We start from the raw sequence: 115,343 nt of genomic DNA, 5'->3' as shown, positions 1-115,343 counted from the left end.
TCTTAAATATCACGCTGTCAGAGACCAATCATTTTATACAGATTGATGTATTTGACCTATCAGGAAGGGTCATTTATTCTTCACAGACGCTTGAAGAAGAACTGCCCATGAGTCATTTCCCTGCCAATATTTATTTTGTAAGACTGCGTACAGCGCTTGGCGTAGAAAATCTTAAACTGATAGTTTCACCTTAATTTGTCTGTTCTTACAAGCTTTTCTGAAATTTTATCAAGTAACCATTTGGGCCGGTCAATAGGATCGGCCTTTTTTACGGCCTGCTCTACCTGAAGGAGTTCGTCTTTCGTATAGGCATTTAGCAGTCTGCGAAAAAGCCTGAATCGGTTGATGTATGCTTGTTTTGGCTGCGCGCCTATTTCTTGTTGTTTGCGGATATACCGTATCAGATTTTCTGTCTGGCTCAACAGCCACTCCGTATCCATACGATTGATTTCATAGTGAGCTTCCAGCAGAAATGACCGGGCGTTAATTTCATCATTTACATGCATAAATTTCCGGTTGGAAAGTGTACGGATTACCTCCTGATGTTTTTGTTGATGTACAAACAACTGCGCCAGCCGGAGGGTAAATACGTCTTCCTGTTCCTCTGGAGGCAATAAGTATCTGAGTTTATGAAGATAGTCCCATGCCCGGTCATAGTCTTCTGTTCGCAGACAAATAGTGATAATATTTTTGAAGTGAACAGATGGCAGATACTGATTGGAAAAAATCAAACGATCCTCAATACCCCATTCATACAAGGTATAGATCTCACGGGCAATAGCTGTTTCCCCTGTGGTATTTAATTTGCGAATGTAAAAATTCAACATCAGACCAAATACTGAAAGCAGATCGTCTCTCACTTCTGCGATATTTTCTTTTCGCAGAATCTGTATCATTCGTGGAAGGTTGCCCTGATGATCGCCCCGGAGAATCCGAAAAAGTTCCTGGTAAATAACCAGCCAGTTTTGTTGGTGGAATACTGGGTGAAAATCAATGATCTTCATAATTTCTGGCAACAGAATATTTTCGGCTTCCTCTCCCTGCCACTGTCTGTTGTTAAGGTTGACAGCCAGCAATGATAGTTTTTCATGGAGCCACCAACTGTCAAATGCATAGGTGTGCAATTGGATCTGGTTCATGTTTTCTCCCTCAAATCCTGCAATGTTCAAAGGGAATTTATCTATCTGGGTGCGATGCTCAAACTCAAACCTTATCTTTTCCGATTCTACTTCAAATAGCCGGCGGTAATAACGGGCATTCCGGTTCGGATTTTCCTTCAGCTCTTTTTCGATTTTTCTGAGCATTTTGATAAAAACTTCCGGTCTTTTCCTCCGGTTAAGTTCCTGCAATAAAAGAAACTCCCGGGTCTGACTATCATTTCGGAATGCTTTGATAGCCAGAAATTCCTCCACATGAGAGGTGAGGTCGCGGGAAAGTTTGCGGAAACGGGCGTCGTCGTAAGGTTTGTCCGGATAAAGAAATGACCATGCGACAGTATCTTCCGGAGCATTGGGATATTCTCTGACCAGAAAATCTTTCAGTTTTCGCACATATTCCTGTTTTTGGAAAAGCTCTGCCTCCAACCACTGGTCAAATTGGCCAGTTTCTTCTGCGGATAGTGCGCTGAAAAGCTGCCATAGTTTCCGGTTTTCCATGTGGCCCTTATTCTCGTCTTAAAATTAAAAGAAAATGAGCGGATTATTTTTGGGTTTTTGTAATTTCAACCGGATGCCCAATGCTTGGGTTGTAAGAATTTTGAACAAAAATGATGAATAATCTCTCTCCTGAATCAACGATTTTCACTGCTCCTTTGCTTCCAGGTAACACTTCCTGGGTTCAGCAATATTTCAGGATGAGCCGGGCGCTGACTTTTCCCGTCCTGATGGTCATTCTGGTGCTAATGGTTGTATTCTGGGATAAAATTCCGGGCATATGGGCAGCAGTACTGGTTATTGGGGTTCCCGCTAATTTTCTTCTTTTCCACTATCTTTTTGCCCGGGTATTTGCTCAGGCAGAGATGGAAAAATGGCATACACACATTCTGGCCGCTTCTGAAGATACGCTTTCGTTAGTTATCCCCGGCGTTGAAACTGAATCCTTCCGGTTTCAAAGAATGGAAAAGCTTCGGATATTTTTCTCAGGATATGAAAAGGCATGGTTTCCTTCGGGCAAACACTTCTCGGGTAGCCGAAATCAACTGAGCTTCAAATATGGAGAAAAAAAAGTGGAAGTAACTTTCCGACTGATTTCTGAAAGCCATTATCGCGAACTCCTCCATTTCATCTCAGTCCTCTATGACCAAGGGGTACATTTTGAAGAATACAACAGTACCTCAGGTCTTCCCATCAGGAGTGATATGCTCATCATCAAGCCGGGTAATACTGACCTTTAGTTCGCCGGCAACACTCCCGCTGAGTAAAATCCCCGCTGCTTCAGTTTGCACGGTTTGTATGGTTAATTTTGCAATGTCTGCCTGTAATTCAATACCGGGTGCAGGTTGAATATTTGAAAGTGTTTCAGCCACTGTATGCGCGAGAATTCTGATCTGCTGAAAACTATATTCCTTTAAAGCAGAGAGAATGGTTTTCTCGATTTTTTTGCGGAAAAGACTGGCAAAACTCCTGAAAACAAAGGAGGCATGAGTAAACCGGAAAAACACTTTCTGAAAGGATATTTGGGCTTTTTCCTCGTCAAAATAGCATTCAGCCAATAACTCAAATTTGCCTTTCCAACGATTGCCATTACCAACAAAAGAGGCTTTGACCCCAATTTTGTCTTCAAACCCAAAAAACTCCGGTGCAGAAATTTTGATTTCCTTTCCCTGCCATACGGTTATTTCTTTTTCATCAAGCATCTGATTCAAAACCTCCCAGGAGATATTTGCCAGGAAGGGAAAATCTTTCTGCTTCAGCGGATTATCAGAAATTTCCAGACCGGGCAGAGGGAGGGGCGAATGTGCCGGGAAATTATTTTTCAGACTAATTGAGAAGGTTGGTTCTATCGGAAAAAGAATCCATTTTCCTTTAAAAGCAATTGGGTTAAGCTGGATATCGTCTTTGACCAATTGTGTTTGTACCATTGCCCGAAATGGCAGCGGCAAAGGAGCCGGCCGGGTAATTTCTCTCCAGGCATTTTCCATAATACCCGCAAAGTTTATTTCATGGGAGATGTAGGTGTCAATATTTTGAGCCAGCGCCTGTAGTTCTTTTTCCAGCTGAGGTTTGACAAATTCTGCAATCTGAATCAGGTTGAGCGGGCCGGCGGAAGGTTTTTTGTCCCACTCAAAGGTTGCCCTGGAGTGCGTCTCCAACTTCCAGCCAGGTAAGACGGAAATGGCGGTTACCAGCCGGACAGAAATGTCAAAATGAGTTTTTTCAAGATTGGAAAAATCACGGATCAGATCAAAAATACCTGGAGTCCCCCGGCGGATATTTACTTTAATATGAACCGGCGCCAGCGTTACCAGCGATTGTTTTTCTGTAAAGATTCGGATCTGATCATTTTTGGTAACGGTTACATGCGTGATGCCACCATCGGGATTCTGCGCTTTTCCGTCATAGATCACTGTGTCATATCGTCGATTGACCAGATCTTCCAGAGCATTGACAGACAGAAGCACAGATATATTCATAACAAAAAATCATTGCAGACCGGTAATCCATTCCGGTTCAAAGTATTTCATGGTAAATGGTTCTTCACCAGATATTTCGGTTGCCGTTGCAAGCATAAAGTTTTCCCGCCAGATTTCTACAGAAAAATTCCACTTTGTATCAGGCAACCCTACAGACCCGGCATGAACGGCCAACGGGTCAAATGTAAAAGAAAAGTCATTGAACGGCAGATGGGAGGAAAAATCAAGGGCTTTCCAGAAGGCTTCTTTTAGTGTCCATAGCTGAAAAAACCTTTCCACACGGGCGTCGCCCTCTCTGGATTTCAGTTCTGCAATTTCAGAAGTAGTAAATATATGGGTATAGTGATCTCTGAGGATGTTGCGGCGCATATACTCCACGTCCACGCCAGTCTGACTTCCCGCTACGATCACCGCCAGCGCATTTCCGCTATGTGAAAGATTAAAATAAAAGGGATTTCCGGGAAGAACAGGCTTGTTTTCTGAATTATATTCCACCTGTATATTCTCGGGCAGATCTCCTGTATATTGACTGAGCACATGGCGTGTCAGCAATTTTCCCAGCAGAAACTCTCGTTGTTTGGCAGGACTGAGATATTGGTCATAACGGTTTTTCTCTTCCGCGTTGAGCAGAAGCATTGATGCGTAAGGGAGACTTGCTCCTTGATCTTCATACAACCATATATGCGCTTCGTTTTTTTTCACCCCGGCAAAATCAGAAAAAAAAGCCGGAATTCACGCAACTTTGCGAAGGGAAAATCCTATGTTCGCAGTATGAGTAATTTACCTGTAGAAACTATCGTCTTTGACCTGGGCGGTGTCCTGATTGACTGGAACCCCCGGTATTTGTACAAGAAAATATTTACTACCGAAGAAGATGTGGACCACTTTCTGGAACATGTCTGCACTTCTGAATGGAATACATTGCAGGATGCCGGCAGGTCGCTGTTTGAAGCAACAGAATGGTTGGTTGCCCAACATCCTGAATGGGAAAAACATATCCGATTGTATTATGGCCGGTGGGAAGAAATGCTCGGTGGTACGATTGATGAAACAGTAGAAATTCTGGAAGCGTTAAAAAATCTGGGGAAACACCGCATTTTTGCCCTTACCAACTGGTCCGGAGAGACATTTCCCATCGCATTGGAGCGATATGATTTTTTCAGGCATTTTGAAGGGATCGTGGTTTCGGGCGATGAAAAGGTCATTAAACCTGATCCGGCCATTTACCAGATATTGCTGGACCGTTATGGGGTGAATCCTTCCACGGCAATATTTATCGACGACTCTCTCAAAAATGTAAAAGGCGCTGCTCAGGTGGGTATCCGTGGTATTCATTTTCGAAGCCCGATGCAGTTGAGGGAAGAATTGGCGGATTTGCTGTAAGCAAATGGTATAGAATACCTGAAACGCAATACTCTACGCTGATCGGACAGAACGACTTACTGTACGATTGAACAAAATATCAGGGAAGAGCGTTTTCATTTTGAGCTGAATGAGATGCCGGAGTGGTAAATATCCTTCAAAAGCTCACCGGAAAAACTCACATATTTGCAGGGCATTTTGGCCTGGAGGTTTATATGTTTACTTTTGAATAAAATATCCCCTTATGTATACTGGACTATTACACACCCACAGACTTGTCGTCATCCTGTTTTTGATTATCTATCTGATCAAAATTGTGCTGCTGCTTCTCAATAAAAAAGAATCACTGGATAGTTTTACCAAAAAGTTTCGCATTCCTGAGATGATCGTCAGTGGCTTATTTTTGCTCACTGGTATTGGCTTGCTGGTAAAAACAGCAGCAATTTCGCCCATGTTGATCGGTAAAATTGTGCTGGTGCTTGCTGCGATTCCTTTGGCTGTAGTGGGCTTTCGGAAACAAAATAAATTGCTCGCTACGTTATCCGTAGTATTACTGATTGCCGTGTATGGCCTGGCTGAAATGGATAAAACGGGCGTGAGTGTTCAGCCCCTTGCGACAGAAATTATTACAGATCCATCTGCTACAGGATATGATGCTATAGCGCACGGAAAGGCTTTGTTTGAGCGGAATTGTATTGTCTGCCATGGTGCTGCCGGCAATATGCAGGGATCGGGAGCAAAGGACCTGACAATTTCAGAACTTGACGCAACGGCAATGAAGACACTGGTATTAAAGGGGAAAAATGCTATGCCTGCTTATGAGAAGTTCTACAGCGCGCCCGAAATTGATGCAGTCGTTCAGTATGTGAGGACATTGAAGAAATAGCGTTTCCAATATGTATCAGGGAAAACGAAATCCCTGCAAAAACATCTGCTGGACGTTGTAATTCATCTCTTCCGGGTAACCGGTATACAGAATGGCCAGGAATTGATCGTCTACCCAGCCTTTTATGGCAAACTGCGTTCCGTCTTCGTCTTCGCCGTATTCGAGTACTCCACGTGCTGTGGGGTGAGACTCAAGGGTATGCCCATATCCAGGATCAGTGACGGAGGTAAATTCAAAGGCTTCAGTGTTCAAAAATTCCAGATAGGATACAAGTACATTTTCCCATACTTCTGGGTCATCTCCCAGGCTTTCCCCAAATTTTACGACAATCGCGCCATAGAGTACAGAGTCAGATAATACTTCGGTAGTGTAAACCTCGCTGCTATCTTCAGAGTAAGAAAGCTCCCATAGCGGTTCTTCCGGCATATACAGCGAAGCTCCCGACCCCATCACGCCAAATTTTGCAAATCTGGGTGCCTGGGCATGGAGGGAAGCAGAAAAGAAAATTCCGATAAAAAAAACAGCAAGATAACGGTTCATATAAGCCATGATTTATACATCTAACTTACAGAACTTTCCGGGATTTTTTGTTATGTCATGCCGAAATTTTTTTAAGGTGGAAATTCCCTTTTTAATGTTCACAATAATGAAAGGGCTTATAGAATATTATACTGTGCATAACTTGGGGGGGTAACTCCTTTCAGACGCAGGTAAACAATTGCCTGTGCCCTGTGATGGGCAGTATGTGCTTCGCCCCGCAAAATCATATCCAGGTTGGTATGCCCTTTAAATGCATCGGGCTTTGGGTCTTCCCGGCCTTTGCTTAGTTTATTATCATCAATTTTTGACAGAGCCTGGATGACAAAATCAAATGTTTGATTGAGATAGTCTCTGATAAGGGATTTATTATTCCGTCCATCAATCTGTTGCAAAGGCTGAGGGCCGAACAGGTTAATATTATCTGGCCTGGCGATTAGATATTTTGCGTCAAACAAAGGTTTTTGAGGATCATAATCTGCCTGATCTGTAATCATGCCGAGGTAGAGGTTATTCCAGAAGCCCAGGTGGATAAAGTGCTGTGCAAAAGACATTTCTTCTTTTGTAGGGCTAAACTCCAAAAAATCCTCCGGCATAGCGTCAAAAACGGCCAGCGTATATTCTTTTCCTTTCTCCCAGCGATTTCGCAGGGTTTCCGTGATTTTTCGGTTTGCCGTCAGCTCAGGCAACCAGGAAACAAGCGGACTCAGGCCAATAAAACCCAGAACTGATCTTCTTTTCATAGCGGTTGGTTTATTATTTATGATCTGTCCTGGAGCTTCTCATTATTTTTATGCCTTTCGCTGTCCCTTTGCGTTTTTTTGTCCAGGTTTTTCTGAAGCGCAGTTTCCAGGTCCACGCCGGTCTGGTTTGCCAGACAGATGAGGACAAATAAAACGTCGGCCATTTCGTCTGCCAGATTCACCTCCCGGTCAGATTTTTTGAAAGACTGATCTCCGTACTGGCGAGCGATAATCCTGGCCACTTCGCCAACTTCCTCCGTGAGCATAGCCATATTGGTCAGTTCGGAAAAATACCTGACCCCGTAGTTTTTGATCCAGTCATCAACGGTTTTTTGTGCTTCTTTTAAAGTCATAATGATTGCCCGATATATCTGTCTATCATCTGTGCGATCCATTCCACCTGAATATAAAGAAAAGACAGAAACATGAGGTAAACAAACGGGCGCGATCTTTTGGACAACCCCTTCAGCGAAAATAGCCGGGGCGTTTCCCTGACCAATGCTACTGCTGCAAAAAGTCCCAGAAAAGGCATAATCGGGAGATGGAGTGCCGGCAAAGAGAAGGTAAGGAAGTGTGGAATCCCGAAAGCAGGAATCATCAGCAACATAGTCATGCGTAAAGGCTTATTTATCGGAGAGCCTCTTCCCACGATACCCCAGATGGCGAGCAGCGAGAGGAATGTGTAGCAAATGGTATTAAGCCCTGCAAAAACAACCATAAGTGGCGAAAAACCCGTTGTCCAGCCTTTTCCAGGCAAAGTATCAAAGGCAAAAAAACAGCGGATCCGGTTGGCGGTTCTGATCAGAAAAAGATCAGGGCGGCTCCGTATATGCTCCCAGGCTTTTGCAAAATAGCCAGCCTGACGTTCTTCGGGCGGAAGCGAAATGATTTCCTCCCGGAGATGATAATACCGCTGGTAGTATGGGTTGTTGGATTCATTTTCGGTATCCAGCCACCAGGTTCGGTAAAGTGGTGTGAACGCATTATTCCCGGTGAAAAAATCTTCACCTGTAGTATCATTCCCCCAAACCCATCTTTTCGCACAATGATTTGCTGAGATTTCCCAGCCTCCCATGATCACCAGGCTTACGAGAAGGGGGATCATGGCGTTTATTAATGCACTTTGGTATTTCCAGATCAGAAAACCCGCAATTACCGGAAAAACCCAGATAACTCCCCCTGAAAAGAGGAATGTTAAGCCCAGCATGGTCCCCAGGCCGAGAAGATCTGCAAGCGCGGTTTTTTCCTTATGATAAATCTGCCAGAGGTAGTTTGCGATTGCGAGCAAACCAACGGCTATGGGGAGGTCAGGGACGGGCGAAACAGAAGCATGGATAAAGGCCGGGTATATAGCAAATATGAGGTGAAAAAGGTTGGTGACGGAACGCATTCCCAGGTATCTCAGCAGGCGATCTGTTTGCCACACAAAGAGCCCATATATGCCGGCCATTCCGATGATGACAGAGAGCGGAGAAATACCAAGAATTCGGAGCCATAAAGCCGTAAGCCAGATCATTCCGGGTGAGAGGCGGGTTTGGCAGAAGTTTCCCCGGACGATGTGGACAGCCGCATCGTAGTATTCTCCGGCGACGCTAGCGAGCAGGTCGTGATAGATCCATTTTCCATACAGGAACCGAAGCATAAGGCCTGTCCCTATGATAAAGGGCAGGGCATATTTTCTGCTAAGTATGTTTCGCCAGTTCCACATATTCTTCCTGAAAGCTACCCGGCTGCCAGGCGATTTCTACTTTTCTTTCGAATCAAGGATGATGGTTACCGGGCCTTCGTTGACCAATGAGACGCGCATGGAAGCCCCAAACTCACCGGTTTCCACTTTTCCGGTGAAGGTTGTCCTGAGCATCTCAAGAAATTTTTCATATAAAGGAATTGCCACGTCAGGCGGTGCAGAATCGATGTAGGAGGGGCGGTTGCCTTTTTTCGAATTGGCGAATAAGGTAAACTGTGAAACCACCAGCAAATCGCCCCCAATATCCTGTACAGACAGGTTCATCTTTTCCTGGTCGTCGTTGAAGATACGGAGTTGAGTGATTTTTTTTATCATCCACCCTATATCAGCATCAGTATCGTCATGGGTGATGCCCAGTAAAACCAGTAGTCCGGAGGCAATTTCTCCAGATATTTTTTCATCAATTACAACCTTTGCCGATGAAACTCGTTGTAGTATCGCACGCATAGTTAACAATTTTTCAAAATTGTATATAATCATTAGGAAATATATAAATCCGTTTTCTATCTTTGCCCCGATTGTGAAGACGAATATTACATATCACCCCTTTACCATTTCCTTTCCGGAGTCCTTAAGGACTGAACGGAGTCGGATTAGGGCCGTCCTGGCCTAATATTTTCCATATCACCTGTTGCGTCATTGTACACAATTTACTCCAAAAAACCGGAGCAAATCTGAAGTACCATTCTGAGTACCGTGGTTTTTATTTTGTAAATAAACAAACTTAACCGATTATCTGATAATCACCCGTACATGGATATTCAAGTTATTATTGCTGACGTACAACACCTGAAATTCGCAGAAGATATTTGCGAAATGATGGCTACCGCCGCTAAGGCCCGTGGAACCGGCATCGCAAGACGCCAGCCGGAATATGTGGCAAAAAAAATGCTGGAGGGGAAAGCTGTTATCGCTTTGGTTGACGGAAGTCTGGCCGGGTTTTGCTATATAGAAACCTGGAGCCATGATAAATACGTTGCCAACTCAGGCCTGATTGTTGCCCCCGAATACCGCAATCTGGGCCTTGCCCGGATGATTAAAGAGCAGGTATTTGATCTTTCGCGCCAGCGATATCCCGAAGCGAAAATCTTCGGTATTACTACCAGTCTGGCAGTGATGAAAATTAATTCAGATCTCGGATACAAACCAGTCACATTTTCAGAGCTTACTACTGATGATGCTTTCTGGAATGGATGCCAGAGTTGCCCCAATTATGACATTCTAAACCGTCAAAACCGGAAAATGTGCCTTTGTACAGGAATGTTGTTTGATCCCGAATGGGAAAACAAAAAAAAAGTGAATAAGCCTCAAAGAGAACATATATTTCTCCCAGAACCTCAAAGTCCATGAATAATAAAGTTGTTTTAGCTTTTTCCGGAGGTTTGGATACCTCCTTCTGTGTCAAATATCTCAAAGAAGAAAAAGGGCTGGAAGTGCATTCAGCCATTGTCGATACGGGGGGTTTTACGCCCTCAGATCTTGAGATGATTGAGCAGAAAGCTTATTACCTTGGGGTCAAAAGCCACACGACGCTGGATGAGGTAAAAAATTATTACGAAAAATGCATCCGGTTTCTGGTATATGGCAATACGCTCAAAAATAATACATATCCCCTTTCTGTAAGCGCAGAAAGGGTATTTCAGGCGGTGGCGATTGTGGACTATGCCCGAAAAGTTGGTGCAAAGTACATTGCTCATGGCAGTACTGGTGCGGGAAATGACCAGGTGCGGTTTGACCTGATTTTTACGATTCTCGCTCCGGAAATCGAAATCATTACGCCGATCCGAGATCTGAAACTTTCCCGTGAAGCTGAAATCGAATATCTGAAGGAAAAAGGGGTGGAAATGGAGTGGAAAAAAGCTCAATACTCCATCAATAAAGGGCTTTGGGGAACCAGCGTCGGCGGAAAAGAAACCCTCAACTCCTGGGATTATCTGCCTGAATCTGCCTATCCTACCCAACTGGAAGATACCGGCGAGAAAATCATTGAACTGGGGTTTGAGAAAGGGCAGTTGACAGAGGTGGAAGGACAGCGTTATGATCACCCTGTAGAAGCCATTCGCGCGCTGGAGTTACTTGCCAAACCATTTGCCGTAGGCCGGGATATTCACGTAGGAGATACGATTATCGGAATCAAAGGAAGAGTAGGCTTTGAAGCTGCTGCACCAATGATCATCATTAAGTCGCACCACCTTCTGGAAAAGCATGTGCTGACCAAATGGCAGCAGTACTGGAAAGAGCAGCTGGGCAACTGGTATGGTATGCTTCTCCACGAAGGGCAGTTTCTTGAGCCGGTAATGCGCAATATTGAGGTTTTCCTCGAAGATACACAGGCACATGTGACCGGTAAAGTACAGGTAAAACTTACGCCTTACAGATTTCAACCGCTGGGAATTAAATCCCAATATGATATGATGTCGGCTAAGTTTGGCACTTATGGGGAAATGAACAATGCCTGGACGGGAGAAGATGTTAAAGGTTTTACCCAGATTCTGGCGAACTCTGGCAAGCTGTTTCAGATGATCCACGAGAAAAAATAGATGACCATGCTGCGTATAGGCATTATTGGTGGCGCCGGTTATACGGCAGGTGAATTGATCCGCATACTGATATGGCATCCGGAAGCGGTCATTGCCTGGGTTTTGAGCAGCAGCCACACGGGAAAACCAGTGGCCGCTGTTCATAACGACCTGGCCGGAGAAACTGATCTCGTATTTACCGATGAGGCAGATATGGACATTGATGTCTTATTTTTGTGCTCCGGTCATGGGATGTCCCGAAAATGGCTTGCAGAAAATCACGTTCCCGAATCCGTATTTATCATAGACCTGAGTACTGACTTTCGCATCAGAGAAGATGATCACGATTTTGTGTATGGTCTTCCGGAGCTAAACCGGCCGGTGATTCGTGAAGCCACACATATTGCCAATCCGGGTTGTTTTGCCACCGCGATTCAGTTAGGGCTTCTGCCACTGGCAGCCGGGCAACTGATGGACGAAGAAGTACATGTCCACGCAATTACTGGTTCTACAGGAGCAGGACAGACGCTTCAGTCGACTTCACATTTTAGCTGGAGAAGTAATAATATCTCTATTTATAAGCCATTTACCCACCAGCATTTGGGTGAAATCATGCAAAGTATTTACCGGCTTCAGCCTGATTTTGCTTCGGATATTAACTTCCTGCCGGTAAGGGGCGATTTTACAAGAGGTATCTATGCAAGTCTTTACACCCGTACAGATCTTTCGCTGGAAGAAGCTGTCGAGTTGTATGAATCGTACTACCAAAACCATCCGTTTACAACGGTGAGTCGTGAAAATCCTTCTCTCAAACAAGTCGTTAATACAAATAAGTGTATATTGTATCTCGAAAAACACGGAGGCAAATTATTGATTATCAGTATGATTGATAATCTCTTGAAAGGTGCATCCGGACAAGCTGTCCAGAATATGAATCTGATGGCCGGGCTACCCGAAAACAGCGGCCTCCGCCTGAAAGCATCCTTTTTCTGATTCTCCGAAAAGTATATTACCCCTACGCCCCCATTTTTAGAATCTTGTAACACATCTGCCATGCATCTTTTCGACGTTTATCCTTTGTTTAATATTGCTCCTGTACGCGCGGAGGGTTGTTATGTCTGGGACGAACGCGGCACCCGTTATCTGGACTTCTACGGTGGGCACGCGGTGATTTCTATCGGACATAGTCATCCGCATTATGTGAAAATGGTACGCCAGCAGGTTGAAAAAATTGGTTTTTACTCCAACTCTATCCGGAATCCCTTGCAGGATGAACTCGCAGTCAAACTCGGCGAACTTTCCGGATACCCTGACTATCAACTTTTTCTCTGTAACTCAGGCGCAGAAGCCATTGAAAATGCCCTCAAACTGGCATCTTTCCATACCAAAAGGAAAAAAGTGATCATGTTTGACAAGGCATTTCACGGCAGAACCTCTGCTGCCGTAGCCATTACTGACAATACCAAAATCGTTGCTCCGGTTAATGCCGGCCATGAGGTGGTGAAAATACCGTTAAACAATCCTGAAAGACTGGAAGAAGCGTTGAAGTCTGAAAATGTCTGTGCAGTAGTCGTCGAAGGGATACAAGGGATCGGAGGGATTTATTTACCTACCAACGAGTTTCTTCAGCAGGCAAGAGCACTTTGCACAAAATATGGTACGGTACTGGTTCTCGACGAAATTCAGTCTGGCTATGGAAGAAGTGGTAAATTTTTTGCCCATCAATATGCCGGCATCCAGCCTGACCTGATTACCATAGCCAAAGGTATGGGGAATGGTTTTCCTATAGGAGGCGTAGTGATTAGCCCTGAGTTTACCCCATGGCATGGTATGTTGGGAACGACCTTTGGCGGCAGTCATTTAGCTTGTGCCGCTGGTATTGCGGTTCTTGACGTGATGAAGGCCGAAGGCCTGATGGAAAAAGCGGCCACGGCTGGCAATTATCTGATGAATAAACTGAAAAGTATGCCAGGGTTGAAGGAGGTCCGCGGTCTGGGTTTGATGATTGGTGCAGAAATGCATGGTCCGGCAGGTCCCCTGCGGCAGTATATGCTTGACCAGCACTGTATTTTTACCGGCTCAGCCTCCAATCCAAATGTCATGCGGCTTTTGCCGCCTATGTGTATTCAACCTGCTCATGCAGATGCTCTCATTGACGCACTTGAAAATTCGTTGAAAGTGGTGAGTCAGTAGCCATAACCTATAATTCAGATGAAGCATTTTACCAGTATATACGACCTTAATAACCCGGTAGAATTACTCCAGACCGCCCAGGCTGTCAAACAAAATCCGCTTGCAAATAAGACCCTGGGTTATGGAAAAACCCTGGGTTTGATTTTTTTTAACTCCAGCCTTCGCACAAGGCTGAGCACACAACGCGCTGCGCAGAACCTTGGACTGGATGTCATCGTGATGAATATCGGTGAGGAAGGCTGGAAACTGGAGTTTCAGGATGGCGCTGTGATGAACAGCGATAAAGCTGAGCATATCAAAGATGCAGCTGCAGTCATCGGCCAATACTGTGAGATTGTTGGCGTACGCACGTTTGCCGGTCTCAAAGACCGTGAAGCTGACTATCAGGAAGAAGTGCTCGAAGCATTTGTCCGTTATACCGGCCGGCCGGTGGTAAGTCTTGAATCTGCTACCCGGCACCCGCTCCAGTCACTCGCTGACTGGCTGACGATAGAGGAAAATAAAACCGTAACCCGCCCCAAAGTAGTGCTCACCTGGGCGCCGCATCCCCGGTCGCTGCCGCAGGCTGTCGGCAATTCGTTTGTCGAATGGATGTCTCATGCAGAGGTGGAACTGGTCGTTACGCATCCCGAAGGGTATGAACTGGCGCCTTCGTTTATGGGAGATGTGAAAGTAGAATACAACCAGAAAAAGGCTTTTGAAGGCGCTGATTTTGTCTATGCAAAAAACTGGTCTTCCTATACTGATTATGGGAAAATCCTGAGTCTGGACTCATCCTGGATGGTGGACGAGGCGAAAATGTCGCTAACCCATCAGGCGCACTTTATGCATTGTCTGCCTGTGCGCCGCAACGTGATTGTTGCAGATGCAGTCATCGACTCCCCAAGGTCGCTGATTATACCGCAGGCAGGAAACCGTGTTTATGCTGCACAGGCTGTGTTACAGATGCTCCTTCAGTCCAATTTTTGACCAAAATAAATGGAGAAACTAACCATTGTCAAAATCGGGGGCAAAGTCCTCGACGATTTCGCTGCACTTAATGGCGTGATGGATCAGTTTGCCCTGATCGATGGGGCAAAACTGCTTGTACACGGCGGCGGAAAGGCGGCGACGGATATTGCCGGAAAACTGGGCGTGGAGGCGCCGATGGTCAACGGACGTCGCATCACCAATGCGGCCATGCTCGAAGTTGCAATGATGGTATATGGGGGCCTTATGAGCCGGCAGATGGTCGCCGGGCTGCAAAAACGGGGGATGAATGCTGTAGGACTTACCGGCGCGGATATGGATGTCATCCGGGCAGTAAAACGACCCGTCAAAGACATTGACTACGGACTGGCGGGCGATGTTTCCGCTGTCAATACGGAGCGGCTTACCTGGCTGCTCGAAGCGGGGATCGTACCCGTATTGGCACCCCTGACTCATGATGGAAACGGACAATTGCTCAATACCAATGCCGATACCATCGCCGGAACCGTAGCTGCCGGAATGAGCCGTTTTTTTGAAGTTTCGCTGGTTTATTGTTTTGAGCGTACAGGGGTACTTGCCGACCCCAATGATGATCATTCGGTAATTTCCTCCATCACCCGCCCCGATTTTGACCAGTATGTAAAAGCAGGAACCATTGCCGGAGGAATGATTCCCAAGCTGGAAAATGCGTTTGAATCGCTGGCAGCCGGGGTGAAAGCTGTTTTTATCTGCCAGTCTGATGCGCTGGGGGAAATTTATTCAGACAATTATCCCGGTACAAAAATACATTGAAAATGATGCAATTGTCCTCACTTACCGCACAGGCCGAAGCGTTGCTGAAACAACTGATTGCAACCCCTTCATTTAGTCGCGAAGAAGCAGAGACAACTACATTAATTTCCCGATTTTTATCCGGACATAATATTCCTCACACGATATCTGGCAACAACATTATTGCCAGAAACCAATATTTCAGGGAAGGATTGCCGCTTATCCTCCTCAATTCCCATCACGATACGGTAAAACCTAATGCTGGCTGGACCAAAGATCCTTTTGAACCATTACTCGAAGGCGATAAGCTGACAGGGCTGGGCAGCAATGATGCTGGCGGTCCGTTGGTGTCGCTGATCGCGACCTTTCTCCACTATTATTCACATTCTGATCTGCCTTACAATTTAATGCTGGCAGCTACCGCAGAGGAGGAAATATCGGGCGCCAATGGAATTGCTTCTGTATTGGGGGAAATTGGCCCGGTTGATCTGGGGATTATTGGTGAGCCAACCCAAATGCAGCTTGCTGTAGCAGAACGGGGGCTGATGGTGCTTGATTGTAAAGCCATAGGAAAATCTGGCCATGCTGCCCGAAATGAAGGCATAAACGCAATCTATGAAGCCCTGCCAGATATTGAGTGGTTTCAAACCTGGCAGTTTGACAAAGTATCCGATTTCCTTGGGCCCGTAAAAATGACGGTCTCTCAAATTCAGGCCGGTACACAGCACAATGTTGTCCCCGATGTGTGTACCTTTGTCGTAGATGTCAGGGTAAATGAATGTTATAGCAATCAGGAAGTTTTTGAAATTATTGCCCGAAGCACAAAGTGCGAGGTGAAAGCCCGCTCTTTCCGGCTGAATTCCTCCCGCATAGAGGAAACACATCCTGTAGTGGTGCGGGGAAAATCAATGGGGAGAACCTGCTATGGTTCGCCTACACTTTCTGACCAGGCGCTGATCCCTTACCCCACTATAAAAATAGGCCCCGGGGATTCTGCCCGGTCTCACACTGCGGATGAGTATATTTTGCTTTCAGAAATCAGGGAGGGGATCTCGCTTTATATCACACTGCTGAAAGACCTGAGATTATAGATAAACCTATTCAACCGACGAAAAAATGAAACTTTGGGATAAAGGTTACCAGATAGAATCTGCCATTGAAAACTTTACCGTAGGTAAAGACAGGGAAATGGACATTTTCCTTGCGCCATGGGATGTACTGGGTACAATTGCGCATATCACGATGCTCACGGAAATCGGGCTTCTGGAGGAAGATGAGTTGATTGTATTGCGGGCAGAACTGCAGGCGATTTATCGGGAAATACAGAACAGCAACTTTACTATTGAAGCGGGGACAGAAGATGTGCACTCGCAGGTCGAGCTAATGTTAACCCGGAAATTGGGGGAAGCTGGAAAGAAGGTTCATGCAGGCCGTTCACGCAATGATCAGGTGCTGGTGGATCTTAAGTTATTTTTCCTGTCGGAAATTGAGGTACTGGTTAATCTTGCCCGAAAATTATTTGCCACCCTTCAGGGGTTAAGTGAAACATATAAAGACAAACTGCTTCCGGGTTATACCCATTTTCAGGTAGCTATGCCTTCTTCTTTTGGTTTGTGGTTTGGCGCATATGCAGAAAGTCTGGTGGATGATGTACATTTTCTGTTGGCTGCATGGAAAGTTGCCAATCAGAATCCCTTGGGTTCAGCGGCGGGTTATGGGTCTTCTTTTCCCTTAAACCGTACATTGACTACCGCGTTGCTGGGATTTGATACGATGAGTTATAATGTCGTATATGCGCAAATGGGAAGAGGGAAAACGGAAAAATTACTTGCATTTGCCCTTTCCTCACTGGGTACTACGCTAAACAAAATGGCGGCGGATGTATGCCTGTATATGAGCCAGAATTTTGGGTTTTTGACTTTTCCGAAGGAACTAACCACCGGGTCGAGTATTATGCCACATAAGAAAAACCCCGATGTATGGGAACTGATCCGTGCAAAAACCAACCGGTTGCAAAGCCTTCCGGGAGAAATCAGCATGATAACTACAAATCTGCCTTCGGGCTATCACCGCGATCTCCAGTTGGTGAAAGAAACGATTATCCCTGCGCTGGAAGACCTCAAGTCCTGTATAAATATTGCGGACTATATGCTCGGCAAAATAATTATAAATTCAATGGCTACTGAAGGCGAACAGTACGACTATATGTTTAGCGTAGAGACCGTTAACCGCCTGGTGATGGAAGGGCTGCCATTCAGAGAGGCCTACAAGCAGGTAGGAGAAGCCATTGCCCGAGGAGCGTATCAGGCAGATCGCAACTTATCACATACACATGAAGGCAGTATCGGAAATCTTTGCACAGAAGAAATCGGCAAAAAGATGGATCGCGCGTTGTCGGGATTTGATTTTGACAAATTTCATCAGGCGATCGAAAGGTTGATAGGTTAGGAATTGTACATAAAGCGAAAATATTAAGGTTGTGCTGACAATTTGTAAACTAACCTAACATCAGGCTGGGGGAACTTTACCCCGGACGCAGGGGTGAATGCAAAAAAAAAGGCGGGTAAAACCCGCCAATATGAAGTATGACTATACGTATAAAACTCAGGCATTTGCCCTTTTTTCATGTATTCCCTGTTGAGATACGGAAAGAATATAGTCATTGTATTTTGACGGGTCATTGGACCAGATATGTTTGCCCATCTCGCAAATCATACTGATAGCTTCTTTAATCTCCCTCTCAGTAGATTGAGATTCTGGCTGGTTGTAAACGGTAAACGACTGATCCATAGATTCTTCCAGATGCTCACACTTATGAGCCAGTGCCACGATAAAGGAGGCATTGATACCATTTTTTGTAAATTCTGCAAGATCTCTTGCTGCACAGACCATTTTCTCATTACAAACTCGGATCAATTCTTTACGGTTGAGTTTGGAGAGGAGAGGTTTTACAGACGTTTTCATACGCACTTGAATTTTATGGTAGATCGGTTCAAAAATTTTATTCCTCACTATAAATTCTGTATGTGCCTGGCATTAGACAGTTTTAGGCTCGTTACATACAATGTTAACATTTTTCCTGAAAAATTACAAAACAATCCTTCTGAAAAACTATACTATCTGACCAAAATTCCTGGCTGGGTATTTGGCGCCCAATTTTATACATTGTTAATCGTTAAAGATTAGAAAAGATTGCACAAGTGGCTAATAATCAAATAATTGTGAAAAATCATTTTATTCTTCTCTTGCTATTCACCCTTTTTTACGGGGTATGCCCTGCGCAGGTTTACAACTTTTTGAATCCTCAGCCTGGCCGAATGGTTTGTGTCTGGAGCGAATCACCGGTTTTTAGTGAACCTGACAAGCGGGCGGCTATTGTTGCGGTGATGCAGTTTGGCGAAGAAGCTTCCAGCCTTGGTGAAGAGGCGTATGTAGCTTTGGAAAAAAACAACTACCTCAAAGTGCGCGGTGCCGATGGAAAGGTTGGCTGGGTGAATGAGTTCCTTTTTGTACCGGAGGGAGGCGCAGCTGTTGTATTGGCGGAGGGGCGTGTATATCGGCGGCCCAACACCATTTCGACGGTGACCATGGATTTTTTTCTGCCGGGAGAAATTGTCATTATGGAAGATGTGGTAGGCCAATGGGTAAAGTTGGTATCCCGTAACCGGGAAAAAACGGGTTGGATTGAAGGGTTGGAGAAAGTAAGTGTAGAGCCTGCAGATATTGAGCTGGCCACGCTTATGCACAGAGTGGATGAAGAGCCTTCTTCAGCCATGCGCAAAACCCTTTTGGAGGAATTGCTGGCGCTGGCGGGTAACAGCCGCACAGAGATGTATGACCTCATTCTTGCCCGATATGAGGGAGAGACGAAAAATAACCGCACCCTCGCAGATCTGGGGCAATCAACTACCGGCACCAGAACACGGAGCCTGGAAGCAGCAACTTCAAGCGGCGAGGGCGTTTATCGAAGCGCAGGAACCGAAGAAGTATTTGACCCCAAAACCGGAAAAATGCGAACGCGGATAACAGAAACAGGCAAAGTCTATGAAGTACTCGGACCTCAAAACCCCCGTACGATTTATTTTGCCTACCACAAAACGCTGCCTATCGGGAGTAAAATCCAGCTGCATTTCCCTGACAACTCAGGTTTTGTGGAGTTGGAAATTGTCAATCGGCTGCGTAAAGACAATCCAGCCATTATCGGGTTATCCCGGGCGTGTTTGCAGACTGTTTTTGGCAGGACTGATCCGGGTGAAGCTATCATAGAATATCTGAGATAAGCAGAACTGATTTACCCAAAGTTTTGGTGTAAGACACTGGTTATAATCAAAACATAATCAGGCTTTTTCAAATTATTTATTTTTAGTATAATTGTAAAAATATTTTGTTTTAGGTACTAAAACATCTTATTTTTAGTTTTCATAATGAAAGAAGCCATTTTTATAAAGCAAACACATACAGTAACTGATATGCCCTGCATTAAACAGATTTTTACCAGCCTGCTCATCGTATTATTTTCCCTTACCGGATTTAGCCAGGACGGGATTTTTTATGAAAACACCTATGCGGGTGAAACTTCTATTTGTGCCTGGAAATCCACGCTTCTGCTGGAAAGCCCTGGTCGCGGAAGCCGCCAGGTTGGTACGGTCTTATTTACCGAGGAATTACAACACCTGGGTAAAGAGGCTTTTGTGCGCGGTGAAAATCATAATTATATATGGGTAAAAACCAAAGACGGCAATACCGGATGGGTAGAAGAGTCGTTTGTGGTAAGGAATGGCGGAGTGGTTGTCATTATGGAAAGTGCGGTAATCTATGACAAGCCAGCTACTCTTTCCTCCCGCACCAATAGTTTTTTCGGAGCAGGAGAGATTGCGATACTCAGCGATTTCAGGGAAGGATGGATCCGGTTGACCAGTCAATACAAAGAGCGAAACGGCTGGATCGAAGGTTACAACCGGATCAGCGTAGAAGATGCTGATATAGAGACGGCTTCTCTGCTGGCAAACGCCATGGAGAACCGCAACGCCAGTGACCGCCGGTCAGCGCTTCGTAAAATAAGCGAAACGCGTGGGCGTATCAGTCCGGGTATGGCTGCCATCCTTGATGCCGCAATCAATGGCACGTATGCTACTACTTTGACTTCTCCCGGACAGGTCCCTGCCACCCAACCTGCCGCCACCCAACCTGCTGCTACACCGCAGGCAAGGCCTCTTAATACTCCTGATCCCTGGCAGGGAGGGGAGGATGTTTTTGTCGATGACGGAACAACCGGTGGGCCCAATGTAACCAGAGATAATAGCCAGACCGGACTCGTCATCAAAGAAGTAATCGATATGCAGACCGGCCGATCTTATCAGCGGGTATATGAAACGGGTTCCATTCAACCTGTGGTAAACAAAAAGGCAAAAAATATCTATTACGCCTACCACAAAACCCTGCCAATCGGCAGTATGGTTTTGCTACAGGTACCGGGGACTGATTATACTATACAACTGGAGATTATCGCCCGACTGAGGGAAAATAACCCTAATGTAATCGGACTTGGGCCAGAGGTCATAGAAAAGGTATTTGGCGTAAGCCAGGCGAAAAATGCGCCTGCAGCTACGATTTCTTATCCCAAAGGCGGAAGTCTGTAGTCCTCCGCGTCTCTGTTACTCAGCAGGCATTTCCCCCACGACGACTTCCAGCATGTGGTCAGGTTTCAGGTATTTGTTGGCCAGTTCCTGAATTTCATTCGTAGTGATATTCTGGATCACTTCAAATTTGCGGTCGAGCTCTTTGAAAGGGATATCATTGATAATGGAATACCGGACAAGATCTCCCATCTGAAAGGGCGTTTCCCGTTGGCCTATACTTTTCCCTAAAAGATAGTTGCTGACCAATTGGAGCTCGTCTTCGGTTACCCCTTCTTCCGATAGCTTGCGCATTTCTGCTTTTACTTCCTGAATGGTTGGCGTAATGTATTGATTGCCGACATCACTTTGCACGACAAAATAGCCATCATATTTATTGCCTACCCACCCTGAGTAGATGCCGTAGGTGTACCCCTTTTCCTCGCGAATATTCTTCATAAGCCTGGAGCCAAAATATCCGCCAAGTATAGTATTTACGACTTGCATGGGGTAGTAGTCAGGGTGCGAAAAAGGAACTGTCCGATAGCCCATACGGAGAGTGGCCTGCATTCCCTTTTTTTCGAAGAATTGTCTTCCCACCGGTGCGTCAGGCGCTTTTCTCGCGGCACGGGAGATTTCACTCAAAGCCGGCCTGAGTATCAGTCCGCCAAAGTTTTCCTCTAATTGGTTCAGGACATTTTTTTCATCAAAACGCCCACTGGCAATGATTGAAAAATTGCCGGGGTATAAATAGTTGTGGTGATATTGGATGAGCTCCGGAAGGGTAATTTCCTTTAGGGCTTCTTCTCCAAAATACATCCCGTAGGGATGATCTTTTCCGAATAGCAATTCGTCGAAATAACGCCGTGCGATATTGCTTGTTTTTTGCGCATTGACCTGCATCTGCTGAAGGGTCCGCTCCTTCATTTTGTCAAATTCTTCAGCCAAAAAAAGTGGTGCAGTAATTACTTCATGCAGCAATGGAAGGGTGTTTCCCAGATGCCGGGAAAGCGTAGCTAAGGAAAAAGATACCCCTTCATCATCTGACTCATGGTTTAGCCAGGCACCGTAGGCGTCAAGTGTCTGTGCAAGCGAAAGGCTCGAATACGATTTTGTGCCTTCAGGCATATTTCGGGCAGTAAAACTTGCTATACCTGTTTTAGGCTGATAGGACTGTCCGGCTTTAAAAACCACCTGAATCTCTACAATTTCCAGCGTACCAAAAGGCATGATATATACCGGGATACCATTGGACAGCGTGTGCCTGTGAAAATCAGGCAGGGAAACATTTTTGAGTGGTTGTGCAGCCGGTGGGGTTGAGCGGTCAAGCATGTATCTTGTGGGTTTCGGGTTATTTGGGCAGATAATAAAGCGTCGAACAATTTTCTGGCGACAGATAACGCAAAGCCGCAGATTTTACCTGTTCAAGGGTGATATTGTGATAGATATCAGGGGTCGTATTGATCAGGTCTGGATCGCCGAGTGAATCAGACATAGCCAGCCCCATCGCCTTATTAAGGATCGTGGTTTTCTGCATGATAAAGGAGGCTTCCAGTTTGCTTTTGATTCTTTCCAGATCAATCTCCTTCAGTGTCTGAAGCATATTCAGCGTTTCATCCAGTCCGGCTTCATAAGCTTCGAGGGTTTTTCCTTCTGCAATTCGCCCGTCAATGGATATGGTACCCGGATCATGGAGTCCCCAGGAGAATGCGCTTGCCTGAGGGGAAACGCGCAACTCCTTTACCATGTGCTGAAACAGCAATCCGCTTTTTCCGTTGGAAAGCAGGTCAGTAAGGATATCAGCGACGTAGTATTCCGTGTCAGTATATGCCGGGATATGGTACATTTTATACACAGCGGGGAAAGGCACCTCTCCGGTAATGGTCATACTTCGGGCCTCCGTTTGTGCGGGTTCCTGGGGCAGTGCGTGTTTACTAAGCTGGCGGCGCGGTATATTGCCAAACCATTTGTCAGCCATTTCCATTACCTGTGCTGGATTTACGTCTCCGGCAACGATCATCGTGGCATTGTTGGGCGCATAATAACCGTAAAAAAAGTCTTTCACCTCCTGAAGGGAAGCTTCTTCGATATGCGATATTTCTTTCCCTATCGTAGGCCAGTGGTAGGGATGTGTCTGATAATGCAGGGCCCGAAGTTTCAGATGCGCATCTCCATAAGGTTGATTGAGATACCGCTGCTTGAATTCTTCAATCACTACACTTTTTTGGATGTTGAGTTTTTCCTGAGAAAATGCAAGTTCCAGCATACGGTCAGACTCCAGCCAGAAAGCTGTTTCCAACTGATTGGAAGGGAGACTGAGGTAATAGTTGGTGATGTCAGGAGTGGTAAATGCATTGTTCTCTCCACCGACCCGCTGTAACGGCGTATCGTAATGTGGGATATGTTTACTTCCTTCAAACATCAGATGCTCAAACAAATGGGCAAACCCCGTGCGGTGTTCATTTTCATCTTTTGAACCTACATGATAGAGGATATCTACCACTGCTTTAGGAATGGAGTGATCTTCATGTATGAGGATTTTCAGTCCATTGTCCAGATGAAATGTCTGATATTGAATTTTCAGCATAATGGTTTCTTTAGTCAATCAATCAGAAGAATTCAACAATTTCCACAACCGGTCTTTGAGGGGCATGAGGCCTTTGTTGGCAATGGCGGATATGAATACACAAGGCAGATCGGTGAGTTGTGCGGCTATTTCTGCTTCAAGCTCATCATCGATCATATCGCTTTTTGTCAATGCTATCAGGCGGGGCGTATCCAGCAGGTGTGGGTTGTATAGCTCCAGTTCCTGAAGCAGGATATTATATTCTTTACGGATATCTTCCGCATCTACCGGAACCATAAAAAGCAGTACACTATTTCTTTCAATATGTCTGAGGAAATGCGTACCAAGCCCTTTGCCGGCATGTGCCCCTTCTATGATCCCGGGAATATCGGCCATCACAAACGATTGATGTCCCCGGTAGCGCACAATTCCCAGATTGGGAACCAGTGTAGTGAAGGCATAGTCACCAATTTTGGGTTTTGCTTCACTGAGTACTGAAAGAAGCGTGGATTTGCCTGCATTGGGAAACCCTACCAGACCCACGTCGGCGAGCATTTTCAGCTCAATGATGGCAGTAAGTTCCTGCGGGTCGCCGCCAGGCGTCGCAAAATCGGGCGCCTGATGGGTGGCAGATTTAAACTGATAGTTACCCCGGCCTCCATGGCCGCCTTCGAGGATAACCAGTTCTTCTCCATCTGTAACAATCTCGCCAATGCGCTCCCCGGTTTCGGCATTCGTAATGACAGTGCCAAGAGGAACTTCAAGGATTTCATCTTTCCCGTCTTTTCCGGTTTTACATCCTCCAGAGCCATTCTGGCCGGGCTGGGCTTTGATAAATTTCCGGTATTTCAGGTCGAGCAGCGTCCACAGCTGGGTATTTCCTTTGAGGATTACACTCCCCCCTTTTCCCCCATCGCCACCATCGGGGCCGCCCTTGGGCACGTGTTTTTCACGCCGCCAGGAGACCGCGCCATTACCACCGCTTCCGCTGGTAAAATAGATTCTTACATGATCTACAAATTGAGATTGCATAGTATATGTTGAAAATCAGGCGTGTTGTATTAACACTTCATGAATGGTTGAGGCAATCTCATCAATTTCGCCCACGCCGTCTATTTCATTGAGCTTATTCTGCGCTGCATAATAGGAGGCAACCGGAAGGGTTTTTTGATAATATTCAGTAATTCTTTTTCTAATGGTCTCCTCATTGTCATCAGATCTTCCACTTTCAAGTCCGCGTTTTACAAGGCGGGTTACAAGCTCTTCTTCCGCGACAATCAGGCTGATCATACAGCTGATCGAAATCTGGTTTTCAGTCATGAGGCTGTCCAATGCTTCAGCCTGCGCCACGGTGCGGGGAAACCCGTCAAAAATAAAGCCTTTGGCATCGGGTGTAAGGCGTTTGCGGATGAGCTCAATGACGATTTCATCGCTGACCAGTTGGCCGGCATCCATAATACTTTTTACCTTCTGCCCAAGCGCTGAGCCGGAGCTGAGTTCTGCACGAAGCATGTCACCCGTAGAAAGGTGGGTAAGACCAAAATCTTCGATAATTTTTGTTGACTGGGTACCTTTTCCGGCACCGGGAGGGCCAAATAAAACGAGGTTTAGCATGAGAATTGTTCTATATTAGTTTTATCCCATTGGAAAACAGAATGCAAAAATACACATTATCTGCCGGGATAGAAATGATTTTTGTGTTATATCCTTTTCAAATTAGGATTGGAAAATTCTGAAACTGCAGCTTTTTTTATATTCGGAATAAATAATTGAATCCCTATCAATAAGTGCACGATATGTGGCGAAAAACGGGCGTTCTTGTTACCTTGCTGGTACTTTCCTGTTTTGGATTTGCTCAATCTCCTTCTCCCAAAGGTTCTTGGGAAGCATTGATTGGCGAGTTTTTTCACTCTTACGCAATTTCTTCTGACAACTTGTTCCGGTTGGCGGCCTATTCGGAACTTAAAGGCCGGTATTCGGAAGAGGAGGGAAGCCTGAAACTTACTTTCGGCGAACTGGGAAATATTACATTTTTCAAAAATCACTGTCTGCTCCGCACCTACCGCAATCAGGTATTTCATCTCAACAAGGAGGAGGGGATGCTGGACCGTGTCGACCCGATCAACAATGCATTGAGTGAAATATTCGAAAAAATTATTCTTCTGGGTAATCAGGATGCCGCACCCGATTTTGTGGAGTTTGTCGATCAAAACCTTGCCCGGAAAAATATGGAGCCATTTGAAAAGGTTTTCCTCCGCCATATTCTGCTTCGCCACGGAAAATACGACCGCCAAAATCATGTGGTAGAGTTTTATTCTGACTGGCTGGAAAAGCGGGATTTCTCCAATTCTCTTTCCGTATCGAGTTATGAAGAAATGCTGGTGAGGAAATACCGCACGCCGCTGCGAATTCGTCTGGATGAAAAGATCCTCCGGGGATGGTACCTCGATGCCGGGGGAACTGTTTTTGTCGAGGATGTTGATCGCCCGGTATTTTATGCTACAGGTGAACAGTACGACCAGAATGTTGTGGCATTTAAGGTTTTCCTTCAGAAAATGTTTGTCGAGTCCATCCAGTTTGTAGCGAAGACAGAATCGGAACGCCTGCAGGAAAACAAAGGATCCTATACAGTCAGTGTTTCCGATTCTCAAAATCCTGTATCGGCTACCCAGACTTCATTTTTCCCCAAAAATGACCGGGAACCCGTTTATATTACGCCTTCCGGGAATCAGACTATCATTACCGTTGAGCCCTTATACCACGAGTTCAACTGGATTCCGATGATGCTCAATATACTCCGCAGCCGGGACATCAATTTTGGCGATCCCGCCATCATTCGGTTTTTTGTGGATGAGCCTTATTTCCCAAAAATCTACGAACAACTCAACGAGAAAGAGCGGATACTTGCCGATCGGTTTGTGGCAAACCAGTAAGACAGAGGTCGAGCTTGCATGCGATGCCTTCCCAGGTACAGGCGCAGTAATAGGCCCTGGACTGATGTAAGCAACTATCAAATGCGTTTTCACAGGATTCGACAGATGATGGGGGATAAATGACCGCCATGAGCCGGTTGATCTCACCGTAGGTTTCATCCATACGGCGAAGGAGATAGTTCCACTCTTCCTGTGACCGGTGAATTTTTCTGGAAAGTGTTTTCAATAAATCTTTCTCTATCAGAAATAATGCCGACAGCTGTGCCATGTCTTCCTGATGTTGCATTTGGGGATGAATGGCAAACTGCAAATCATCCGGAATTTGCAGATAAAGCGATTCCGAAAGCAGGATGATTGCTTCCTTTTCTTCAGTAGAAAAATCTACAGAACCTGATTGTACCGATGGTGCAGGATATCGGTGGAGGAGCAGAGCAATAAGTAAGATCTTTGGAAAAACTAATAGCAAGGTATTCATGATTGACACATATTTCCCTCATTAGTCGGAGGCAAATGTGGAAATATGACCTTTAACTATTCATTTTCCCAGTAATTCAGGTCTTTGTTTTTGCGCTTCTGGGATTTTTGTACGATATACTGAAGCAACCGGGTAGCGGTGATCGGATCAATGGCGGCAGTAGGCAGCAGATTTTTGTTCTGATAATAATCATAGTACATCTGCCTTGCGACCATCAGCCTTTCACCACCATCGATGGGCAACGTTTCCATGATCGCGTGGAGGGTATTGGGGTCAAGATTTTCTCTGGCGATCTGATCCATAGAGTTTTGGAGGATGTCCATATTGATGACAGCGGTGCGAAGCTCTTCGGGGGTGTCATAAGGGAAAATATTTACATCCGGGAGGTAGTATTCATCTTCGAGCAGATAGTTGACTACATAAATATACTGGCTTTTGTCGCCTTTATAGGTCTCCATATAATCGCGGACAATAAGCTTACTGTCATGGTAACCGATGTGGGTGAAATACAGCGTATCTCCCAGCCCGACAGGAATGCTGTAGAACCCTTCCGAATTGCTAATCGCCCCGTTCCGGGTATGATTAATTTGTACCTTTACATAGGGAATCGGCTCGCTGGTCGTTTTGCTGATAATCATTCCTGAAATCTGCAAAATGTTGGGATTGGTATTTTGACCCATCATAAGTGCAGGCAAAACGATCAGGAGGGAAAAAAATATTTGTCGGATGCTCATATAGTAAAGATAAGAATATTATAGAATACCGGCATTTATAATAATACCTGATTTCAAGAAAAATGTTCTGGAATACAAAATCTGTTTACATATAATTTTATCAAACTTTGCCTTAATTCCCTTTTTCTGAGATGAATTATTGCTATAAAAGGTTGCACAATGAATTTCCGCACAGAAATAACGATTCCCCCGCTAAGGTCTGCCATTGATTATGAATCGAGGCTGTTGAGCATTGGTTCGTGTTTTGCCGACCGGATAGGGCAGCGGATGGCGGAGAAAAAATTTTCGGTTGTGATCAATCCGCTGGGTATTATTTATAATCCTGTATCCTTGTGCCGGTCGCTGCAAATGGCTGTCGAAAATGAATCTGAGCCAAAATTTCTGTTCGCCCCACACCTTCACAGCTGGCATTCGTTTCACCTTCACAGCCGGTTTAATCATCCTGAAAAAGAAGTGTTTGAGACACAGGTCAAACAGGCATTTGACACGACGGGAGAACAACTTCGCAGGGCCAGCCACCTGATTCTCACTTTCGGTACCGCCTGGGTATATCGGGAAAAAAGCTCGGGGGAAATTGTTGCCAACTGCCACAAATATCCTGCAAATCAATTTACCAAAGACCTGCTGTCTCCTGCGGCTGTTACGGATGCCTTTTATCAGTTTCTTCGCGTACTTTTGCAGGTGAATCCGGGTATAAAAATATTGCTGACGGTAAGCCCTGTGCGTCATACCAAAGAGGGCCTTTCGCTCAACGCGGTGAGCAAAGCCACGCTCCGGCTGGTATGCCATCAACTAACCCAGGCATTTGAGAATATCTACTATTTCCCTGCCTACGAAATCATGACCGACGACTTGCGCGATTATCGTTTTTACGGAGACGATCTCATCCACCCTTCGCAATTTGCCGAATCATATATCTGGGAGAAGTTTACCCAATCTGCGCTGTCTCTTCAGGCGAAGGAAACCCTGCACACACTTGAAAAAATTCAGCGGGAAATGGCCCACCGACCCATGAATTCTCATTCTCCCGAATACCGTCACTTTTTGGAAGGTCTGGCTTCAAAACTGAATCTCCTCCATACAACACTGGATTGTACAGAGGAGATTCGCAAAATAAGAACCAGGCTGGAAACCCTTACTGATTTGCCCTGATCACACGGAATACAGACTGAAAGCCTTGCCGTTCGTTGGATAAAATCAGCGTATAGACACCCGCAGGGAGGAAAGACATATCTATCGTTTCTTTTTCACCTGCCCTTAGATCGAGCAATTTGTGCCCGGCTTCTCTTCCCGTTACATCAAAAATTTTCATGGAAGTAAAACTTCTGTCGTGCGCCAACAGATTTAAGGTCGATGAAAATGGATTGGGGAATACTTCTGCGTGCAACTCTGCGCCCGGATCATCCAACCCTGTCAGCCAGTACTCAAACTGTGCCGACTTGTCTGACACGCAAGATTGAGAGGTGAGCACTTCCACTTCATATATCCCCGATGCCGGTGCCTTGATGGTTTTTGCCGTCAGGTTGGTCAGCGTACCGTTTCTGTACCAGCGATAGGAGACACCTTGCACATCGGCGCGAAGACTGTCGTTGCCGATAGCGGTGATCGAAGGGGTAGTAATCGGGCCACAATCGCCGACGAGGAATGTATCTCTTCGCGGCAGGCTCCATACTCCGGCGGTATCTTTCACGCGGACAAACAGCACATGTTCTCCATTTGGCAGGCTGTCTGAGGAGAAGGTGAATAAATCATCGAGATCACCTGTCGGAGCAAGCGGCATCCGGTGGGCCGTGGCAAATGCTGAGTCATTGTCAAAATACCAGGCCATTTCTACCAGTGACCGTTCTGGTTGTTTTTCACCCTGTACATAAAAGGTTCGCCCTTCAAACAGGCCCCATGTCCCATCGAGATTTCGCTTACGGATAAAGAGGGTATGGAAGCCCGTGTTTAGCCCGGTGGAGGCTGCTGTAAAGGCAAAACTGGTTGTATCGGAGACGGTAATCGGCAAGGGTGTTCCATTACCGGCACCAGGATCCGTATCAAAAAAGAATTCAGACTCACTCAGGAAAGCCGTCGCAGTATTGCCTGTACCCTGGATGTAAAAACTCCGGCTGGCATAAAGCCCCCAAATACCGTCAGTATCCTTGCTACGGAAGTTGAGGGTATGGAAACCCTGGTTCAGTCCTGTGGCAGGGAGCGTTACGGTAATATTCTGGGTAGCAGCAACAGGTGCGGCTACAGCAAAACCATTGCCTGCCCCTGGGTCTGTATCGAAGAAATATTCCAGCGCCGCCAACGGCGGTGAAGGGAGCAGGTTTTGCACAGGTTGCACAAAAAATGTCTGACTCGCGTAGTGACTCCATTTTCCGTTGGTATTGCGGGTGCGCACATGCAGGGTATGAAAACCCGGTAAAACACCCGTTGCGGGGATCGTAACGGAAAAATCAACCGTATCTGAAGCGGAAATCGCGATAGGCGTTCCGTTTCCAGTTCCAGGGTCAGTGCCGAAGAAATATTCTCCGCCATTAATACTCTGTCCCCGGGCTGCTACTGTGAACAGCAGCAGAAAAAGAATGCTATAAATATTTTTCATATAGATTGTAAGTGAACAGAAAAAGGTGGGGTTAATCCTGTTTTCTGGCCTTTACATGTACCTGTAGTGAATCCCCCTGAGAAATGCTGGAATTGAATATATTCAGTTCGATTACCTGAGGCACAGGCGGCATGGCACTGGTGATATAAGGCGCAACACCTCCTATCGGGAATGGGTTAATGCTGCCGTAAATCCCTATGTCAGTACCATCTGTTCCGGCATTGATCCCTGGTGAAATGGTCTTGAGTTGATAATCATAAGCGAAGTCGAAGGCTCCTGCTGGTGCATTCACAAATTGGGGATTCACATTTAGGAGGTTGCCACTACCGGTATTGGTTCCAATCACCATCGTGTCATTGGGGGTAAAATAAGCAATGTTATTGTTATATGTGGAGAGTGTCGGACCCTGCGGGCTTCTGCCGTAGTAGAAGATATTGTTGACGATGATCAGATGAGAGGCACTTGTAAATACATTGGAAGCAGAAGGTGCTCCGGTAAAAATATTATTGGATACCAGGACACTGGGCTGATTGGTTGTGCTTATCTGAGCTCTGATGATATTATTTCGGATGAGGCAGTTGGAGTTATTCGATAAGGAAATATAATCAATAAGATTGTTCTGAATAATCCATCCGCTATTATTGGTTGTAAGGTTAATGGTATAGACATTGTTTCTTTCCAGAATGATATCGTTCACATTCGCTGCATTTCCATAAAACCCTGAGGAAGCAAACCCCATAACCTTGCTCCCTGAAGAAGAAGTATTGGGCGCAACAGAGGTTGAAAAATAGACATAATCGAGAGTCGAACGGAGCCCAAACTGATTGGAAGGATTATACCCAGCTCCAATAAGTGTAAGCTTTTTGGCAATGGTAATCGTTCCATAAGATACTTGCGAGCCAATAACATAGATGGTGTCGCCTGCACTGGATGCGGTTATCGCTGCTGTAATATTTGTATACTGCCCACCACCATTGGGATTGTTGTCAACAGTGAGAATGGTAGCTTTTGAAGGCAATAGTGTCATCAAACAAATGATGAAAAACAGAACTGATTGTTTTACAATGTTTAACATAGGTTTAGACGTTAAAGAAGTTTGTATGGATTGAATAAAATTTTTGCATAGAATTCCCAGGCTACAAAATGCTGGTAGCTGTAAGTGAAAAAATAGAAATAGAATTACCCCTCCAGTCCTGATCTCAGGTGGAACATAACCGTATCATCGCTTCTTTTTGGGGGAAAGAAACGGAGATAGTAATACAGAAAAAATCAGTAAATGAGAAAGTAAATGGGAAACAGCAAGCAGAAAAATCCGCTATCAAACGTAGGAAATGCGCGCACGATTTCCTAGAGAATTTCATGATCCCGTAAAAAAAAAAGTCTGAATTATGTACTTTCGCTGAATGCCGGTTATCACAGCTGATTATATCTATTCTCCTGAGGCGTTGCTAAGAAATTATTGCCTGGAAACCACCCCGGAGGGTGAGGTTATTTCTCTGCGTCCTATCAGTGTAGAAGACCATCCGATGGTCTGTAAGGGGATCCTTCTGCCTGGTTTTGTCAATGCCCACTGCCACCTTGAGCTGTCTGCGCTGAAGGGGCATATTCCCCGGCAAACAGGCATGACAGCGTTTATCGGCCAGGTAATCAGCAAACGCAATGATTTTACGGAAGAAACGCAGATACAGGCTGTAGAAGATGCGCTGAGGTTTCTTTGGCAGAGCGGAACTATTGCCGTCGGTGATATTTGCAATACAGGGATCAGCATTTTGCCCAAAAAAGCATCTCCCCTTTTCACTTACAGTTTTATCGAACTTCTCGGTCTGGGCGATACCCGTGCGCCAGAAATTTTAAACAACGGGCTGGCACTCAGTGAAAAATTTGCCGGTCTGGCACATTCCCTGTCTCCCCATGCGCCGTATTCCATGTCCCGGGCTTTAATCCGCGCGATATATGGCCAAAACCCGCAGTTAATGTCAATCCACTTGCTCGAATCCAAGGAAGAAAGGCAGCTATTTGCAGAAAACGGAGGACCATTTCGGGAGTTTTATCAGAAGATGGGGATTCCATTTGCCGGATTTGAAGCTAAAGACCCAATCGCGCATGTGCTTTCTGAAGTAAAAAAATCACAGCCGATGCTATTGGTTCACAATACCCAGATGACAGAGCAGGAACTGATAGCTATCGCCCAAAATTACCCGCAGGCATGGTTTTGCCTTTGTCCGGGCTCCAATCTCTACATTCACAATTCTTTCCCCGATCTGGATATGTTTAGGGATAATACAGACAGAATTTGCCTGGGTACAGACAGTTATGCCAGCAATGCAAGTATAGATGTGTTTGAAGAGGTGAAACTGATTCAGGAAAAATGCCCGGAGATTTCGCTTCATGAGGTATTGCGGTGGGCGACTACCCATGGCGCTGCAGCATTGGGAAAATCAGGCGTTTTGGGCGCCTTTATACCAGGTACCTGCCCCGGCGTCAATCTGATTGAGGGCATTGCGGAAACTCAGGCTGAACTACTTCCCGGAGCCGTTGTAAAGAAACTATATTGAAGTACAGCGAAAATCATATTTCCTGGTTATATTTATGAGATAAGTATTCATCGCTTTAAAACAAATATCTGTTATATGACACCACTTCTGGGTTTACGTACGGCGATTTACCGGGTATCGGATATGGAAAAAGCCAAAGCCTGGTACAGCGATCTTTTGGGTTTTGCCCCTTATTTTGATGAGCCTTTTTATATCGGGTTTAATGTTGCTGGTTACGAATTGGGGCTGCTCCCCGAAGAGGGTGCCGTCAAGACAAAGTCTGAAGGGGTCAATACCTATTGGGGAGTAGAGAATGTAGAAGAATATTGGGAAAAACTGTTGTCATTGGGCGCTACGGTTTATGAAGAACCCACGGAAGTCGGTGGAGGGATTATCACAGCGATGGCCAAAGATCCCTGGGGCAATCTGTTTGGAATCATTTACAACCCTCATTTTCAATTGCCTTAATGTTGCGGTAAAAATGGCGAAGCTATTTTGCTTTTATGGTTTTTGCTTAAGGAAGTGTGGTTTGTAGCTTGGCGAAGTGCGATAAAATGTCGTTCTGGGGGATTTCAACGCGATTCACTTTCAGTCAGGCACAAATCCGCCAGAGGCGGACACAAAGTTTGATTTAACCATTGGAGCGCTATTTTTGGGGTAGGTGCTGTTATTCGGGCGGCTTTCTGTTTTTGTCATTTCTTTTTCTTCCTTTTCTCGGGTTCTTTTTCAGCGTGTATCCAAGTCCAACTGTTATCTGCTTTAAATGGTGTGCTTATACTTTTTGAGTTGTCAATAACGATTTTTGTAAAGTAGGATTTGTAATACCAAGCAAAAAAGACTGCTCCTAATGTCGGTTTTTCGGTCTCACGATAGTTTATCCAAATTTCTCTTGGGTTATCAACTTTGAATCCACGAAATTCTCCTTGAAAGTAACTGTCGTCTTTAAGCACTTTAGTACCTGTTTCTTCAATTGTATAAATAAATTCACCACCATATACGGCAACACTGTTTGGTTGGAAGGCTGGTAAAATCCATACAGAAAGTGTTTTGTCGTCATTCTCTTTTATGTACTGATTAAATCTCAGGTTTACGGTGTCTTTAAGTGCTTTAATCTGTTTACTTGCCGTTTGCAATGCTCTTGAATATTTGTGAAGCAGTAAAGTGTCAACCGTTTCATTTGTTTTGCTTACTTGTCCTTTGTCAATCTTAAAATGAAAAACAAGGTCAAATTGATTATTTTCATATTTACCGTAAACAGCGTGCCAGGTGCCATCTTTTTGAAAGCAAAACCAATCACTGCCCAATCTTTCTAATTCTTTTTTGTCTTGGGTCATTACGCTATCTGATGTTTTCCAGGCAATCATATCATATTCATACAACCATTCAGCAACTTCCATTTTCTTGTTGAAGTCCGCAATGTCAAAATTGGGTCCTTTTGATTTTTGTCCATAGGCCAAAGTTGTCAACCCGATAAAAAGCAATGTTAGAATTTTATTCATTTGTTTGTTTGTGTTTCGTTGTCTTTTAAGCTGTTGCATAACGGTTTCGGGCTTGGCGAAGGTGGGGATTTTTAGCACAAATGTTGATGCGGAGAACCAAACTTTGATTAACCACAAATGTTGATGCGGAGCACTGAACCGCCACTTTTGGGTAGGTGCTGTTATAGGGTGTTTTTATTTCTATGTCTCAAGAGCATATCTAACATTCGGGTTTTTCGTTAGGATTAATTTTTCAAGAATATCCTTTGATTTTTTTGTGTTTATAGCTACCAATGCATTAACACATTTCCTTAAAGTAGATTCGTTTTCATCGTCAAACTTTCGGTAAATCTTGTCTTCCATGGCTATTTTTAAAAGTGCTTCGCAATATCTTTCTTCTTTAAAGTCGAAAACTATTTCAACAATGTCTTCATGTTCTTCGTGCCAAGTTTCAAGAATGAGCTTATAGAAAATGTCGGAATAGTCCTTGTCCAGCCCATCTCGAAAAGCCATAGCAATAGAAAACTTTAATTTTTGTGTGTCCTTGTCGGTAACCGCAGCTTCTAAAAATTGTAAATTTTCAGTTTTATAGGTTTTACTACCTGTCCAGAATTTTTCTAACATATCTTGTTTTTCAAACAGATTTTCGTTTGTCACAAGATATTCTGAATATATGTCTGACAATTTTTTTCTCTTAAACATGGTCATTTTTAAATGCCCTATAACAGTTTGCAGCTACCCGAAGGTGGCGATTTCGAAGCACTTCACTGTCAACCAAGCACGAACTTTGATAGTAGCACAAAACTTGATTTAACCACTGAACCGCCACTTTTGGGTAGGTGCTGTTATAGCCCGTTTTTCTTGTCATTCGTCAAGTTCTTTAAGTCCGATTACAGGATTTGGATAGTCCGTCCCAAATGGTGTAAATGCAATTGATTCTTTAAAATATTCTCTTGCCTTGTCATTGTTTCCCATTTCCGCATATGCAACGCCAATGTTATTTAGATAGGTCGCATAAATCTTGTTCCAAGTCAAACAGTCTGCAAAAGTGTGAATGAAGTTTGGAAGCACATATCTCACATTGTCTTTGTCAAAGTAAAGAAGACCACCGTATGTTGCTTTGTCTGAAAACCTGATTGCTGTTTGACCGTCTGGGAAACGAATACTTGAAATTCCTTCTGTCTTGGCGTAGGCTGTAATACAGTCAATTGTCCTGTCCAACCAAAATTTATGATTTGCTTTCTCTCCCAAAGTTTCAAGTCCGAAAAATTCATTGTCTTTTGTGTTTTTCAGTTGCAAATAAATGTTCTGAAAAATTGCGTTTACTCCATTCAAATATGAAATGATAGAGTCTCTTAGTCGTCCTTGTTTTTTATACTCAATTCCAAGGTCGTTCCAATACCCATAGTCAAGTGGATTTTCTTTGGTCAGTCGTTCAAGTGTTGAAATATCGGTCATTCTGTGTCGTCTTTTTAAAATGGGCTCCGTATATACGCTACACCTAGCGTTTATTTTCTTATTGGCTCTTACGAATATCTTCCCTTTCCCGCAGATTTACAAACATCTGGCAGGGATATATCCCGGCTGTCACGCGGAGCTACTGGCCTTCAAACAAAAAGGTCAGAGGCTGATGCGGGCGCAAACCAAAATCATGGGGTCTTGGCTGTTGGCTATTGGCTGTTGGCTATTAGCTATTGGCTATTGGGGGTTAGCGCATTTGTCCTCACGCGCGCTAAGGCGCAATACCTGAAAAAAAGAGGTGAAACGGGCCTCCAGGCTACCACCTCTGGTTTGCCCAAGGTTTTGCGCAGTAACGCGCTGCCCGGTTTCCTCCAACGGAGAAACATTTTTCGCGCTAATGAGGAGCAGTTCCTTCGGAGAAGCAACTGACGGACAACACCGACATTTGGGTTTGCGCGCACTTGTTTTGTCCTCTTCCTTGCTACACCTCTGTGAACAAACTTGTGAACAGACTCGATTTTTCATTACCTTAATTTTCAGATAATGAAAGCGGGGGTATTTGCCCGAATAAACTAAGTTTTCAAAACATGAAACGTTATTTCCCAATCCTTTTGTCAGCGCTGCTTCTGGCTGCCTGCACCCAACCGCTGGCTGAGATGCCTGTGGGCATAAAACACGTAGTTGTGATCGGCGTTGACGGCCTAAGCCCCGACGGTATCCGCAAAGCAAAGACGCCCAACCTTGACTTCCTGATGAAGGAAGGTGCTTTCAGCCTGCACGCCCGCTCTGTAACACCGAGCAGTTCCAGCTCAAACTGGGCCTCGATGATCATGGGTGCAGATGTCGAACAACATGGGGTTCACAGCAATAGCTATAAAAGGGACGATTTTATTCTCCCGCCGGTGGTAAAAGGTACGGAAGATATTTTCCCCACCATATTCGGTGAAGTTAATAAACAACTTCCGGGCGCGGAAATTGGTGCGATCTACCACTGGGGAGACTTTGGCAGGTTGTTTGAAAAAAGTGCGGTGGACTACGATGCTCACGACAGCACGGAAGCAGGCACCACAGATCTGGCCGTCAACTATATCCGCGAAAAACAGCCCGTTTTTGCCTTCATCCACCTCGATCATGTCGATCATGCCGGGCACGAATTTGGTCACGGAAGCCCCGAATATTATACCTCGGTAGCGCGCGCCGACAGCCTGATCGGCAATATGCTGGCCGCCATTCAATCAACAGGTATGGCTGAAAATACCATGGTATTAATTTGTGCAGATCACGGCGGAATCGATAAAGGCCACGGCGGTTATTCGCTGGCTGAAATGGAAATTCCCTTTATACTCTGGGGCAAGGGAATCAAAAAAGGATATGAAATTCCGGTTCCCGTTTACCAATACGACAATGCCGCAACTGTCGCTTTTGCACTGAACCTGATCCGCCCATATGCCTGGATCGGGCGTCCGGTGAGTTGTGCTTTTGAAGGATTTGAGGTTCCCGCAGCCAATTATCCCGTAGAAGATTATACAAAATAACAGCCCATCATGATCCGAATCTTCTGGTTACTGGCCGGGCTGATCTTTTCAGGCAGTCTTTTTTCCCAAACCGGGGCTTCTTTGCCTCCCTGGCAAGAAGGTTTTCTGGACATTCATCATATCAGCACCGGAAGGGGAGATGCTGCTTATCTGGTTTTTCCGGATGGGACAACGCTCGTCGTTGATGCCGGAGATATTTCCGAAACACACCCGCGTACTCTTTCTCCGCGCAACAGCACCCTCAAACCCGACCGAAGCCACACGGCTCCTGAGTGGATTGCAGATTATATCCGCCAGTTTGCACCCAAAGGAAAACCGCCCGTGATAGACTACGCGCTGATTACCCATTACCACGATGATCATTTTGGGGAATGGGACAAAACCCGTAAACTTTCACCCAAAGGCGGATATGCCCTTACAGGAATCATGGGCGTAGGAGAACAGATTCCTATCCGCACCCTTCTGGACAGAGGATATGATTTTCCCATTAACCTCAAAGACCCGATTTTTGCCCAAAACGCAGAAAGCGACGAATACCATATTCTCCAGACCCTGCGCGAGTACTGGAAATTTTCTGATTATCATCAGGCAAACAGCGGGCTGATTCACGAAAAGCTAAAACCCGGTTCGCGCAGCCAGATTGTATTGAAACACCAGCCGGAAAAGTGGCCGGAATTTTATGTGCGCAATATTTCCTCCAACGGCCAGGTATGGACAGGCTTTGAGGATGAACAATTTATCAGCTTGTTTGAACCGGGGCAGTATCCCGGTGAAAATCCGCTGAGCAATGCCATCCGCATCACGTATGGGGCATTTGACTATTTTACCGGAGGAGATCTTGCCGGAATAAATGCAATCGGAGAAGGCGACTTCAACAGCCTCGAAGCAAATGTCGCCCCGGTGATCGGACCGGTAGATGTCGCTACGCTCAACCACCACGGAAACCGCGACTCTCAAAGCGCTTTTTATGTGCGCACCCTTCGCCCCCGCGTATGGATCGGCCAGACCTGGTCGTCAGATCACCCCGGTGATGATGTATTGCGGCGTATTACTTCAAAGGTGATTTATCCGGGAGAAAGAGCTGTGTTTTCGACAGATATGCTCGAATCCAACGAACTCGTTATCGGCAGCCGGATTGAAAATTCGTATCAAAGCCGTCACGGGCATATTGTGGTGCGGGTTGCGCCGGGAGGCGAAACCTATCAGGTATTTGTGCTCAATGATGCCTCCGCACAGCGCGAAGTACTGGCTACGTTTGGGCCGTACAGGTCGAGGTGAAGGTTTTTCTCATGATCTCCGATCAACATCGTGACGGTTCACGCAGAGTACGCAAAGGAATCGCAGAGTTTCGCAAAGGCATCTGCGTTAATTCCTGTCTGCCCATGCAGATGCGTGGTACTCTGCGTAATCTGCGTTCCAAAACAGGGGGTGATCTCCGATCAACATCGTGACGGTTCACGCAGAGTACGCAAAGGAATCGCAGAGTTTCGCAAAGGCATCTGCGTTAATCTGCGTTCCAAAACAGGGGGTGATCTCCGATCAACATCGTGACGGTTCACGCAGAGTACGCAAAGGCATCTGCGTTAATTCCTGTCTGCCTTAGCAGATGCGTGGTACTCTGCGTAATCTGCGTTCCAAAACATGGGGATGATCTCCGATCAACATCGTGACGGTTCACGCAAAGACGCAAAAAATCGCGTGGGGCATACCTTTGCATGAACAACGTCAGCAACTCCGTGATTATGTCCTTGTATTTTCTATGCAATTGAATAGCTTGGCTGGCCGTTAAGGTTAAGAATTTGCCTGTTTGGGCAACAGGAAGTTTTTTAACTCCGGAAATATTTCAATTTGCGTTGATTTAATCAGGATTGCAGTCAGATGCTGTACAATACGCTTGAATTTGGCTTTTTTTATGTGCTCGTTTTTGGTCTTTACTGGTTTGCCACCAGTAAAAACCTTCGTTTACAAAATATTCTCATCCTGATTGCCAGTTATTTTTTCTACGGCTGGTGGGACTGGCGTTTCCTCGGTCTTATTATGCTCAGTTCTCTGGTGGATTATGTAGCGGGAAAAAAAATCGATGATTCTGATGATATAAAAACCCGCAAAAGGTGGTTGCATGTCAGCCTCGTTATCAATCTGGGGCTGTTGGCCGTATTCAAATATTACGGCTTTTTTGTTGACTCATTTATCGAACTTTTCCGTTCGATGGGCTATGAAGTAGGCAGCCGCACGCTGCAGATTATTCTCCCTGTAGGGATCAGTTTTTATACCTTCCAGACACTGAGTTATACGCTCGATATCTACCGCAAACGTTTTGCCGCAGAACGCGACCTGGTCGCATTTCTGGCGTTTGTCAGCTTTTTTCCCCAGCTCGTCGCAGGGCCGATCGAGCGCGCCTCCAACTTTTTACCACAGTTTCGCAAATTGCGAACCTTTGAATTTGACCGCGCCAAAGACGGACTGCGCCAGATTTTGTGGGGATTGTTTAAAAAAGTCGTCATTGCCGACACACTCGGCGTTGTAGTGGACGAAATCACCGCCTGGCACGAACTTCATCCGGGGATTATTCTTTTAATGGCCGTATTTTTCTTTGCTTTCCAGCTTTACTGCGACTTTTCGGGGTATTCGGATATTGCGATAGGCACCGCGCGGCTGATGGGCTTCGACCTGATGCGCAATTTCAACTACCCGTATTTCGCCCGCGACATCATGGACTTCTGGCGCCGGTGGCATATTTCCCTGACTTCCTGGTTTAAAGATTATGTGTTTCTCTCTCTGAGCGGCGGAAAAATGGTTACCAGCAAATGGACACTAATCCGCAACTATATGATCACCTTCACGGCCAGCGGGTTGTGGCACGGTGCCAACTGGACTTTCGTGGTTTGGGGATTTTTGCATGGATTGTACCACATTCCCTATATTTTATTCCCCCAGCTCAAAACCTCCGTACTGCTGACCAAACCTCCCTTTACCGTAAAAGGCACGCTGAGAGCCGCACTGGAGATGAGCATTACCTGGGCGATGAACCTGTTTGCCCTGGTGTTTTTTATGTCGAAGGATATAAAAACAGCGATTTCCTACCTTTCGCACATGTTTTCGGCGAGTTTGTTTACCGTGCCGATGGCCTACCGCAAATATATGTACTGGATGGTGCTGTTTATCGGGGTCGAATGGTTGCAGATGTATTACAAAAAGACTTTTCCGTTACAGATTGAGAACTGGCATCCGGTACTTCGCTGGTCGGTGTATTATGCATTGACCTTTGTGGTGTTGTATTACAATTACGATCGCAGGGCGTTTATTTACTTTCAGTTTTAACAGACAATGATCACAAGATTTCTCATACGAATCCTATGGTTCAGCCTTCCGGTGCTGGCGGCATTGTTTATTCTGGAAATGATACAGCGCACGATTCCCAACGACTACACCCATAAAAAACAATTGCTGGAAGCCCATTTGCCCGAGTGGCAGACTTTGGTATTGGGGAGTTCGCATACCTATCTGGCGATTATTCCCGACTCACTTGACGGTTTAGCGTTTAACCTATCAGCTACAGCGCAGACATTGTATTTTGATCATTTTCTTTTCGAAAAATATATCGATAAAATGACTTCACTGGAAACGGTGATTTTGCCCATATCCTACCCTTCATTGGGCGCAGAGTCAGACCGGAATCCAGGAGATTTTAACCGGAGTTATCATTACCGGTTGTTTTACGGAAGCAGTGCGTTTACCAATCCGTTTTCGATAAAAAGCTATAGCATTGTGAATCTGTTCACCATCAAAACCAGTGTGGACCGCACGATCAGTTATTATACGAAAGGCGATTCACTGGTGGAGTTCAGACGCAATGGCTGGTTTGCGACAGACGAACAAAAAGACCTCGAAAAAAGCGGCAAAGACGTAGGGCCTTATCACGACCGGTTTTATTTTGAAGAACTGATCCCCGTCAACACAGGCAGGATTGCAGCGATCATCCAAAAATGCAAGGAACGGGATATAGACCTCATATTGATTTCCCCGCCGATGTACATGACCTACATCGAAAACACCCGACCGGAGCGGTACGCGGCGATGACAGCGGTGATGGACTCCCTCAGCGCTGCGTGGGAGGTCCCCTATTTTGATTTCACCCGTGACCCCCGGTTTGAAGCCGCAGACTTTTTTGACTCCAACCACCTGCGCACCCAGGGCGCGAAGAAGTTTAGCCCGATGCTAAACACAAAAATCAGCGAGTATAAGGCGGGAAAAACAGGAAATGACAAAAACCTTCCCTGGAAATGGGCCTGGTGAACCCCCCTATTACAGCCATGTAAAATATTTGGCAGAATGGAGGGATTTTGGTAGGTTTAGGGGTGGGGGATTCTGGGGGATACAAGGAAGTAAATGCTACACGTGGCGTTTATGCGGGTGTTATAGGGCATTTAAAGAAAAAACATGAATAGCTCAGAGAATTGGCAAATGAATTTGTTCACATTTCCTTATTGGTTTATTATAGATAAAATAAATCTAAACAGAATTGTATCAATTACCATTGAGGAGTGTGAATGGAAATTTTATCCTCCTTATAGGACAAGCCCAGCGAATGAATTATTTACACCGCAACCTCAAGAAGCTCTTTTTTTAGAAGGAGGTATGAAAAGAATAAATCCAAATTTCAAAATACCAAAAGTTTCAATTTATCCTTTATTCAATGAAAATGGAATCGGAATTTCTGCATTTCAAGCTGAAGAAAATGAAAATTGGAATATTAATAGAAAAGACCGAAAGGATATTCCTGTAGATACTATTAGGGTCGATATAAAATCCAATAAAAAATTAAATGTTCTTAAATATTTTCGAAAACTAATGGAAATTTTAAGAGTTTACACCAATCAATGGTGGATTGGCCATCTACCATATCTTCTTGACAATATCTCAATTGCTCAGACTGTTGATCAAAAGGGAAATTCAACATCAGCCCCACCTACTATATGGACTCCTTCTGTTTTTGTAAGTTCCTTTAATGAGAAAATTATTGATCTTGATATATGGATAGCCGCTTTAAATGATCTAGCTTTGAACGTAGAACCTTTAATTTATAAATCAACTTTATTGGATTCGATGTATTATACCTCTAAAGGAGATACGAGAAGGACGATACTTGATATAGCGCAAACTCTAGATACTGCTGTGGATATTAATTTTTTAAGAATTTGGAATAGAGAAAAAATGGGAACTCCAAAAAACTATTCTCGAGGAGCATTTATAAAGGAAATACCACCTAGAACTGGAACAACCTTCAACAGTAAAACAAATATTCCACTTCTAATTAGCCATATAACCAGCAAAATTGTAAATAGATCTTTTGAATCAGAACACCTTGATGATTTTCTAGTGATTGAAGAGTTTTGGGATAAGAAGAGAAATCCAGTTTCCCACGGAGCAAATTTATCTCTTAATGGAACAGAGCTTTCGAATTATATAAAATGTGTAGAAAATTGCCTCAATTGGCTAGAAGGAATATAGAACGCCCTATAACACTATGTCTGAAATCATAGCCTTACTAACCGGCTCATAACCTTAGCTACAGATTCATACATTTACCGCTATCAGCCATCTTAAAAAGACAGAATTGATGATAAAATCAGACTATTGGAACATACTACTGTACATCTTGCAAAACAGGTTTATATTTTTGTTTAAATAGGGTCTTCAGATAGAGTAAGAGGGACGCGAACAGGGCACTTTTCGATAAAGTAAGGGAGCCCCTATGAAAGAGGGAGATAGCAGGTGAGGAGGAAGCATCGACCGTTTTGCCTAAACTGATCAGCGAGACCAGCAGGTAAAAATTCTTGGCTGCACCCAGACCATATTCTGCGTAGATTTTACTAAATTTGAGTAGTTGCGAAAAAGGCATAGGTATCGTTGTTGTGTTAAACACAATACGCTTGCTTTTTCCGCTTTTTTTCAAAAATGTCTGGTAGTATGATTTTTCACAACCCCTTCCTAACCGCTATAACTTACTCTCTAAAATCACAAATGATACAAAATATGAAACCATTCCTCATTAGTTATTTTGTATTAATCGTAATTGGTGGCATTTTCTTTACTTCATGTGGTAAAGAAGCCGTTTGCATAGATACTAATTGTGCAAATTATACTTCACAAGCTGCTGCACAAGCAGCCTATGAGGCAGATCCTGAATGTAGGGGGGATTTAGATGCCGACAAGGATGGAATTGCATGCGAAGAACCAGGTAACAGCGTGAAAAATTGTGGGAGTACAAGTAATTGTGGGTGTTCTGGTTACCGAAAAGATGAATGCCCTACAAACCCTTGTTGCCAATGGATTGTAGGTGATGGCTGTAAATGTAAATAGGTGATTAAAGAAAAAGCGAATGCCTATAAACAGCAACCAGCCGGTAGTTTGTCCTCTTCCCCTAAGCCGCAACAGACCCAAAACAGCAACCCTGCATTAACATCCTCCTACTTCATCAAGATATTCTCGTCAACCATGAGCCAATTTCAAATTGAAATAAAAAACAATTTATAAATAACGTAATTCAAAATGAAAAATTCATTACTCTCAATAATAATCTTAATTGGCCCTTTTTTTGTTTTTTCACAAGTGGAAAAAGAAGGCACTCTGAAAGCTAATTCAAAACTTACCATTTATGGAAACATAGATAATATTTATTTGGAAGAAGGGGAGGAAATAAGTTATAAAATTTCTGATGGAAGAGTGTCTTTTGAGAAAAAAGGGATTATTGTAGTGAAAAAAACCACTTACCTTAAAAAATTGGAAAAAAAAGATAACATAAAAATTATCCTACCAACCAATAGTCAAGAAACAATAACCAATAATAGTAATTACTCCAATGGTGAAAATGAGGATAATCGGAAAATACAAAATAAGCTGAATATAATTATTGGCCATTTAATTGCTGGTGATATTTTTATGATTGTTTCGGTAATCAGATTAATTACCGTAAAGCAACGATAATTTACGTTATTGATGCAAATTAGCTAGCGCCCCCACAACTCCACCATCATACAAACCCGAAAAAACTGACGTGCATTTCATCCGGCGACATCCCTTTCAGCCCAACGCAGAACCCCAGAATCCCCATTACCGCTCCTCAGAAGAAAATCCTATGTTGCATTACATATACTCTTAACATTATCAAAAATAAATATAATATGGAAGGACAAGTAATGAATCTTGTAAGGTCTTACATAAATCAAAGCCTTGCAGGGTTAAAAAAGGAGAATAATAATTTTGATTTCAAGCGGAAATGGTACGATTTGTCAATGACAAATGGAATATATGAATTTTTAAAGGACGTATCAGCAATGGCAAATACAATAGGTGGAGATAGCTACATTGTAATTGGCTATGATGAAGATAAAAATAAGTTTTACCCAACAAGGTTTGAGGACTCAAAATTAAATGATGTTAATGAGTTAATGGGGATAATTGCAAAGCACATTGATCGTGCATTCATAATTGACCATTTCGAAATAGAATATGAAAATAACCCACTATCTGTTATCTATATACCAAATTCACATGATAAACCTCATGTAATTAGAATGCATATTCAGGAAGATTCTAATGGGAATAAAAAGACATTTGAGCAGCGAATTTATTTGAGAAATAGCACTGGTACAAAATTAGCATCAAGGGCAGATTTAGATTTAATTTATCACGATAGAAAAGGATTTATCATTGAATATTCTGTTGCAGTTGGACTTACAAATATAAATTTTGGCCAGAATTATTCTGAATTATGGATGAATATTGAAAACGTTGGGCAACGAACAATTGCAATTTGCAAAGTGGAGTTTTCTGTTTCTGTTAATGAGAATTTACACGTTTTTTCTTCTGCAGAAAGCTATACGCAGAATAATACTAATTATCATATTCGCCATCAGCCAATAAGGATTCCTCCGAACGATATTCGAAGTTTCTCCTTGAGATTTACAATCAGTAAAGATGATAATCAGTACATACATCACGATTTCAATGCCCTTCAAAAGGACAGATTAAATGTAGCTTTTGATACCTTTGCAATTACCATGATGAATGGTAAAAAGCTACATGTTAGTCCAGAAATAATTGGATAGGTTTAAATTCTGCGAACACTGCCCCGCCCCCATCAAGTTAACCCCAAAAACCCCGTAAACATCAATCCCTCACCCTTCAAATTTCAATGCTTCAGATTATCCTTTTTTCCTTAACTTGATGAGTGTGAACACCCGCTAACTGAAAATTCTTGGGTTGCTGTGAACTTCAGTTAGCGGTGTCATTGCCATTTATTAAAAAACAGGTATGAAAAACTTTAAGGAGCAGGCTTTTTTGATGGGAATATTATTGATTCTTTGGAATCAAATGGCCTTTGGTCAAAAATCGAGCTATCCCGTTTCCATTGACATTTCTGTCGAAAAGGAATTAATGGAATCCTTTAAGGAAAAAGGCCGGCTATTGGTCTTTATGAGTGTAGATTCAATTAGGGAGCCAAGGACTCAGATTTGGCCAGATCCATGGGCAAAAACACATATATTCGCTAAAAACATCGCCGGTTTTGACCCTGGCAAAACCTTAAAGGTGAAAGGAGATGCCGGCTGGATCGGTACACCTGAGTGGACTTTAAAAAATGTTCCGGCTGGAAAATACTATGTACAAATAGTCTGGGACCATAATTCAGATGAATCCAGAATAGACGAGCCGGGAAATATTTACAGTGAAAAGAAACAAATAACAGTAAACAAGCCTCAGAATCTATCATTCATTCTCAATCAAAAAATAGAAAACAGAAAAATTGCTGAGCATCCATTAGTTCGTATGGTTGAACTAAGGAGTGATACTTTATCTAAATGGTGGGGGAAAAACATGTTTTTAAAGGCATCTGTTTTACTTCCTCAGAACTATGATAGTAAGAAAGAATATCCGATTCGGTACAACGTAGCCGGATATGGTGGACGATATAATAGAATAAACAGACTTCTTAATGATAAAGAATTCATGAATTGGTGGGTTTCAGGCGAAGCACCCGAAATAATCAATGTATTTCTTGATGGTGAAGGTCCATTTGGCGACTCTTATCAAATGGATTCTGAAAATAGTGGTCCTTATGGCTATGCTTTGGTTAAAGAATTGATTCCACATATAGAAGACCTATACCGGGGTACCCAGTCTTCTACCTACAGATTCATAGATGGTTGTTCTACCGGAGGCTGGGTTTCTCTTGGCCTGCAATTGTATTATCCGGAGATGTTCAATGGAGTTTTTTCATACAGCCCGGATGCCATCGCTTTTGAAAATTACCAGTTGATTAATATCTACAAGGATGAAAACGCATTTGTGAATGAATATGGTTACGAAAGGCCGATAATGAGAGAAACTTCCGGAGAGCCTATACTTTCCTTACGTACATTTATTCAATATGAAAATGTTCTGGGCTCGTCAAACACCTACCTGAATTCCGGTGGGCAAATAAGTGCCCATACAGCATTATACAGCCCCAGGGGTAATAATGGTTTACCTAAACCGCTCATTGATCCAATCACAGGAAAAATAGATCACGAGGTGGCTGAATATTGGAAAAAGTATGACTTTAAGCTTTACGCCAAAGAAAATTGGGCCGAATTGGGTCCGAAAATTGAGGGAAAAATTTACATTTGGATGGGCGACATGGATCATTATTACTTGAATACCGGCACCAGAGAGTTTGATTCTTTTTTAAAAACAACGAAAAATCCAACTTCAGATGCCGTAATAGAGTATTCAGCTATGGAAGGGCATTGCACGCAGTTTACGCATAAGAAAGTCCTTCTTCAGATCCAGGAAAGAATAAATTCGATGAATAGGAAATAAGAATGGTAATGCGAGCAAAAGCACTGATATGGGTAAGGCGAGTTAGGGTGCAATTCAAAATGTCGTACCATCTTTCCGTAGCTAAGAAGGCGCAAAGAAAGGTCCCTCCCCGAAAGGGGCCTTTCGGCCTCCCGTTGGTCGTCGGGTCCGAAAGAGTCTCCGGGACCCGAACGAGCGATAGCGAGGAGGGACCTTTCATATCTAACCCGCGACTGCGACATTTTGAATTACACCCACATATTCTCAGCCGGGAAGAAATAAAATCATTCTTAAACAGGAAAATCCATGACTAAAAAGCGAATATTTTTTACAGGGGGATCGGGAAAAGCGGGAAAACACGTCATCCCTTACCTTCTCGACCAGGGACATCGCGTGATGAATGTTGACCTCCTGCCTTTGGATTACCCGGGGGTAGATAATCTGACAGCTGATATTACTGATTCCGGCCAGATGTTTAATGCCATGAGTTCGTATGCCGGATTTGATGAGTTGGAACCAGGCACTGGCATTCCCAAATTTGATGCTGTCGTACATTTTGCTGCCGTTCCCCGGATATTGCTCAAACCTGACAATGAGACTTTTCGCGTCAATACCGTCGGCACCTATAATGTGATAGAAGCGGCTGTCAAGCTTGGGATCAAAAAGATTATTATTGCTTCGTCAGAGACTACCTACGGAATCTGTTTTTCAGACGGCAAAACCAACCCTCATTCGCTGCCCTTGGAGGAGGACTATGACGTTGATCCCATGGATAGCTATGGCTTGTCTAAGGTCGTGAATGAGAAAACGGCACGCAGCTTCCAGCGACGGTCGGGTTTTGATATTTATGCCCTTCGTATCGGAAATGTGATTGAGCCTCACGAATACGCTGAACTGTTTCCCCATTATTTCAAAAACCCGGAGGTGCGCCGAAGAAATGCATTCTGTTATATTGATGCGCGAGACCTGGGACAGATTGTAGATTTGTGTTTGAAAAAAGATGACCTTGGTTTTCAGATTTTTAATGCCGGAAATGATCACAACGGTGCGATTATCCCCAGCAAAGAATTGGCTGAACAGTTTTTCCCCGGCGTGCCCATTACCCGTGAATTGGGGGAACATGAAGCCTTGTTTTCAAACCGCAAAATCCGTGAAGTGCTGGGGTTTAGGGAACAGCATAACTGGCAGAAATACTTGAAAAGGGACTAATTGCTAGTTTGGGATGAGCTTTCTCCGGAAAATGCAAAGGCCTTTGGCAATGCGGTAAAAGATTGGAGAAAGAAAAAATAAAGCGTTGGCCAGGCTCAACTTTACTATATTGAAAAAGACTATAGTTGATAATTATACCCAAAACAAATAGATATGACAAAATCAGTAAAAATAACCGTTATAATCATTGGCGTATTAAGCATTATTTCAGGGGTTTATCTAGCATTTAGTAATTCTGCATTTTGGGAATATTTCACCGGAATATTCTTAGGTATCACGCTTATAGGAAGCATATTGTTATTCAAGGAAAAACCAAAATCTGACGAAGGTCAATGATGAAGAATAGGGTGTAATTCAAAATCTCGCGGTCGCGAGGAGGGACCTTTATTTGCGCTTTCTTAACTACGGCAAGAACGACGGTGCGACATTTTTAATTGCACCCTAATGAATAGGTTATAGTACCAGCTAATGTAAGGACGCTGGAATAATCAAGTATCTGCATAGTCTTAGGAAACTACTCCGCTCCGTGCGAAATTCTTCCACAGATCAACCAGATCTCTATCAGGATATTTATTCAATATCCTGATTGGCAATAATTATTAAATTCGGAACCATTTTAAATGAAATGGAATCAAGAAACGATTACTTAAAGCTATTGCGATTCGCCAAACTGTTATCGGTAATTATGAACGGAATTATAAAGTAATTGGGAGTTTCTGAGAAGCTCTGCGTTTCCTCATATATTTGCAAAGTAATGAAAATGATCTCCGATCAACATCGCTATGGTTCACGCAGAGTTTCGCAAAGGAATCGCATCTGCACGGGCAGACGCAAAGGGAAAAGGTAACATCTGCGTTACTTTGCGTGGTACTTTGCGTTCCTCTGCGTCCAAAAGCAGAGAGATGATCTCCGATCACAGATTCTCCAGTTCACACAGAGGACGCAAAGGAAACGCAAAGTTCCGCAGAAGTGTATTTTATGATCCCTCCCAATAGGTTTATAATTCCGATTATGAATGATACACAATAACTCAGTCTACTATAAATGGATTTTATGAAACTAAAACACTTACATCCTTTTCTTCTTTTGGGCTTTTTATTTTCCGGCGATTTGGTTGCTCAATCAATCGAAAATAAGCATCTCGATGTGTTAAGTTATCATGTGTATTTAGAACCCAATATATCTGAGCAACAGATCAAAGGCAATGTGCAAATAAAATTCAAAACAGACCCTGAAGCTGAAAAAGTGGTTTTTGATTCTGGAAACTTGAATGTAACAGAAATAAAAGGAAGAGACATCATAGCATTTGAGCAAGTAAATGGAAAAACAATTGTTTCATTTACTAAAAATGATTCCTTTGAATATGAAGTACAAATATTTTATGAAGGAAACCCTAAAAGAGGTGTAGTTTTCTCTTCATCCCTCCCACAATTATATACCGTATATTTCTCTAATGAATGGATGATTTGCAATTTTTCGCCTGACGATAGAGCAATTATTAAAATTGATTTATTAATTCCTGACCAGTTAATAAGCATTGCAAGTGGAGTTTTGATTGATACGCTTAAAAGCGACAACAACAAGGTTCTATATTCCTGGAATCAAGAATATGAAACACCTGCTTACACCTATGGTTTTGCCATAGGCGCTTTCAATGAATTTAATGCCAATTATAATAATGTAACTTTCAATTATTATGCGCACAATCATACACCTGAAGAGATTGAACAAATCTTTAAATTTACAGGTGATATGATGTCATTTTTTGAAAAAAAATCAGGTATCCCATTTCCTCAAAACTCATATTTTCAAATATTGATTGGGAATCATTATCAAGAAATGTCTGGATTTTCAATATTAAAAAACTCATATGGGGAACTTGTCCTCAAAGATAGTACCGAGACGAATTTGATATCACATGAGTTAGCCCATCAATGGTGGGGAAACATGGTTACATGCAAAAACTGGAATCACTTTTGGCTAAATGAAGGATTTGCAACATACATGTCAGCCGCTTATAATGAACACAGGTTTGGAAAGGAAAAATATCAACAAGATATAAATAGTTACTTTGATGTTTACGATAAAATAAAGTCAAATGGAGGGGATAAACCATTAGTATTTACTGATTGGTCAAGCCCAACAAAGGATGATAGAAACCTGGTCTACTTTAAAGGGGCTTATGTTTTACATTTGCTACGGGAAGAATTAGGAGATGAATTGTTTTGGAACGGAATTCTGTTTTTTACTCAAAAATATTATGGCAAATCAGTGACCACCGAAGATTTTCAATCAGCAATGGAAATATCTGCTAATCGAAAATTAAAGGTCTTTTTTAACAAATGGGTGTATTAAAACGTTCTGAATGACAACTTGATTTTTTTGAATTTATAGGAAGAACATCCTGCAATACTGTGGAGAACGACAATGCTTTTTAAAAGTCGGCACTGTATCTTTACCTACATTGTGCAGCAATTGTAAAATATGATGAACCCATTCTCCACTTCTTATACCAGCGATACGCCTGACAGCATATTAGTTGCCGAGATACTTGAGGGCAAAAAAAGCTCATTGAACAGCCTGATTCAAAAACATCAGCCTTTCATTTACAATATGGCCTGGAAGATGTTGGGAGATCCTGTGAAAGCGGAAGATTTGACTCAGGAAGCATTATTGAAGATCATCTCCAATCTTAGTTCGTTTAAAAGCGAAAGCTCATTTCGCACCTGGGCCTACAGAATCGTTCGAAATCACTTTTTAAACGATCAGAAAAAACCAAGCAATCGTTTTGCTGACAATTTCGAAGATCTTGGAATCATGCTCGACTCAAGTGAGAGTATAGACATATCCCTTGAAGAGCAAGAGAGCAAAAAAGATGAAATACGGGAAGTCCGGTTGCAATGCCTCTCCGGTATGCTGCTTTGTCTTACGAAAGAGCAGCGTATGATCTATGTAATCGGTGATATTTTTGGTGCAGACCACAACATTGGGTCAGAAATCATGGAATTATCCAAAGACAATTACCGAAAGAAGCTGAGCAATGCCCGAAAGGACTTACATAATTTCATGCTCAATAAATGTGGTTTGGTCAACAAGGCAAATCCCTGCAGGTGCCACAAGAAAGTAACTGTCGCACTTGAACATGGTATGGTAGATGCCAAACATCTACTTTTCAATCAAAAAGAGTTTAGCACATTCAAAAAGTCGCTGGAGCCAGACATTGACTATCTGGTAGATGAATCAGAGCGATTATACACCGAATTGCACCGAGACCATAGCTACAAGACGCAGTTCGCAAAAAAGAATTTCCTGGAAATCATTCTTGAAAGCCCCAATTGGCGGGATCGTTTGAATTTAAACTGATTTTTTCCCAAAAAGTCTTCACACATCCTAAAACCTCTTGTCTAAGAAGAAAAGAGAGGTTTTATCATGCTTTTATTCATTCGCATTTGCTTGGTTTTGTACGGCATTATCGCTCTTGGGACCGGATCCCTGGGCATAGCTGCTTCATTTGATCCTTCCACGATATCTCCGGTACAGGACAACAATCATCGGTTTGTTGCAGCCATTTGGGCTTCCATGTCCCTGGCATTTTTTTATGTCGCATGGCATCCTTCGGAAATTGCCCTGTTTCGGTTTTTGATGATTGCCGTGTTTATCGGCGGGCTTGTCAGAACCTATGGACTCAGGTATTACCCAGCCACTCCATTTATGATTTTTGGCATTTTAATAGAATTGGTACCAACCTCACTCATGCTTTGGATGCATACCCGGCTATTACATACAGGCTCACTCTAAAATAAATTTCAAATGAACCAAGCAGAACAAATAGTGTTGATCACCGGCGGTGGTTCCGGTATCGGCCTTTCTCTAGCCTGCAAGTTTTTAGATCATGGCTACCTCGCCATGGGTTTAGGGTTTGGGATATTCTGGAAGACCCTGGATCCCGTTGCATTTATGGAAGTTTTTTCGGCAGAATTTCCCTACTTCATTCTGCCCACTGTTTTGATGCTGTTACCTGCGTTGGTTTCGACGATTGTGCTGGTCGTCAGATTTCAAACAACCATTTAACTAACACCCCAAAATGAAAAAAATACTGCCCTATATCGCTATAATCGGCATTGGTGCTTTTGCTGGCAACATGATCAACATCGGTCTTAGCTACGCTATTCACTGGCAGTCCTTAGACCCCATGGCTTTCATGGAATCCTTCAAAGTGGATTTTCCGCTTTTGCTGGGTCCTACAGCGGCCACATTATTGCCCGCATTTATCGCTACGCTGTGGCTGGTTTTTCTCAATAAAGAAAATAAACCAGCAAGACAGTATTGGCTTTTTGCTTTTGCAGCCTTGCTGCTTATCAATATCCAAACCGTGGCCTATCATCTGCCGCTGAATCTGGATTTTATGGCGTTGAAATTCAGTGCAGCTGAAGCTACAAGCAAACTGCAAGGCTGGGTGATTTTCCATTGGATACGCGTGGCAGTAGCTATCGTCTCAGCAGTGTATGCGATTAAAGCATTTCAACTTTCAAACAATAACTAAACCTAATAAATAACTATCATGGACAATTTTTTAATAATCAATTTACAGGCAATCATCGGTACGATCAGTATTATCCTGGGATTCAATTGGTGGATTAAACCTCGAATCGCAAACCTTTCCATTCATGATGCGCTTCTGCCTTTCGTATTTCTAAATACTTTCCGATATCTGGGTTTATCCTTTATGGCCAAGGAGCAGTTTTATGGAGGATTTCCCAGTGAATTCCTCAACACAGTGGGTATTTGGGATATGACCACAGCGATTCTTGCCATCATTGCTGCTATTGCATTAAAGAACAAATGGAAATTCGCCATTCCCCTGGTATGGGTATTTAACGTAGTTGGATTTTTAGATCTGCTTACTGCATTTCCACAGTTTTTCGGCTTGAAACTCTACGATCACGACTTAGGTTTTATCTGGTTAATGTTTGTCACATATGGGTTAACAACCTTTCTAAGTCATATCCACATTTTCAGCAGACTTATTAAAAACCTCAGAAACAAATAAGACGAATTTCAACATTGGCGCAAGAAATCTATCCTATAACTTAAATATTGTCGACAACGACCTTGTAGGTTGGATCTTCCAGTACATTGACATCAATAATGCTGTCGGCATTTTTTAACAGCTTCTTAAGGCTGCCTGACCAAGTGAAGGATCCGCACTTCGTATTACAGTTTTGCTTAAATTTGCAGCGTTGTGCTTTGATGGGAAATATTATCGTCTCATTTTGGGTGTAAAAAGGCACATTTAAACTGATTTAGTTCCCTTTAGATGAAAGCAATTATTTACTATTTATCTCTTCCTTTTATTTATTTGATTTCGGTACTGCCATTCTGGTTCATCTACAGGCTCTCAGATTTTCTCTTTTTCATTTTGTACAGATTAGTAGGTTACAGAAAGAAAGTGGTTTCGCTGAACCTCAAAAATTCGTTTCCTGAAAAAAGCGATGCAGAACGAAAACAGATACAAATCAAATTCTACAAATATTTCTTCGACCTGGCGCTCGAAACGATAAAATCGCTGAGTATTTCCCCTCAGGAACTAAAAAAAAGAGTCATATTTGAAGATACCGCCATATTTCAACATTACTTCAATCGTGGGCAGAGCATTATTATCGTGATGGGACATTATGGAAACTGGGAGCTCGGAGGCGCACGTTTCGCTTTGGAGCCGCTCCATAAACTTTACATCGTTTACCACCCGCTGCACAACAAATACTTTGACCAACTGATGTATAAAATGCGTACCCGACTGGGTAATGGTTTGTACTCCATGAAAGGCACACTCCGGGGAATGATTGACAACAAGGAAAAAATAACCGCAACTGCATTTATCGCAGACCAAACACCTTCGCCCAATGGTGCCTATTGGATGGATTTTCTCAATCAGGACACGCCGGTATTTACCGGAACCGGAAAAATTGCGAACAAATTTAACTACCCGGTAGTATATGCTTCCGTAAAACGAGTAAAGCGAGGATACTATAGCATCCATTTGGAGGAATTGAGTGCCATTTCAAAAGAGGTTGATCCGGAAGAAATTGTAGCGAGATTTACAAAAAAACTTGAGCGGGACATCAGGCAATTACCAGAGTCATGGCTATGGACCCATAGACGATGGAAACACAAGCGACAACCGCAAACGAATTAGGAATCAGATGCTGAAAGGGAAAGAATTAATATTGGCGACTAAGCCTTTTGCGAAAGAGGACCGGAGTAAAAGCTGGACTTATCTTATCTCCACACTATGTCTGGTGCTGGCCGCAATTACGGCTTCGACGTTTTCTTTTCATCCAATGATCAGACTGGGATTAAGCCTGTTCATTGCATTGTTACTCGTCCGGCTATTTGCCATGTATCATGACTTTCTTCACAAGGCGATCCTCAAAAAAAGTACAGCCGCAAAAGTCATTTTTAGCTTCTTTGGATATTATACGCTCAACCCTCCCAGTATTTGGCGTCGTTCGCACGACTACCACCATAAGCATAATTCCAAACTCTTTAGTTCCAGTATTGGGTCTTTCCCTGTTTATACGACCGCGCAGTTCAATAAGCTTTCAAAATTCGAACAAGCCCGGTATTTATTTATCCGCCATCCGCTGACGATTTTATTTGGTTATATTTTTGCTTTTTGGTTTGGAATGTGCGTGCTCTCATTGATTAGAAATCCAAAAAAACACTGGGATTCAGCAATTGCCCTGGTTGTTCATCATGGAATAGGGATAAGCTTTATTGTGATTGCCGGATGGGCCACATTCTGGTTCTCATTCATGATCCCTGCACTTATATCCAGTGCGATAGGCGCGTATTTGTTTTATGCACAACACAATTTCCCCGGAGTTACTTTTGAAAATAAAGAAAACTGGAGTTATCATGATGCCGCGCTTCATTCTACCAGCTATATGAAAATGAATCGTGTGATGCGATGGTTTACCGGCAATATCGGTTATCATCATATCCACCATCTCAATGCCCTTATTCCGTTTTATCGACTTCCCGAAGCTCATAAAAATTTCTCCGAGTTTGATGTGGTAAAAAGGACATCGTTGAACCCCCGGGACATTTATCACTGTTTTCAGGTAAAAGTTTGGGATCCCCACTTAAATCAGATGCTCAGATTAAATGAACTCAGGAAAATGAATAAGGGGTTAACCGATGGCTGAAAAATAATTTCCGGATTTAAGCATGCCAGGCACAATAAGAACGGGTGGAATATCCACCTATGGAAGCCTGCATCAGATGGGGCGCAATTATATACCGTTCAGCGATTTGCAGCATCTGTGTCAGGTTTTTCTGCGTAATATAGCATGTGAAATATCAATGAAAACCATGCACAAATGAGTACCTTTTTCAGAGTTGTTTTGTTATCTGCTTTGTTTCTGTCGAAAGCATACGCACAGGATATGTATTTCTGGTCGGGAGCAGGTGTGGTTAATATGGTCGAAAACAAACAATCCCTGTGTATATATTTCCATAAGCCCGTCAGGCTGGACGAAACGTTTCGCATATCCCATCCGGATATTGAGAAGATCTTAGATATGAATGGCCGTATCTCCGACCACGTTGTGGTGGAGTTTAGCCGCTCCATGGATCGCACGCCGCTTGCCATGGCAGAGGAGTTGCAGATGGATCATTCGCTCATCAAAAATGCAACCTGGGCCATGAACGCTTCAAATGGGGCAAAAATGTGGCTTAGCCGCAAGATTGTTTACCGGGCAAACAGCGAATTCAGCCAGCCATTATTTGACAAAATCATCACCCGCTACCCGGGGGTACAACAACTCCGTACAGCCGGAGGCTGGGATCTGTTGGAAATAGCCAATACTGACGATGTGTTACCTCTCGCCAATGAGCTATACGAAAGCGGAATGATGGCACTTTGCCACCCTGATTTTTTCATTGTGCCTTATGGTATGTACACGCCACCAGCCGGTCTTTTTTATGCAGACCAGTTTTACCTCAACAATACCGGGCAGTTTGTCGAAGGCAACTCTACCAGTGATGTCGATATCGATGCGCCTGAGGCCTGGAATCTCCTGCCTTCGCTCGGTAGTCCTGATATTAATGTCGCAGTGATTGATGAGGGCGTGGAGGCCCATGAGGATCTGGAAGATGGAGATGGAAATTCACGTGTATTGACAGGTTATACCACCTCTGATCCGCTCAATGGTGTCGGAGCGCAGGAGTTTGCCGAAGATGCACACGGACAGGCTATTTCCGGTATTATTGCCGCCTCTCACAACAACCTTGGCGGAAATGGAATCGCGCCCTCTGTGAAGATTCTTCCCGTTCATATCTTCATCGACGGGACAAGTACGATCTCTGAAATTGCCGATGGTATCGACTGGGCCTGGAGAAATGGGGCCGATGTGATCAACAACTCATGGGTATTTGATTTTGCCGCCGCGCCCGGATTTATCCCCGCAATTGAAACCGCCCTCGACAGTGCAAAAACACGCGGCCGCAATGGAAAAGGTTGTCCGATCTTTTTTTCTGCCGGACAAGGCACGAATGGCAACTCTGGAAATGACAGTGTGAGTTATCCCGCAAACCTTTCTTTTGTAATGGCGGTAGGCGCCTGTACGCAAAAAAAACAAAGACCTAGTTATACAAACTATGGTACGGGACTCGACATTGTCGCCCCCACTTCTCCCACCAATGTCGCTAATATTCGGGTAATGGATCGTATGGGCGATATGGGCTACAATACCTCTGCCAATTATATCGCCAACTTAGATTTCTCCGATGTCAACTATACCAAATGGTTTGGGGGCACTTCGGCTGCTTGTGCGCAAGCTTCCGGGGTGGCAGCGCTACTGTTGTCTTATGACCCGACGCTATCGCAATCGCAGGTCAGAAACCTGATCAAATCTACTACAACGCCCAACGGTGATACAACTAAATTTGGTTCAGGCATCCTTAACGCTGCCGCTGCACTTTCTGCTGCTGGTGCCACTCTTCCTGTCGAGCTAACCTACTTTAATGGGCAGGCTGAACAAAATATGGTAGTCCTCACCTGGAAAACGGCCAGAGAACTGAATAACGACTATTTTTCCGTAGAGCGGCTTGAGGTAAATGGGTTTTCGGAAATAGGTGTGGTAAATGGTAATGGCAATAGCGCCGAACCGATTGCCTACTCATTTAATGATAATGCGCCCCTTCCCGGGAAAAACGTGTATCGCCTCCGTCAGGTCGATTTTGACGGTGGCAGCAGCTACTCGCCACAGGTAGAGGTGACTTTTGCAAGTGGAATGGCTGTCTCACAGATTTGGCCTAATCCAACCCGGGGAGAAATAAATTTTGATCTGTCTTTTGGGATGTTTGATGATGTACAGTACAAAATCACAGATCTCAGCGGCAGGCTCCGGCAGTCTGATGTATTAATGCCAACTACTGCGGTTTCAAGACTTTCTCTGAATGTATCTGGCTTAAGCGGCGGGCTGTATTTTATCAGTTTTTACACCCGCTCAGGGTTAGTTGAAACCAGAAAATTTGTAAAAGAATAAACATTTCTTTGCCATATTGCAGGGCGAAAATGCTGCTTATGGATATCAAAGAAGAAATACTTCAGGAACACTCGAAGGAGCAGATGAGGCGTGTCGCCGACTATATTGGCGATGATCCACAGCGGGTGGCTGAGATGATGAACATTTTTTTTCACGGAGAATCTAAAGAATGCCAGCGTATAGCATGGGTGGTAAGTATTGTTGGTGAAAAATACCCTCAGCGCATCGTTCCGTATCTTCCTGAAATGCTCAAAAATCTCGACAACCCCGTTCACGATGCGGTCATACGGTGTACGGTTCGTTTTATGGAAACGCTCGATATACCCGAACCTCTGATGGGAGAGGTGGCAGATCGCTGTTATGCCTATCTTCAGTCCCCGCAGGTACCAGTTGCGATCCGGGTTTTTGCTATGACAGTCTTATACAATATTTCCAATACCTGGCCCGAACTTAAACCAGAGCTTATGTTGATTATTGAGACGCATATGCCTTTTGGAACGGCGGGATTTCTTTCCCGGGGAAAAAAACTGCTTCATAAACTGCGAAAAGAAACGGAATGATTAAGTAATAGGGATAAAGGGATTTTTCGAATGAAGGAACGGAGATCCCTTTGCGGGACTTTGCGTGTACTTTGCGAAAATCTGCGTTTTACGTGTAATTGTTTGTCTTTGACAAGGAAACATAGGGTTCACGCAGAGTTTCGCAGAGTACCACGCAAAGTAACACAGAGATTACACTTTTATAAAATACCCTCTGCGAAACTTTGCGATTCCTTCCTGTCTGCCTTAGCAGATGCGTGAACCATAGCGATGTTGATCGGAGATCAGTTCATTACATTTCAAACATATAAGTTCCGCTCATTTGCGATTCTTTGTGATCGACGTCTGTTCTATGTCCCAATAAGTTTATAATTCCGAAAGAAATAAAGTCGTGATTTTTATCAGACATACGCAAAAAAACGCTAATTTGTAAAATCTTCTACACTGTGTATTTTGGGACTATGAATGATAAAGATTTAGCTGAAGTAAGAGAGATGATCAGCCGGGATAATATCACCGGAGCCTTTAACAAATTGAGAGGCATGACGTTGGAAAATAATGTCTCCCAATCCATGATCTTGCTGGAAGGCAGATTCAACAGCCTCAACCGCCAGGTTCGTATGGGTACGATTTCCTACGCTGAGTCCAGTGTAGAAAAATCGCGCATTGTATATGGCCTGATCGGTCTGCTCGATGAGATAAAATCGGGTACTGGAAGTACTACTAACACTTCTTCGCAAACACCCGTCAATCAACCCCAGACAAATACAACTACAGTTACCACCCAAACCAAAATATTATTTCTCGCATCCAACCCCGGTGAAACGGGACGGCTTCGGCTTGATAAGGAATATCGGGACATTGAAGAAGGATTGCGCAGGGCTACAAACCGTGATAAATTTAAACTCTCATCACGACTGGCGGTCAGAACCAAAGACCTCTCCCGGGCAATGCTTGAAGAAACCCCTCAAATTGTGCACTTCTCCGGACATGGCGTGAAGTCCGGATCAAGCGGAGAGTCTGACGAGAAGGGCACTCGCAAGTTTGAATATTCCGGAAAACATGGGGATTCGCAGCGGGACGATCAAAATGTTTCGGGAGAAATCATTCTCGAAGGAAATGATGGAACCCTCAAAATGGTGTCCGCAGAGGCCCTTGCCGGATTATTTGAATTGTTTAGCGAACATATCCAATGTGTATTCCTCAATGCGTGTTATTCCCAATACCAGGCTGAAGCGATAATTAAGCACGTACCCTATGTTATCGGAATGAGTCGCGCTGTGCCAGATAAGGTAGCTATTGAATTTGCCGTGGCATTCTATGATGCATTGGGAAATGGCCGGGATATAGAATTTGCCTTTAAATATGCAAAAAGCAGTGTGGTGCTGGAAGGCCTTTCCGGCTCTGATATTCCCGTGCTGGTAAAACGCGAAGCATAACCCTGTTTACTTCAACTGAACATGAATATGGTCATCATGCCTTACGGCGTGACATCCATGAAATCTGATCTTTTCGCTTGTCAGATTCAGCCGTGTTTTGAGGTGTGGTTCGATGAATATTTTCCCAACACCCGACTGCCCGGCAAAAAGCCTTACCAGAGCTCTGGTTTTCCCGATGTTGAAAGAAAAATCTTTTTTCCCGCCCTGCGGAACAAGCCTTTCTAATATGCTGTATTGCCAGTATCCTTTGGTTGCACAATCTTCCGCAGTATGGACTTCTCCTCTGGCGGGTTCTTCGCAAATACCGTAGCCGATAAAGGACGGCGCATCGTTGGTCTCCTCACCTGAATGTGAATCATTGTAACAGAATGAAAGATCCAGCTTTTTTCCATCGTTGTGACTCAGATGTGGAATCAGGGGAAACCGGTTGATAAAAGGGAAATTCCCGTCCAGATAATTGGTTGTGGTTCCCGGGTACTTGTGGTTCATCGCTTCTGCCACATCGTATGCAATAGTCCTGAGTTCTGGCCTTACATAATGCCGGTTGAGCAGGCATGTCCAGACGGTCAGTGGACGAAGGTGATGCGTAGAAGTCAGCGGTAAAGGAACCCTGCCCAGCGGTTTGGCGATAAATGGTACAACGGCAAATGTGGTCAGACTATATAGCAGGATAAATGACCCCACTTTCCCAAGCCTCTGATTCCTGCGCTTGCCGATTTTTTTATCAATCAGCCTGTACAACGAAAAATTTAGCACATAAACTACACCTCCTACCTGCGTAAGGATCGTTAGTGCGAAGAAGAGAATGAGCCTTACCGCATACTTCAGGACTACAAAAACAGCCACTGGAATAGTTTATAGAAAATGAGCGATCCTACGATCGTAACAGGCAACGTAAGAATCCATGCCAGTACAATATTGGTAACTGTTTTCCGCTGAAGGTTGCCGATGCCGCCTTCCGCAACCATGGTTCCCGCTACGCCTGAAGAAAGTACATGCGTGGTACTTACCGGCAGTCCAAGACCTGTGCTCATACCGATAGTGGCTGTGGCAATCAACTCTGCTGCAGCTCCCTGTGCATAGGTGAGATGCGATTTTCCAATATTTTCCCCGATGGTAACAACAATTCTTTTCCAGCCAATCATCGTCCCAAGACCCAGAGAAACTGAAATCAGCAGAATTGCCCAGGTAGGCGCAAAGGTGGTGTAATTGTTGACTGTTCCGATCGCCTCCTTAATGGTTTTCTGCTCTTCCGGATTTTGTTTTTTCCATTGATCTTTGGAAAGGGCTTTCAGTTGTTTCTGAAGTTGCCGTATGTCTCTTCTCAGTTGGATTTTTTGCTCAGCGCCCATATGGCCGTTTTGTACCATCTGTGTTTTGATATTTTCGATGGCCACTACGGGAGCAAACTGTGTATCATTTCCCAATCCCTGCTCGATCACTTCGAGCGCACTGGCCACACTGGATGGTTCTATAGACGGATTTAGGGCATAATGCAAAGGGAAAAGAGAGAGTAAAATAATCATCAGCAGACCCACGCCTTTTTGTCCGTCATTGGATCCGTGAAAAAAGCTTACCAGGGTACAGGTCGTAACCAGAATAATCCGAATCCACCAGGGAGGTGCAGTATCGCGGGGCGGTTCTTCGAATATGACTTTATTTTTGATGAAAAGATGAAGCAGGTACATCAGTACAATGGCTACGGCAAAACCAAATGCCGGAGAAAGCAGGAGAGACATACCGATGTCATAGGCTTTGCCCCAGTTTACCCCGTCGCCGCCTTTGTGCAGCCAAAGTCCCATAGCTGTTCCAAGCAGAGAACCGATCATCGTATGTGAACTGGAACATGGGATGCCAAAATACCATGTAAGCAGGTTCCACGAAATCGCCGTTATCATCACTGCCATCACAATCGCCAGATTTTCGCCTACACTCAGTCCCATCATCTGTTCCAAAGGCAAAAGCGCCATGAGGCTGGCCGCCACGGCAATTCCCCCTACCCATACACCCAGAAAATTCCATATACCGGACCAGACTACCGCGTGAAGCGGTTTGAGGGTATTGGTGTAAATTACCGTTGCCACAGCATTGGCGGTATCGTGAAAACCATTGACAAACTCAAAGCCAGCAACTGCAAGAATCGCAAGAATAAACAGACCAATGGTCAATCCACTATAATTTTCCCCGATATGCTCAATGATGCCGGCTGGTTTCTCCGTGACTTCAATCTTCAGCGATTCGCGGGTCAGGCTGTCCTCAAAAAGCAGCGTCTCGTTGTAAACTGAGACACCTTCTGCCACAACGATATCAATGGTATCACTAATAAAAGAAGGATGCGAAATAATGAGAGAATAAGTTCCCGGCTCGGTTTCGATAGAGTATTTACCTTCATTGTCTGTGACAAAACCTCCTGCTATGATACTGTCTTTAATGGCAAGATTTAATGAAACATCGGGAACAACTTCTCCGGTTTTTCCACTGGAGATTTTCCCATTGATAATACCCGGATTTGCTGCAAATAAAGGGAAGGAGAGAATGCTACAAATAAACAGGGCGAGGACCGTTTTAAAACTCATGCAGATATTACTTCAGGTTTAGGCCGTAAAGTTCGGATTATCCCTTAATCTGAAGCCTATAAACGTATTAAGAGTTTGTTAAGTATGTATTAAAAAAATGTAAACAAAAATTGCGGAAGGTTATGTTGTGGGATAAAGTTTCAGCCGCGAAAAGTTAAACACTGAAAATGTCAATCTTTTTTTTCAGTTCGTTACCAAAAGACTGAGGGATTTTTTTTTCGTGTTGTAATCTCCCTACAATAATGCCTGGGTCAACACGCATTTGAGCTGCATAGTTTTTAATTTTGTCTAACGTTAATGGCCGGCTCTCAAGGATAGTTCTCCAGTCTTTAGGATCAATTAGTATTTTTGCTGCAAAAACATTCGCATCATTTTCTTTCTCCTGGTCATTTTCGGTTCCTTCTACATTTTCGAGGAAAATATCTTTTTTACCATGTAAAATGATATGAGCAGCTTCATGGAAAAACGTAAACCAAAAGTGGTCATTTGTTCTGAATCTACCGGAAAGTTGAATGATAGGCCGGTTGTGGAACCAGCGAGATGCACCACTTATAGGTGCTTGGGGTAAAGCAGGAGTATAAACAACAGCAACACCTGACCGGGAACATATATTCTGCAATTCCGCAGCAAAATTGAGCGGCATAAGGTAGGCCAGGTCTTTAATTTCTGTGAGTGTTTCTTTGAATTTTTTTTTGTCGAATTCGGAAAGAGTAAGAGTTTGCGATTGTAATTCCCCCATTCTTAACCAGGCTGAAATTGCATGTGGGCTTTGTGTGTTTGCCAGAGATATTCGAAAAGCTACAGAAATTTCTTTGTCCACATAAATCCGTTCCCATTCTTCGGGTGAAGCGATTCCGAAAAATTGAAGCAATGCATTAACCAGTAGGTATGTCTCTTTTGTATCAGGTAACCAGCCCAGTTTGCGGATATCTTTTATGGGAAATTTTTGAAGCCAGTCTTTCTTTTTTTCTAGTTCATTTTGTTGTTGTAACTCATAGATTTTTGTACGATAAGCTTTTTCCCGATTTAGCCAAAAGCTTGCCGGGATACCTAAAACCTTCTCCAATTTAAAAGCGGTAGCCGTCGTGACGGGTTCTTTACCTTTAATGATATCATTAATTTTCTCTTTGGGTCTTCCCATTCTTTCAGCTAACTCTGCCTGAGACATCCCCATTTCTTCAATGGTTTCCTGAATGGTACCTCCCGGAGGAGAGAGCAAGGATTTTGTAATTTCAAGCGTTGATGCCATTTTATGTTATTTCTTTTTATTCAGTGATAATCTTCAATTTCCAGTATTTTGATTTTGGTGATTGCTGCCCAGTCTAAACCACCGTCATTAGTTTGAGGTATCGGGTTGTGGTATGGCTCGAAAATCATTCTGTAGTTTCCTGAAATATTGACAGCTAATGTACCCTTTCTGTCTCCGGTAAGCTCATGACACCTTGCCGCAGGCAAGGTTCTCATTACTATCAAAGAATCTGCTGCTTTTAATTCTTCAAGTCGCTGGTTTATTTTAAGAGCCAATTGCCCAAAAGACTTCAGCATCTCTTTGGGAACTGTCAATTGTTTCTCCAATTTTCTACTTCTATACCAGATTTCCACAGTTGTTATACATATAGTTAACGAAAAAGGTTAATAAAATTAATATATCCTTTAACTATTACCTAAAAATTTTCGTCTTTCTTCAAATCATAAACAACGGCCTTAGAGTACCCATCTTCATATCGCCAGATTTCTTTGGCAGGGTCAATGTGGATCGTATATGCAGCGTCCAGCGGAGGTTGTATGATGGCGATGATCCGCAAACTATCATGGTAGACTACCGTTGGGCGGAACGAACCCTCTGTCTGCATGTATCCATAACGATTGTCCAGAAAGCCATTGTAAAGAGGGAAGTTTGCAAAAAACAGTTCTCCTTCCGCTACTTCCTTTTCCAGAAAATGGGTGGTTTGTATTTGTACATTCACCAAACGACGGAAACTGATATCTACATCGTAGTGGAAGTCTGGGGTGGTGAAATTCAACAAAGGTAAAATCAGCACGCCAGCAAACGGAACTGCCAGGATAATTTCTTTTTTCTCCAGCAACCGGCTCATTTCCCGGATACCCGCCGCTGCAAACAATCCTGTAACCGGGAAAAATGCCAGAAAGTAGCGATCCATATAGAAGTTGAGCGAACTAAAACCCAGCCATCCCAGAAAAAATATGCCCGCCAGCAGAAAAAAGGGATGAAGGGTTGTCGCCTTTTTCCGTGTATTCCATGCAAAAGTTATTACCCCAATCAATAGAAGCACCATTCCGCCCCATCTGCCCTGCGCGATAAATAAAAAGCGCAGAATCCTCCCCAGTTTATCGATGACTTCTTCCGGGGCAAATGAAACGAGTTCCACATGGTAAGGAAAAAACCACCAGCCATTCTGTAAGCGCTGAACAGCCAGGAAGAGCGCAAATACAGTCAAAGGGGAAAGGGCAATGGCTGTATTTCTGATACGGAGATTTTGGGCGGTAAGCATCGAAAATAATGCAGTAGCCAGCGGAAGGACAATCGCCGACTCTTTGGTCAGCAGGGCGAGGCCGCAAAGAATAAAATACCAGCCGAAGCGCTTTTTGAAAAATGTATATAATCCCAGAAATACCAACAGCGCCAGCATCATTTCTGGTAAAATGAGGGTAGCCTGGGCAAATACAACGGGCATTACCATCATAAATAATGTTGCAGCCAACCCCACCCATTCGCCCATCAACTGTTTTCCTGCAAAATAAACCGCCGCAAACAGCCCGATCGTAACCCACAGCGCCATGCCGTGAAGAAAAGGAAGAGAGAACCCGGAAATCCATCCTCCCAGCGAAAAGAAAAAGTAGAAAAAAAGAGGATGCCCGCGGCTGAGTTCTGGCGGAAGCGACGAGGGCAGCATACCCGGCCCGTGATCGACCATGTGGAGAATACCCCTGCCGTAAACACCCAACTCGTCCCAGAAGAATGGTAGCGAAAGGTCTGCCCATTTCCCCACAATAAAAACAAGGATTGCCGGAAGCAAGAGCCACAATGATTTACCCTGCCACCAAACGGACGAAAATGGTTTGAGATTTTTCACATTGCCAAAATAGAAAAAAAGCGTTTGCGCCCTGCATATACAGGTGGTTTTTGCTAAAAATGAACCTTTTGCCAGTCAAAGGTGTAACTTTTTACTGATTTTGGGATATAATGATTAAACCCGGACAAAAATTACAAGTCTGTGCAGCACAAACCTCCGGTTGATCGTCTGGTAGTTTATAGTTTTTGATACAGCGTTAAGTATATTCTGGAAATCTATACAGCTAAACTTTTACCTCATGCGAAGCGTGGTGTATTTTTTCCTGCTATTGATAGTCTCTGCTCTGAGTCAATACGGGTTTGTTTCTCCGGCATCGCCGGATACCGGTAAAGTCCGGGTGATGGTTTTGGGCAGCCATTTTTTGCCTCATGATATCCTGCGCCCCGGCCGGCAGAAAGAGGTGGCCGCACTTGTGGAAGGGCTTGCACGGTTTTCGCCTGACAAGGTCATTGTAGATGTGCCTGCACAATCATTGTGGGAACAGCGTTTGGATGAAGACTACCTTGCATTTTTGAAGGGAACTCATATTCTCAACCGTTCGGTAAGAGAGCAGATAGGATTTCGGCTGGCCAGTTTTCTCGGTCATACGCATTTGTTTGGCGTTGATACAGAAGATGGATTTAACCTGGGCGCCTATTTGTCTGAGGTACAGGCAGATTTCCACTCTCCCGCAGTGGATATGATGGTTCAGACCGGGAGAGGAATTGAGACCGCCAAGCAGCAGCATCTCAATTACGGAACGTTGAGCAGTTATTTTGCCTACCTCAATAATCCCGGGAACCTGAGTTACGAACACGGTTCTTATATAAAAGGACTGACCCAGATTTCCAATGCAGGTACGGCCTCCGGTACGTCTATTCTCGCCGAGTGGTATAAATATCATATGGAGCTTCTCGCCAATCTTAGCCGTATTGTTTCTCCAAAAGATCAGAAGGTGATCGTGATTGTCGACTCCGGTTATGCCGCAGTTTTACACGAACTGATCGACGCCGACCCCCGTTTTGAATGGGAAGATCCCACCCAGTTTTTGAATATTCAGTAGTAAAAAACGATTTTTTTCTATATTAGAAGGACTATTCACATAACGTAAATACAATCCTTCTGATATGAGCAGAAAAATGAGAATGGGTATGGTAGGTGGAGGCCGTGGTGCTTTCATTGGTGCCGTACACCGGATGGCTGCTGCCCTTGATGGCGAAATCGAACTGGTCTGTGGGGCCTTTAGCAGCAATCCTGAAAAATCCAAAGCATCGGGACAGGATCTTTATCTTCCTCCCAACCGGGTATATGGTTCCTTTGAGGAGATGATTCTTGAAGAGAAAAAACTACCCGTCGGCGAACGTATGGATTTTGTCTCCATCGTCACGCCCAACCACATGCACTTTCCCCCGGCAAAGATGGCACTGGAACATGGGTTTCCGGTAGTTTGCGACAAACCGCTGGCGTTTTCACTTGCCGAAGCCAAAGCGCTGAAATCTCTCGTAGATAGCTCCGGGTTGATGTTTGCGCTCACCCACAACTACACCGGTTATCCGCTGGTAAAACAAGCGCGCGACATGGTAAAAAGTGGTGCCATTGGCAAGATTCGCAAGGTAGTGGTAGAATACCCACAGGGCTGGCTTTCGTCTTTCCTCGAAGGAAGCGGACAGAAGCAGGCAGACTGGCGTACAGACCCAAGCCGATCTGGTATAGCTGGTGCGATGGGGGATATCGGTACACATGCCGAAAACCTCGCGGAGTTTATCACCGGGTTGAAAATCACAGAACTTTGCGCAGACCTTACCGCTTTCGTAGAAGGCCGTAAACTCGACGACGATGGAAACGTCCTGCTCCGCTTTGACAACGGTGCAAAGGGCGTGCTGCATGCCAGCCAGATCTCCCAGGGCGAAGAGAACGCCCTCAATATTCGCATCTACGGAGAAACCGGTGGCCTCGAATGGCGCCAGATGGAACCCAATACGCTCCTCCATAAAACCAATGATGGGGTAAGGATACTGCGCACAGGCGTTGGCGCACTTTCAGAAAGTGCCCAGGCGCATACCCGTATCCCGGCAGGGCATCCCGAAGGTTATCTCGAAGCATTTGCCAATATCTACCGCAATTTTGCCCGCGCCCTGCGCAAAAAACTCAATGGCGAAACGCCCTCTGAGTTTGATATGGATTTCCCCAAAGTTGATGATGGGGTAAGAGGAATGGCATTTATTGAAAGTGTCGTCGAATCCTCCAACAGCAACGAGAAATGGTATAAGTTTAAAAGTTAATCATCCCCTACTATTATTATGAAAACAATCAAAGGACCCGCTATATTTCTCGCTCAGTTTATGGGCGACCAGGCCCCATTCAACAACTTTAAAAATATTTGCGAATGGGCCGCAGACCTGGGCTTTGTCGGTGTGCAGGTTCCCAGCTGGGACAGCCGCGCCATCGACCTGAAACTCGCGGCAGAAAGCCAGACCTATGTCGATGAGATGAAAGGCATCGCTGCCGAAGCTGGTGTGGAGATTACAGAACTTTCCACTCACCTTCAGGGGCAACTCGTGGCTGTACACCCTTGTTATGACCTGATGTTTGATGGTTTTGCTCCCAAAGAAGTACATGGCAACCCGAAGGCGCGTACCGAATGGGCCGTCAATCAATTAAAAATGGCTGCCAAAGCTTCGCGCAACTTTGGGATAGATGTTCACGCTACATTCTCTGGCGCTTTGTTATGGCCTTATATGTACCCCTGGCCGCAGCGTCCCGCCGGGTTGGTGGAAGTCGGGTTCGACGAATTGGCCAAACGCTGGATGCCAATCCTGAATGCATTTGACGAAGTCGGCGTGGACGTGTGTTATGAAATTCACCCCGGAGAAGACCTCCATGATGGGGTCTCTTTCGAGCGGTTTCGCGAAGCTACCGGCAACCACAAACGGGTAAATATGCTGTATGACCCCAGCCACTATATTCTGCAACAACTCGATTACCTGGATCATATTGATATTTATCACGAATTTATCAAAATGTTTCACGTAAAAGATGCCGAATTTAATCCTACGGGAAGATCGGGCGTATATGGCGGCTACTCCGGCTGGGTAGAAAGAGCAGGACGGTTCCGCTCTTTGGGTGATGGACAAATTGACTTTGGTGCGATCTTCAGCAAACTTACCCAATACGACTATGACGGATGGGCCGTGCTGGAATGGGAATGTTGTCTGAAACATCCTGAACAAGGCGCAGCCGAAGGTGCGATGTTTATCGAAGACCATATCATTCGCGTTACGGAAAAAGCATTTGACGACTTTGCCGACAGCGGGGTGGATGAGGTTACCAACCGTAAAATTCTTGGCCTGTAATTATGAAATTAATCGTGGGCGTCTGTACTTGCAGGCGCCCATGTCATTTTTATTAAAAAATTGTTTTATGCGATGGTTACTGTGTACGATTCTGTTTTTTCTGATTAGTTTACCCATTCAGGCCCAGACAGAAACAACGAAGGAAAAAAAGCCTGGAAAAGAGCAGAAAGCTGAAAAAGAGCCGAAGGCGGAAAAGGATAAGCCTGAAAAGGTAAAAAAGGAAAAACCGCCCAAACCGGTTGAGGTTATACCTGTAATCTCACGGCCCCGGGAAAACTGGGTATTTAAATCGGAACTCGACGGCAATGGTGAATTTCTGGTAGTGGCTCTGGACAAAACGCTTTGGCTTGGCTATGATACCGCACATTGTGCGATTTACAAAGGCTGGTCAGGCCTGGGAGTAGTCAAACGCGAAAATGAAAAGTTCACCAGAGCGGAGGGATACCCGATTATCGATCAACCTCCCGTAGAGAAAATCTGGAAAATAAGCCGCAATGGGACAATGTCTTATCCCAAAACAGAATTCAGGGGCTATTCCATTGCAGACAATAAAGTAACGCTTCACTATGCACTGGTCATGGATGACGGTTCGCAGATTGGCGTGGAGGAATCCCCGGAATTTGTACTTCGTAAAAAAGCAGACGATAACCGAATCGGCCTGGAGCGAAGTTTCCGGGTGGTAAATGCGCCGGAAGGCACTGACGTCATGCTGGCTGTTGTGGGTGAATCGATGCTCTTTGGCGGGGATATCAAAACAGACGGCAAGTTTGTGGAAGAGGTCAAACATAAACGCCATTTTGACTGGGGAAGCCTTTATGACTTTACCGGTGATCTGAAATTAAACAATTCAGAACCTGTTTTACTCAAGATGATTTTTACGATTAATCCCGAAACCGCAGCCAGGGGTAAGTAAAAATTGACATTTTGTTTCAATTGATGTAATTTACCAAAGGAAAGATTAAAGACATCTGTATTTGCCTATGCGAATTTCTACTACCCAAATCTAAATCTACCTCTCCTGCCGGATAAAACATATGCTGATTTGTCCGGCTTTTACCTATTGTAATTACTACTCTACTAAAAACAAGAACAATGACAAAAGAAAACAGACTATTTTACGGGAGTTGTTTTGCGCTGATTACGACGGCTCTGTCGTTTAGTATCAGAGCTGGGATTCTCCCACAGCTTGGCGAGCAACTGAGTTTGTCTGCCGAACAACTGGGGATGATCAACTCGATGTGGTTTTTTGGATTTCCTATTTCCATGGTTATCGGCGGATTGATTTATCACAATGTAGGTGGGAAAATTATCATGCAGTTTGCATTTTTTGCGCATGCCGTTGGTATTATTATGACCATTTTCGCTGGTAGCTTCGCAACCTTAATGCTTTCTACCTTTTTGATAGGATTGGGTAACGGCTGTACAGAAGCAGCTTGTAACCCAATGATTGCAGATACCTACGAAGGAAATACGATGAGCAAAATGCTGAATCGTTTCCATATGTGGTTTCCTGGTGGTATCGTGATCGGAAGTTTGGTTTCTTTCTTTATGACGGGAGCAGGAATGAGCTGGCAGGCGCAGATCTGGATTATCTTAATTCCTACCATCGTTTATGCTTATCTCTTCTGGGGACAAGACTGGCCAAAAGCCAAAGTTGCACAGGCCGGTACTTTGTCAGGTAACCTGAGAGCTATGATCTCTCCCTTGTTTATTTTTATGCTGGTATGTATGTGGTTTACCGCACAGACCGAATTTGGCCCTACCCAGTGGGTGGAGTTGATCCTGAAGTCAAGTGGTGCTGCGCCTATGCTGGTACTGGCTTTGATCACCGGAACGATGGCTGTTGCCCGTTACTTTGGCGGGAATGCCGTTCATAAGTTTAATACTACAGGCGTATTGCTCGGCTCTGCGGTTCTCGCCGCTCTGGGATTATTCCTGTTTACTCAATTGACAGGCCCGGTAGTATATGTTGTTGCTATCATCTTTGCACTGGGTGTTGCCTATTTCTGGCCCAATATGATTGGCTTTATCGCTGATTATATTCCAAAGAGTGGTGCATTGGGTATGTCTGTTGTGGGAGCACTGGGCATGTTGTCTTCCTATTTTATGCAACCTGTCATCGGTCGCTGGATCGACTCCAATCGCGAAGCAGGTATTGCTCAGGGGCTTACGGGTAATGATCTGGAATTATTTACCGGACAGGAAACTTTGGGGACAATTTTCTTCTTTCCTGTAGTACTGATTGTAATGTTCACCATCCTCTTTTTCTGGATGAAAAATCATACAAAGGAAAACGTTGCGGAAAAAGTAGCTGCATAACCACTGCGCTTCCTCAACTTCAAAATTGACAATATATACCAGTCTGAAAGTTCTGAGAAATATGTGTAACTAAAGAAAAAACTGGTATATTAGATATATAAAAGCCGATTTAACACTACTATTACTCGAATTTCCAGCCCTGCCCACCCGGTGTAGGGCTGGTTCGTTTTCCACCTTTAGCACTTATCTTATGTATCGCCGTCTGACTTTGTTAATGGTCTCATTTTTAGTTGGTTCCGGATATTTTTCCTGCCAGCAGCCGGTATCCCAACCGGAGGTAAAAGCCCCTGTATTTGCCGAAAAGGCCATGGTCGTCTCTGCCCATCCCCTGGCGACGCAGGTGGGGGTTGACATTCTGAAAAAGGGTGGCAATGCATTTGATGCCATGGTCGGCGTTCATTTTGCGCTGGCTGTTGTTTTGCCCGCCGCTGGTAATATTGGTGGGGGCGGGTTTATGGTTTCCCGAAAAGCGGATGGCACGGTTCATACCCTCGATTTCCGGGAAATGGGCCCAGCTGCTGCACACCGCGATATGTATCTCGACAGTGCGGGGAATGTAATTGAAAATCTGAGCTGGCTGGGACACCTGGCAGCGGGAGTGCCGGGATCCGTAGATGGCATGTTTACGGCGCATGATTCGTTGGGAAAATTGCCTATAGCTACGCTGATTCAACCTGCCATAGACCTCGCTGCCAATGGTTTTCCGTTGACCGAAAAGGAGGCGGAAGGACTGAACAGCAGTATGCAGCGATTTCTCCAATACAATACTACTGAAAATGTATTTACCAGCCGGGAAGCATGGCATACCGGAGATATGATCCGTTACCCCGACCTTGCGCATACACTAGAATTGGTCCGCGACCATGGAAAAGCGGGATTTTATGAAGGGGAAACGGCAGATAAAATTGTTGCGGAAATGGAGCGGGGAAATGGTATCATGACGCATGAAGACTTAAAAAATTATCGCTCGGTATGGCGCGAACCAGTACGGGGAACCTATCGCGGATTGGGAATTATCAGCATGGGGCCTCCTTCCAGTGGGGGTATCGCGCTGATGCAATTGCTTAAAATGGTAGAACCTTATCCACTTGCCCCATACGGCCATCATTCTGCGGAAGCCGTTCACCTGATTACCGAAGCGGAGCGCAGGGTTTATGCAGACCGGGCAAAACATCTCGGCGATCAGGACTTTTATCCGGTTCCGGTTCAGGGCTTGCTCGATGAAAAATACCTCTCTGAGCGCATGCGCAACTTTCATGCAGACAAAGCCTCCCGAAGCGATTCCATAGAAGCCGGAGTGCCGCCCCTGGCTGAAAGCGAGCAGACTACGCATTACTCGATCGTCGATGCAGAGGGGAATGCTGTTTCCGTTACCACAACCATCAATGGCGGGTATGGTTCTTGTGTGGTAGTAGGTGGCGCAGGTTTTCTCCTCAACAATGAAATGGATGATTTCAGTATAAAACCAGGTGTACCCAATGCCTACGGTCTCGTAGGCGCCGAGGCGAATGCCGTCGAGCCCGGAAAACGAATGCTCAGTTCGATGACACCTACGATTGTTGAGAAAGAGGGAAAATTGCTGATGGTAGTAGGCACGCCCGGCGGTTCGACGATCATCACTTCTGTCTTTCAAAATATCCTCAACGTTGTGGATTATGGTTACGGCATGCAGCAATCTGTCTCCTCACCGAGGTTTCACCATCAATGGCTGCCTGACCAGATTGATTATGAAGACGGCGCTTTGACCAAGCCCGTCATGGAAACCCTGAAGCGTATGGGGCATAGTTTTAATGTCCGCGGCGCCATCGGTCGGGTGGATGCGATATTGGTTTTGCCAGACGGCAGGCTGGAAGGCGGCGCTGATCCGAGAGGCGATGATACAGCGGGAGGATTTTAGGTTTGGGGGAAAGCTCCTCTGTTGTTCAGTTGATCCTGAACGAATGAGGCCCATTTTTGATCCAGTTGGATTAAATAATCTCTTCCAAATTTATCGTTTTCCAGATCGTCGTAAAGATTTTGGGGAAGGTCATTTTCATAGCCTTTTGAAGCTGATCCGATAGCAAGAACCAGCGATGCCACTGTATCCACGTCTCCGCCCAGGTTGACAGAATCGATCAGCATCTGGGATAACTTTTTTCCGGAGATCATGATATCGAGAACCGCCTCTACGGTCTGGATAGCGTTAGTTTCAACTTCTGTTTTCCAGCTTCCTGCCCAGTTGTGCCCGGTATGATTGCGGACAAAATCCAACAATTCTTCTTTTGTTCCCAGGTCATAGATAAAAAAATGACTTATCAATGCAATGGCCTCGGCAGCCACAACTGCGTTTTGAGTTTGGTGGGTTACCTCAGCCTGAATACGCGACCATTCCTTTATTTGTTGAATATCATGGAGCGCACCTAAAGGGTAAGCCCGCATGGCAGCGCCATTTCGCTCGCTTTTTGAAATGATTTTATCCAATAGATCCTGCCCCGTTTCTATTTCGGTTAAAAAGGCATAAAAGCGTCTTGCATAACCTTCTCTCGGATCTCTTTTAAAGGAAGTAACAAAGGCATTGGCGATGTTCAGGCTGTTCCAGTCATTTCCGCTTAAAATCAATTCGACCAGGGCAACAGCCATCTGCGTATCGTCAGTATATTTTTGGTTAATGGACGCATAAACAGGGTGGGGAATGTACCCGCTCAGGTTATTGTGCGCCTCAATTACTGCCCGGTCGGCAAACTCGAAACCCGCTCCATAAGCATCACCAATTGCGCCTTCTACGATCATATTATCATCTTTTGAAATCTATTAGCCCATGTTTGGGAGGGAAAAATAGTTTTTTGAAAAAACAGAAATCGATCAGATAACTTGTTGGTGTCTAACTCTAAGAGTTATGCCAATAAAGCTTACCGAGCTGATCTGCCGGTGCAGACAGGCCTTCCCAGTGGGAAGTTATTAAAAAAATCATTAGCTACCATAAACCATGTGTTGTTCCCGGGCTTTCGTCCCACTCGCTTTTATTTCTATCATTTTGAACAGATCTGCATAGATTCTGGCCCACACATGGTCTGATAATGTCCTTTTGCTGTCGTTTTTGCAATTGTGGGTAAACCTATTCCTTGCGCCCCGTGATTGCCAAAATCCATTTGCACAAATGCCCAATAGAATTGCAATTGTTGAGTTTACTCCTGTCAGCCTCACTATTGCCAATACGATATTGGTGGCAGTTTTTATTAGTTCGCCTTGTCGTCGTTTGCAAATAGTTCTTTTGGGTATAATAACCAAGAAAGACCGTCTTCAAGTTGTTTGATATGCCAAACTGTTATTCCTTTTGTAAATGTCCATTGTTTTTCTTGTTTCAACATAAAAGGTGGAACCCATATTAGTTCAACTGCTCCGGGGGATAATCCATGATTTCAGTTTTCTTCATTGAGTATGCCATTAGAATTTTATCTTTAATCCAAACTCTTTTTTCATTGTAAGCAATGCTTCCGCATTACCTTTTGCATCATCCACTGGATTATGCGTATGCTTGGTTTTTCGTAAATGCTTGAATGTTTTAAAGGTGTCTTTTTCAATGCCTTTGTAAAGACTCCCTAAGTTCTGCGAACTAAATCCAAATGGATTTGCTCCGATGAAGTGATGGAAATACCAACAAACGAACATCCAATCAAAACCATTATTGTCGCTAATGAAAATAGGTCTGTCCTTGCAAGTCGTTTTAATCCAATCGGCAAAGTCTGTCATTACAATCTTGGGATCGTCAAAAGTCAAAGTCTCGTCTCTTGAATGTCCCGATACGGCAAGTGCTTCCGGAATATATTTGTCAGATATGGGCTTAAGTTTGCCATAAAATGTTTTGTCAAGTTGTTCGTCAACTAAAACTGCTCCAAAAGAAATCATAGAAAAGTCACCTGGAATAGGTCCGTCGCTTTCTATGTCAACCATTATATATGCCATTGTTCATTAGTTTGTTTTGGGTGTCGGTAAAATTGCCACTAACGGTTTGCCGCTACCCGAAGGTCGCAATTTCGAAGCATCCGCCCCTGCGGATCAACCAAGTAGAAATCCGCCTGAGGCGGACACAAAGCTTGATTTAACCACTGAACCGCCACTTGTGGGTAGGTGCTGTTAGCACACGTAATTATTTGTTTTTCCAATAGTTATTCAGTTTTTTGATTGGTTCTTTAAATGCTTTTTCCATCCGAACAGAAACGTCAATTAGAAATTCGTTCATCTTTTTCCAATCACTTTCTTCGAAGTAACTCACTCCGTCAAATTGGTTTTTAATTCGTGAAGTTATGTTGTCGTCCATTCTTTCCCACTCCAATTGTCCTCCAAAATCTTGTTCAATTTTGTCTTTCATAGCATAGAAGTAGTCAAATATTTCTTTGTTTTCTTCTTTGTTCCCGCGATTAATAAAAACTTCACCACGACAATAGTTGCTAGTTGCCACGAAATTTAAGTTTACACCGCTCATTCCAATTCCTTTACCTATCCAATTGTCTTTGGAAGGGGAGTTGTTTGAAAACAAGTTGTTTACTTGATTGCTTGCATTTATAAATTGTCCCCAAAATTTTAGTCGAATATGATGTCTGCTTTTTAATGTCTCCTGAACTTCAATTTCTTCTTGTGCTTTTGTTGCTATACTTATTGCAAAGTCTTCTGTGTCCTTGGTTGGTAAAATTTGCTCAACATTTAAAAAGAGCTGTTCCCCAAAAGCAAAAGGTGTCACTTTGAAGCATTGAAGTCTAATTTTAAAGTTCATTAACCACAAAACTGTCGATGTTACTTCTCTTCTAAAATTTGCTGCTACGAGAATTAGTCTTTGTGAGTTCAAGCCTTGATTTAAGACGATTTCTGAAATGTCCTTGTTATCATAAAATTCTGAAATTCGGTCTTGGGCGATTGCTGAAGTTCCTAAAAAGTCTTGGTAAATTTTTAGTATGTCTTGTTTTGTTAGGCTAGCACAATACGAAGCATATTTGATTACTTGCCAAGTAACGTCCTTTCCTGAGTCGTCAAGTTTGTTTTCAATGATTACAAGGTTTCCAAACTTGTCTAATGCGAGTAAATCAAGTCTTTCGTTCGTTTCATTGAATCCACTAAATTCTTTCTGAATAATTAGAAGTTCTTCTCCAAGTGAGTTTGGGTTGTTAGCAATCCATTCCTGTAAATGTTCTCTTTCTCTGAATTTCAGTTCGGAAAAAGTCATTTCTTTCAGTTTGAATATTCTATTTTTTTCTTTGTCTATCAGGTACATTCTGGTCGTCTTTTATTATGTGTGCGAACATCCCCATATCCGCCACGCGTAGCGTTTATTTCCTTATTGAATACTATAAATATCATCCCTTTTCCCTGAAATCTCAAGCATTTGTCTCAACAATATCCAGGCTGTCGGGGGGGACAAAGGTTTGTGTTGACGATCGATACCTGTGCCGGGCGCTGCGTGAAAACGGAATGGCAGGTAGTAGTTTTTAATCCCACCATAAGTAGATTCTCCCCGTTCGTTTTATTTCTGCTTCAAGTGCTTCTACTGTTTCTGTCCCCTGGTCAACAACGTCTGGGCAAAATTCATAGACTTCCTGAGCTAATGCTTTATAGTCTATGTCTGTGTTTTTGATTTGACACTCGCAAAAGTCAAAGCCAATGCTAATGGGTATAATACCAAATGTGTTGTCCCACTTTTTATATTTTTCGATTATATGTTTTGTCTCAATGTCGTAATTCATACCGTTCGTTTCGGCCTTCTCCATGAGTTTATATGGGTCAGAAGTCGCACCTGTCAGGCCAACTATGTATCCGTTTTGAGCAATTCCGAATATGAAAATGTATTTCCCCTGTTTCTTAAAGTGGTCAAGGTTGTCTAACACAATTTTTCTTGCGTTTTCTTCGGTAGCCCAACTGCCAATAGCATCTGGCTTTTCAGTTTCCTGATATTCATACTCAAATTTCAGCTCTTCTATGGGTTGTTGTGTCAGCTTTTTCAATAACAAACCGTCCTCCCCGGAAAGGTTTGCGTTTTTGCAAAGTTGCTTTTCGTTGTCTGTCAGAGTGTCTGCTGAAAATGGGGCGTTATTGCCTGTTTGTTTTTTGCCGAAAAGTTTGTCAAATAGTCCCATATGATTGCGGTTTTTTTTAGTTATTTCGTGAGTCCGGGATTGTCGCATCAGCTTCACTTTTGCCTGTTTACGGTGTTTTTTTCTCTCTGCAATTCCATCGTTAATTCTTTTCCGTCGTCCCAACGTAACCATCCCAATTTCTTAATAATTGGCTGATCTGCAATGATCTTGTGTGGATATTTTGGATCGCCAGGGCATGTTTTGGCGAATTAGTCAGGAAATCAAAGATAGGGGCGCAGGGTGATACAACAATTCCGCATTTCCGGTCGCATTTTTCCCATCAGGTGTGTGCATTTTTCACAGGCTTTCATTTCCTGCTTCAGCGGATCGGGCATCTGTTCGTAACTGGCTCATCTGACCATAGGAGAGCGACAAAAACGAAGAGAAGATTATGGGCAGAAAACAGGCAGGGTAGTAGCGTTCAATTTTGTGGTCTAATACGGGATCCCGAATGTAGAAAACGAAGCCCAGTAAACGGGTTCGGCTCCGGGATTCTGTTTGCGGTATTCAAGCATGGCCTGACGCAGCGGTTCGCAGGGAAAAAACCGGTGGGGTTCGTGTATTTTTTTCATAAAAAGCTGCATCAGACTGTTGGTGGCATTGTCATCCACCGACCAAAGGCTCATGATAATATTTTCTGCTCCTGCGAGTTGAAACGCACGGCTGAGCCCGATCACCCCGGTGTCCTGACTTTGCCCCAGCCCTGTCTGGCAGGCGCTGAGAATGACCAGAATGGCAGAAAACCGATTCTGCTGAATTTCCCTCGCCGACCAGAAGCCTTGCGGATTGTCTTCTGTAGGGGTGAAAAACAACCCGCTCCCATCCAGCGGATTCTCCGGATCTGCGATGCCATGCGTAGCCAGATAGAGGATCGAAACGTTGCCCCCTTTATTTTTTATCTCCGGTAAAGTGGCGGCGGGTCCGATCAGCACCTGTTCGGGTGCCACAGACAACTGTCCCGAAATATTTTTTACCTCCTCTTCTGCACCGGGAAGCGGAGGCAGAATCCAGTTGCCTTCTGTACTAAATACCGGATTTCCTACAAACAGCGCATCGCGATACAGGGTTGTGGGTTTATCAAAGCCGATCTCCCCGCTTTTGGCCACCTGTTTGCGCACCGTAAGCCTGGCAATTTCGTAAAGACTTGCGGCCATGGAGTAAGACCATTTGTCGATAAAAAGCGTATCGTCAGCAAATGGGGTTAAAATTGCAAAAGGAATCTGCTGGATATTGAGGGCAGGAATGACAATGAGGTGTTCGGTTTTGTTTTCCAGAATGTTTTCGCCCAGACCCTCGGGAAACAGGAGAGCGCTGATGGTGCGAATGATATTCCGGGCATCAATAGGCGATTCCTGTTCAGATTCCTCCCCCCATTCCATGCCTCTTTTGCGGGGTGCCCGGTTGTGTGAATGTTTGTTGAGATTCAGCCCGATACTCAGATCGTCACCCAGACGCGACATTTCCTCCAGAGTAACTTCTGCCTGCCCCTGAAACTGAAATCCCTGTGTGGTGAGAAAATAAACTTTCAGCATATCATCTTCAAAAAAGTAGATCAGCAGTCCGACCGGCGCGTTTTCATAAAAAGACCGCAGGCAGGCGACAATGGAGGTTTCGGAAATGGGTTTATTCAGCCATTCTTCCATCTCCGGGGTAATCCTGTATGCCCTGGACTGAATCATATCGCGAAAATCGCCCCGGTAGTCAGCCGTATCCATATCAAAAGAAGACTTTTCACCAAAGGGAAGGCGGAGGTTATTGTCGTCGGGCATAGGGGCGTTTTTTGTGAATATAGGAAAGAACCGGGGATTTCTCTGGAGTTTCTGGGGGATTGGGGGAATAGGATTTTTTTTTTACATTGATACTATATGCTGCATGCGCTTTTGCATTCTGCGCCTAAACGCCCTTTTGGACATGACTTTAACCGGAATTCTGCTATGAGAAATAAAGTGGTACTAATTTTAACGATAGCCATCATGGGATTGGCAGCCTGTCTGCCAGCTCACGCGCAAATTGGAAAACGTTTTCCTTCCGAGCGAAAAGTGGTGAAAGACCCTGTAACGGGGGCCGAACTGATATTTGTGACCAGCACGCTGGGACGAGATGCCAAAATATATCAGACACATAATCAATGGACTTCGGATGGCCAATGGCTTATTTTCCGCTCAGACCGTGTGAAAGGCGAGGCGATGGCGGTCAATGAAAAAACTGGAGACATGGTTCAGGTTACCGAAGGCGGATACCGCGGCATGTTGAATATTGCCAGGAAATCGATGCGACTGTTTTTTATGCGCCCGGCTTCCAATGTAGAGGGCGACAAGGCTAGTGAAGTTGTACAGGTGGATCTGGCTAAGTTGTTTGAAGATAGCAAGCAGGGGACCCTCAAACCGGCCTCCGAATACCAGAAAGTTTGCGGTGTGATTCCCGCTGAACTTGAAGCTAACGGCGATATGGCCCTCGATGCCGATGAGGAATGGGTTTGGTTTCGGGTAGGAAAAAATGAGGCGGCAAAACATCTGGCAGAAGGGACAAAAATGGAGGACAATTTTGGGCCTCGCAATATGGGTGCAGGGCCGGGTGGTATCGCAGGGATGAATGTCTCAACCGGAGAAATCAAACATGTGGTGTCCGTTCCGTTTCAAATGGGGCATTTACAGAGTAATCCCTGGGTTTCGGGGCAGATTGTTTTTTGCTGGGAAACCGGCGGAAAATCCCCCCAGCGCACCTGGATTGTCAACGCAGACGGTACAGGCCTTCGCCCACTTTATCCCGAATCTCCTTATGAATGGGTCACCCATGAAGCGATTATTACGCCAACGGAAGTTGCGATTGCCATAATGGGCCACCGGGCCATTCCGGGGGTTGATGCCGAAGGCCGCCCGGCGCCTACTGATGTGCGAGGTTCAAATCCCGGACAGGAAGCCGCATGGGGGCCTTGTGGTACAAGGGAAAAGCCTACCGGACTCGCCATCGTCAATATAGAGACCCGGGAAATGCGGATTGTGGGGCAGACAAAGGAAGGAAGTGGTTTGTGGCACGTTACGGGTTCGCCTGACGGGCGTTTTGCGGTTGGGGATGATTTCTCCCGCAATATTTATCTGATTGACCGCCATACCGGAGAGATGATGTTGTTGTCCGCTGGTCACAAAGCTACCGCCGCCGACCACCCACATCCATCATTTAACGCCGATGGTACCAAAATCCAGATCCAGTCGGCCATGCTTTCCGAAGATGGAAAATCCATGAATATCTGTGTTATCCCATTACCCAAATCATGGTTGAAACGGGGATCAAAATAAACTTCTGTTGTACGTCTTATTGTTTAATGTTATGAAGCTATTCTACGCTGTTTTACTCCTCTTCGTCATTGGAACCACCGCGGTGTTTCCTCAAATTTATGTGGCACCCAATGGAGACGATTCCAATCCTGGGACAATAACCCAACCGTTTGAGTCTATTCAGCAGGCGCAGGCAGCGGCCAGTCCGGGGGACACGGTATTTATACGGGGTGGATTGTATCAGGTCCGCGAAGATCAGGTATCGCAAATTCAACAGAACCTTTTTGCCTGTATCACCTTTTTAAACAAAAGCGGACTCCCCGGGCAGACCATAAAATATTGGGCATACCCCGGAGAAACCCCTGTTTTTGACTTTTCCAATGTCGCACCGGCAGGTCGGCGTGTCGTCGGGATTTGGGTAGATCAGGGGACCGAATACATTCATATTAAAGGTCTGGAAATGACCGGTGTACGTGTGACCATTCTCACCCATACCGAGTCTTATTGTATATATAGCCGGGGAAGCAACAATATATTCGAACAAATCAGCATGCATGACAATATCGGTACCGGTCTTCGGCATTACATTGGCGGCAACAATTTGTTCCTGAATTGCGATTCTTACCGCAACCATGACAATGTATCGGAAGATGGCCTAGGTAGTAATACCGACGGCTTCGGTTGCCATCCCAACCCGGGCAACCCCGGCAATGTTTTTCGGGGATGCCGCGCCTGGTTTAATAGTGATGACGGCTTTGACATCATCCGCGCCGATGAATCCGTCGTCTTTGAAAACTGCTGGGCATTTTACAATGGATTTTCAACCGCTTTTCAAAGTTTAGGTGACGGCAATGGCTTTAAAGCTGGCGGATATGCGCATGATCAGGCCAATCAGATTCCGGACCCCATACCCAGAAATACCGTCAGGTTTTGTGTAGCGGTGCGTAATAAAGCCAGTGGTTTTTATTCCAATCATCATCTGGCAGGCAATGATTGGTATAATAACACGGCCTATCTCAATAACTCCAACTTTAATATGGTGAACCGCGAGAGCCCAGAGATTGATAATATATGGGTGGATGGATATGATCATGTGCTCAAAAACAACCTGAGCTATAAGCCATTCGGGTTTGGAACACATACGGCCTATCTCGATACCGCTTTAAATACGTTGGCGAACAATTCGTTTGGTTTGCCCATCACACTCACCGATACTGACTTTATCAGTGTAGATCATAACCTGCTGACATCACCGCGAAACCCTGACGGCAGTTTGCCTGACATCGATTTTCTGCGACCGGCGCAGGGGAGTGCAGTTATAGATGCCGGTGTCGATATCGGATTTCCCTATTCCGGCACGGCGCCTGATCTCGGTGCGTTTGAAACTGATTATTCTACCGGCATTAAAACACTGGAAGAAAATACGGCAGGGAAAATAGCCTTGTTTCAGAATTACCCCAATCCCTTTCATTCCCGGACAAATATCAGCTATACCCTGTTTGAACCAGGTAATATCCATGTGTCTGTTTACAATATTTTCGGGCAAAAAATTCGCACCCTCGTATCGCAATATCAGCGTCCGGGAGAATTTTCTGTGTATTGGAATGGAGAGGATGATCTCGGAGTTTCGGTCGCTTCTGGCATTTATTTTTATCGTTTGTCCACCTCCAGTTCATCGGATTCCTACGCTATTCAAATGAAGATGATGCGCTTATAGTGATTATAAGGGATACCGCCATAACGAAGCTGAGCGTACAGTGCTTCATAAAGTTTGAATTTACGGGTAGCGTCCGGGTAAACCCCTCCGCTTTCTATCGGAAGAGAAACCGGGAAACCCTTGACCGTAAATTCAAACTTTACAAAACCCTCCTCCTATAATTCTGTGATTGTAGGAGGGCGCTCATTATCAAAGTCGTTTTCAGTATACACCGTGCTGGTGATTTTGCCATTTTCAAAAACGAGCGTTTGAGTAGCCTGTGCTGCTAAGGTATGGCTGATACTCAGATCGCTGTCTGCATCAATATTAAGACTGATTGTGCCGTTTCCAGAGGGCGTATTATCGTAATTCAGAAGCAGGTTGTAGGAAATTGCACTGGACAGCCGGTTCATGATCATGACCGAATACTTATTCCCATCTACTGAGCCGAAGGTAATAATATTGCTCATAGAGGACTTTCCGTTGAGATACGCACCGCTAAAGTTCTGCGCGACCATCTGCATATGGCGGTAAGATGCCCTCGGGGTCATATTTGCCCCATCGATGAAGCTAAAATCCGTACCGGTTCTGCTACCTCCGTTTTCGAACATACTCCAGGTAGTTGCATAAGTAGCTCCATATTTCATGCATAGGTTTAAAATTCCGCCAAACATTTGTCCGTTTTTCCAGGTGTGAACCCGTGCGCCATCTTTTGCATTAAACTCACCGATGCCCCAGCCCAATGCATCGTCACCGGTACGGGCCAATCGATTATTTACATCATCTACCTTTTTTTTGCACTTGATAATGGCCTGCTCGAAGTGATCAATCCCTGCATACGCCAAATCCATACTGCCATCCTGCGGATAGTTGTGCCAGGATATTCCATCGCAATAGTAATAGTCTTTTCCCGGAACTTTGCCTGCAATGTTATGCGTTCCTCCAAACAATTGGTCAATGGCATCCTCTATATAGTAGGCAAAATCGGGCCCATATATTTTTATTTCAGGATCCACGAGTTTCATCGCTGCGGCTCGTTCCTTGAAGTAGGGTTCTACCATTGCGGCGACAGTGGCCGTATTGGGGCGATTAAAAAAGAGCCAGGGCTCATTGCCGATATTCCAGTACTTGATGGGTTTGCCGCTGGCCAACTCAATATTGAAATAGCGGACCAGTTCTGCCGCATCCGCAGCTGAAGCAACCTGTGAAACCTGCATGATGGGTTCTGCTCCCATTGCCTGTATGCGGGTCACCCAATTAAGTAATTTGCTTTTGGAAGGCATATTCTGATTGTAGGAATTTCCCCCGATACGGATAGACGATACGCCACATTGCGCCGTTAAATTCCATACCAAATCGCTGGGGTCAATATACCAGACGTTGGTCCCGACCAACATCGGGCTAATAGGAATGCCTATGCTTGTGCTGTCAGCAGCTTCATCCTTGTCTTCATCACCATTTACCAAAATTACTTTTTCTCCTTTGCAGGCCCCTATGAATACCAGGCAAAAGGCAAGTAGAATTTCAATAATATTTTTCATATTGAATGTATACGGTTTTTGATTTTGTTTTCGAATCGGGTGCATTTTGAGCGATAGGCAGCCCGGAAAGAGCTTTCGGGCTCTTCCGGACTGCGGATTCGCTTACTCCCTAATTAGCTTTAGGGTTCTGGTCCCGGATTCTGAGGATAGTTTTAGAAGATATATGCCACCGGGTAGCGCTGGCAGGTTTATTTGCAGGGTAGGTGTGCTTTTATTCTGGGTCGTTTGGTAAATAACCCGACCGGTGAGATCAGCCAGTTCAACCGAAAAATGATTGACTTGCACACCTTCTATCTCAATCACATTTGTGAATGGATTGGGGAAAACCCTGATATCAGAAAAGATAAAAGCTTCGATCGAAGTGACATCATCCGTTGTATCATTGGTGATGGTAACGGTAAAATCTTTGGTATAGCTTTCTCCTGCAGAATCGGTTGCCGTAATGGAAAAATTGAAAGCAGATTTGGTTTCAAAGTCGAATGATATAGCGGCAAACAGGCTATCCTGGCTGATCAAAAAGCTGGCTGAATCAACTCCTCCTAAAACATAGGTGTGGAAGTCAGCTTCGTTAAGATCCGACACCTCGATAGTTGCAATAAAGGTTCCTGCAGCTTTATTTTCTGCAATAGTATCATTGCTCAGGGCGAGGTCATAAGGCGCGTAGTTCTGCGTAAGCAACACCGGAGAAGCCGGAAGCCCCAAAAGCAGGTTGATCGCATTCATAAGGAGCTGTTTGCCATCCAGTGTCAGGACATTTGAACCGGTAAGAGGCAATAGCAATCTAATATCGGCAGCAGAATCCTGGCTACCTTCATAGAAAGGGGTGTTGGCAGGCCATTCTGCGATCGCTACCCGGTTTAGAGAGGTTGAGCGGGCATACAGGACTCCGTTGCCTGCACCGATAGTGTCAGTAAAAACGGCAAACTCCAGGGCTCCTGATGTGAGAACGGTCAGTATGCTGTCAGTTATGGTGATATATTCAAATAAAGCGGAGCTGGTATCAGCGACAATTTTAATGTCTTTGCCATCAGCAGAGATATTGGTGGAAGGATCCGAACTAAATCCCCATCTGTTGTTTCGTGCGACAAAGGCGCTCAACGTAAGAATAGGGGTCGGTACATTGTTCCAAAATGCCTTGTTGGAATAGTTTGCACTATTGGTATTTCTTGAAAAAATCACCAAATCGGCTGCTGCCAATGAATCCATAATACCGGTAGGGTCTGCATTGACAATGCTTGCCTGTAGATCCGCTGGAATCACTTCAAAACCTTGTGCTTCAATCTCTGATATATATAGGGCGTCAGCAGCCAGGTTTTCGGTTACCCATATCAGCCGTTCCGGCGACTGGGGTGGTCCCTGCACAGATCCGGTAATCATATATTGAACAGCATCCAGAAACAGCTGGTCGCCGTCGGGGGTCAATTTATAGCCATAATCAGTAGCAAAATACATTCGGGCGCCATTGGCAGAATCAACGGCTCCTGCATAAAATTCTGTGAGTGGTGCCCATTCGGCAATGGCTACATTTCCTGTCAGGGCGTCGGTAGCAATGACCGTTCCGTTTCCAGCATCAGTAGCGACGATCGTTTCGAGGGGATCAATACTGATTTCATTGGTGCTGTCTCCGACCAATGTCATATTGGTAAACAACGGATGCGTCGGCAAAACAACATCCAGTTTTAACCCTCCGTTTGCCGTGGTAGTTGTCGTGTTAAAGAGCTTCAGCCGGTTGCTCCTTGCCACAAAGTCGTTCATGATGATGACGGGCGTAGTGATACTCATCCAGTTCGCTACTTCTGCAGGCGTATCGCCAAAATTACCACTGGTAGTCGCTTTGGAAATAATTACCAGGTCAAAAGTGTCAAGGGCAACAACGTCTGCGGAATCTATATTATTCCAGTAGTCATCAACTGCATGGACATTATAACCCGCATTTTGCAGGAGTGTGACAAAACTGTCATCGGCTCCTCCTCCTAGTTCCTGTGAGCAAAACGCAATACTTGAAGTTTGTGCCTGGGTCGAACTTAAAAAAATGACCAGACTCATAAATGTGAGAAGTAGTAATTTGATTTTCATAAAAATGTAAGTTGTTAGTTAATGATTTAGTAGGGTAACTTTTCTTTTTTAGAAACAGGCTGATGATTCCGCCGGCAAAATGTTGCAGACAGGATCAGTTGTTTGTTCGCATAAATCTAACTTACAAGGCTTGCTGTGGGGGGTGCGTAAAATACCTTTTTAAGTGCTGAAACGTACTTAAATGCCAATAATGCCCTCTTTCGAAGACTTATTGCTTATGGAATGGGGCTGTGTTTCTTGCGTATGATCGTGAGTGAAAGCCGACGGGCGATCATGCACCCAGTAAATCCCTGGATCGCCATAGGGTAATGGCACCGTATGATTGGCGGTATCGGAGGGTAAAAAGCGGGGGAGGGTAGCCCATGTCTATGGAAAAATGGGCTACCTGGAACAACAAAATCTGAATCAACCCTTGTGGAGGGTAATGGTGTTCACCAGTTCTATTTATTTAGTTTTTTCAGTAAATCTTCTAATTCGTCCAATGTCATGGTGAAACCTTCTTTGAAGCCCATTTCAATCATTTTTTCCATGCGTTCAAGCGAATCATTATATATCGTTATGTTTACTTTGGTGAATCCATTTTGTTCACTAAAACTCAAATCCCAATTTGAACCAGGCAAATGGGGGTTTTCGTCTTTGTCCGCAAATACACTAAAAAATTGAAAGTTGGTTTTGGGGCTTATGGAAGTGTAGTCTTGTATTTGCCAGTTATATTGTGCGCCATCGGGGCTTACCATCGCATAAAATCTTCGTCCGCCAACTGTAAAGTTCATCGATTTGGTTTTTGACATCCAGGGTTTGGGTGCCCACCATTGGTCAAGAATTTCTTGTTTGGTAAATGCGTCCCAGACGAGGGCAAGTTCTGCATCAAACTCCCGGGTTATATGCACAGTTTTGGCTGCTTTGTCAACTGAAAAGTCAAATTGTAAAGGGTTCATTTTTTATTTTTTTTAAGGGTAGATAATACGTCATCCAATTGATTAAACCGGGTTTCCCAAATTTTTCTGAATGGTTCCATCCAAAGGTCTATTTCTTTCATTTTGTCAATTTCAAGCGAGTAGTAAATCTCTCTTCCTTTTTGTTCTTGTATTACAAGTTGGCATTCAGTCAAAATGCGCAAATGTTTTGACACAGCCTGGCGTGTCGTATGGAAATTGTCGGCTATGGCATTGGGAGTCATCGCCTGTAAAGCGATTAAGGCGATGATGGCTCGTCTTGTCGGGTCAGCGATTGCTTGAAAAATGTCTCGTCTCATTTTCTGTTTGCTCAATTGTGAAACCAATCAGTTGCAAATATATGCGCAACCTTTCGGTTTCGCAATTTTTTTTAAAAATTTTCCCGGTTTTTTGAAAAGTCAGCCAGCCTCGTACAACCCCGGGTTAGGGGTTCTGTTTTTTTATCCAGTCGTTATAGGTCATTTCAAACTTGATTTCTTTCGTTCCGTGTGTCCCAACTTCTGTCCAGCCAGCTTTTCTGTAAAACTTTTCTGCTCTTGTGTTGAAAGCTGTTCCTAGCCAAACCTTTTTTTGAGTTTGGGCAAAATACCAGTCTAACATAGTCTGGTGTAAAACTTTGCCGATTCCTTTTCCCTCAAATTCAGGGGCTAAAAATAAAGCCCAAATATTATTTTCTTTCAGGTCAACAATAGCAAATCCCACAATTTTCCTGTCAATTTCACAAACCCATCCCTTACCCCTTACCGTAATAAACGCTTCGCAATCTTCGTCTGTCACCAGGTCAGGGTTTGACAATGTGTTTTCTGTTACAGAATTTCTCACGACTTGAATTTGTTTTATGTCGTCAATTTTAGCTTCTCTAATTATCACAATCTTTTTTGTTTAATTATTCCCGACCCATTGAGTCCAGTAATCGAAATTGCAATTCTCCTTTTTTATCCAATTAGCCAGTAAGTTTTCACTTCGGTTACTTTCTGTGCAACCAAAAATCCAAAGTGAAGTCAGAATTGTCAAAGTCAGTTTTTTCATTTTTTCGGCTTGCATATAACGGTTGGGCACGGTCGTTAAGTTTGGGTCAATGCTTACGGTGGGTATTGCGCGATATCTTGCGCCAAACCTTGTGAATCTGAGCTTTTGAGACTTGATTTGATGGGGTTGAGCTCGAATTTTTATTCATTAAACTCTTTAGGATATTCAACCATTCCATTTACTCCTTTCAGTCCGTTTTCAACCAATTCAATTACCATACAATTCTCTTTTGGAACTTCAAATGGCAATTCTATTCCGTATTTATCTGCTTGTTCATAACCGAATCTTGGATAATATTTTTCGTGCCCCAGAAGAACGATTGATTTATACCCCAATCCTTTTGCTATTTTATGTGATTCGGCTATCAATTTTCCACCAATTCCTTTTCGCTGAAATTCAGGTAAGACAGAAACAGGTGCCAACGCCAATGAATCAAATTCAGTCGACTTGTTTTTGATTTTAAGTTTCGTCAATAGAATATGTCCAACTATTTTTCCGTCTATTTCCGCTACCAATGATAGTTGAGGAATGAAAGCGTCTGATTTTCTTAATCGTTCGACCAAAAACTGTTCAGTATTGTCTGCGAATTCAGCGTCTTTAAAAGCGCTTTCAATTACACTAAAGACCTCTTTATGGTCATTTTTAGTTTCTTGTCTTATTATCATTTCCAGTGTCATTTTATATGCGCTATGACGGTTTGCATATGCAAAGTAGGCGATTGCGGGCATCAAACCTATCAAACTGTTGCGATTTTTAAGTGGGGGACAACGGTTTAATTTACTATTATCACGCCTATGTTGTATATACATTGTTAGCGGTTCGTTGTTTTTTTAACGCCATCTTTTATTGCTTCTTCAAGAATGTCAATGTTAATGTCTTTCAACGCTTTAAACTTAATGCAGTAACCCGTTACAGTTGAGATACTGGCTGATTTGCTCCTGTATATTCATTTTTTGCTCTAATTTGTTTTGTCCATTCTTAATGGTTGATGATTACACTCAATGACCGTATAACGGTTTCGGGTATGAAACGCAGGCGATTTCGAAGCAATTCATTGTCAACCAAGCACAAACTTTGATAGATGCAAAAAGCTTGATTTAACCACTGAACCGCCACTTTTGTGTAGGTGCTGTTGGCATCTGTTTAGTTTGTATTATATACCTTCGGAATTATAAAGTAATTGGGAGAAAGTAATCTTTCCGAAGGGAGGCAGAAACCACCAGGGACACAAAGGCCTCACAAAGGGCACAAGGAAACTGCGCTTTGTGCCCCTTGAGACTTCCTTGTGCCCTCATATGTTTGCAAAGTAGAAGAAATGATGAGTACTTAAAAGAAGAATGAGGCCGGATAGGCAAGCCGATTTGTGCCCGAGTACGGATCAAGCGAGCCGATACTGACACAAAGGAAAAGTCCTATCTGGTTCTCTCCTTCAGGCTGAACAGTACTGTAGGAAGGACGACTGAAGTTGCGATCCTGAATCAAACGGTGAGAAGAGTCAAGGGGAGAGATTCATTCTTTGTATCACCTTCAATTACACTACTATGACAAAGTCCTGGATTCGTTACGGTGTGGGTTTCGACCTGTCCAAAGCCACCTTTTCTGCTTGTATCAAAGGATTGACCGAAGCCGAGCAGGGAAGATCATCGCTACGCGTAGCTTTCAAAATACGAAGGCGGGTTTTGAGGCTGCGCAAGCATGGCTAGCCAGCAAATGCAAGGATACCGATATTCCTTGTAGGCTATTGCTGGAGGTAACAGGGGTCTATCACGAGAACCTCTTGCATTTCTTCCATGGCCAGGGGTATTATGTCAGTCTGGAGCTGGCCAAACGGGTGAAGAGTTATCTCAAAAGCCTGGGGCATGATTCCAAAACCGACAAGGAAGATGCCAAAGGGCTGGCCTCGATGGCGCTGCATCGTAAGTTGACACAGTGGCAACCCGTCAGTGAGCAGTTGCATGAGATTCGGCAGTTGGTTCGGTTTCGTAATACCCTGGTAGAGAGTCGGGTAGCATGGGAAAATCAACTACACGCCTATAAACATGCCCACTATTCCATCAAGGAAATCGTGCGTTCCCTCAAACGGAAAATCGCCCAAACCCACAAAGAAATCCGGACCGTTGAAGCCCAAATCAGGGCCCTCATACGTGCTGATTCCCAGCTTTGTAAACGGTTTGAACAGATTCTCCATTCGCTCCCCGGTGTGGGGTGGATCAGTCTGGCCACCGTCATTGCAGAGACCGATGGGTTTAGTGCCATTCAGTCCGCCAAGCAACTGACTAAGTATGCCGGATATGATGTCATTGAACGCCAAAGCGGTACCCTCTCGGGGAAGACCCGCATTTCCAAACAAGGCAATGCCCGCCTGCGAACGGCCATGTATATGCCTGCCCTGGCCCATCTGCGAAAAAAGAAGGCCCTTTATTTGCCCTCTACCAGCGACTCCTCCTGCGCAATGGCGGACTTACGAAAAAAGCCCTCGTCGCCGTACAACGCAAACTCCTTTGTTTAATCTATGCCTTATGGAAATCGGACCGACCCTATGATCCCAAATATCAACCCAAACATACACCCAAACAACAGCTAGCCCCTAAAACGGAAGTAGTCCAGACTCAAGGCCCGGACTACACGAGATAGTGCGGTCTTTGACCCACTTCTCTATATCTAAGATATAACTTTTTTTTAAATTTCCCTTGCTTCTCAACACAGTACCTTCGTGGTTTATCCCAATAAGTTGATAATTCCGTATACCTTTAAGGATTCTCAATAAAATATATTTTCTCCCAAAATTCATAAAGCGTACCTCCCATTTCTTTCCTTCTCCAACGCTTCTCTTTGGTTACATATTTGTCTCCCTTTTTCTTCATCTTGATAATTGTAGGTTCAGATGGCGCCGGAAGGATTCCATTTTCCCAATATATGTCATATAAATTAAAATTTTTGCCCGGTAGCCTAATAACAACGCCTGGGTTTTGACTATCATTTTGGGGATTAATAATAAAATTTTCAGATGATTGGTATTTAATAATTTCTATTGGGCCTCCAGCATAGGGCAATAACAATGTTCCAAAAGCATCTGGCTTATATTCCTTATCCAAGTATTTAATTGTTGAGAACCGCAATGAATCTTCGGTAGAACTGTGAAGCGAATGGGTAATTCTAATCGTTTCAGTTAAGGTGGTGTCCACATTTTTTCGAACTTGAATCACACGATTTTCTATATAAATGGTAAGTTTTCTTTTGTTTTTCTTATACGATCCGTCACAAATAATCAAAGTTGATAAATCACTATATTCAATTCTAACATCATTTTCAGAGTTGAGGAAATAACAAGTTTTTCTGGAGCCAGGTATGGTGTTCTCCGAACAGAGTCTTGTTTGAGCCGAACAAGTAAATGCGGGTATGAGGAAAAGACCTATAATTTGTAGTAGTCTCATTTTTTGATTGCAGCTAGTGTTCCGTATATACGCTACGCGTAGCGTTTATTTTCTTATTGACTCTTACGAATATCCTCTATTTCTCTCAGACTTACAAGTAGATGCCAGAGACAATGGCCTTAGCTACGAACCTTAGGCTGCGATTGCTTGGGCGGATACTCTCAAGTGTACAAAAAACCGACCGACTTTTTTTATCCCGATTCATGCAACAACGCCGTTGCCAAGACTTAAAAATTCATCTTTTAAACAGTTTGCTTTTTACAATTTTACCCTCTCTTTTTGCTCGATAGTAAAATATGATTCCAATAAGCAACAAAAAAGATGCTGTAAAAATTGAACCTTCAATTCCAACTGCACCACCTGTAAATAGTTCAGGACCATTGAATTTGGATTGAATGATACTGCCCATATCATTTAGTCCTGTGAGATTTGAGCCGTAAAGAGGCTGAGAAAAATTCCAGCCTAAATGGAAGAAAAAAGGCAGCCATATTCTTTTAGTATAGATAAACATCATTGCCATAGTAAACCCCCAAATCAAATAATCGAAAAAACTAAATAGGCTGGAATTGGGATTAAAAATGTGTTGCATTTCTACTAGCATTCCAACGACAAGGGTTAGATGAGTACCTAACCAATTTTCACACACCCGTATTATTAACCCTCTATGAAACAAGTCTTCAATTAAGGCCGCAAGCATTAATACCGTGAAAAACTTTATTGAGTAGTGAGATGTTGAAATACTAATAGCTTGATAATATCCTAATAAGTATAAAATGAAAATAGATAATGAAATTGTAAAAAAACCTAAGAAAAATCCTCCAAACATTTCTTTAAGTAAATATTTTGTGGATAGCTCTGTTATTTTTCTTTTATCATAAAAACGAAATAAAGAGTAATAGGTAGCTAATAAAACTATAATGGAAATACAATGAATAATTGGGTTGGCAATACTTTTGTCTTGGATAAGACTATAAATAAATGGTTTTAAAACAAAGTTTTGAATTGCGACAAATAGAGAAAAGCAGACGATAATCCCTATTGTGATTTTTGTTAAAGGGAAATACAAGACTTTTTTAATTATCGTGTTCATTAATTGTCTCATTTTAGATTAGCTTGATTTTTTACAAATAAAAGTATTCGCTATCTTTACAGCAAGTACTTACAAAAATGTACGGTACATACTAAAACTATAGTAATGTTGAAAATCAGGGACTTTATTTTTTAAAAAATGGGAAAAAATAATAAAAAAGTTCAGTGTGCTGTCGATTATGCTTTTCAGCGAATAGGTGGAAAGTATAAAGGCCGAATTTTATGGGTACTTAGAGAAGGTTGTCTCAGGTATGGCGAGTTAAACAGAGCTGTGGTTGGGATAACTCCCAAAATGCTAACGCAAACACTTAAAGAATTGGAAGCTGATAAGCTGATTACAAGAAAAGTGTATTTAGAAGTTCCTCCCAAAGTTGAATATTCACTTACCGATACAGGAATGGAGTTAATTCCTTTTATCAGTCAAATGAGAAGTTGGGGCGAAAAACAAATGTCAGCAAGTTAAAGTTTTGCGTTAGTAGGGTGTTGTCGTTATGTTTGCCATCACGGTTGCGAATTTGTACAGTAGCGGATTCAAACAATTCGCCGCTATTGGACAAATTTGTTGTTGGGCGTAGGCTTTATCGCGTAATAGGTTAAATAGTCTTGAAAATCATTAGGTGTATTTACAATTATCATTTTACTTACTCTCTGGTTCTGCAATTAGATAATAGTTAGTTTTGAAATTGTAATAGGGATAGCTTTGGTAAAGCATATTAAATTGCTGCATCGCTTTTTCGTCCCACAATTTGCTGCCGTATTTAAAATAGTGTTTATATTCAGTTATGAATTCTGTTGATGTATAATCAAAATTAAACCGTTTTGCTTTTTCTATTAAATTTTCTTGCTGCACAGTTGTTGGGAAAAAACAGTATATCCTATTCTCAAAAATTTGAAAATTATTTTTGCCATCTGTTTTAGTAATTAGTTTAACTATACAGCTTACTAAGCTATCATTTTGTAACGCTTGCAAGATATTTATTCTGCTGGTTTCACTTAAATTTTCTATATCAAAAACTGTTTTATGATGGATATTGTAAATTTTTAAATCGGGGTAATCTTTTTGATAATCTCTTATATTTGTTATGTTATTTTCTTGCCCAGGCAATGCATTATAAAATACAGCATATTGATGGTGTTGGTAATCAACTGGTCGCTTAATATTATTTATTATCATAAAAGGCTCGTTAGGTTGCAGTATGTACAATTCAATGGTTCTGTTGTTTTCACCATTCACCAAAGGGTAAGTAATGCTGCTGCTATCCTTTATTATCTTAATTTGATTAGCATTTTCAGGAAATAAGTAATTGAATTTATTGCTTGTTACATAAATGGGATAGTCTTTAGCATCACGACTATTGGTATAATACACTTTGCAATCTTTGATAGCTGCATTCATTAATTCAAAGCTGAAATTCATGCCGTGATATGCTACATCATACCAATCGCCAAATTTTGATTTTATGGTTATTCCTCCAATTTTACTGCTATCAGCATTTAGTTTGCAGCCGGCCTCTTTCATTATACCATTTGGAAACGTATATAAATAATTATGTTTTACACTGTCCAGCGGAATTGTAAATTGCAAGCTACCATCTGGCATTTTGTGCATAGTAGCATTTTTATTAACGAGTTGCGTGTATAAAGTAACAGTCAAATTTTCTTTGCCATATTCTATTCTTGCCCCTTGATTAATCGGTAAATAATAACCTTCAAAGTTTTCAAATGCTTTGTAATACACCAAGGGTGCTTTGCTATTAGCTTTTACTGCGCCTGGCATACTCCAATCTTCGTGATAATAAGGGTTTAAATAAACGGGAATATCGTTTTGGGTAGTATTCCAAATCCAGAAAGTATCGGTGACCGTCTTTGTGTTCTCACCTTTATCATAATAAAAAACAGGTAATTTTCTATTTGGTTGAAAGCATTCTAAGGCTTTATGGATAACACTATCAGGAGCAGCTACATATTGCGCAAAAGAATTACACAAAGCATTAAAAAATAGGGTAACTATTAAAAATAATCGCTTCATTGAAAATTGAAAGATAAAACAAAATGGAATATTTAATTTTCAAAATAGATATATCCATTTAGAGATGTTGCTATCAAAAGCCAAATAAAATATGGTAGTAACAGTGCAGACTTTACTTTCAGCACAGGCCAATAATTGTATAGCATGTATCCTATCAGGAGTGTCAATAGTGAGATGACTAATAATGCAACTGTGATATTGTGTAAATAGAAAAACAGCGGATTCCATACCACATTCAAAACCCATTGAAGTATATATAAACCGATGATTAGTTTCTTATTCTCAATGCCTGGCCACAGAGAAGCCATGTATATAGAAAAGCAAATCATTATTATAGTCCAGGATAGACCAAATACCCAGCCGGGAGGAGTCCATGGAGCTTTGTTGAGCTCCAAATACCAGTCAGATGGTACTCCCTTACCGGTAAAGAGTCCACCAATTCCTAGTGCCCCAAAATTCAAAAACAAAAAAAGTACGATTCTTGCTATCATTTCATTTAATTATGATCAACATCTTCATCAACCCTCCCTTAGGATTTCTACTCACCAATATCCATTCTTTCCCTCACATCAGCAAATATCTGGCAAGAATATGCCCGGCAGTCAGCCGCTGGCCCAAAAGTGTGCAAGCAGCTGATGTCCGCGCTAGCGAATGAAAGCAAAATCGTTGATTTTGTGCGTATTGTGGGCTCGTGTGAAAACAGTTACTACAGAAAATAAAAGGACCGATCCAGGTAGGTCTTCCGGTCGAAGTTGCGGTAGGTGATGTTCAGATCCTGCGCGCTCATCTGGTGACAGGCCCGGCAGGCCATAGCGGTCTGCACCATGACGGCATCGTCCAGCCCGATGATATCGCCCTGCCTCACTTCTTTCCGAAACCGGGCCACATTGGCCTGGGCGTTTTGCATTCTTTTTTCCAGCACCTCCCGGTACGGCCAGTACGCGTAATCGGGTGCGTACTTTGCCAGTTCATAGATGGAGATGGCCTGTTGCCAGTCGCCATTTTTGACCAGCAGGTCGCCGTAGGACATGAAGTAGCCTTCGATATTGTGGGGAGCTACCCAGGAGTTAGGTACAATCCTGTTGCGGCCCAGGCTTTTAGGGTTGGCTACCTTTGCAGCTATGAATTGCTTGCAGGCATCGGAGGGAGGGGTGAGGTCCGGACAATAGCAGCGTTCGGTCGTCTTTTTCATCCAATCGAGGGTTTTGGGGAAATTGGGATCGGTGTGGGGCAACTGGCTCAGCGTATAGGCGAGGGAAAATTCGCCGAAGTCCTTCCATTCCCGGATGCTTTTCAGTCCGTCGAAATACCCTTCAGTAACCAGCTTTTCATCCTGGCTGACATCGCCAACGATGATTTTGGCGGCAGAGAGGAAGGTGAGAACCCGGGCGTCTTTGGGGTTCATTCTGTAGGCTTCACCAAGGTACTTTTGCGCCAGGACGGCGTGGTCGATAATGGTGGCGGGAATCTCATGGGCGTGCTGCCGCTCTGCAATAGCCCAGAAATGGGTAAAGCCCAGGTGATAGGCCGTCTGGAGGTCGTTGGGGTTATCGAGGTAGGCCGCCGTCAGTCGCTCCAGGATCTCCGGTATGCTGTCGTAATGGCCGAGGTGGAAATGCTCCCAGAAATACGCGTTGGCTCCCTCGGAGACTGGGTTTTCTACCCACTCAGGGTTTTGTTTGGACCGGTTGAGGGTGTGTACCGTGTTGAACCAAAACTGAAAACCGACAAGGATAAGCAGAAGGATGCAAATGGCTGAGATGATGGCTTTCTTTTTCATGTTTCAGAGGAATAAAGGGTGAAGAGTTTTTCCAAAGAAACACAGTAGAATCCCGCGGGTATAGAACAAATTTTACCTTATTCCGAAGCGCCGGAGCGCGTTTCCAACTGCTCATACATCCGGTAGATCCGGGGTTTTTCCTTTAGGTATGAGCTGGGAGTACAACCCGTAAACTGGCGAAATTCGCGGATAAAATGGCTTTGATCTGCATATCCCGCATCCAGCGCCAGGGCAGCCCAGTCAACAGAGGTCTGATGGTTGAGCAAGCGAAGTGACCGGTCAAACCTGCTGACCTTCTGGATGGCTTTGGGGGTAAGACCCGATTTTTCTTTGATCAGTTGGAGGGAATGTTTGTGGCTGTAACCGATTGTTTTTTCCAGTAAAGAGGTTACAGACGCCTGTTGCTGAAGCATCTGGCGTTCCACCAGTTTCCATTTACAGACATCCTGAAAAGAAGTGGCGGGGATTTTGGACACAATCCAGTTGTGCAGCACCTGTATGCGCGCTCCGTATGTTGTCGCTTCAAGAAGTTGCTCCCGTATCCATTCCATTTCTTTGCCCCACACATCTGATGTGTAGAGGTTTTGATCGGTAAAATGATAAGCCGGAATGCCAAATAGTAAATTAAACCCAAAGAGGGTAAACCTTAGCCCCGCCATAGACAAACTGGCGCCGGGATGAAAGGTGAAATGCCTGTTTCTCGTGCCGGAAACTACGCTTTCCGTTAGATAAAATGGTTGTGGCGTATCATGTGCCTGACCTGTCACTCTGTGCCCGAGGTTGAAAAAAATCTCCGATTTGTTGTTGGGAAACAACCTTTCCTCAGCGCCGGATGGCGCTCCATCCATCAACACAAAATGATCCACAAACAAGCTTACCGGATACTCCGGGAAAGCGATTCGGAAGGTGATATGGTTGGACACAAATGAGATCATACCGGAGAACGGCTTTGATTACTGTAAACATACAAAAATTTTGATATGATCAGTTTTTGTGTCATCCACTTCTTTGTGGACAGGATAATTATCATTCGGGTAAACTGTCCTGAGCCACGTACTCCCTGCTCCATGATAAACCTGCAAACAGCGACAAACCCCAGCACACATGCCCTCTATCGGGCCTCCGCCGCCGCCTGAAAGCCATCGCCCTGACACCTCGCCTCAACCCAATCCCCATAGCGCTTAAACTACCGAAGGTGGAGCCTGGCCTGAGCTTGTGTCGAAGGCAACAACAGCGTTTTCATGCTGGGCGCTCCGCGCCGCACGAAAACTTAGTTGTTAGCAGATGTTTTTTTATTCGGTCGTTTGTTTGTCATGCATTGCTTCATTTCGTTTCTTCATTTCCGCTTGCCATAATTCACTTTGTATTTCACCCCAAGTCTTGACGTTCAAATGTTTCTTAACGGTAAACTCACATAAATTTCCAATCCAGTCGTTGTACTTGTGATAAGGTTTGGCTTCATTTTCGTATTCGGAAAAATGTCCCCAAAAATCTTTTGGCAACAATTCCTTTGCAGTCAAAATAAGAACAGGGTTTGTTGGTCTGTGACCGTAACCAGTTCTAAAATTATTTACAACTCTTAAGATTTCCGTTTTTTCATTTTCTGTTAATTCGTCATTTAGTGTTGCAAATGTCAAAATTGAATTGGGAAATTCTGTTCCTAAGTCAATCATTCTATCTGCATCGTCAGAGGTAAAGTTTTTGTATGTTTTACATTCACAAAAAATTAGGTCGGGTGGAATACTGTCTTTGTGTTTTTCCTGAAGCATAACTGCAAGGTCAACTTCTTTTGTATTATTGTCTTTTACAAGCTCAAAACCGATTAGTGCAGACATATTTCCTGTAGTGTCTGCAAATTCTTGATTGAATAACTTAAGAGTTAAAAATACAGTTATTATACCACCAACTTTATTGTTTTTACTGAAAGGTCCAATTCCACGATAAGCCCATTTTATTTGGTTTGGTTGGTGCATTGGCAGACTAAAATTATTTCTGCAAATAGCACAAGGCATTGTTTCTTTCAATTCTGATGGAAGATAAAATGCGTGCTGATGGCAAACTTCACATTGTAGAATTGAGCCAAATTCAATTATCTTGTTTTCTATTATTCTTTTAACATAAGAGTTTACTTGTTCATTATCATTGGTCTTCAAACTTTTCTTTATTTCTCCAACTAATTGGGCGTGATAAACAGTTTTTCCGTCTTCAATTAATTCAAGTATTTTGAGAGAAGATTTATTTTGCAAAAAATACGAACCATGTATGCCTCCAATATTTTTTAATACTTCATTTGCTAAACGACCATTTGAGGTTTCATTTAATTTATTCCCGTTTTTAGAGAAATACACTTTGAAAAAATCATTTGCTTTGGGAATATAAAAATACACTTCATTATCGTCTCGTCTAACATAGTGGCTTAGACCAGTTTTAGATAATCGCCACATATCTCGACCAAAAGAATGTGTCAATCTTACCCAATCAATAGTTTCTATTCCATATATCAGGCCTGCATCGTTCAAATACTCGTCAAAGTAATTGAATGTAAGATTTACCTTATGGGAGGCTGTCAGGTTGTAATTGTATTTAAGTTTGAATGGTAAACTTTCGGTTTTGAACTTTACCCGATTTTCTTGAACTTCCACTTGCGAATATGCAGAGCTAATTTGTGTTTTTCCACATAAAACTTTGTCGGCTTCTAAAACAGACTTTTCCCCCGCCCAATATCTCGGAGACCAACCTTGATATGCAAAATTTAGTTTGACATCAATCTTGTTCTTTATTTCTTGAAGTTTTTGGTCAATTTTTTGCCTTTGCTCAGTTGTCGTTGTTACGCTGATTTGAAAGCTAATAATTGACATTGATAAGTTTTCTGATTTTGCTAATTGGTATTTACTAAATCTCTCTATAAAACCAGAAAAATACGTGTTGTCAATTTGGCTTAGCGGTATAGGAATAATATTCCAACCAAGTGCTCTCAAATTCCAATAGTTAATAATGTCGTTTAATCTTGTTTCATTGAGAAAATAAACACCTTCGCCCTTAAACCAACGCCTTTCGGGAAACGACTTGATTTCTTGCATATTGATGTCCAACGTGCTTATATTTTCATTTGGAAAATGGTCAGTAATGTTTTCAAAAGTTATTTCGGGCTGTTCAAAGTATGGATACGATTTTAAATGATTACTTATTTCTATTTGAAAGCTATCTACAAAGCAACCTATAAAAGATTTTAAGAATAAGCCTGAATTTTGTGTGTCGGGAAGCGAAAGTTTTAAATTGTCATTTCTTACAAACTTAAACTCTGTTTCAATGATGTTGGAAATTAGTTCAGGAACACTTATTCCGTAATTAATTTCGCCTTTTTCAGTGTCAGCAAGAAAGTTTTCAATTGTTAGTAAAGTCCTGTCTCCAATTAATGTCTTAATATATTCTACGTCCAAAGAATTGTCGTAAAGAATAATGTCAGGGTCAAAATTGTCTATTGTGTTTTTATAGTAATTTAAAGCGTCATACTCAATAGCATATTCAATTCTAAATTCGTCCGGCAATACTGAATGAAGCGGTAAAATTGGGCTGAAAATTCCACCCCAATACGAAAACGCAATTTTAACCGCTCGTTCAAATTTGCTTTCAGAGTTAGGCTCAATTAGAAAACAAAGTTTTATTGGTGATACTGTCTGATTAACGCCTATTGTCATTTCTTATTTTCGTATTGTTTGATGTGTCATTCGGGGTCTGGTTTAAAATATCTGCTAACGTTTTGCAGCTACCCGAAGGTGGCGATTTCGAAGCAATAAACTGTCAACCCAGCACAAAAGTTGATACGAGGCAGAATATTCATTTAACCACTGAACCGCCACTTTTGGGTAGGTGCTGTTATCGGCTGCCTTTCTTGTCTGTCCGTTCATTATTCTGCTATTACCTTTACAAATTTAACATTATGAAATTGCTTAACAGCTCGGGCTCTCTCAAGGTCGCTAGATAAATCAAGAATGTTTCCACAACTTCTGCAAGTTAGAATGTCACCGCTATGTTTTTTAAAGTCAATTGGTTCAGAAATTAATTGTAAATCTTTATCTTTTTCAAAGTCGGGTATTTGAAACCCTACTTGATAATATTTATTTAATTTTTCTCTGAATGATTCGTAACTATCATTGCCTTTCTTGATTACAAACCACCACTTGTCCAATTTATTCTTTCCGCTTTTGTGGATTCGTTCTGAGGTATCTTTATTAGTCATAAACCAGTCTAAAATTCTTTCATACTCTGTAACATTCATTTCATTTGATTCCATCGAGTCGCCACACTTGTTGCACGATACAATTCCCAAATCTCTATGTCCCTTTATATGGCACTTGTATTCCTTATGAAGAATATTGTCATAAACCCACTTTCGTCTTTCTAGTTGTTGTCCATTGCAACAAGAGTGGCAAAAGTTGCATACATACCAACCACAAGATTCAGTATCAACCCCTGGTGGTTTGCACTTAACACAATCTCTGCTGTCAATTTCCATTTCGCAATATCCGTTTAAGCAATGGGATAAATAAATTTCTTTCCCTTGCTCTGAACAGGATTCGTTTTTACAACTGAAATTACTTACACCGTAAAACGCATATTGCGTTTTACCTTTTGGGTAAAGTATGTGATTACATTCTCTGCATTTCAAATGTTTGAGAAATCTGTTTGCTTTGTTAATGATATTGAGATAAATTTCTAAATCGGTTTCTTTGAAATCAACTTTCAATATTGTTAGAAAATCAAGAAGTGAATACTTTTCCCAATCAGTTGAGTTGTGAAGTTCTCGGCTCGGTTTAAAACACTTTTGATTAGCACACCACCAATATTCAACTTTCTCGTCTGAAAGCAAAGGTTCTTTAGTTGCTTTATTAACAGCTTTTCTCCCGTCACAGATTGGATGATTTTTTGCTTTATTGTGTTCGTTTCTATTGTAGGTCACATTACGTGTTGTAACTTCTCCTTCTTCATTTTTTTCTTCGTGAACTGAAACACTGCATCTGCCACCACACTCGTCAAAATAACCTGAAATTTGTAGAATGTCTTTTGGCTCCTTGATTTGTTTTAAAATTAGGTCGTAAATTCTATGCTGTGCTAAATTTGTTTCCTTTCGTGTTTCAAGTTTGGTTTGACTTTGCAATTCTGAAATAACATTTAGAATAACACTCGTAGAATAATCAAGATGTGACTCATCAACTTGCTCTGCAAGTTTGCTTGTCTCAAAATCAATTACATTTAGGGAAGTCAAATCTTCAACTGAAATGTTTGCCTTTTCTTCGTGAATATTCTTAAGAACTTTTTTGACAAACTTTTTTTGGTCTGCTGGTGAAAGCGTAATCGTATAAAGTTTGTAGGAATTAAAATCCAAAGTTTCGTGATATCCTTCCAGCCACAAATTTAGTTTGAAGTAGTCAGGGCAAGCATTGATTGTTGCGGTTAATATTTTTTCGTGTTGCTCAGCCGCAAACTCTTTTGAGAGTTTTAGAAATTCCTTAATGATTTTTAGTTTGGGCTCGGTGTCTATGTTTTCAAAGTTATAAAGCACTTTGAAAAATATGTTTGATTTATCTTCTTCAGAACACTTGCCAAAAATTATCCGCTTTGTTTGTTCAGTTGCTGACAGAATAAAACTTGCAACAAAACTTATTTGGCAAGTATCTATGAAACTGCCTAACCAAAGCTTGTGTGCTAACTCTACTGAAATATTCTTTTCAATACGGTCAGAAATTTGATTGTAGTTGTCGGGAAAGAAACTTTTGCAAACTTTTAAAAGCCCTTTCAAGTATTCTTCGTCTGCAATTGATTCTGTTTGCAGCTGACCATTTACATAGTTTTGAAAGCGTTCAAATAGTTGTTCAACAATTCCCTTATTTGTTGCTTTTTCAAGAAGTGAAGTAATTTTTAAGTGAACTCCTTTTTGAATAGTATTGTAATCGGAGTATTTCCCTTTCTCTGTCAGGATAGAAAGGAAATGGCTGAATAGAAAATTTAAATCTGTTTCGGTGTCTAAATACTTTACTCTGACAGCTTCAAGTTTGTCTTTGTGCTTTTTGGACTCTTGTGCTGCAAAAACAACAATTGCGTTTTCCCGAAATGAACTTATGTCTTGTCCTTGCTCAATACTACGTTCGTGAAAAAACAGGTCGCCCAATTTGGCGTGTTGTATAAAGCCGTAATTAGCATCTCTCGCTTGGTCGTGAAACCATTTTACAAGTCCAATGTATTTTTCAACGTCTGACATTTTCACTTTTCGATGATAGTTTTATTGTTACACGGTCGTTGTTTAAGGTTGCCGCTAACATCCGTATATACGCTACGCGTAGCGTTTATTTCCTTATTGACTCTTACGAATATCCCCCCTTTCCCTCAGATTTACAAGTATCTGGCAGAGATATATCCAGGCTATCCAGTGGAGATACGGGCTTGTGCTGGCGAGCTACGCTTGTGCTGAGCGAGGTCGAAGGCAACAACAGCGTTTTCATGCTGGGCGCTGTGCGGGTAAGGAAAACTTGGTTGTTGTGCGTAGTTATTATTCTTCTGTCTGCCATTCGTCACCAAATACTAAAAGTTTATTTGTTCTTAAATAATTGTATTGCTCAAGTGTTAAATAAATAATACTTGCTTCTTGTCCGCCTGTATAAAGTTCATAAAACTGTCCTGTTAAGTTTTGTTCAGAAACAACTGATTTTATAAAATTAAAAAACTCCGTATCAATCCAATCATCTTCAATTTTAAGTGTCTTGTTGTACGACTTACTTCCAATTTTAAATTTTAATTCAACTTTCTTTTTCTTCTCAATGTCAAAATTGTCCGATATTTCAGTTGCATTAAAATCATTGTGAGATATTTTCTTGTACTCTCGAATTAATTCAGCGTAAGGGTCTTCAAGATTACCTAATTCTGTGTCAAACATATAAATAACATCAGGAAAAGCCATTAACACTTCATTTAGATTGCTATTCTCTTGTTCAGAAACCTTCTCTTTTGCTTTTTCAATTTGTTCATTTGTCAAGTGTGATAGTAATCCAATCTTCTTATACTCTTCGATTGTCTGTTCAATTTTTTTGCTCGTCAATTTATTTTTAAAGCTTTCGTAGCTTGGTGTAAAATAAACGCCCCCACTGTGAAGTAAATCAGCTTGTTCTTTTGTCAATGCTATTATTCCAAAAACTTTCCATTCTACCGCATTTCCTTGATGTGTTTTTACTTCGTGTAGTCTGTAAGGCGATTGCAAGTCAGCAAGGATTTTATTGAATATTTTGTAATATTCTTGTTGGTCTATTTTGTTTCCGTAGTATTGATTTTTGCTAGGACTATATAAATGATAATTGCTTTTTTGTTTGTATTTTTTGCCGTTTGATTTTAGTGAAACAACAAAATCGTAGAATTTACTATCGTTGTCTGAAATTGAACTATCAAGAACAATTTGAAACTGAAAATCGGTAAAGGCCAATTCGGGAATTATGCTTGCAGTTTTTTGGTGAATTAATTCAAGATATTTCTCTGGTGCAGTCGGATAATCTTGTTCGTTAATAATAACAGCTTTGTTGCAGTAATTTAAAAATTCAATTGGGTTTTGTAGTTTTTCTTGTTGTATATCGACAATGAGACTATCATATTTTGAATTTACAATTTCTTTGCTTTTGAGTTTATCTGCAAATACTTTGAGTTTTTCAGGGTTCATATGTTCCTTTAATGCTACTTGCTCAATTATAGATGGTAATAATTGAAGTGAATGAACAAATTCATTATTATTTACTTTGGATTGGAAATGAGTGAACTGATTTTCACTGATTAAGTCACATGATTTAAGCTTTGAAAGATATTGAATGAGTTCTTCGTTTATTTTGGTCTGTTCCGCTGGTTTAGGTTTTTCTTCTCCCAAACTAATATAACTGCCAAACTGCGAATAATGTCCTGTCAATTTTTTGTATTCAGATTGAAAGAGAATTGTTAAATACACAGCGTTTGATTTTGTCTCACTTTTTTTAAGAAGTTCTTCAAAGTCATTTGCTTGTTTTTGTTCAATTAGTTTAATGTTAATTAGCTTTTGTAGTGTTTTGTCCATAGTCTGTCCGTTAGCAAAATTTGCTGTCAAAATTAATAAGGTCAATATGTTGAGTAGGGTCTTCATATAATTACGCACAACGGTTCGGCTAAACGCAGTATGGGCGCTTAGAGCATGTTAAGATTTTAAAAATTGGGCAAAGGTCATTAGGTTGAGTTTGCAAACAAAAACCAAAATGACCACTCAGTATAGCGAACTCACTGATGCCCAATGGGAGTCAATATCGGAATTTTTTGATTGGAAACGCAAACGAACGATGCCGATCCGTTGTGTAGTGAATGCGATTTTGTATCGGGTACGGGAAGGTCGTACGGATTTTTGATGTGGAAGTCCATGCAGCCCATCTCCATGATGGCACAGAAGGGAAGCGCCTCCTGGGGCAGATTTCGGCCTATTCGGAGCGGTTAGAAAAAATCCTGGGTGATCAATCCTACCAGGGAAGTTTTGCAGCGGAAACCGAAAAATTAGGGTTGATTTTTGAGTGTGCCTCCAAACCCGAAAGTGCTAAGGGCTTTGTGCCGATCGCCAAACGATGGGTAGTGGAACGCACCATTGCCTGGACAAATTTCTTCCGAAGGATCGTCAAAGACTATGAACATACCCTCCGATCGGCCAAATATTGGCTCATTTGGGCCAATATTTCGATTGTTTTAAACCGAATTACCTGATGATCAAATACTTATATTTCCTAACATGCTCTAAGTAGTTACGAAAAATCAAGGCTAAAATTATTGCCCATAACGTCTCCGATAAATGCGGTAGGCGACAGGTGGAGCCTATTGTCATTTTATCGATTGTTGCATGTCGTACTTCCCTTTATTTAAAAGGGCTGCTGAATTTTTCATCAGTTATAAATTGGTTGTCTGTTAAAGTATTTAAAAAAGCAATCAATGCTTCTTTTTCTTGATTTGTAAAATTGTATTTAATAATATTTCCATTGGCATCTTTCATAAAAGGTAAAGTGTTTGGGTGATTTTGCATTCCAGTACTGTAATGTTCAATTACTTCTTCCAAATTTACAAATCGTCCATCGTGCATATAAGGAGCTCTTACAGCAACATTCCTAAGAGATGGTACCTTAAATTTTCCCCGGTGATTATTTACGCCCGTTGTTTCAAAAATACCCAAATCAACAGTTGATACGGCATCTAAGCCATTAATGGAGCCAATGGTTGTTGCATTAGGAGCAAGCAAAGGAGAAAGGAAGGCTTCACTACTGTGGCAACTATGGCAGGATGGAGCGACTAGATTTGTTGAATAGAATAATGCTTTACCCATATTTTCTTCTGCTGTAAAATTTGGAAAATCATCTAAGGGTGAACTCACTAATTTACGGCCTTCATCATATTTAGCATTTATACTTACCAAACTTCTAACGAATTGAGCCAAGGCTTTAGAAATTCTATCTGCTGTAACAGTTTCATCTCCAAATGCTTCTTTAAACAAAGGAGCAGCATAGGGTTGGTTAGAAACAATTTGGACAAGTTCATCTAACGTCAAGCCCATTTCAACGGGATCCTGGATTGGCATTAGGACTTGGTCTTCCAATGTTTCCGCTCTTTCGTCCCAAAAGAATTTTCCAGTATCATAAAACCGTGCATTGGTTAAGGTCATAGAATGCCTTCTAGTTAAACCTCCATTAAACCCAATGCTTAATACTTCCGTATCTGAAAAGCCAGTTTCTTGTTTGTGACATGAAGCACAAGCGATTGTACCATTTTTACTTAAGTTTTTTTCATAAAAAAGAACCCTTCCAAGTAATGCTCCCTCATTAGTTGTAGGATTTGAAACTGGGGTGTTATCACTTTCTATTGCTGCAAATTGAAAGCGGTAAGGAATTTGGGGAAGTGGATTATTTAGAAAATGATTCGGAAAATCAATATTCTCATAATCAAATGGAACCTCTGGGAGATTTAAATCAACCAATAAATCTATGGGGTCTATTTTTTCTATATCATCCTTCCTACAAGAATAAATTGAGACAATAATAATAGTAAGAACAAATAAGGTTTTATAATGTAAACCACCAGAGAAAGTAAAGTAAGTGTATTTGGACATATTGATAACTTTTTTTTGAATAGATAATATGCATTAGACTTTCTTAATCAATAAAGGTTTAATTTTTGATTTTAAATGGATGACTAACTTCTGTTTGATTATGACATGCAACGCTCGGGCTACGCGCCGTGCCAGCCGAAGGTGCAGATGGTGACCCCACCCCAATTGTTAGGACAGCAAAAGGTAAAAAGATCGTTTGATATTGCTGCCATTTCAGGCCACTTTTGTCTTGAATTGTGAGGTGAATTTTCTTCTTCCCATAACAGTAAATTTAAGGGTTTTGAACAAACTAAACTTACTGTCCTAATTTTTGGGGGGAGTACAGACATTTTTGCCTTCGTTAGCAACAGTCATTTTTCAATCTTTAATGTTTTTATATCGGCAATTAGTTGGTTGATTGAGGTCTTGTTTAAACCATTGTAAATGCCTCTGATGTGTCTGTTTTTGTCAATCAGTACAAAATTTTCGGTATGCAAGAAATCATCATCTTCTTTAGTTAACCCTAAATCTTCTTCGACAAAATAATCCTTTCTACCTAATGTATAAATTTCCTGTTGTGCCCCGGTAGCCAGGTGCCATTTGTGAGAGAGAATTCCTTTGTCATCCGCATAGTGTTTGAGAACGGGTACAGAGTCGCTTTCAGGAGTGACAGAATGTGATAATAGCAGCACATCCTCATCTTCTAAAAACTCATCCTGCAATTCCTTCATATGGGTAGTCATTTTAGGACAGATGCCCGGGCAAACGGTAAAGAAAAAATCTGCCACATAAATTTTGCCTTCAAAGGTTTTTTCTGTGATAATGTTTCCTTCCTGGTTCATAAGCTCAAAAGGCGAGATGCGATGAAAAGTATCTAATGCTTCATCATCAGGAGAAATCCAGTGTGGAGTAAAAGTCGCCTCATTGTAAAAGGGAAGCGCTTCAACCCTGCTTTTGTTTGGCTGGGATTCGCTACATGCGACCAGGCACATGAGGAAAAATATCGGAAGGATTTTAGTCTTCATATTTTATGTTTTCGTCTTCTAACCCATAGCAAAGCATTGCTTTTTTCAGGCCAAATATTCGACCATTTTTTGCTTCATAGTTGGCGTACAAAGCACCGTTTTCTCTATAGGCCTGTTGAATCCCTTCTTCTATACCCATATGAAGATTCAATTTTTTATAAAGCTCACCAGTCGGATACCATTGTTTTTGTTCTCCGTGCGCTTTTCCCAAATGATAGTTTAGGTGAGTAATTAAGATATGCGTGGAGTCTGTTGACCATAGTTTTTTCTCTCCGTGAAGTTTTCCTTGATGATAGTTTGCTACTTCTTTAAGATGACCGTCAGGATACCATCGAATGGCTTTATGATGTCTTTTCCCTTTTGCGATGCCTGTTTTTTCTTTTAGCGTACTGTCCTGATAATAACTTACAGCGAAACCGGTGTACAGTTCATCATTGATTGTATACAGAGATTTCTTGTTGTCATAGCTAAGGGCAGAAATGTCAACAATCCTATTTGGAATTTCAATTTCTTCCAGGATATCGCTTGAGTTATGAGTTGGTAAAAATGTGGCCTTTCTCTTTTCAGCACAACTCGTGATGAGTATACATGAGACAACTGCGACTATTATTGTAAATTTCATTTTCAGGGAATTAAAAGGAATCATCACGAGTATGCCCTAAACACATTCTGATGATTCCTGTTGGGTTGATACATTTGATCTCTATTAAAGAATGTAGTTTCAGGTGCAGGCGATGGGCCAACACACATACAATGCTTCCTTAGTCTTTCAAAATCTTAACTGTTTTCGAAGTCCCATTCACTGTGGCGACCAAAATATAAACTCCCTTTGGATAGTCTGAGAGATTGAGTTGGGTCTGCTGTGAATAGATTCTGGAAGAATAAATCTGCTTGCCAAGAACGGAAAAGAGGCTGAAACGATCCTCCTCAGTAAATGCGGCATGATTGATTTCAAGGACTACTTCTGAGCTGGTTGGATTTGGGAACACCTTCACCAGTTTTTCAATGATTTGATCGGTGGTATTCGTGGCATTGAAGCTATTGCATTCGTTTGTATAGGCCGTACTCAATTCCGTACTTGCAGCTAAGGTTGCGGTAGAGTCTTTACAAATACATCTTCCGTCATCGGAATTATAAGTGAGGTAGGGAGCGTTCGTTTCAAAGGCTTTGAAGGTACATTGTTCGAATGTCAAAGAGTCACTGACCGTTTGTGTTGTATGTGTCCAATTGCTGTATAAGGTATTTCCTCCGCTCCAAAAATTAAGCCCGGGATATTGATTGAATTCACAAGGCTTAAAAAATAACAGATACAAAGTACCTGTGCTGCCTGCACCTGTTCTTCCACCATAATTTACTGCTATTGTTCCGTCACCGCGCAAATCCCCTATAAAGGAAATAGATCGTGAAAAGCGAGCTTCATTACTAAGATCGAGATCAAAGCCGCCATCTGTATTGTTTATTCTGGTATATGTCTTCACTGTTTTGTCTGAGTTTAAGTATAAAATATACCCCCAGCCTTCGTTTTGCTGATTTGCGCCTGTCAGTAAGTCTGGAATGCCATCTCCATTTAAATCTCCGACTTTGGATAATCCCATACCTAAATTTGCACCCGATGTTCCATTCGGATTACTTCCTGTAGTTAAAGTATCTGCAAATCCATTCATTCCTTCTGTGATCTTTAGTTTTGAAACCACATTGAAATTAGTTGGATCAAGAGATAGCATCCAAATTGCTCCTTTACCTCCATCGGACATAAATGCTCCAACAGCCATTTCTAATGTGCCATCATTGTCTATATCCCCCAGCATAGCCACTTCTCTTCCGCCAAATTGATCCCCCGCCATAAGACCTGAACCTAATCCGCCACTTACGGGATTGATTAAGACGGTTTGTGTTGGATTGACTTGCGAACTGCCATTCAAGAAAAGTATGCTAAAGGCACCGATATTGGTACCACCTACATCGGAACCAGGATCACAGGCCACTAAATCGATGCGGCCATCATTATTTAGATCGCCCACGGCTGAAAGCCCCTGAGCCATGATATCAGAATTTTTCACATAACTCTTAACCGTACCATTGCTGTTAAGATGAATAATGTATAAAGCGATATTTGTTGAAGCGGGTGCGGAAGCAGCAATATCTGGAATACCATCACCATCATAGTCTCCTATTCCTGCAACTCCATAACCGAAGAAATTATTTTCGAGAAGGGTCTCTGTAAACCCACCCTGAGTGGCAGAAATCTTTTGATTACTTTGAACAGTACCATCATTATTCATAAAGAGAATGTAAACTGCTCCTGCGTCAGTTGCTCCATCGTCATCAGAACGTGCTCCCACAACCAAGTCAATTATTCCGTCACCATTAATGTCTCCTGCTTGATCATGATCCCGACTGAATCGGTCACCTTCGTCAAGCGTCGCAAAAAAACCACCTGAACCTTCCTCGATTTTTACAAAACCATCCGGTCCCCATTGAGTGCTGATTTGAGCATCGAGGTTGTGTACGGAGAAGGATACGATAAACACAAGTAATGTAACCAAGTTCGTTTTCATATATTTTTTGGTATAAAAAGAATGGACTCATCCATGCGAGAAAAAATTAATCTTACAATCTGATTTAACAGGAATCACCTTGAACTACACGTTGCTAATTCAATATGATTCCTTTCAATCCAGAAATTGAGATCCGCTTTATAAAATGCTATTCGGTGTGCCTTGCAAATCACCCCCAAACAAGATGATATAAGAGTTGATGTAGAATTCGTTGATAATATGATAATGGTAAAATTCTGCCCCATCACTGTGTTGAGTGGATGATACGTGTCCTCCGGATGCATCTAAATCGGTAGGGTGGTCGCTAGTGGAATTACATTTTCTACCATAGATTAAAAAACCATCTGCCATAATTCCGACCAACTTCTCGTCATCAAACGATAAGTTTGTGTTTTCCGGCACATCAGCAGCTTCTAAGTGATAGTGATATCCACCAGGACCGTTGTGAGCACCCGCATAATCAAGTCCTGTCGCTGTTGGCAAATCAAAAGGCCTGTTGGGACCTTCTTCGTCATTAAAAATGGGAGGTCCGTGAACTGAAATACCAATGGGACCCAGCCCCGTTGCAGAACTTGAGGAAGCTAACTGAGGATAGAGAGGGAGAGTCACCGTAAAACTTCCTTCCACAATAAAACCTGGAGTAGTATGATCACCAAAGGTCTGTTCAATATGTAATGGATGAGTACTTGCCCAATAAGGAGAAGTATGATCGGGTGTTCCTTTTGAAACGATGCTAACTTCATTGCCATCAAATGAAATTGTTACGGCATCAGGATTGAATTCATCAAAGGCAGAAAGAGGCGTGCTGGCAATACCCGTATCATTTTGGTCGGTATTATCTGCCACGAAGCCATCTGGCTGGTCACATGACACACTACTTATATTTGGATTGCCTAACCCATCACCATCTGCATCTTCGTACCAAATGGTTTCGATGCAAGGGACATCTTTATTACAGGCGGTAACAATTAGAATGGTTAATCCAAGAAGGATTGTTAAAAAGGAAATAATTGATTTCGTCATAAAGGATAATTTTAAGTTAATTTTCCTTTAGACCATCGATTACTTAAAATCCGTCGGAGGTGGGGGAGATTTTTTCTTGCCCAACAGAATTCTATCGGTAGTTTTTATCATAAACTCTTCAAAATAAGGCATTTGGTCATCATTTAAAAGATCTTTTATTTCTTGTAAATGTTGATAAGTTACCTCTATTTTTTCTTTTTCTAATTGTTGATATTCATTTAATAAGCTTTCCGTATCATTATTTTCGGATGAGGTTATAAGCCTTCCAAAATAGGGTGAAAGCAAACGAAATTGTCGATCATTTATTTCGTTCATTTTTTGAGTATGTTTTTCAGCTGAGGCATTAAGTTGAGACGCCTGTTGAGTGTTTAAATGTAACATTTCGATTACTTCTGAGCGAAGGTTTCCATTAGGATTATGATGCCGAGGCTGTGGCCTAAGCATTAAAAAAAATGCTAAAATAGTAATATTTAATCCTATTAAACTCCAAATGGCGTATTTGTAAAATTTCACTTGATTCATGATCAATAAATTTGGTATGTACTTATTAGTGCCTGATTATAGGTATTTCCATCTGCTACATCTTCATAGTTCACCTGGTGTTGTTTGTTAAAGTAAACCAATGCTGTTATATTCATAAAAAGAATCAAAACAACCGCAGCTGCAGTATACTTCCATTGATGAAGTGAAACAACTTTAGCATCCCCAGCTCCAATTCGGTTTTGAATTTTCTCAAAAAGATCGTGCTGAGGTTTCGCTCGTTCGCTGCCTTTCATGCTTTGAAAGACATCTTCCACCCATTTTTCTTTTTCATCATTCATACTTTTTTATTTTGACAATTACTTTTTGGATTTCCTTTGGTCAGGGTAATTTTTTTCCAATTCAGACCTCATATTTTTTTTTGCACGTTGCAACAAAGACTCAACTGCTTTTAGGGAAGTTTCCATAATATCGGCAACCTCTTGGCGGGGCAATTCTTCAATAAAACTTAATATGAATGCCGTTTTTTGATTGCTTGGCAGACATTCTATAGCTTTGTATAATGCTATTGCGTTTTCTTTGTTTTGCAATAAAACGCCAGGGTGTTCAAAATCTACAAATTGGGCAGAGGTAAGGGGATGCTTGAAAAAAGTAAATCGCTTCTTTTTTTTCAAGTAATTAAGAGAAGTGTTGACTGCAATTCGATAAATCCATGTACTTACGGAGGATGCTCCCTGAAATGATGAGGCACTTTTATAGATTTTTAGAAAAACATCTTGTGTTATTTCCTCTGCATCTTCTATGCTTTTTGTATAGCTCAAGGATGTGTTGAAAATTTTATCAGAATATAGTTCATACAAAACAGCAAAGGCCTGTTCATCCCTTGCTGCAATGGATTCAATGATTTCTTTTTCACTTTTCAATAAGTTTGTATTATTTTGTTATTTCTTCTTTGATTGTTGCTAACGGTTTGCGGCTTGGCGAAGGTGGCGATTTTCAGCACAAACTTTCATACGAAGCACTAAAGTTTATATACCCACAAAACTGTCTTACGAAGCACTGCACCGCCACTTTTGCCAAGCCGCTGTTAGCGGTTCGTTGTTTTTTTGGGTCGTGTCGTGTCTGTCCATAGTTCAGTGTCTTGGTGCGTTGGCTTGCAAGCTCTTTTTATTTTTTTGTCGAGCTTGTGTGGTTGCAAAAAAAAATGTGCTTGCAAATGCGTTGTCATTATTTGATTGGTGAAATAGTCAAGTCATCAAAGTAAGTTTGTGCATCTGCCTTTGTCCATAGCCCGATTCTGCCTTCGTTTTTGTAAGTGTCATCGGTAGTTTCTATCAATGTGTTTCCGTTAAGGGAACAGAAAACTTTGTTGTCATACATTTCAATGGTCATGGTGAACCATTCGCCTGACTTGATGCTGCAATCAGATGTTTTCAGTTGCTTGCGGTTTCCGTCCACCACTCTGTAAAAACGAAAATTATTTTCAAGCGGGTTGCAACGGGCTATGTAATAATTGTTGTTGTCAATGTAACGCCAAACTAAACCTCCGCCTTGGTCTTCGTCACCGGCAATGGATTTTATTTTTACCGACATGGTAAATTTTTTGTAGGCGGGCTTATCTAAAACCAAAAGGTTGAAATAATCGCCTTCGTTTTTTGCCATCTGTGCCACGACCTTATTCCCATTGTCGTTTACGATTTTCCAGTTCAGCGTTTGTGTTTTTCCTGTTGCGGTTTGAGTAAAACCTGTTGGAACATTTCCCACCGCATCATTTTCAAAATTGATGGTAGTGTCGTTTGTGCTTAGAGATTCAGCAGTTAAAGGTGTTGATGTTTTTTTGCCGTCAGGCGAAGAAGCATTTCCGCAGGCAATCAAAGTGATGAGTGCAATTGCGGGGATGATTTGTAGTTTCATTTTGCTTTTTGTTTATGTTGTTTACAATTCAATAAATTCTTTTACAAAGGTATCATTTGATTTCAGCATGGCTTCGGGAGTTCCGAAAAAATCTATCTTTCCATTATTGAGCAACATAATTTCATTGCTCATTTCCATTGCTTCTTTATGGTCGTGGGTAATGTAAATGACAGTGATGTTTTTTTCTGTTACGATTTGCTTCAAAAGATTTCTGATTTGTGTTTTCAATTTTACATCAAGACTTGAAAGCGGTTCATCCAGTAAAAGAATTTTCGGATTCAGCACCAAACTTCTTGCAAGTGCAACCAACTGCTGTTGTCCGCCTGATATTTGATTTGGATAGTTTTTCTGCAATGAATCAAGATTGAATTGTTTTAATTCATCTTCAACAATTTTTTTGTAGCCATTCACTTTTTTTAATCGCAGTCCGAAAGCAACATTTTCAAATACAGTGAAGTGCGGAAACAATGCAAGGTCTTGAAAAATAAATCCGATGTTGCGCTGATGCGGTGAAATGATGATGCGTTCATCACTGCTTACTTTTTCTCCGCTGATAAAAATTTCTCCGCTGCTTAGTTTTTCCAATCCCGCAAGTAAACGAATGAGTGTTGTTTTTCCGCTGCCCGTTTTCCCAAGAATAGAAATGAAAGAACTGTTTCCATTTACTGAAAAGGAAATGTTATCCAAAACTATTTTATTGCCAAACTGTTTTGAGCAATTATCAAATGTTATCAGTTTCTTGTTTTCCATCGTTGATTGAATAAGACTTTTTTACCTCCTAACATTATTGCGATAAGCAACAATGAAAATAACAGTGCCATCAAACACATTCCGCTAACAGTGCTTTGCGGTGCATTTGCCATGAGTGTAAAAATCCTGACAGGCAATAATGAAATGCCCGGTGGGTAAACCATGATAACTGTTGTGAGTTCGCCAATGCAGAAGATGAGCATGAAAAAAAATGAAGTGAACAATGCTTCGGCAAGCAAAGGAAAAATGATTTTGCGAAATGTATAAAGCGGACTTGCTCCCAACATCAAAGCCGCTTCCTCAAAAGAAGATGGAATTTGCATTAAACTGTTAGCGATAATATTTTGTGAAATAAAAAGAAATCTTGCGGTAAATGCAATGAGAACAATCAGCGATGAGCCGTAAATAAAATTTAATGAAGGTGTGTTGTAAAATTTAGTGAGGGCAATTCCTGTTGCGATGGCGGGAACGGCAAACACAATGAGCAAAAGATAATCGCTGGTTTTTATTTTATGCTTTACGCTGATGGTTGCAAATGCGAATCCAAATAAAGTAATGAGTAATGCACCTGCTGTTGATAAAAGCAAACTGTCTTTGAGTGCAGGCAGAAGCAAGTGAATAATTCCCATGAAAGAAATTTTGTTACCGCTTACCGTTTGCCAAACGAGCATAAGTATTGGAAGCAGAACAAAGCACAAAATATAAACAACACAAAACAGCAACCATTTCTCAGAGTGGCGAAGTGAAATTATTTTATGGCTGAATGATTTTTTGCCAAATGAAATAAATGTGCCTTTAGCCAAATAATATTTTTCGGGAATGACAAACAACAAGCAAATTGCTGTCAGCACCAATGAGTGTGCAATGGCTGATGAATAATTGTAGAAAGCAGTGAACTGCGTAAAGATTTCAGTGGTGAAAACATTTATGGATAAATAAGACGGCACGGCAAATTCTGAAACCGATAAAATAAAAATGAGGATGAATGATGAAAACAACGCAGGGCGGATAAGCGGTAAAATAATTTTCAGGAAAACAGTTTTATAATCCATGAGCATTTCTCCGGCTTCTTCAATGGATGCGGTGATGTTTTGTAAACTTCCCGAAATAATAAATGCTGCGAGTGGAATATAAATGGTAATGAGAATAAAAATAACGGCAGGCAAACTGTTGATGAAATTTTCAGGGATGCCGATGTAGAGCCACACATCCGTCCATGCAACGGTGCTGATGTAGGGAGGCAGTAATAAGGGCAATAACAAAAGAAGCATCAAAATAT

At 42.8% G+C, this 115,343-nt stretch carries 108 protein-coding genes (2 of these 108 only partly in view); 52 read left to right on the top strand and 56 right to left on the bottom strand.

Going from position 1 to position 115,343, the window contains the following annotated elements:
• Positions 1-194: the 3' end of a T9SS type A sorting domain-containing protein gene (locus tag R3D00_27760; GenBank protein MEZ4777003.1), read on the top strand. 538 nt of this gene lie to the left of the window's left edge; the window shows 194 of its 732 coding nt (coding positions 539-732); the start codon falls outside the window, past its left edge; its stop codon occupies positions 192-194.
• Here the strand turns inward: R3D00_27760 and R3D00_27755 are convergent.
• Complete coding sequence (locus tag R3D00_27755) at positions 186-1,655, bottom strand: hypothetical protein (protein MEZ4777002.1); 1,470 nt, start codon at positions 1,653-1,655, stop codon at positions 186-188. The two genes, R3D00_27760 and R3D00_27755, sit on opposite strands and share 9 nt — an antisense overlap.
• Before the next feature lie 110 nt (positions 1,656-1,765).
• Between R3D00_27755 and R3D00_27750 the strand changes: the two genes are divergently transcribed.
• The gene (locus R3D00_27750; GenBank protein MEZ4777001.1) at positions 1,766-2,392 is read left to right on the top strand and encodes a hypothetical protein; all 627 of its coding nucleotides are present in this window, start codon (positions 1,766-1,768) and stop codon (positions 2,390-2,392) included.
• Here the strand turns inward: R3D00_27750 and R3D00_27745 are convergent.
• Both R3D00_27745 and R3D00_27740 read right to left on the bottom strand, forming a co-directional pair.
• Positions 2,333-3,631, bottom strand: a complete 1,299-nt coding sequence (locus R3D00_27745) for a DUF4403 family protein (GenBank protein MEZ4777000.1) — start codon at positions 3,629-3,631, stop codon at positions 2,333-2,335. The genes R3D00_27750 and R3D00_27745 overlap by 60 nt on opposite strands.
• A gap of 9 nt (positions 3,632-3,640) precedes the next feature.
• Positions 3,641-4,333 (bottom strand): 4'-phosphopantetheinyl transferase superfamily protein, encoded by a 693-nt coding sequence (locus tag R3D00_27740; protein MEZ4776999.1) that lies wholly within the window; start codon positions 4,331-4,333, stop codon positions 3,641-3,643.
• A gap of 69 nt (positions 4,334-4,402) precedes the next feature.
• Between R3D00_27740 and R3D00_27735 the strand changes: the two genes are divergently transcribed.
• Both R3D00_27735 and R3D00_27730 read left to right on the top strand, forming a co-directional pair.
• Positions 4,403-5,014 carry an HAD family phosphatase gene (locus R3D00_27735; protein MEZ4776998.1) on the top strand — a complete coding sequence of 204 codons (612 nt, stop codon included), beginning with the start codon at positions 4,403-4,405 and terminating at the stop codon, positions 5,012-5,014.
• A 223-nt stretch (positions 5,015-5,237) separates the two neighbouring features.
• Complete coding sequence (locus tag R3D00_27730; protein MEZ4776997.1) at positions 5,238-5,879, top strand: SirB2 family protein; 642 nt, start codon at positions 5,238-5,240, stop codon at positions 5,877-5,879.
• 15 nt (positions 5,880-5,894) lie between these two features.
• Here the strand turns inward: R3D00_27730 and R3D00_27725 are convergent, their stop codons facing one another.
• The 5 genes from R3D00_27725 to dtd form a co-directional block, all read right to left on the bottom strand.
• The gene (locus tag R3D00_27725; GenBank protein ID MEZ4776996.1) at positions 5,895-6,419 is read right to left on the bottom strand and encodes a hypothetical protein; all 525 of its coding nucleotides are present in this window, start codon (positions 6,417-6,419) and stop codon (positions 5,895-5,897) included.
• 116 nt (positions 6,420-6,535) lie between these two features.
• The gene (locus tag R3D00_27720; GenBank protein ID MEZ4776995.1) at positions 6,536-7,159 is read right to left on the bottom strand and encodes a DinB family protein; all 624 of its coding nucleotides are present in this window, start codon (positions 7,157-7,159) and stop codon (positions 6,536-6,538) included.
• Positions 7,160-7,176: 17 nt separating this feature from the next.
• Entirely contained in the window at positions 7,177-7,512 is a 336-nt protein-coding gene (locus R3D00_27715) for a nucleotide pyrophosphohydrolase (protein ID MEZ4776994.1), read from the bottom strand.
• Positions 7,509-8,801: a hypothetical protein gene (locus tag R3D00_27710; protein MEZ4776993.1), complete on the bottom strand. Its 1,293-nt coding sequence runs from the start codon at positions 8,799-8,801 to the stop codon at positions 7,509-7,511. The genes R3D00_27715 and R3D00_27710 overlap by 4 nt, the downstream gene beginning before the upstream one ends.
• Before the next feature lie 102 nt (positions 8,802-8,903).
• Positions 8,904-9,353 (bottom strand): D-aminoacyl-tRNA deacylase, encoded by a 450-nt coding sequence (gene dtd, locus R3D00_27705; protein MEZ4776992.1) that lies wholly within the window; start codon positions 9,351-9,353, stop codon positions 8,904-8,906.
• 306 nt (positions 9,354-9,659) lie between these two features.
• Here dtd and R3D00_27700 point away from each other — a divergent pair, with 306 nt between their 5' ends.
• Genes R3D00_27700 through argH form a run of 8 tightly spaced genes read left to right on the top strand, consistent with a single transcriptional unit; the run spans position 9,660 to position 17,806 of the window.
• Positions 9,660-10,256, top strand: coding sequence for a GNAT family N-acetyltransferase (locus R3D00_27700; protein MEZ4776991.1), 597 nt, complete (start codon positions 9,660-9,662; stop codon positions 10,254-10,256).
• The gene (locus tag R3D00_27695; GenBank protein ID MEZ4776990.1) at positions 10,253-11,446 is read left to right on the top strand and encodes an argininosuccinate synthase; all 1,194 of its coding nucleotides are present in this window, start codon (positions 10,253-10,255) and stop codon (positions 11,444-11,446) included. Before R3D00_27700 ends, R3D00_27695 begins: the two co-directional genes overlap by 4 nt.
• A 6-nt stretch (positions 11,447-11,452) precedes the next feature.
• Positions 11,453-12,418, top strand: coding sequence for an N-acetyl-gamma-glutamyl-phosphate reductase (gene argC, locus R3D00_27690; protein ID MEZ4776989.1), 966 nt, complete (start codon positions 11,453-11,455; stop codon positions 12,416-12,418).
• Between the two features lie 60 nt (positions 12,419-12,478).
• Entirely contained in the window at positions 12,479-13,618 is a 1,140-nt protein-coding gene (locus R3D00_27685) for an aminotransferase class III-fold pyridoxal phosphate-dependent enzyme (GenBank protein MEZ4776988.1), read from the top strand.
• An 18-nt stretch (positions 13,619-13,636) separates the two neighbouring features.
• The gene (locus tag R3D00_27680) at positions 13,637-14,587 is read left to right on the top strand and encodes an N-acetylornithine carbamoyltransferase (GenBank protein MEZ4776987.1); all 951 of its coding nucleotides are present in this window, start codon (positions 13,637-13,639) and stop codon (positions 14,585-14,587) included.
• Positions 14,588-14,596: 9 nt separating this feature from the next.
• Positions 14,597-15,379: an acetylglutamate kinase gene (gene argB, locus R3D00_27675; GenBank protein MEZ4776986.1), complete on the top strand. Its 783-nt coding sequence runs from the start codon at positions 14,597-14,599 to the stop codon at positions 15,377-15,379.
• Between the two features lie 2 nt (positions 15,380-15,381).
• Entirely contained in the window at positions 15,382-16,449 is a 1,068-nt protein-coding gene (locus tag R3D00_27670; protein MEZ4776985.1) for a M20 family metallo-hydrolase, read from the top strand.
• Between the two features lie 25 nt (positions 16,450-16,474).
• Positions 16,475-17,806 carry an argininosuccinate lyase gene (gene argH, locus R3D00_27665; GenBank protein ID MEZ4776984.1) on the top strand — a complete coding sequence of 444 codons (1,332 nt, stop codon included), beginning with the start codon at positions 16,475-16,477 and terminating at the stop codon, positions 17,804-17,806.
• A 156-nt stretch (positions 17,807-17,962) separates the two neighbouring features.
• Here argH and R3D00_27660 read toward each other — a convergent pair whose 3' ends face one another.
• Positions 17,963-18,322 (bottom strand): hypothetical protein, encoded by a 360-nt coding sequence (locus tag R3D00_27660; GenBank protein MEZ4776983.1) that lies wholly within the window; start codon positions 18,320-18,322, stop codon positions 17,963-17,965.
• Positions 18,323-18,579: 257 nt separating this feature from the next.
• On the opposite strand from R3D00_27660, the gene R3D00_27655 reads away from it, so the two are divergent.
• Both R3D00_27655 and R3D00_27650 read left to right on the top strand, forming a co-directional pair.
• Positions 18,580-19,638 (top strand): SH3 domain-containing protein, encoded by a 1,059-nt coding sequence (locus R3D00_27655; protein MEZ4776982.1) that lies wholly within the window; start codon positions 18,580-18,582, stop codon positions 19,636-19,638.
• Positions 19,639-19,827: 189 nt separating this feature from the next.
• A complete protein-coding gene (locus tag R3D00_27650; GenBank protein MEZ4776981.1) occupies positions 19,828-20,997 on the top strand; it encodes a hypothetical protein in 1,170 nt (389 codons plus the stop codon).
• A 15-nt stretch (positions 20,998-21,012) separates the two neighbouring features.
• Here the strand turns inward: R3D00_27650 and R3D00_27645 are convergent, their stop codons facing one another.
• Genes R3D00_27645 through R3D00_27630 form a run of 4 tightly spaced genes read right to left on the bottom strand, consistent with a single transcriptional unit; the run spans position 21,013 to position 25,153 of the window.
• Entirely contained in the window at positions 21,013-22,305 is a 1,293-nt protein-coding gene (locus R3D00_27645; protein MEZ4776980.1) for a pitrilysin family protein, read from the bottom strand.
• Positions 22,306-22,324: 19 nt separating this feature from the next.
• Entirely contained in the window at positions 22,325-23,560 is a 1,236-nt protein-coding gene (locus tag R3D00_27640; protein ID MEZ4776979.1) for a pitrilysin family protein, read from the bottom strand.
• Between the two features lie 18 nt (positions 23,561-23,578).
• Positions 23,579-24,571 (bottom strand): GTPase ObgE, encoded by a 993-nt coding sequence (obgE, locus tag R3D00_27635; GenBank protein ID MEZ4776978.1) that lies wholly within the window; start codon positions 24,569-24,571, stop codon positions 23,579-23,581.
• A gap of 15 nt (positions 24,572-24,586) precedes the next feature.
• The gene (locus R3D00_27630) at positions 24,587-25,153 is read right to left on the bottom strand and encodes an adenylate kinase (protein ID MEZ4776977.1); all 567 of its coding nucleotides are present in this window, start codon (positions 25,151-25,153) and stop codon (positions 24,587-24,589) included.
• Between the two features lie 182 nt (positions 25,154-25,335).
• On the opposite strand from R3D00_27630, the gene R3D00_27625 reads away from it, so the two are divergent.
• The gene (locus tag R3D00_27625; protein MEZ4776976.1) at positions 25,336-26,472 is read left to right on the top strand and encodes a hypothetical protein; all 1,137 of its coding nucleotides are present in this window, start codon (positions 25,336-25,338) and stop codon (positions 26,470-26,472) included.
• Here the strand turns inward: R3D00_27625 and R3D00_27620 are convergent.
• Together R3D00_27620 and R3D00_27615 are read right to left on the bottom strand one after the other, a co-directional pair.
• The gene (locus R3D00_27620) at positions 26,423-26,947 is read right to left on the bottom strand and encodes a hypothetical protein (protein MEZ4776975.1); all 525 of its coding nucleotides are present in this window, start codon (positions 26,945-26,947) and stop codon (positions 26,423-26,425) included. The two genes, R3D00_27625 and R3D00_27620, sit on opposite strands and share 50 nt — an antisense overlap.
• Positions 26,948-27,003: 56 nt before the next feature.
• Positions 27,004-27,681, bottom strand: a complete 678-nt coding sequence (locus tag R3D00_27615; GenBank protein ID MEZ4776974.1) for a carboxypeptidase-like regulatory domain-containing protein — start codon at positions 27,679-27,681, stop codon at positions 27,004-27,006.
• 159 nt (positions 27,682-27,840) lie between these two features.
• Here R3D00_27615 and R3D00_27610 point away from each other — a divergent pair, with 159 nt between their 5' ends.
• Entirely contained in the window at positions 27,841-28,833 is a 993-nt protein-coding gene (locus R3D00_27610; protein MEZ4776973.1) for a GSCFA domain-containing protein, read from the top strand.
• Here the strand turns inward: R3D00_27610 and R3D00_27605 are convergent.
• A complete protein-coding gene (locus R3D00_27605) occupies positions 28,817-30,274 on the bottom strand; it encodes a T9SS type A sorting domain-containing protein (protein MEZ4776972.1) in 1,458 nt (485 codons plus the stop codon). The two genes, R3D00_27610 and R3D00_27605, sit on opposite strands and share 17 nt — an antisense overlap.
• Before the next feature lie 31 nt (positions 30,275-30,305).
• Positions 30,306-31,301 carry a hypothetical protein gene (locus R3D00_27600; GenBank protein ID MEZ4776971.1) on the bottom strand — a complete coding sequence of 332 codons (996 nt, stop codon included), beginning with the start codon at positions 31,299-31,301 and terminating at the stop codon, positions 30,306-30,308.
• A 376-nt stretch (positions 31,302-31,677) separates the two neighbouring features.
• Between R3D00_27600 and R3D00_27595 the strand changes: the two genes are divergently transcribed.
• Both R3D00_27595 and R3D00_27590 read left to right on the top strand, forming a co-directional pair.
• Entirely contained in the window at positions 31,678-32,829 is a 1,152-nt protein-coding gene (locus R3D00_27595) for an amidohydrolase family protein (protein ID MEZ4776970.1), read from the top strand.
• Between the two features lie 75 nt (positions 32,830-32,904).
• The gene (locus R3D00_27590; protein MEZ4776969.1) at positions 32,905-33,276 is read left to right on the top strand and encodes a VOC family protein; all 372 of its coding nucleotides are present in this window, start codon (positions 32,905-32,907) and stop codon (positions 33,274-33,276) included.
• Between the two features lie 224 nt (positions 33,277-33,500).
• Here R3D00_27590 and R3D00_27585 read toward each other — a convergent pair whose 3' ends face one another.
• From R3D00_27585 to R3D00_27575, 3 genes are all read right to left on the bottom strand, one after another.
• Positions 33,501-34,346 carry a hypothetical protein gene (locus R3D00_27585; GenBank protein MEZ4776968.1) on the bottom strand — a complete coding sequence of 282 codons (846 nt, stop codon included), beginning with the start codon at positions 34,344-34,346 and terminating at the stop codon, positions 33,501-33,503.
• 141 nt (positions 34,347-34,487) lie between these two features.
• Positions 34,488-34,988 (bottom strand): HEAT repeat domain-containing protein, encoded by a 501-nt coding sequence (locus tag R3D00_27580; GenBank protein MEZ4776967.1) that lies wholly within the window; start codon positions 34,986-34,988, stop codon positions 34,488-34,490.
• 162 nt (positions 34,989-35,150) lie between these two features.
• Complete coding sequence (locus R3D00_27575; protein MEZ4776966.1) at positions 35,151-35,744, bottom strand: tetratricopeptide repeat protein; 594 nt, start codon at positions 35,742-35,744, stop codon at positions 35,151-35,153.
• 590 nt (positions 35,745-36,334) lie between these two features.
• On the opposite strand from R3D00_27575, the gene R3D00_27570 reads away from it, so the two are divergent.
• From R3D00_27570 to R3D00_27465, 22 genes are all read left to right on the top strand, one after another.
• Positions 36,335-37,282: an alkaline phosphatase gene (locus tag R3D00_27570; GenBank protein MEZ4776965.1), complete on the top strand. Its 948-nt coding sequence runs from the start codon at positions 36,335-36,337 to the stop codon at positions 37,280-37,282.
• Between the two features lie 9 nt (positions 37,283-37,291).
• Positions 37,292-38,560 (top strand): hypothetical protein, encoded by a 1,269-nt coding sequence (locus R3D00_27565; GenBank protein MEZ4776964.1) that lies wholly within the window; start codon positions 37,292-37,294, stop codon positions 38,558-38,560.
• A 600-nt stretch (positions 38,561-39,160) separates the two neighbouring features.
• Positions 39,161-40,603, top strand: a complete 1,443-nt coding sequence (locus R3D00_27560) for an MBOAT family O-acyltransferase (protein ID MEZ4776963.1) — start codon at positions 39,161-39,163, stop codon at positions 40,601-40,603.
• A gap of 6 nt (positions 40,604-40,609) precedes the next feature.
• On the top strand, positions 40,610-41,578 hold the full coding sequence (locus tag R3D00_27555) for a hypothetical protein (protein MEZ4776962.1): 969 nt from the start codon (positions 40,610-40,612) through the stop codon (positions 41,576-41,578).
• A 144-nt stretch (positions 41,579-41,722) separates the two neighbouring features.
• A complete protein-coding gene (locus R3D00_27550) occupies positions 41,723-42,793 on the top strand; it encodes a hypothetical protein (protein MEZ4776961.1) in 1,071 nt (356 codons plus the stop codon).
• A gap of 525 nt (positions 42,794-43,318) precedes the next feature.
• Positions 43,319-43,645 carry a hypothetical protein gene (locus R3D00_27545; GenBank protein MEZ4776960.1) on the top strand — a complete coding sequence of 109 codons (327 nt, stop codon included), beginning with the start codon at positions 43,319-43,321 and terminating at the stop codon, positions 43,643-43,645.
• A gap of 189 nt (positions 43,646-43,834) precedes the next feature.
• The gene (locus tag R3D00_27540) at positions 43,835-44,269 is read left to right on the top strand and encodes a hypothetical protein (GenBank protein ID MEZ4776959.1); all 435 of its coding nucleotides are present in this window, start codon (positions 43,835-43,837) and stop codon (positions 44,267-44,269) included.
• A 197-nt stretch (positions 44,270-44,466) separates the two neighbouring features.
• Positions 44,467-45,393 (top strand): ATP-binding protein, encoded by a 927-nt coding sequence (locus tag R3D00_27535; protein ID MEZ4776958.1) that lies wholly within the window; start codon positions 44,467-44,469, stop codon positions 45,391-45,393.
• A 205-nt stretch (positions 45,394-45,598) separates the two neighbouring features.
• Positions 45,599-47,143, top strand: a complete 1,545-nt coding sequence (locus R3D00_27530; GenBank protein MEZ4776957.1) for an alpha/beta hydrolase-fold protein — start codon at positions 45,599-45,601, stop codon at positions 47,141-47,143.
• Between the two features lie 285 nt (positions 47,144-47,428).
• Positions 47,429-48,331 (top strand): NAD(P)-dependent oxidoreductase, encoded by a 903-nt coding sequence (locus R3D00_27525; protein ID MEZ4776956.1) that lies wholly within the window; start codon positions 47,429-47,431, stop codon positions 48,329-48,331.
• A 153-nt stretch (positions 48,332-48,484) separates the two neighbouring features.
• Positions 48,485-48,667, top strand: a complete 183-nt coding sequence (locus R3D00_27520) for a hypothetical protein (GenBank protein ID MEZ4776955.1) — start codon at positions 48,485-48,487, stop codon at positions 48,665-48,667.
• A gap of 717 nt (positions 48,668-49,384) precedes the next feature.
• Positions 49,385-50,686: a M1 family aminopeptidase gene (locus R3D00_27515; protein ID MEZ4776954.1), complete on the top strand. Its 1,302-nt coding sequence runs from the start codon at positions 49,385-49,387 to the stop codon at positions 50,684-50,686.
• A 129-nt stretch (positions 50,687-50,815) separates the two neighbouring features.
• Positions 50,816-51,694: an RNA polymerase sigma factor gene (locus R3D00_27510; protein ID MEZ4776953.1), complete on the top strand. Its 879-nt coding sequence runs from the start codon at positions 50,816-50,818 to the stop codon at positions 51,692-51,694.
• 66 nt (positions 51,695-51,760) lie between these two features.
• Positions 51,761-52,129 (top strand): DUF4345 family protein, encoded by a 369-nt coding sequence (locus R3D00_27505; protein ID MEZ4776952.1) that lies wholly within the window; start codon positions 51,761-51,763, stop codon positions 52,127-52,129.
• A gap of 12 nt (positions 52,130-52,141) precedes the next feature.
• Positions 52,142-52,402, top strand: coding sequence for a hypothetical protein (locus R3D00_27500; protein ID MEZ4776951.1), 261 nt, complete (start codon positions 52,142-52,144; stop codon positions 52,400-52,402).
• A gap of 13 nt (positions 52,403-52,415) precedes the next feature.
• A complete protein-coding gene (locus R3D00_27495) occupies positions 52,416-52,874 on the top strand; it encodes an anthrone oxygenase family protein (protein MEZ4776950.1) in 459 nt (152 codons plus the stop codon).
• A gap of 18 nt (positions 52,875-52,892) precedes the next feature.
• A complete protein-coding gene (locus R3D00_27490; GenBank protein ID MEZ4776949.1) occupies positions 52,893-53,381 on the top strand; it encodes a hypothetical protein in 489 nt (162 codons plus the stop codon).
• Positions 53,382-53,648: 267 nt separating this feature from the next.
• Positions 53,649-54,527: a lysophospholipid acyltransferase family protein gene (locus tag R3D00_27485; protein MEZ4776948.1), complete on the top strand. Its 879-nt coding sequence runs from the start codon at positions 53,649-53,651 to the stop codon at positions 54,525-54,527.
• A gap of 7 nt (positions 54,528-54,534) precedes the next feature.
• On the top strand, positions 54,535-55,539 hold the full coding sequence (locus tag R3D00_27480) for a fatty acid desaturase (GenBank protein MEZ4776947.1): 1,005 nt from the start codon (positions 54,535-54,537) through the stop codon (positions 55,537-55,539).
• Between the two features lie 174 nt (positions 55,540-55,713).
• Positions 55,714-57,882 carry a S8 family serine peptidase gene (locus R3D00_27475; GenBank protein MEZ4776946.1) on the top strand — a complete coding sequence of 723 codons (2,169 nt, stop codon included), beginning with the start codon at positions 55,714-55,716 and terminating at the stop codon, positions 57,880-57,882.
• Positions 57,883-57,920: 38 nt separating this feature from the next.
• Complete coding sequence (locus R3D00_27470) at positions 57,921-58,442, top strand: hypothetical protein (GenBank protein ID MEZ4776945.1); 522 nt, start codon at positions 57,921-57,923, stop codon at positions 58,440-58,442.
• A 440-nt stretch (positions 58,443-58,882) separates the two neighbouring features.
• Positions 58,883-59,860, top strand: a complete 978-nt coding sequence (locus R3D00_27465; protein MEZ4776944.1) for a CHAT domain-containing protein — start codon at positions 58,883-58,885, stop codon at positions 59,858-59,860.
• Between the two features lie 6 nt (positions 59,861-59,866).
• Here R3D00_27465 and R3D00_27460 read toward each other — a convergent pair whose 3' ends face one another.
• The 5 genes from R3D00_27460 to R3D00_27440 all read right to left on the bottom strand — a co-directional run bounded on the left by R3D00_27460 (position 59,867) and on the right by R3D00_27440 (position 65,531).
• On the bottom strand, positions 59,867-60,706 hold the full coding sequence (locus tag R3D00_27460; GenBank protein ID MEZ4776943.1) for a hypothetical protein: 840 nt from the start codon (positions 60,704-60,706) through the stop codon (positions 59,867-59,869).
• Positions 60,691-62,436: an inorganic phosphate transporter gene (locus R3D00_27455; GenBank protein ID MEZ4776942.1), complete on the bottom strand. Its 1,746-nt coding sequence runs from the start codon at positions 62,434-62,436 to the stop codon at positions 60,691-60,693. The genes R3D00_27460 and R3D00_27455 overlap by 16 nt, the downstream gene beginning before the upstream one ends.
• A 154-nt stretch (positions 62,437-62,590) precedes the next feature.
• Positions 62,591-63,685, bottom strand: a complete 1,095-nt coding sequence (locus R3D00_27450) for a HigA family addiction module antitoxin (protein ID MEZ4776941.1) — start codon at positions 63,683-63,685, stop codon at positions 62,591-62,593.
• A gap of 20 nt (positions 63,686-63,705) precedes the next feature.
• Positions 63,706-63,999 (bottom strand): type II toxin-antitoxin system RelE/ParE family toxin, encoded by a 294-nt coding sequence (locus R3D00_27445; GenBank protein MEZ4776940.1) that lies wholly within the window; start codon positions 63,997-63,999, stop codon positions 63,706-63,708.
• A gap of 101 nt (positions 64,000-64,100) precedes the next feature.
• A complete protein-coding gene (locus R3D00_27440; protein ID MEZ4776939.1) occupies positions 64,101-65,531 on the bottom strand; it encodes a glycosyltransferase family 39 protein in 1,431 nt (476 codons plus the stop codon).
• Positions 65,532-65,769: 238 nt separating this feature from the next.
• Between R3D00_27440 and R3D00_27435 the strand changes: the two genes are divergently transcribed.
• The 6 genes from R3D00_27435 (at position 65,770) to ggt (ending at position 73,079) form a co-directional block, all read left to right on the top strand.
• Positions 65,770-66,573 carry a DUF5694 domain-containing protein gene (locus tag R3D00_27435; GenBank protein ID MEZ4776938.1) on the top strand — a complete coding sequence of 268 codons (804 nt, stop codon included), beginning with the start codon at positions 65,770-65,772 and terminating at the stop codon, positions 66,571-66,573.
• 64 nt (positions 66,574-66,637) lie between these two features.
• The gene (locus R3D00_27430) at positions 66,638-67,792 is read left to right on the top strand and encodes a Gfo/Idh/MocA family oxidoreductase (protein MEZ4776937.1); all 1,155 of its coding nucleotides are present in this window, start codon (positions 66,638-66,640) and stop codon (positions 67,790-67,792) included.
• Positions 67,793-67,810: 18 nt separating this feature from the next.
• Complete coding sequence (locus tag R3D00_27425) at positions 67,811-68,863, top strand: sugar phosphate isomerase/epimerase (GenBank protein MEZ4776936.1); 1,053 nt, start codon at positions 67,811-67,813, stop codon at positions 68,861-68,863.
• 67 nt (positions 68,864-68,930) lie between these two features.
• Complete coding sequence (locus tag R3D00_27420; GenBank protein ID MEZ4776935.1) at positions 68,931-69,776, top strand: hypothetical protein; 846 nt, start codon at positions 68,931-68,933, stop codon at positions 69,774-69,776.
• A 179-nt stretch (positions 69,777-69,955) separates the two neighbouring features.
• Positions 69,956-71,182, top strand: coding sequence for an MFS transporter (locus R3D00_27415; GenBank protein ID MEZ4776934.1), 1,227 nt, complete (start codon positions 69,956-69,958; stop codon positions 71,180-71,182).
• 190 nt (positions 71,183-71,372) lie between these two features.
• Positions 71,373-73,079: a gamma-glutamyltransferase gene (gene ggt, locus R3D00_27410; GenBank protein ID MEZ4776933.1), complete on the top strand. Its 1,707-nt coding sequence runs from the start codon at positions 71,373-71,375 to the stop codon at positions 73,077-73,079.
• Here ggt and R3D00_27405 read toward each other — a convergent pair.
• The 5 genes from R3D00_27405 to R3D00_27385 form a co-directional block, all read right to left on the bottom strand.
• Entirely contained in the window at positions 73,076-73,951 is an 876-nt protein-coding gene (locus R3D00_27405) for an ADP-ribosylglycohydrolase family protein (GenBank protein ID MEZ4776932.1), read from the bottom strand. The two genes, ggt and R3D00_27405, sit on opposite strands and share 4 nt — an antisense overlap.
• 654 nt (positions 73,952-74,605) lie before the next feature.
• The gene (locus R3D00_27400) at positions 74,606-75,124 is read right to left on the bottom strand and encodes a 3'-5' exoribonuclease (GenBank protein ID MEZ4776931.1); all 519 of its coding nucleotides are present in this window, start codon (positions 75,122-75,124) and stop codon (positions 74,606-74,608) included.
• A gap of 184 nt (positions 75,125-75,308) precedes the next feature.
• Positions 75,309-76,427 (bottom strand): DUF4268 domain-containing protein, encoded by a 1,119-nt coding sequence (locus R3D00_27395; protein MEZ4776930.1) that lies wholly within the window; start codon positions 76,425-76,427, stop codon positions 75,309-75,311.
• Positions 76,428-76,641: 214 nt separating this feature from the next.
• Positions 76,642-77,286 (bottom strand): DUF4253 domain-containing protein, encoded by a 645-nt coding sequence (locus R3D00_27390; protein MEZ4776929.1) that lies wholly within the window; start codon positions 77,284-77,286, stop codon positions 76,642-76,644.
• A gap of 434 nt (positions 77,287-77,720) precedes the next feature.
• Entirely contained in the window at positions 77,721-79,055 is a 1,335-nt protein-coding gene (locus R3D00_27385; protein ID MEZ4776928.1) for a CHAT domain-containing protein, read from the bottom strand.
• A gap of 165 nt (positions 79,056-79,220) precedes the next feature.
• Here R3D00_27385 and R3D00_27380 point away from each other — a divergent pair, with 165 nt between their 5' ends.
• Both R3D00_27380 and R3D00_27375 read left to right on the top strand, forming a co-directional pair.
• On the top strand, positions 79,221-80,582 hold the full coding sequence (locus R3D00_27380) for a hypothetical protein (GenBank protein MEZ4776927.1): 1,362 nt from the start codon (positions 79,221-79,223) through the stop codon (positions 80,580-80,582).
• Between the two features lie 31 nt (positions 80,583-80,613).
• The gene (locus R3D00_27375; GenBank protein MEZ4776926.1) at positions 80,614-82,278 is read left to right on the top strand and encodes a right-handed parallel beta-helix repeat-containing protein; all 1,665 of its coding nucleotides are present in this window, start codon (positions 80,614-80,616) and stop codon (positions 82,276-82,278) included.
• A 155-nt stretch (positions 82,279-82,433) separates the two neighbouring features.
• On the opposite strand, the gene R3D00_27370 is transcribed toward R3D00_27375, so the two are convergent.
• The 6 genes from R3D00_27370 to R3D00_27345 form a co-directional block, all read right to left on the bottom strand.
• Positions 82,434-83,798 carry a hypothetical protein gene (locus tag R3D00_27370; GenBank protein ID MEZ4776925.1) on the bottom strand — a complete coding sequence of 455 codons (1,365 nt, stop codon included), beginning with the start codon at positions 83,796-83,798 and terminating at the stop codon, positions 82,434-82,436.
• Between the two features lie 102 nt (positions 83,799-83,900).
• The gene (locus R3D00_27365) at positions 83,901-85,874 is read right to left on the bottom strand and encodes a T9SS type A sorting domain-containing protein (protein ID MEZ4776924.1); all 1,974 of its coding nucleotides are present in this window, start codon (positions 85,872-85,874) and stop codon (positions 83,901-83,903) included.
• A 440-nt stretch (positions 85,875-86,314) separates the two neighbouring features.
• Positions 86,315-86,812, bottom strand: a complete 498-nt coding sequence (locus R3D00_27360) for an SRPBCC domain-containing protein (GenBank protein ID MEZ4776923.1) — start codon at positions 86,810-86,812, stop codon at positions 86,315-86,317.
• Complete coding sequence (locus R3D00_27355; GenBank protein MEZ4776922.1) at positions 86,809-87,129, bottom strand: metalloregulator ArsR/SmtB family transcription factor; 321 nt, start codon at positions 87,127-87,129, stop codon at positions 86,809-86,811. Before R3D00_27355 ends, R3D00_27360 begins: the two co-directional genes overlap by 4 nt.
• 124 nt (positions 87,130-87,253) lie before the next feature.
• Positions 87,254-87,700, bottom strand: coding sequence for a GNAT family N-acetyltransferase (locus tag R3D00_27350; GenBank protein MEZ4776921.1), 447 nt, complete (start codon positions 87,698-87,700; stop codon positions 87,254-87,256).
• A 299-nt stretch (positions 87,701-87,999) separates the two neighbouring features.
• A complete protein-coding gene (locus R3D00_27345) occupies positions 88,000-88,524 on the bottom strand; it encodes an N-acetyltransferase (protein ID MEZ4776920.1) in 525 nt (174 codons plus the stop codon).
• Positions 88,525-89,462: 938 nt separating this feature from the next.
• On the opposite strand from R3D00_27345, the gene R3D00_27340 reads away from it, so the two are divergent.
• Positions 89,463-90,368 carry an IS110 family transposase gene (locus R3D00_27340; protein ID MEZ4776919.1) on the top strand — a complete coding sequence of 302 codons (906 nt, stop codon included), beginning with the start codon at positions 89,463-89,465 and terminating at the stop codon, positions 90,366-90,368.
• A gap of 241 nt (positions 90,369-90,609) precedes the next feature.
• Here the strand turns inward: R3D00_27340 and R3D00_27335 are convergent, their stop codons facing one another.
• The gene (locus R3D00_27335; GenBank protein ID MEZ4776918.1) at positions 90,610-91,293 is read right to left on the bottom strand and encodes a hypothetical protein; all 684 of its coding nucleotides are present in this window, start codon (positions 91,291-91,293) and stop codon (positions 90,610-90,612) included.
• 235 nt (positions 91,294-91,528) lie between these two features.
• Positions 91,529-92,383, bottom strand: a complete 855-nt coding sequence (locus R3D00_27330; GenBank protein MEZ4776917.1) for a CPBP family intramembrane glutamic endopeptidase — start codon at positions 92,381-92,383, stop codon at positions 91,529-91,531.
• Positions 92,384-92,521: 138 nt separating this feature from the next.
• On the opposite strand from R3D00_27330, the gene R3D00_27325 reads away from it, so the two are divergent.
• Positions 92,522-92,845 (top strand): helix-turn-helix domain-containing protein, encoded by a 324-nt coding sequence (locus R3D00_27325; protein ID MEZ4776916.1) that lies wholly within the window; start codon positions 92,522-92,524, stop codon positions 92,843-92,845.
• Positions 92,846-93,019: 174 nt separating this feature from the next.
• Here R3D00_27325 and R3D00_27320 read toward each other — a convergent pair whose 3' ends face one another.
• Positions 93,020-94,411 carry a hypothetical protein gene (locus tag R3D00_27320; protein ID MEZ4776915.1) on the bottom strand — a complete coding sequence of 464 codons (1,392 nt, stop codon included), beginning with the start codon at positions 94,409-94,411 and terminating at the stop codon, positions 93,020-93,022.
• 32 nt (positions 94,412-94,443) lie between these two features.
• Complete coding sequence (locus tag R3D00_27315; protein MEZ4776914.1) at positions 94,444-94,902, bottom strand: TspO/MBR family protein; 459 nt, start codon at positions 94,900-94,902, stop codon at positions 94,444-94,446.
• An 11-nt stretch (positions 94,903-94,913) separates the two neighbouring features.
• Between R3D00_27315 and R3D00_27310 the strand changes: the two genes are divergently transcribed.
• Positions 94,914-95,066, top strand: coding sequence for a hypothetical protein (locus R3D00_27310; protein ID MEZ4776913.1), 153 nt, complete (start codon positions 94,914-94,916; stop codon positions 95,064-95,066).
• Between the two features lie 51 nt (positions 95,067-95,117).
• Here R3D00_27310 and R3D00_27305 read toward each other — a convergent pair whose 3' ends face one another.
• The 5 genes from R3D00_27305 to R3D00_27285 all read right to left on the bottom strand — a co-directional run bounded on the left by R3D00_27305 (position 95,118) and on the right by R3D00_27285 (position 104,343).
• The gene (locus tag R3D00_27305; protein ID MEZ4776912.1) at positions 95,118-96,191 is read right to left on the bottom strand and encodes a hypothetical protein; all 1,074 of its coding nucleotides are present in this window, start codon (positions 96,189-96,191) and stop codon (positions 95,118-95,120) included.
• A 77-nt stretch (positions 96,192-96,268) separates the two neighbouring features.
• Entirely contained in the window at positions 96,269-97,126 is an 858-nt protein-coding gene (locus R3D00_27300) for a helix-turn-helix domain-containing protein (GenBank protein MEZ4776911.1), read from the bottom strand.
• 357 nt (positions 97,127-97,483) lie between these two features.
• Positions 97,484-99,889, bottom strand: coding sequence for a hypothetical protein (locus R3D00_27295; protein ID MEZ4776910.1), 2,406 nt, complete (start codon positions 99,887-99,889; stop codon positions 97,484-97,486).
• 209 nt (positions 99,890-100,098) lie between these two features.
• Positions 100,099-102,450 carry a cold shock domain-containing protein gene (locus tag R3D00_27290; GenBank protein MEZ4776909.1) on the bottom strand — a complete coding sequence of 784 codons (2,352 nt, stop codon included), beginning with the start codon at positions 102,448-102,450 and terminating at the stop codon, positions 100,099-100,101.
• Between the two features lie 288 nt (positions 102,451-102,738).
• Positions 102,739-104,343, bottom strand: coding sequence for a hypothetical protein (locus tag R3D00_27285; protein ID MEZ4776908.1), 1,605 nt, complete (start codon positions 104,341-104,343; stop codon positions 102,739-102,741).
• Between the two features lie 212 nt (positions 104,344-104,555).
• Between R3D00_27285 and R3D00_27280 the strand changes: the two genes are divergently transcribed.
• The gene (locus tag R3D00_27280) at positions 104,556-104,945 is read left to right on the top strand and encodes a hypothetical protein (protein MEZ4776907.1); all 390 of its coding nucleotides are present in this window, start codon (positions 104,556-104,558) and stop codon (positions 104,943-104,945) included.
• Between the two features lie 148 nt (positions 104,946-105,093).
• On the opposite strand, the gene R3D00_27275 is transcribed toward R3D00_27280, so the two are convergent.
• The 11 genes from R3D00_27275 to R3D00_27225 form a co-directional block, all read right to left on the bottom strand.
• The gene (locus R3D00_27275) at positions 105,094-106,335 is read right to left on the bottom strand and encodes a cytochrome c peroxidase (GenBank protein MEZ4776906.1); all 1,242 of its coding nucleotides are present in this window, start codon (positions 106,333-106,335) and stop codon (positions 105,094-105,096) included.
• Between the two features lie 350 nt (positions 106,336-106,685).
• Complete coding sequence (locus R3D00_27270) at positions 106,686-107,339, bottom strand: SCO family protein (protein MEZ4776905.1); 654 nt, start codon at positions 107,337-107,339, stop codon at positions 106,686-106,688.
• Positions 107,329-107,961: a membrane-binding protein gene (locus tag R3D00_27265; protein ID MEZ4776904.1), complete on the bottom strand. Its 633-nt coding sequence runs from the start codon at positions 107,959-107,961 to the stop codon at positions 107,329-107,331. Before R3D00_27265 ends, R3D00_27270 begins: the two co-directional genes overlap by 11 nt.
• A gap of 139 nt (positions 107,962-108,100) precedes the next feature.
• On the bottom strand, positions 108,101-109,897 hold the full coding sequence (locus R3D00_27260; GenBank protein MEZ4776903.1) for an FG-GAP-like repeat-containing protein: 1,797 nt from the start codon (positions 109,895-109,897) through the stop codon (positions 108,101-108,103).
• A 138-nt stretch (positions 109,898-110,035) separates the two neighbouring features.
• Positions 110,036-110,920 (bottom strand): YHYH protein, encoded by an 885-nt coding sequence (locus R3D00_27255; protein ID MEZ4776902.1) that lies wholly within the window; start codon positions 110,918-110,920, stop codon positions 110,036-110,038.
• Positions 110,921-110,959: 39 nt separating this feature from the next.
• Complete coding sequence (locus R3D00_27250) at positions 110,960-111,442, bottom strand: hypothetical protein (protein ID MEZ4776901.1); 483 nt, start codon at positions 111,440-111,442, stop codon at positions 110,960-110,962.
• A 2-nt stretch (positions 111,443-111,444) separates the two neighbouring features.
• Entirely contained in the window at positions 111,445-111,741 is a 297-nt protein-coding gene (locus R3D00_27245) for a hypothetical protein (GenBank protein ID MEZ4776900.1), read from the bottom strand.
• An 18-nt stretch (positions 111,742-111,759) separates the two neighbouring features.
• Positions 111,760-112,323 carry an RNA polymerase sigma factor gene (locus tag R3D00_27240; protein MEZ4776899.1) on the bottom strand — a complete coding sequence of 188 codons (564 nt, stop codon included), beginning with the start codon at positions 112,321-112,323 and terminating at the stop codon, positions 111,760-111,762.
• A 304-nt stretch (positions 112,324-112,627) separates the two neighbouring features.
• Positions 112,628-113,314 carry a family 16 glycoside hydrolase gene (locus R3D00_27235; protein MEZ4776898.1) on the bottom strand — a complete coding sequence of 229 codons (687 nt, stop codon included), beginning with the start codon at positions 113,312-113,314 and terminating at the stop codon, positions 112,628-112,630.
• A gap of 21 nt (positions 113,315-113,335) precedes the next feature.
• Entirely contained in the window at positions 113,336-114,064 is a 729-nt protein-coding gene (locus R3D00_27230; GenBank protein ID MEZ4776897.1) for an ABC transporter ATP-binding protein, read from the bottom strand.
• On the bottom strand, positions 114,046-115,343 hold the 3' portion of the coding sequence (locus R3D00_27225) for an iron ABC transporter permease (protein MEZ4776896.1). The gene runs 268 nt beyond the window's last position; only the last 1,298 of its 1,566 coding nucleotides appear in the window; its start codon lies off the right edge, out of view — the gene reads right to left on this strand; it ends in the stop codon at positions 114,046-114,048. Before R3D00_27225 ends, R3D00_27230 begins: the two co-directional genes overlap by 19 nt.

It is taken from the genome of Bacteroidia bacterium (assembly GCA_041391665.1).
In the GTDB taxonomy this organism is placed as follows: domain Bacteria; phylum Bacteroidota; class Bacteroidia; order J057; family J057; genus JAGQVA01.
The sequence above is the reverse complement of the archived record's forward strand: the minus strand, read 5'-3'. Positions and strand labels throughout refer to the sequence as shown.

Coding starts and splice junctions, on each gene's coding strand:
- R3D00_27475 (MEZ4776946.1), top strand. CDS start 55,714: ATGAGTACCTTTTTCAGAGTTGTTTTGTTATCTGCTTTGTTTCTGTCG.
- R3D00_27530 (MEZ4776957.1), top strand. CDS start 45,599: ATGAAAAACTTTAAGGAGCAGGCTTTTTTGATGGGAATATTATTGATT.
- R3D00_27325 (MEZ4776916.1), top strand. CDS start 92,522: ATGGGAAAAAATAATAAAAAAGTTCAGTGTGCTGTCGATTATGCTTTT.
- R3D00_27510 (MEZ4776953.1), top strand. CDS start 50,816: ATGATGAACCCATTCTCCACTTCTTATACCAGCGATACGCCTGACAGC.
- R3D00_27605 (MEZ4776972.1), bottom strand. CDS start 30,274: ATGAAAAATATTTATAGCATTCTTTTTCTGCTGCTGTTCACAGTAGCA.
- R3D00_27670 (MEZ4776985.1), top strand. CDS start 15,382: ATGATGCAATTGTCCTCACTTACCGCACAGGCCGAAGCGTTGCTGAAA.
- argC (MEZ4776989.1), top strand. CDS start 11,453: ATGCTGCGTATAGGCATTATTGGTGGCGCCGGTTATACGGCAGGTGAA.
- R3D00_27295 (MEZ4776910.1), bottom strand. CDS start 99,889: ATGACAATAGGCGTTAATCAGACAGTATCACCAATAAAACTTTGTTTT.
- R3D00_27455 (MEZ4776942.1), bottom strand. CDS start 62,436: ATGAGTTTTAAAACGGTCCTCGCCCTGTTTATTTGTAGCATTCTCTCC.
- R3D00_27500 (MEZ4776951.1), top strand. CDS start 52,142: ATGAACCAAGCAGAACAAATAGTGTTGATCACCGGCGGTGGTTCCGGT.
- R3D00_27315 (MEZ4776914.1), bottom strand. CDS start 94,902: ATGATAGCAAGAATCGTACTTTTTTTGTTTTTGAATTTTGGGGCACTA.
- R3D00_27695 (MEZ4776990.1), top strand. CDS start 10,253: ATGAATAATAAAGTTGTTTTAGCTTTTTCCGGAGGTTTGGATACCTCC.
- R3D00_27360 (MEZ4776923.1), bottom strand. CDS start 86,812: ATGAACCCTTTACAATTTGACTTTTCAGTTGACAAAGCAGCCAAAACT.
- R3D00_27660 (MEZ4776983.1), bottom strand. CDS start 18,322: ATGAAAACGTCTGTAAAACCTCTCCTCTCCAAACTCAACCGTAAAGAA.
- R3D00_27250 (MEZ4776901.1), bottom strand. CDS start 111,442: ATGAATCAAGTGAAATTTTACAAATACGCCATTTGGAGTTTAATAGGA.
- R3D00_27435 (MEZ4776938.1), top strand. CDS start 65,770: ATGCGAAGCGTGGTGTATTTTTTCCTGCTATTGATAGTCTCTGCTCTG.
- R3D00_27725 (MEZ4776996.1), bottom strand. CDS start 6,419: ATGAACCGTTATCTTGCTGTTTTTTTTATCGGAATTTTCTTTTCTGCT.
- R3D00_27395 (MEZ4776930.1), bottom strand. CDS start 76,427: ATGTACCTGATAGACAAAGAAAAAAATAGAATATTCAAACTGAAAGAA.
- R3D00_27380 (MEZ4776927.1), top strand. CDS start 79,221: ATGAGAAATAAAGTGGTACTAATTTTAACGATAGCCATCATGGGATTG.
- R3D00_27620 (MEZ4776975.1), bottom strand. CDS start 26,947: ATGAATACCTTGCTATTAGTTTTTCCAAAGATCTTACTTATTGCTCTG.
- R3D00_27730 (MEZ4776997.1), top strand. CDS start 5,238: ATGTATACTGGACTATTACACACCCACAGACTTGTCGTCATCCTGTTT.
- R3D00_27480 (MEZ4776947.1), top strand. CDS start 54,535: ATGCTGAAAGGGAAAGAATTAATATTGGCGACTAAGCCTTTTGCGAAA.
- R3D00_27355 (MEZ4776922.1), bottom strand. CDS start 87,129: ATGAGACGAGACATTTTTCAAGCAATCGCTGACCCGACAAGACGAGCC.
- obgE (MEZ4776978.1), bottom strand. CDS start 24,571: ATGCAATCTCAATTTGTAGATCATGTAAGAATCTATTTTACCAGCGGA.
- R3D00_27375 (MEZ4776926.1), top strand. CDS start 80,614: ATGAAGCTATTCTACGCTGTTTTACTCCTCTTCGTCATTGGAACCACC.
- R3D00_27640 (MEZ4776979.1), bottom strand. CDS start 23,560: ATGCTGAAAATTCAATATCAGACATTTCATCTGGACAATGGACTGAAA.
- R3D00_27255 (MEZ4776902.1), bottom strand. CDS start 110,920: ATGACGAAATCAATTATTTCCTTTTTAACAATCCTTCTTGGATTAACC.
- R3D00_27405 (MEZ4776932.1), bottom strand. CDS start 73,951: ATGATCGTAGAAGGCGCAATTGGTGATGCTTATGGAGCGGGTTTCGAG.
- R3D00_27470 (MEZ4776945.1), top strand. CDS start 57,921: ATGGATATCAAAGAAGAAATACTTCAGGAACACTCGAAGGAGCAGATG.
- R3D00_27575 (MEZ4776966.1), bottom strand. CDS start 35,744: ATGACCGATATTTCAACACTTGAACGACTGACCAAAGAAAATCCACTT.
- R3D00_27390 (MEZ4776929.1), bottom strand. CDS start 77,286: ATGGGACTATTTGACAAACTTTTCGGCAAAAAACAAACAGGCAATAAC.
- R3D00_27650 (MEZ4776981.1), top strand. CDS start 19,828: ATGCCCTGCATTAAACAGATTTTTACCAGCCTGCTCATCGTATTATTT.
- R3D00_27245 (MEZ4776900.1), bottom strand. CDS start 111,741: ATGAATGATGAAAAAGAAAAATGGGTGGAAGATGTCTTTCAAAGCATG.
- R3D00_27595 (MEZ4776970.1), top strand. CDS start 31,678: ATGCCGGTTATCACAGCTGATTATATCTATTCTCCTGAGGCGTTGCTA.
- R3D00_27615 (MEZ4776974.1), bottom strand. CDS start 27,681: ATGAGCATCCGACAAATATTTTTTTCCCTCCTGATCGTTTTGCCTGCA.
- R3D00_27335 (MEZ4776918.1), bottom strand. CDS start 91,293: ATGAGACTACTACAAATTATAGGTCTTTTCCTCATACCCGCATTTACT.
- R3D00_27230 (MEZ4776897.1), bottom strand. CDS start 114,064: ATGGAAAACAAGAAACTGATAACATTTGATAATTGCTCAAAACAGTTT.
- R3D00_27545 (MEZ4776960.1), top strand. CDS start 43,319: ATGAAACCATTCCTCATTAGTTATTTTGTATTAATCGTAATTGGTGGC.
- R3D00_27300 (MEZ4776911.1), bottom strand. CDS start 97,126: ATGATCTCATTTGTGTCCAACCATATCACCTTCCGAATCGCTTTCCCG.
- R3D00_27710 (MEZ4776993.1), bottom strand. CDS start 8,801: ATGCTTCGGTTCCTGTATGGAAAATGGATCTATCACGACCTGCTCGCT.
- R3D00_27625 (MEZ4776976.1), top strand. CDS start 25,336: ATGTGGCGAAAAACGGGCGTTCTTGTTACCTTGCTGGTACTTTCCTGT.
- R3D00_27560 (MEZ4776963.1), top strand. CDS start 39,161: ATGCTGTACAATACGCTTGAATTTGGCTTTTTTTATGTGCTCGTTTTT.
- R3D00_27610 (MEZ4776973.1), top strand. CDS start 27,841: ATGAATTTCCGCACAGAAATAACGATTCCCCCGCTAAGGTCTGCCATT.
- R3D00_27425 (MEZ4776936.1), top strand. CDS start 67,811: ATGAAAACAATCAAAGGACCCGCTATATTTCTCGCTCAGTTTATGGGC.
- R3D00_27465 (MEZ4776944.1), top strand. CDS start 58,883: ATGAATGATAAAGATTTAGCTGAAGTAAGAGAGATGATCAGCCGGGAT.
- R3D00_27420 (MEZ4776935.1), top strand. CDS start 68,931: ATGCGATGGTTACTGTGTACGATTCTGTTTTTTCTGATTAGTTTACCC.
- R3D00_27525 (MEZ4776956.1), top strand. CDS start 47,429: ATGACTAAAAAGCGAATATTTTTTACAGGGGGATCGGGAAAAGCGGGA.
- R3D00_27630 (MEZ4776977.1), bottom strand. CDS start 25,153: ATGCTAAACCTCGTTTTATTTGGCCCTCCCGGTGCCGGAAAAGGTACC.
- R3D00_27310 (MEZ4776913.1), top strand. CDS start 94,914: ATGATCAACATCTTCATCAACCCTCCCTTAGGATTTCTACTCACCAAT.
- R3D00_27305 (MEZ4776912.1), bottom strand. CDS start 96,191: ATGAAAAAGAAAGCCATCATCTCAGCCATTTGCATCCTTCTGCTTATC.
- R3D00_27290 (MEZ4776909.1), bottom strand. CDS start 102,450: ATGTCAGACGTTGAAAAATACATTGGACTTGTAAAATGGTTTCACGAC.
- R3D00_27330 (MEZ4776917.1), bottom strand. CDS start 92,383: ATGAACACGATAATTAAAAAAGTCTTGTATTTCCCTTTAACAAAAATC.
- R3D00_27600 (MEZ4776971.1), bottom strand. CDS start 31,301: ATGACACTATTGCCTTCAAAAGCTACCATTCTCACTGTTGACAACAAT.
- R3D00_27590 (MEZ4776969.1), top strand. CDS start 32,905: ATGACACCACTTCTGGGTTTACGTACGGCGATTTACCGGGTATCGGAT.
- R3D00_27400 (MEZ4776931.1), bottom strand. CDS start 75,124: ATGGCATATATAATGGTTGACATAGAAAGCGACGGACCTATTCCAGGT.
- R3D00_27430 (MEZ4776937.1), top strand. CDS start 66,638: ATGAGCAGAAAAATGAGAATGGGTATGGTAGGTGGAGGCCGTGGTGCT.
- R3D00_27685 (MEZ4776988.1), top strand. CDS start 12,479: ATGCATCTTTTCGACGTTTATCCTTTGTTTAATATTGCTCCTGTACGC.
- R3D00_27385 (MEZ4776928.1), bottom strand. CDS start 79,055: ATGCCCGACGACAATAACCTCCGCCTTCCCTTTGGTGAAAAGTCTTCT.
- R3D00_27645 (MEZ4776980.1), bottom strand. CDS start 22,305: ATGCTTGACCGCTCAACCCCACCGGCTGCACAACCACTCAAAAATGTT.
- R3D00_27550 (MEZ4776961.1), top strand. CDS start 41,723: ATGAATAGCTCAGAGAATTGGCAAATGAATTTGTTCACATTTCCTTAT.
- R3D00_27345 (MEZ4776920.1), bottom strand. CDS start 88,524: ATGATAATAAGACAAGAAACTAAAAATGACCATAAAGAGGTCTTTAGT.
- R3D00_27320 (MEZ4776915.1), bottom strand. CDS start 94,411: ATGAAGCGATTATTTTTAATAGTTACCCTATTTTTTAATGCTTTGTGT.
- R3D00_27680 (MEZ4776987.1), top strand. CDS start 13,637: ATGAAGCATTTTACCAGTATATACGACCTTAATAACCCGGTAGAATTA.
- argH (MEZ4776984.1), top strand. CDS start 16,475: ATGAAACTTTGGGATAAAGGTTACCAGATAGAATCTGCCATTGAAAAC.
- dtd (MEZ4776992.1), bottom strand. CDS start 9,353: ATGCGTGCGATACTACAACGAGTTTCATCGGCAAAGGTTGTAATTGAT.
- R3D00_27750 (MEZ4777001.1), top strand. CDS start 1,766: ATGATGAATAATCTCTCTCCTGAATCAACGATTTTCACTGCTCCTTTG.
- R3D00_27540 (MEZ4776959.1), top strand. CDS start 43,835: ATGAAAAATTCATTACTCTCAATAATAATCTTAATTGGCCCTTTTTTT.
- R3D00_27555 (MEZ4776962.1), top strand. CDS start 40,610: ATGATCACAAGATTTCTCATACGAATCCTATGGTTCAGCCTTCCGGTG.
- R3D00_27735 (MEZ4776998.1), top strand. CDS start 4,403: ATGAGTAATTTACCTGTAGAAACTATCGTCTTTGACCTGGGCGGTGTC.
- ggt (MEZ4776933.1), top strand. CDS start 71,373: ATGTATCGCCGTCTGACTTTGTTAATGGTCTCATTTTTAGTTGGTTCC.
- R3D00_27265 (MEZ4776904.1), bottom strand. CDS start 107,961: ATGAAATTTACAATAATAGTCGCAGTTGTCTCATGTATACTCATCACG.
- R3D00_27260 (MEZ4776903.1), bottom strand. CDS start 109,897: ATGAAAACGAACTTGGTTACATTACTTGTGTTTATCGTATCCTTCTCC.
- R3D00_27515 (MEZ4776954.1), top strand. CDS start 49,385: ATGAAACTAAAACACTTACATCCTTTTCTTCTTTTGGGCTTTTTATTT.
- R3D00_27275 (MEZ4776906.1), bottom strand. CDS start 106,335: ATGTCCAAATACACTTACTTTACTTTCTCTGGTGGTTTACATTATAAA.
- R3D00_27505 (MEZ4776952.1), top strand. CDS start 51,761: ATGCTTTTATTCATTCGCATTTGCTTGGTTTTGTACGGCATTATCGCT.
- R3D00_27720 (MEZ4776995.1), bottom strand. CDS start 7,159: ATGAAAAGAAGATCAGTTCTGGGTTTTATTGGCCTGAGTCCGCTTGTT.
- R3D00_27520 (MEZ4776955.1), top strand. CDS start 48,485: ATGACAAAATCAGTAAAAATAACCGTTATAATCATTGGCGTATTAAGC.
- R3D00_27585 (MEZ4776968.1), bottom strand. CDS start 34,346: ATGCAACAGCTTAAAAGACAACGAAACACAAACAAACAAATGAATAAA.
- R3D00_27755 (MEZ4777002.1), bottom strand. CDS start 1,655: ATGGAAAACCGGAAACTATGGCAGCTTTTCAGCGCACTATCCGCAGAA.
- R3D00_27745 (MEZ4777000.1), bottom strand. CDS start 3,631: ATGAATATATCTGTGCTTCTGTCTGTCAATGCTCTGGAAGATCTGGTC.
- R3D00_27270 (MEZ4776905.1), bottom strand. CDS start 107,339: ATGAAGACTAAAATCCTTCCGATATTTTTCCTCATGTGCCTGGTCGCA.
- R3D00_27415 (MEZ4776934.1), top strand. CDS start 69,956: ATGACAAAAGAAAACAGACTATTTTACGGGAGTTGTTTTGCGCTGATT.
- R3D00_27235 (MEZ4776898.1), bottom strand. CDS start 113,314: ATGAAACTACAAATCATCCCCGCAATTGCACTCATCACTTTGATTGCC.
- R3D00_27370 (MEZ4776925.1), bottom strand. CDS start 83,798: ATGAAAAATATTATTGAAATTCTACTTGCCTTTTGCCTGGTATTCATA.
- R3D00_27715 (MEZ4776994.1), bottom strand. CDS start 7,512: ATGACTTTAAAAGAAGCACAAAAAACCGTTGATGACTGGATCAAAAAC.
- R3D00_27450 (MEZ4776941.1), bottom strand. CDS start 63,685: ATGGCATCAACGCTTGAAATTACAAAATCCTTGCTCTCTCCTCCGGGA.
- R3D00_27700 (MEZ4776991.1), top strand. CDS start 9,660: ATGGATATTCAAGTTATTATTGCTGACGTACAACACCTGAAATTCGCA.
- R3D00_27365 (MEZ4776924.1), bottom strand. CDS start 85,874: ATGAAAATCAAATTACTACTTCTCACATTTATGAGTCTGGTCATTTTT.
- argB (MEZ4776986.1), top strand. CDS start 14,597: ATGGAGAAACTAACCATTGTCAAAATCGGGGGCAAAGTCCTCGACGAT.
- R3D00_27490 (MEZ4776949.1), top strand. CDS start 52,893: ATGGACAATTTTTTAATAATCAATTTACAGGCAATCATCGGTACGATC.
- R3D00_27565 (MEZ4776964.1), top strand. CDS start 37,292: ATGATCCGAATCTTCTGGTTACTGGCCGGGCTGATCTTTTCAGGCAGT.
- R3D00_27580 (MEZ4776967.1), bottom strand. CDS start 34,988: ATGTTTAAGAGAAAAAAATTGTCAGACATATATTCAGAATATCTTGTG.
- R3D00_27280 (MEZ4776907.1), top strand. CDS start 104,556: ATGCGATTTTGTATCGGGTACGGGAAGGTCGTACGGATTTTTGATGTG.
- R3D00_27535 (MEZ4776958.1), top strand. CDS start 44,467: ATGGAAGGACAAGTAATGAATCTTGTAAGGTCTTACATAAATCAAAGC.
- R3D00_27570 (MEZ4776965.1), top strand. CDS start 36,335: ATGAAACGTTATTTCCCAATCCTTTTGTCAGCGCTGCTTCTGGCTGCC.
- R3D00_27495 (MEZ4776950.1), top strand. CDS start 52,416: ATGAAAAAAATACTGCCCTATATCGCTATAATCGGCATTGGTGCTTTT.
- R3D00_27485 (MEZ4776948.1), top strand. CDS start 53,649: ATGAAAGCAATTATTTACTATTTATCTCTTCCTTTTATTTATTTGATT.
- R3D00_27285 (MEZ4776908.1), bottom strand. CDS start 104,343: ATGAAGACCCTACTCAACATATTGACCTTATTAATTTTGACAGCAAAT.